Source organism: Prochlorococcus marinus XMU1412 (assembly GCF_017696315.1).
GTDB lineage: Bacteria > Cyanobacteriota > Cyanobacteriia > PCC-6307 > Cyanobiaceae > Prochlorococcus_A > Prochlorococcus_A marinus_AF.
On the sequence record NZ_JAAORJ010000004.1, the window covers coordinates 194,467 to 309,809 of the forward strand.

122 protein-coding genes, 4 tRNA genes and 1 other RNA gene (1 of these 127 running past the window's edge) are annotated in these 115,343 nt (G+C 31.5%); 69 read left to right on the forward strand and 58 right to left on the reverse strand.

All coding sequences use genetic code 11. The features are described 5' to 3' along the window. Window positions 1-136, forward strand: the end of a protein-coding gene (locus tag HA152_RS07490) for an SGNH/GDSL hydrolase family protein (protein ID WP_209135138.1). It extends 995 nt beyond the left edge of the window; only the last 136 of its 1,131 coding nucleotides appear in the window; its start codon lies off the left edge, out of view; the stop codon is at window positions 134-136. A 195-nt stretch (window positions 137-331) separates the two neighbouring features. Continuing rightward, window positions 332-1,468, forward strand: coding sequence for a hypothetical protein (locus HA152_RS07495; protein ID WP_209135140.1), 1,137 nt, complete (start codon window positions 332-334; stop codon window positions 1,466-1,468). On the opposite strand, the gene HA152_RS07500 is transcribed toward HA152_RS07495, so the two are convergent. Then, window positions 1,465-2,355, reverse strand: a complete 891-nt coding sequence (locus HA152_RS07500) for a methionyl-tRNA formyltransferase (protein WP_209135143.1) — start codon at window positions 2,353-2,355, stop codon at window positions 1,465-1,467. The two genes, HA152_RS07495 and HA152_RS07500, sit on opposite strands and share 4 nt — an antisense overlap. Before the next feature lie 158 nt (window positions 2,356-2,513). Between HA152_RS07500 and HA152_RS07505 the strand changes: the two genes are divergently transcribed. From HA152_RS07505 to HA152_RS07515, 3 genes are all read left to right on the forward strand, one after another. After that, window positions 2,514-3,290: a hypothetical protein gene (locus HA152_RS07505; RefSeq protein ID WP_209135145.1), complete on the forward strand. Its 777-nt coding sequence runs from the start codon at window positions 2,514-2,516 to the stop codon at window positions 3,288-3,290. Between the two features lie 83 nt (window positions 3,291-3,373). Continuing rightward, window positions 3,374-4,564 carry a DegT/DnrJ/EryC1/StrS family aminotransferase gene (locus HA152_RS07510; RefSeq protein ID WP_209135147.1) on the forward strand — a complete coding sequence of 397 codons (1,191 nt, stop codon included), beginning with the start codon at window positions 3,374-3,376 and terminating at the stop codon, window positions 4,562-4,564. A gap of 172 nt (window positions 4,565-4,736) precedes the next feature. Next, window positions 4,737-5,672: a GNAT family N-acetyltransferase gene (locus HA152_RS07515; protein WP_209135149.1), complete on the forward strand. Its 936-nt coding sequence runs from the start codon at window positions 4,737-4,739 to the stop codon at window positions 5,670-5,672. Window positions 5,673-5,702: 30 nt separating this feature from the next. Here the strand turns inward: HA152_RS07515 and HA152_RS07520 are convergent, their stop codons facing one another. The 3 genes from HA152_RS07520 to HA152_RS07530 are packed head-to-tail and all read right to left on the reverse strand — an operon-like array spanning window position 5,703 to window position 8,709. Beyond that, window positions 5,703-6,845, reverse strand: coding sequence for a DegT/DnrJ/EryC1/StrS family aminotransferase (locus HA152_RS07520; protein ID WP_209135151.1), 1,143 nt, complete (start codon window positions 6,843-6,845; stop codon window positions 5,703-5,705). Window positions 6,846-6,868: 23 nt separating this feature from the next. Further along, window positions 6,869-7,567 (reverse strand): class I SAM-dependent methyltransferase, encoded by a 699-nt coding sequence (locus HA152_RS07525; protein WP_209135154.1) that lies wholly within the window; start codon window positions 7,565-7,567, stop codon window positions 6,869-6,871. Between the two features lie 2 nt (window positions 7,568-7,569). Then, on the reverse strand, window positions 7,570-8,709 hold the full coding sequence (locus HA152_RS07530; protein WP_209135156.1) for an SLBB domain-containing protein: 1,140 nt from the start codon (window positions 8,707-8,709) through the stop codon (window positions 7,570-7,572). A gap of 101 nt (window positions 8,710-8,810) precedes the next feature. On the opposite strand from HA152_RS07530, the gene HA152_RS07535 reads away from it, so the two are divergent. The 11 genes from HA152_RS07535 (at window position 8,811) to HA152_RS07585 (ending at window position 20,014) form a co-directional block, all read left to right on the forward strand. Further along, window positions 8,811-11,231: a GumC family protein gene (locus HA152_RS07535; protein ID WP_209135158.1), complete on the forward strand. Its 2,421-nt coding sequence runs from the start codon at window positions 8,811-8,813 to the stop codon at window positions 11,229-11,231. Window positions 11,232-11,235: 4 nt separating this feature from the next. Further along, window positions 11,236-11,697: a dual specificity protein phosphatase family protein gene (locus HA152_RS07540; RefSeq protein WP_209135160.1), complete on the forward strand. Its 462-nt coding sequence runs from the start codon at window positions 11,236-11,238 to the stop codon at window positions 11,695-11,697. A 10-nt stretch (window positions 11,698-11,707) separates the two neighbouring features. After that, window positions 11,708-12,628, forward strand: coding sequence for a hypothetical protein (locus HA152_RS07545; protein ID WP_209135162.1), 921 nt, complete (start codon window positions 11,708-11,710; stop codon window positions 12,626-12,628). Window positions 12,629-12,630: 2 nt separating this feature from the next. Continuing rightward, on the forward strand, window positions 12,631-13,527 hold the full coding sequence (locus HA152_RS07550) for a sulfotransferase domain-containing protein (RefSeq protein ID WP_209135164.1): 897 nt from the start codon (window positions 12,631-12,633) through the stop codon (window positions 13,525-13,527). A gap of 65 nt (window positions 13,528-13,592) precedes the next feature. Then, window positions 13,593-13,739: a hypothetical protein gene (locus HA152_RS07555; RefSeq protein WP_209135166.1), complete on the forward strand. Its 147-nt coding sequence runs from the start codon at window positions 13,593-13,595 to the stop codon at window positions 13,737-13,739. A gap of 410 nt (window positions 13,740-14,149) precedes the next feature. Then, entirely contained in the window at window positions 14,150-14,899 is a 750-nt protein-coding gene (locus HA152_RS07560) for a hypothetical protein (RefSeq protein ID WP_209135168.1), read from the forward strand. Between the two features lie 16 nt (window positions 14,900-14,915). Then, window positions 14,916-15,179: a PqqD family protein gene (locus HA152_RS07565; protein ID WP_209135170.1), complete on the forward strand. Its 264-nt coding sequence runs from the start codon at window positions 14,916-14,918 to the stop codon at window positions 15,177-15,179. A gap of 101 nt (window positions 15,180-15,280) precedes the next feature. Further along, complete coding sequence (locus HA152_RS07570) at window positions 15,281-15,592, forward strand: lasso peptide biosynthesis protein (RefSeq protein ID WP_209135172.1); 312 nt, start codon at window positions 15,281-15,283, stop codon at window positions 15,590-15,592. Window positions 15,593-15,606: 14 nt separating this feature from the next. Then, entirely contained in the window at window positions 15,607-17,145 is a 1,539-nt protein-coding gene (locus HA152_RS07575) for an asparagine synthase-related protein (protein ID WP_209135174.1), read from the forward strand. After that, window positions 17,142-18,827 carry an ABC transporter ATP-binding protein gene (locus HA152_RS07580; protein ID WP_209135176.1) on the forward strand — a complete coding sequence of 562 codons (1,686 nt, stop codon included), beginning with the start codon at window positions 17,142-17,144 and terminating at the stop codon, window positions 18,825-18,827. Before HA152_RS07575 ends, HA152_RS07580 begins: the two co-directional genes overlap by 4 nt. 23 nt (window positions 18,828-18,850) lie before the next feature. Then, the gene (locus HA152_RS07585) at window positions 18,851-20,014 is read left to right on the forward strand and encodes a nucleotidyltransferase family protein (protein ID WP_209135179.1); all 1,164 of its coding nucleotides are present in this window, start codon (window positions 18,851-18,853) and stop codon (window positions 20,012-20,014) included. A gap of 37 nt (window positions 20,015-20,051) precedes the next feature. On the opposite strand, the gene lexA is transcribed toward HA152_RS07585, so the two are convergent. The 6 genes from lexA to HA152_RS07615 form a co-directional block, all read right to left on the reverse strand. Continuing rightward, window positions 20,052-20,669, reverse strand: coding sequence for a transcriptional repressor LexA (gene lexA, locus HA152_RS07590; protein WP_209135190.1), 618 nt, complete (start codon window positions 20,667-20,669; stop codon window positions 20,052-20,054). Window positions 20,670-20,725: 56 nt separating this feature from the next. Then, entirely contained in the window at window positions 20,726-21,652 is a 927-nt protein-coding gene (argF, locus tag HA152_RS07595) for an ornithine carbamoyltransferase (RefSeq protein ID WP_209135193.1), read from the reverse strand. 32 nt (window positions 21,653-21,684) lie between these two features. Beyond that, window positions 21,685-23,547, reverse strand: a complete 1,863-nt coding sequence (ftsH, locus tag HA152_RS07600; RefSeq protein ID WP_209135195.1) for an ATP-dependent zinc metalloprotease FtsH — start codon at window positions 23,545-23,547, stop codon at window positions 21,685-21,687. A 99-nt stretch (window positions 23,548-23,646) separates the two neighbouring features. Then, window positions 23,647-24,756: a bifunctional diaminohydroxyphosphoribosylaminopyrimidine deaminase/5-amino-6-(5-phosphoribosylamino)uracil reductase RibD gene (gene ribD / locus HA152_RS07605; protein WP_209135198.1), complete on the reverse strand. Its 1,110-nt coding sequence runs from the start codon at window positions 24,754-24,756 to the stop codon at window positions 23,647-23,649. A 15-nt stretch (window positions 24,757-24,771) separates the two neighbouring features. Beyond that, on the reverse strand, window positions 24,772-25,272 hold the full coding sequence (locus tag HA152_RS07610; RefSeq protein ID WP_209135200.1) for a DUF3122 domain-containing protein: 501 nt from the start codon (window positions 25,270-25,272) through the stop codon (window positions 24,772-24,774). Further along, window positions 25,247-25,498, reverse strand: coding sequence for a hypothetical protein (locus HA152_RS07615; protein ID WP_209135202.1), 252 nt, complete (start codon window positions 25,496-25,498; stop codon window positions 25,247-25,249). The genes HA152_RS07610 and HA152_RS07615 overlap by 26 nt, the downstream gene beginning before the upstream one ends. Before the next feature lie 83 nt (window positions 25,499-25,581). Between HA152_RS07615 and cbiT the strand changes: the two genes are divergently transcribed. Continuing rightward, complete coding sequence (cbiT, locus tag HA152_RS07620; protein ID WP_209135204.1) at window positions 25,582-26,856, forward strand: precorrin-6Y C5,15-methyltransferase (decarboxylating) subunit CbiT; 1,275 nt, start codon at window positions 25,582-25,584, stop codon at window positions 26,854-26,856. Between the two features lie 13 nt (window positions 26,857-26,869). On the opposite strand, the gene HA152_RS07625 is transcribed toward cbiT, so the two are convergent. Further along, window positions 26,870-27,778, reverse strand: a complete 909-nt coding sequence (locus HA152_RS07625; RefSeq protein ID WP_025929458.1) for an NAD(+) kinase — start codon at window positions 27,776-27,778, stop codon at window positions 26,870-26,872. Window positions 27,779-27,847: 69 nt separating this feature from the next. Next, entirely contained in the window at window positions 27,848-28,855 is a 1,008-nt protein-coding gene (gene pheS, locus HA152_RS07630) for a phenylalanine--tRNA ligase subunit alpha (RefSeq protein WP_209135206.1), read from the reverse strand. Between the two features lie 69 nt (window positions 28,856-28,924). Between pheS and surE the strand changes: the two genes are divergently transcribed. Next, entirely contained in the window at window positions 28,925-29,734 is an 810-nt protein-coding gene (surE, locus tag HA152_RS07635) for a 5'/3'-nucleotidase SurE (protein ID WP_209135208.1), read from the forward strand. Here the strand turns inward: surE and HA152_RS07640 are convergent. Beyond that, window positions 29,714-30,247 carry a DUF3611 family protein gene (locus HA152_RS07640; RefSeq protein ID WP_209135210.1) on the reverse strand — a complete coding sequence of 178 codons (534 nt, stop codon included), beginning with the start codon at window positions 30,245-30,247 and terminating at the stop codon, window positions 29,714-29,716. The genes surE and HA152_RS07640 overlap by 21 nt on opposite strands. 68 nt (window positions 30,248-30,315) lie before the next feature. Between HA152_RS07640 and HA152_RS07645 the strand changes: the two genes are divergently transcribed. From HA152_RS07645 to HA152_RS10080, 5 genes are all read left to right on the forward strand, one after another. Then, the gene (locus HA152_RS07645) at window positions 30,316-31,239 is read left to right on the forward strand and encodes a bifunctional riboflavin kinase/FAD synthetase (RefSeq protein ID WP_209135212.1); all 924 of its coding nucleotides are present in this window, start codon (window positions 30,316-30,318) and stop codon (window positions 31,237-31,239) included. Between the two features lie 7 nt (window positions 31,240-31,246). Next, complete coding sequence (locus HA152_RS07650; RefSeq protein ID WP_209135214.1) at window positions 31,247-32,302, forward strand: thiamine phosphate synthase; 1,056 nt, start codon at window positions 31,247-31,249, stop codon at window positions 32,300-32,302. Next, window positions 32,292-32,501 carry a sulfur carrier protein ThiS gene (thiS, locus tag HA152_RS07655; protein ID WP_209135215.1) on the forward strand — a complete coding sequence of 70 codons (210 nt, stop codon included), beginning with the start codon at window positions 32,292-32,294 and terminating at the stop codon, window positions 32,499-32,501. The genes HA152_RS07650 and thiS overlap by 11 nt, the downstream gene beginning before the upstream one ends. A gap of 112 nt (window positions 32,502-32,613) precedes the next feature. Next, window positions 32,614-32,781, forward strand: coding sequence for a hypothetical protein (locus HA152_RS07660; protein ID WP_209135218.1), 168 nt, complete (start codon window positions 32,614-32,616; stop codon window positions 32,779-32,781). A 67-nt stretch (window positions 32,782-32,848) separates the two neighbouring features. Continuing rightward, window positions 32,849-32,980, forward strand: coding sequence for a hypothetical protein (locus HA152_RS10080; protein ID WP_257470870.1), 132 nt, complete (start codon window positions 32,849-32,851; stop codon window positions 32,978-32,980). A gap of 4 nt (window positions 32,981-32,984) precedes the next feature. Here HA152_RS10080 and larB read toward each other — a convergent pair whose 3' ends face one another. Genes larB through ispF form a run of 3 tightly spaced genes read right to left on the reverse strand, consistent with a single transcriptional unit; the run spans window position 32,985 to window position 34,581 of the window. Next, window positions 32,985-33,641, reverse strand: coding sequence for a nickel pincer cofactor biosynthesis protein LarB (larB, locus tag HA152_RS07665; RefSeq protein ID WP_209135220.1), 657 nt, complete (start codon window positions 33,639-33,641; stop codon window positions 32,985-32,987). Next, complete coding sequence (locus HA152_RS07670) at window positions 33,638-34,084, reverse strand: TIGR03792 family protein (RefSeq protein ID WP_209135222.1); 447 nt, start codon at window positions 34,082-34,084, stop codon at window positions 33,638-33,640. The genes larB and HA152_RS07670 overlap by 4 nt, the downstream gene beginning before the upstream one ends. Beyond that, window positions 34,081-34,581, reverse strand: coding sequence for a 2-C-methyl-D-erythritol 2,4-cyclodiphosphate synthase (ispF, locus tag HA152_RS07675; RefSeq protein WP_209135224.1), 501 nt, complete (start codon window positions 34,579-34,581; stop codon window positions 34,081-34,083). Before ispF ends, HA152_RS07670 begins: the two co-directional genes overlap by 4 nt. Before the next feature lie 321 nt (window positions 34,582-34,902). Between ispF and HA152_RS07680 the strand changes: the two genes are divergently transcribed. Beyond that, the gene (locus tag HA152_RS07680; protein WP_209135226.1) at window positions 34,903-36,081 is read left to right on the forward strand and encodes a hypothetical protein; all 1,179 of its coding nucleotides are present in this window, start codon (window positions 34,903-34,905) and stop codon (window positions 36,079-36,081) included. 2 nt (window positions 36,082-36,083) lie between these two features. Here the strand turns inward: HA152_RS07680 and HA152_RS07685 are convergent, their stop codons facing one another. The 3 genes from HA152_RS07685 to era form a co-directional block, all read right to left on the reverse strand. Continuing rightward, window positions 36,084-36,914, reverse strand: coding sequence for an NAD-dependent epimerase/dehydratase family protein (locus HA152_RS07685; RefSeq protein ID WP_209135228.1), 831 nt, complete (start codon window positions 36,912-36,914; stop codon window positions 36,084-36,086). Between the two features lie 140 nt (window positions 36,915-37,054). Next, on the reverse strand, window positions 37,055-37,771 hold the full coding sequence (gene trmD / locus HA152_RS07690) for a tRNA (guanosine(37)-N1)-methyltransferase TrmD (RefSeq protein ID WP_209135230.1): 717 nt from the start codon (window positions 37,769-37,771) through the stop codon (window positions 37,055-37,057). Further along, the gene (gene era / locus HA152_RS07695) at window positions 37,772-38,683 is read right to left on the reverse strand and encodes a GTPase Era (RefSeq protein WP_209135232.1); all 912 of its coding nucleotides are present in this window, start codon (window positions 38,681-38,683) and stop codon (window positions 37,772-37,774) included. Window positions 38,684-38,721: 38 nt separating this feature from the next. Here era and HA152_RS07700 point away from each other — a divergent pair, with 38 nt between their 5' ends. Beyond that, window positions 38,722-39,249, forward strand: coding sequence for a hypothetical protein (locus HA152_RS07700; protein WP_209135235.1), 528 nt, complete (start codon window positions 38,722-38,724; stop codon window positions 39,247-39,249). 51 nt (window positions 39,250-39,300) lie between these two features. On the opposite strand, the gene HA152_RS07705 is transcribed toward HA152_RS07700, so the two are convergent. The 5 genes from HA152_RS07705 to HA152_RS07725 all read right to left on the reverse strand — a co-directional run bounded on the left by HA152_RS07705 (window position 39,301) and on the right by HA152_RS07725 (window position 45,141). After that, on the reverse strand, window positions 39,301-40,038 hold the full coding sequence (locus HA152_RS07705; protein WP_209135237.1) for a Bax inhibitor-1/YccA family protein: 738 nt from the start codon (window positions 40,036-40,038) through the stop codon (window positions 39,301-39,303). A gap of 73 nt (window positions 40,039-40,111) precedes the next feature. Beyond that, entirely contained in the window at window positions 40,112-41,068 is a 957-nt protein-coding gene (locus tag HA152_RS07710; protein WP_209135239.1) for a PhoH family protein, read from the reverse strand. Window positions 41,069-41,098: 30 nt separating this feature from the next. Beyond that, window positions 41,099-41,464 carry a 30S ribosomal protein S16 gene (gene rpsP, locus HA152_RS07715; protein WP_209135241.1) on the reverse strand — a complete coding sequence of 122 codons (366 nt, stop codon included), beginning with the start codon at window positions 41,462-41,464 and terminating at the stop codon, window positions 41,099-41,101. Window positions 41,465-41,518: 54 nt separating this feature from the next. After that, on the reverse strand, window positions 41,519-42,988 hold the full coding sequence (ffh, locus tag HA152_RS07720) for a signal recognition particle protein (RefSeq protein ID WP_209135243.1): 1,470 nt from the start codon (window positions 42,986-42,988) through the stop codon (window positions 41,519-41,521). A 47-nt stretch (window positions 42,989-43,035) separates the two neighbouring features. Further along, window positions 43,036-45,141, reverse strand: a complete 2,106-nt coding sequence (locus tag HA152_RS07725; RefSeq protein ID WP_209135245.1) for an IMS domain-containing protein — start codon at window positions 45,139-45,141, stop codon at window positions 43,036-43,038. A 113-nt stretch (window positions 45,142-45,254) separates the two neighbouring features. Between HA152_RS07725 and pdhA the strand changes: the two genes are divergently transcribed. Then, window positions 45,255-46,328 carry a pyruvate dehydrogenase (acetyl-transferring) E1 component subunit alpha gene (gene pdhA / locus HA152_RS07730; RefSeq protein WP_209135247.1) on the forward strand — a complete coding sequence of 358 codons (1,074 nt, stop codon included), beginning with the start codon at window positions 45,255-45,257 and terminating at the stop codon, window positions 46,326-46,328. A 1-nt stretch (window position 46,329) separates the two neighbouring features. Here pdhA and HA152_RS07735 read toward each other — a convergent pair whose 3' ends face one another. Both HA152_RS07735 and HA152_RS07740 read right to left on the reverse strand, forming a co-directional pair. Then, window positions 46,330-47,271 (reverse strand): RpoD/SigA family RNA polymerase sigma factor, encoded by a 942-nt coding sequence (locus tag HA152_RS07735; RefSeq protein WP_209135249.1) that lies wholly within the window; start codon window positions 47,269-47,271, stop codon window positions 46,330-46,332. 139 nt (window positions 47,272-47,410) lie between these two features. After that, window positions 47,411-48,976, reverse strand: a complete 1,566-nt coding sequence (locus tag HA152_RS07740; RefSeq protein ID WP_209135252.1) for an NAD(P)H-hydrate dehydratase — start codon at window positions 48,974-48,976, stop codon at window positions 47,411-47,413. A 46-nt stretch (window positions 48,977-49,022) separates the two neighbouring features. Between HA152_RS07740 and mnmA the strand changes: the two genes are divergently transcribed. Then, window positions 49,023-50,177 carry a tRNA 2-thiouridine(34) synthase MnmA gene (mnmA, locus tag HA152_RS07745; RefSeq protein WP_209135254.1) on the forward strand — a complete coding sequence of 385 codons (1,155 nt, stop codon included), beginning with the start codon at window positions 49,023-49,025 and terminating at the stop codon, window positions 50,175-50,177. On the opposite strand, the gene HA152_RS07750 is transcribed toward mnmA, so the two are convergent. Then, window positions 50,170-51,657 carry an acyltransferase gene (locus HA152_RS07750; protein WP_209135257.1) on the reverse strand — a complete coding sequence of 496 codons (1,488 nt, stop codon included), beginning with the start codon at window positions 51,655-51,657 and terminating at the stop codon, window positions 50,170-50,172. The genes mnmA and HA152_RS07750 overlap by 8 nt on opposite strands. An 86-nt stretch (window positions 51,658-51,743) precedes the next feature. Here HA152_RS07750 and HA152_RS07755 point away from each other — a divergent pair, with 86 nt between their 5' ends. The 3 genes from HA152_RS07755 (at window position 51,744) to sodX (ending at window position 53,275) form a co-directional block, all read left to right on the forward strand. Beyond that, entirely contained in the window at window positions 51,744-52,316 is a 573-nt protein-coding gene (locus HA152_RS07755) for an FKBP-type peptidyl-prolyl cis-trans isomerase (RefSeq protein WP_209135259.1), read from the forward strand. A gap of 84 nt (window positions 52,317-52,400) precedes the next feature. Then, complete coding sequence (gene sodN / locus HA152_RS07760; protein ID WP_209135261.1) at window positions 52,401-52,874, forward strand: superoxide dismutase, Ni; 474 nt, start codon at window positions 52,401-52,403, stop codon at window positions 52,872-52,874. Between the two features lie 8 nt (window positions 52,875-52,882). Next, window positions 52,883-53,275, forward strand: a complete 393-nt coding sequence (gene sodX / locus HA152_RS07765; RefSeq protein ID WP_209135841.1) for a nickel-type superoxide dismutase maturation protease — start codon at window positions 52,883-52,885, stop codon at window positions 53,273-53,275. Here sodX and HA152_RS07770 read toward each other — a convergent pair. Genes HA152_RS07770 through HA152_RS07785 form a run of 4 tightly spaced genes read right to left on the reverse strand, consistent with a single transcriptional unit; the run spans window position 53,234 to window position 57,186 of the window. Continuing rightward, window positions 53,234-53,905 carry a hydantoin utilization protein A gene (locus HA152_RS07770; RefSeq protein ID WP_209135263.1) on the reverse strand — a complete coding sequence of 224 codons (672 nt, stop codon included), beginning with the start codon at window positions 53,903-53,905 and terminating at the stop codon, window positions 53,234-53,236. The two genes, sodX and HA152_RS07770, sit on opposite strands and share 42 nt — an antisense overlap. Window positions 53,906-53,960: 55 nt before the next feature. Further along, the gene (gene trpC, locus HA152_RS07775; protein WP_209135266.1) at window positions 53,961-54,848 is read right to left on the reverse strand and encodes an indole-3-glycerol phosphate synthase TrpC; all 888 of its coding nucleotides are present in this window, start codon (window positions 54,846-54,848) and stop codon (window positions 53,961-53,963) included. A gap of 15 nt (window positions 54,849-54,863) precedes the next feature. Then, complete coding sequence (gene lpdA, locus HA152_RS07780; RefSeq protein WP_209135268.1) at window positions 54,864-56,303, reverse strand: dihydrolipoyl dehydrogenase; 1,440 nt, start codon at window positions 56,301-56,303, stop codon at window positions 54,864-54,866. A gap of 7 nt (window positions 56,304-56,310) precedes the next feature. Then, window positions 56,311-57,186 carry a TrmH family RNA methyltransferase gene (locus HA152_RS07785; protein ID WP_257470872.1) on the reverse strand — a complete coding sequence of 292 codons (876 nt, stop codon included), beginning with the start codon at window positions 57,184-57,186 and terminating at the stop codon, window positions 56,311-56,313. A gap of 158 nt (window positions 57,187-57,344) precedes the next feature. Between HA152_RS07785 and murA the strand changes: the two genes are divergently transcribed. From murA to HA152_RS07805, 4 genes are all read left to right on the forward strand, one after another. After that, window positions 57,345-58,715, forward strand: coding sequence for a UDP-N-acetylglucosamine 1-carboxyvinyltransferase (murA, locus tag HA152_RS07790; RefSeq protein WP_209135270.1), 1,371 nt, complete (start codon window positions 57,345-57,347; stop codon window positions 58,713-58,715). 532 nt (window positions 58,716-59,247) lie between these two features. Beyond that, window positions 59,248-59,329, forward strand: a tRNA-Leu gene (locus HA152_RS07795). 5 nt (window positions 59,330-59,334) lie between these two features. Beyond that, window positions 59,335-60,510, forward strand: coding sequence for an aspartate aminotransferase family protein (locus HA152_RS07800; protein ID WP_209135271.1), 1,176 nt, complete (start codon window positions 59,335-59,337; stop codon window positions 60,508-60,510). Between the two features lie 11 nt (window positions 60,511-60,521). Next, window positions 60,522-61,754 carry a bifunctional folylpolyglutamate synthase/dihydrofolate synthase gene (locus tag HA152_RS07805; RefSeq protein WP_209135274.1) on the forward strand — a complete coding sequence of 411 codons (1,233 nt, stop codon included), beginning with the start codon at window positions 60,522-60,524 and terminating at the stop codon, window positions 61,752-61,754. Here the strand turns inward: HA152_RS07805 and HA152_RS07810 are convergent. Together HA152_RS07810 and HA152_RS07815 are read right to left on the reverse strand one after the other, a co-directional pair. Further along, window positions 61,751-63,103, reverse strand: a complete 1,353-nt coding sequence (locus HA152_RS07810; protein WP_209135276.1) for an FAD-binding oxidoreductase — start codon at window positions 63,101-63,103, stop codon at window positions 61,751-61,753. The genes HA152_RS07805 and HA152_RS07810 overlap by 4 nt on opposite strands. 38 nt (window positions 63,104-63,141) lie before the next feature. After that, entirely contained in the window at window positions 63,142-64,377 is a 1,236-nt protein-coding gene (locus tag HA152_RS07815) for an amidohydrolase family protein (RefSeq protein ID WP_209135278.1), read from the reverse strand. A 129-nt stretch (window positions 64,378-64,506) separates the two neighbouring features. Between HA152_RS07815 and HA152_RS07820 the strand changes: the two genes are divergently transcribed. The 6 genes from HA152_RS07820 (at window position 64,507) to ftsZ (ending at window position 69,563) form a co-directional block, all read left to right on the forward strand. Continuing rightward, window positions 64,507-64,579: transfer RNA gene (locus tag HA152_RS07820), tRNA-His, on the forward strand. A gap of 72 nt (window positions 64,580-64,651) precedes the next feature. Continuing rightward, entirely contained in the window at window positions 64,652-66,046 is a 1,395-nt protein-coding gene (gene miaB, locus HA152_RS07825; RefSeq protein ID WP_209135280.1) for a tRNA (N6-isopentenyl adenosine(37)-C2)-methylthiotransferase MiaB, read from the forward strand. Window positions 66,047-66,057: 11 nt separating this feature from the next. Continuing rightward, window positions 66,058-67,125, forward strand: a complete 1,068-nt coding sequence (locus HA152_RS07830) for a D-alanine--D-alanine ligase family protein (protein WP_209135281.1) — start codon at window positions 66,058-66,060, stop codon at window positions 67,123-67,125. A 10-nt stretch (window positions 67,126-67,135) separates the two neighbouring features. Continuing rightward, window positions 67,136-67,546 (forward strand): hypothetical protein, encoded by a 411-nt coding sequence (locus HA152_RS07835; RefSeq protein ID WP_209135282.1) that lies wholly within the window; start codon window positions 67,136-67,138, stop codon window positions 67,544-67,546. Then, window positions 67,543-68,268, forward strand: a complete 726-nt coding sequence (locus tag HA152_RS07840; protein WP_209135283.1) for a cell division protein FtsQ/DivIB — start codon at window positions 67,543-67,545, stop codon at window positions 68,266-68,268. Before HA152_RS07835 ends, HA152_RS07840 begins: the two co-directional genes overlap by 4 nt. Before the next feature lie 179 nt (window positions 68,269-68,447). Then, on the forward strand, window positions 68,448-69,563 hold the full coding sequence (gene ftsZ, locus HA152_RS07845) for a cell division protein FtsZ (protein ID WP_209135284.1): 1,116 nt from the start codon (window positions 68,448-68,450) through the stop codon (window positions 69,561-69,563). Between the two features lie 12 nt (window positions 69,564-69,575). On the opposite strand, the gene ffs is transcribed toward ftsZ, so the two are convergent. Then, window positions 69,576-69,672: signal recognition particle sRNA small type (gene ffs / locus HA152_RS07850), an RNA gene on the reverse strand. A gap of 47 nt (window positions 69,673-69,719) precedes the next feature. Between ffs and panB the strand changes: the two genes are divergently transcribed. After that, window positions 69,720-70,493 (forward strand): 3-methyl-2-oxobutanoate hydroxymethyltransferase, encoded by a 774-nt coding sequence (gene panB / locus HA152_RS07855; protein ID WP_209135285.1) that lies wholly within the window; start codon window positions 69,720-69,722, stop codon window positions 70,491-70,493. Window positions 70,494-70,795: 302 nt separating this feature from the next. Then, window positions 70,796-71,008 (forward strand): DUF3721 domain-containing protein, encoded by a 213-nt coding sequence (locus tag HA152_RS10000; protein WP_245211235.1) that lies wholly within the window; start codon window positions 70,796-70,798, stop codon window positions 71,006-71,008. Between the two features lie 172 nt (window positions 71,009-71,180). Here HA152_RS10000 and hemW read toward each other — a convergent pair whose 3' ends face one another. Next, entirely contained in the window at window positions 71,181-72,404 is a 1,224-nt protein-coding gene (gene hemW / locus HA152_RS07865) for a radical SAM family heme chaperone HemW (protein WP_209135286.1), read from the reverse strand. A gap of 96 nt (window positions 72,405-72,500) precedes the next feature. Between hemW and HA152_RS07870 the strand changes: the two genes are divergently transcribed. The 7 genes from HA152_RS07870 to HA152_RS07900 all read left to right on the forward strand — a co-directional run bounded on the left by HA152_RS07870 (window position 72,501) and on the right by HA152_RS07900 (window position 77,565). After that, complete coding sequence (locus HA152_RS07870; RefSeq protein WP_209135288.1) at window positions 72,501-73,610, forward strand: PIN/TRAM domain-containing protein; 1,110 nt, start codon at window positions 72,501-72,503, stop codon at window positions 73,608-73,610. 40 nt (window positions 73,611-73,650) lie between these two features. Then, complete coding sequence (locus HA152_RS07875) at window positions 73,651-74,313, forward strand: ATP-dependent Clp protease proteolytic subunit (protein ID WP_209135290.1); 663 nt, start codon at window positions 73,651-73,653, stop codon at window positions 74,311-74,313. A 24-nt stretch (window positions 74,314-74,337) separates the two neighbouring features. Then, entirely contained in the window at window positions 74,338-74,949 is a 612-nt protein-coding gene (locus tag HA152_RS07880; RefSeq protein WP_209114457.1) for an ATP-dependent Clp protease proteolytic subunit, read from the forward strand. A 110-nt stretch (window positions 74,950-75,059) separates the two neighbouring features. Beyond that, complete coding sequence (gene ilvC / locus HA152_RS07885) at window positions 75,060-76,049, forward strand: ketol-acid reductoisomerase (RefSeq protein ID WP_209135292.1); 990 nt, start codon at window positions 75,060-75,062, stop codon at window positions 76,047-76,049. Then, on the forward strand, window positions 76,037-77,062 hold the full coding sequence (cbiB, locus tag HA152_RS07890; RefSeq protein ID WP_209135295.1) for an adenosylcobinamide-phosphate synthase CbiB: 1,026 nt from the start codon (window positions 76,037-76,039) through the stop codon (window positions 77,060-77,062). The genes ilvC and cbiB overlap by 13 nt, the downstream gene beginning before the upstream one ends. A 42-nt stretch (window positions 77,063-77,104) precedes the next feature. Next, the gene (locus HA152_RS07895; protein WP_209135297.1) at window positions 77,105-77,350 is read left to right on the forward strand and encodes a chlorophyll a/b-binding protein; all 246 of its coding nucleotides are present in this window, start codon (window positions 77,105-77,107) and stop codon (window positions 77,348-77,350) included. A 2-nt stretch (window positions 77,351-77,352) separates the two neighbouring features. Next, window positions 77,353-77,565 carry a hypothetical protein gene (locus tag HA152_RS07900; RefSeq protein ID WP_209135299.1) on the forward strand — a complete coding sequence of 71 codons (213 nt, stop codon included), beginning with the start codon at window positions 77,353-77,355 and terminating at the stop codon, window positions 77,563-77,565. Window positions 77,566-77,873: 308 nt separating this feature from the next. Here the strand turns inward: HA152_RS07900 and HA152_RS07905 are convergent, their stop codons facing one another. From HA152_RS07905 to HA152_RS07915, 3 genes are all read right to left on the reverse strand, one after another. Then, the gene (locus tag HA152_RS07905) at window positions 77,874-78,119 is read right to left on the reverse strand and encodes a hypothetical protein (protein ID WP_209135301.1); all 246 of its coding nucleotides are present in this window, start codon (window positions 78,117-78,119) and stop codon (window positions 77,874-77,876) included. A gap of 54 nt (window positions 78,120-78,173) precedes the next feature. Continuing rightward, on the reverse strand, window positions 78,174-78,485 hold the full coding sequence (locus HA152_RS07910; protein WP_209135303.1) for a hypothetical protein: 312 nt from the start codon (window positions 78,483-78,485) through the stop codon (window positions 78,174-78,176). 136 nt (window positions 78,486-78,621) lie between these two features. After that, entirely contained in the window at window positions 78,622-78,897 is a 276-nt protein-coding gene (locus HA152_RS07915) for an HU family DNA-binding protein (RefSeq protein WP_002806330.1), read from the reverse strand. A 623-nt stretch (window positions 78,898-79,520) separates the two neighbouring features. Here HA152_RS07915 and HA152_RS07920 point away from each other — a divergent pair. Continuing rightward, complete coding sequence (locus HA152_RS07920) at window positions 79,521-81,554, forward strand: glycogen debranching protein (RefSeq protein ID WP_209135305.1); 2,034 nt, start codon at window positions 79,521-79,523, stop codon at window positions 81,552-81,554. Here HA152_RS07920 and HA152_RS07925 read toward each other — a convergent pair. After that, window positions 81,555-81,625, reverse strand: a tRNA-Gly gene (locus tag HA152_RS07925). It lies immediately after the preceding gene. A gap of 112 nt (window positions 81,626-81,737) precedes the next feature. Here HA152_RS07925 and HA152_RS07930 point away from each other — a divergent pair. Genes HA152_RS07930 through plsY form a run of 5 tightly spaced genes read left to right on the forward strand, consistent with a single transcriptional unit; the run spans window position 81,738 to window position 85,903 of the window. Continuing rightward, complete coding sequence (locus tag HA152_RS07930; protein WP_209135844.1) at window positions 81,738-83,084, forward strand: MFS transporter; 1,347 nt, start codon at window positions 81,738-81,740, stop codon at window positions 83,082-83,084. A gap of 9 nt (window positions 83,085-83,093) precedes the next feature. Then, window positions 83,094-83,849 carry an MlaE family ABC transporter permease gene (locus tag HA152_RS07935; protein WP_209135307.1) on the forward strand — a complete coding sequence of 252 codons (756 nt, stop codon included), beginning with the start codon at window positions 83,094-83,096 and terminating at the stop codon, window positions 83,847-83,849. 4 nt (window positions 83,850-83,853) lie between these two features. Continuing rightward, entirely contained in the window at window positions 83,854-84,258 is a 405-nt protein-coding gene (locus tag HA152_RS07940) for a DUF3119 family protein (protein WP_209135309.1), read from the forward strand. 35 nt (window positions 84,259-84,293) lie between these two features. Then, window positions 84,294-85,304, forward strand: a complete 1,011-nt coding sequence (locus HA152_RS07945; RefSeq protein ID WP_209135311.1) for a DUF3086 domain-containing protein — start codon at window positions 84,294-84,296, stop codon at window positions 85,302-85,304. A gap of 5 nt (window positions 85,305-85,309) precedes the next feature. After that, window positions 85,310-85,903, forward strand: a complete 594-nt coding sequence (gene plsY, locus HA152_RS07950) for a glycerol-3-phosphate 1-O-acyltransferase PlsY (protein ID WP_209135313.1) — start codon at window positions 85,310-85,312, stop codon at window positions 85,901-85,903. Here the strand turns inward: plsY and pyrF are convergent. From pyrF to HA152_RS07965, 3 genes are read right to left on the reverse strand one after another with little or no spacing between them, the layout of a single operon-like run. After that, on the reverse strand, window positions 85,887-86,615 hold the full coding sequence (gene pyrF / locus HA152_RS07955) for an orotidine-5'-phosphate decarboxylase (RefSeq protein WP_209135316.1): 729 nt from the start codon (window positions 86,613-86,615) through the stop codon (window positions 85,887-85,889). The two genes, plsY and pyrF, sit on opposite strands and share 17 nt — an antisense overlap. Before the next feature lie 4 nt (window positions 86,616-86,619). Then, window positions 86,620-87,858 carry a tyrosine--tRNA ligase gene (tyrS, locus tag HA152_RS07960; RefSeq protein WP_209135318.1) on the reverse strand — a complete coding sequence of 413 codons (1,239 nt, stop codon included), beginning with the start codon at window positions 87,856-87,858 and terminating at the stop codon, window positions 86,620-86,622. A gap of 19 nt (window positions 87,859-87,877) precedes the next feature. After that, on the reverse strand, window positions 87,878-88,201 hold the full coding sequence (locus HA152_RS07965) for a DUF1825 family protein (RefSeq protein ID WP_002807348.1): 324 nt from the start codon (window positions 88,199-88,201) through the stop codon (window positions 87,878-87,880). Between the two features lie 151 nt (window positions 88,202-88,352). Between HA152_RS07965 and HA152_RS07970 the strand changes: the two genes are divergently transcribed. After that, on the forward strand, window positions 88,353-88,964 hold the full coding sequence (locus tag HA152_RS07970) for a hypothetical protein (protein WP_209135320.1): 612 nt from the start codon (window positions 88,353-88,355) through the stop codon (window positions 88,962-88,964). A 24-nt stretch (window positions 88,965-88,988) separates the two neighbouring features. Next, entirely contained in the window at window positions 88,989-90,461 is a 1,473-nt protein-coding gene (locus tag HA152_RS07975) for a leucyl aminopeptidase (protein ID WP_209135322.1), read from the forward strand. 11 nt (window positions 90,462-90,472) lie between these two features. Here HA152_RS07975 and msrA read toward each other — a convergent pair whose 3' ends face one another. Genes msrA through purC form a run of 7 tightly spaced genes read right to left on the reverse strand, consistent with a single transcriptional unit; the run spans window position 90,473 to window position 97,333 of the window. Next, window positions 90,473-91,075 (reverse strand): peptide-methionine (S)-S-oxide reductase MsrA, encoded by a 603-nt coding sequence (msrA, locus tag HA152_RS07980; protein WP_209135324.1) that lies wholly within the window; start codon window positions 91,073-91,075, stop codon window positions 90,473-90,475. Window positions 91,076-91,091: 16 nt separating this feature from the next. After that, entirely contained in the window at window positions 91,092-92,270 is a 1,179-nt protein-coding gene (lpxB, locus tag HA152_RS07985) for a lipid-A-disaccharide synthase (protein WP_209135326.1), read from the reverse strand. Then, window positions 92,267-93,109 carry an acyl-ACP--UDP-N-acetylglucosamine O-acyltransferase gene (lpxA, locus tag HA152_RS07990; protein ID WP_209135328.1) on the reverse strand — a complete coding sequence of 281 codons (843 nt, stop codon included), beginning with the start codon at window positions 93,107-93,109 and terminating at the stop codon, window positions 92,267-92,269. The genes lpxB and lpxA overlap by 4 nt, the downstream gene beginning before the upstream one ends. Window positions 93,110-93,113: 4 nt before the next feature. Further along, a complete protein-coding gene (gene fabZ / locus HA152_RS07995) occupies window positions 93,114-93,572 on the reverse strand; it encodes a 3-hydroxyacyl-ACP dehydratase FabZ (RefSeq protein WP_209135331.1) in 459 nt (152 codons plus the stop codon). Between the two features lie 17 nt (window positions 93,573-93,589). Further along, on the reverse strand, window positions 93,590-94,426 hold the full coding sequence (gene lpxC / locus HA152_RS08000; protein WP_209135333.1) for a UDP-3-O-acyl-N-acetylglucosamine deacetylase: 837 nt from the start codon (window positions 94,424-94,426) through the stop codon (window positions 93,590-93,592). Beyond that, window positions 94,427-96,559, reverse strand: coding sequence for a BamA/TamA family outer membrane protein (locus tag HA152_RS08005; RefSeq protein WP_209135335.1), 2,133 nt, complete (start codon window positions 96,557-96,559; stop codon window positions 94,427-94,429). Between the two features lie 36 nt (window positions 96,560-96,595). Further along, complete coding sequence (gene purC, locus HA152_RS08010; protein ID WP_209135337.1) at window positions 96,596-97,333, reverse strand: phosphoribosylaminoimidazolesuccinocarboxamide synthase; 738 nt, start codon at window positions 97,331-97,333, stop codon at window positions 96,596-96,598. 133 nt (window positions 97,334-97,466) lie between these two features. Here purC and purD point away from each other — a divergent pair, with 133 nt between their 5' ends. Both purD and HA152_RS08020 read left to right on the forward strand, forming a co-directional pair. Beyond that, window positions 97,467-98,798 (forward strand): phosphoribosylamine--glycine ligase, encoded by a 1,332-nt coding sequence (gene purD / locus HA152_RS08015; protein WP_209135339.1) that lies wholly within the window; start codon window positions 97,467-97,469, stop codon window positions 98,796-98,798. A 4-nt stretch (window positions 98,799-98,802) separates the two neighbouring features. After that, a complete protein-coding gene (locus HA152_RS08020; protein ID WP_209135340.1) occupies window positions 98,803-100,869 on the forward strand; it encodes a HAMP domain-containing sensor histidine kinase in 2,067 nt (688 codons plus the stop codon). On the opposite strand, the gene kaiC is transcribed toward HA152_RS08020, so the two are convergent. Further along, window positions 100,866-102,395, reverse strand: coding sequence for a circadian clock protein KaiC (kaiC, locus tag HA152_RS08025; RefSeq protein WP_025923453.1), 1,530 nt, complete (start codon window positions 102,393-102,395; stop codon window positions 100,866-100,868). The genes HA152_RS08020 and kaiC overlap by 4 nt on opposite strands. Window positions 102,396-102,465: 70 nt before the next feature. After that, window positions 102,466-102,783 carry a circadian clock protein KaiB gene (gene kaiB / locus HA152_RS08030; RefSeq protein WP_025913788.1) on the reverse strand — a complete coding sequence of 106 codons (318 nt, stop codon included), beginning with the start codon at window positions 102,781-102,783 and terminating at the stop codon, window positions 102,466-102,468. 143 nt (window positions 102,784-102,926) lie between these two features. On the opposite strand from kaiB, the gene rplU reads away from it, so the two are divergent. Further along, window positions 102,927-103,367: a 50S ribosomal protein L21 gene (gene rplU / locus HA152_RS08035; RefSeq protein ID WP_209135341.1), complete on the forward strand. Its 441-nt coding sequence runs from the start codon at window positions 102,927-102,929 to the stop codon at window positions 103,365-103,367. A gap of 9 nt (window positions 103,368-103,376) precedes the next feature. Continuing rightward, entirely contained in the window at window positions 103,377-103,637 is a 261-nt protein-coding gene (rpmA, locus tag HA152_RS08040) for a 50S ribosomal protein L27 (RefSeq protein ID WP_011863458.1), read from the forward strand. Here rpmA and HA152_RS08045 read toward each other — a convergent pair. Further along, window positions 103,630-104,304, reverse strand: a complete 675-nt coding sequence (locus HA152_RS08045) for a class I SAM-dependent methyltransferase (protein WP_209135342.1) — start codon at window positions 104,302-104,304, stop codon at window positions 103,630-103,632. The genes rpmA and HA152_RS08045 overlap by 8 nt on opposite strands. Window positions 104,305-104,446: 142 nt before the next feature. Between HA152_RS08045 and truB the strand changes: the two genes are divergently transcribed. Continuing rightward, entirely contained in the window at window positions 104,447-105,364 is a 918-nt protein-coding gene (gene truB, locus HA152_RS08050; protein ID WP_209135343.1) for a tRNA pseudouridine(55) synthase TruB, read from the forward strand. 3 nt (window positions 105,365-105,367) lie between these two features. Here the strand turns inward: truB and HA152_RS08055 are convergent, their stop codons facing one another. After that, the gene (locus HA152_RS08055; RefSeq protein WP_209135344.1) at window positions 105,368-106,543 is read right to left on the reverse strand and encodes a SpoIID/LytB domain-containing protein; all 1,176 of its coding nucleotides are present in this window, start codon (window positions 106,541-106,543) and stop codon (window positions 105,368-105,370) included. 88 nt (window positions 106,544-106,631) lie between these two features. Between HA152_RS08055 and rnz the strand changes: the two genes are divergently transcribed. Together rnz and HA152_RS08065 are read left to right on the forward strand one after the other, a co-directional pair. Then, entirely contained in the window at window positions 106,632-107,570 is a 939-nt protein-coding gene (gene rnz, locus HA152_RS08060) for a ribonuclease Z (protein WP_209135346.1), read from the forward strand. Between the two features lie 86 nt (window positions 107,571-107,656). Further along, window positions 107,657-108,205 carry a pentapeptide repeat-containing protein gene (locus tag HA152_RS08065; RefSeq protein ID WP_209114534.1) on the forward strand — a complete coding sequence of 183 codons (549 nt, stop codon included), beginning with the start codon at window positions 107,657-107,659 and terminating at the stop codon, window positions 108,203-108,205. Window positions 108,206-108,214: 9 nt separating this feature from the next. Here the strand turns inward: HA152_RS08065 and HA152_RS08070 are convergent, their stop codons facing one another. The 4 genes from HA152_RS08070 to serA form a co-directional block, all read right to left on the reverse strand. Beyond that, the gene (locus HA152_RS08070; RefSeq protein ID WP_209114536.1) at window positions 108,215-108,583 is read right to left on the reverse strand and encodes a hypothetical protein; all 369 of its coding nucleotides are present in this window, start codon (window positions 108,581-108,583) and stop codon (window positions 108,215-108,217) included. Window positions 108,584-108,661: 78 nt separating this feature from the next. Beyond that, window positions 108,662-108,961, reverse strand: coding sequence for a ferredoxin (locus HA152_RS08075; protein WP_209135348.1), 300 nt, complete (start codon window positions 108,959-108,961; stop codon window positions 108,662-108,664). 136 nt (window positions 108,962-109,097) lie between these two features. Beyond that, window positions 109,098-110,009, reverse strand: coding sequence for a 50S ribosomal protein L11 methyltransferase (gene prmA / locus HA152_RS08080; protein ID WP_209135350.1), 912 nt, complete (start codon window positions 110,007-110,009; stop codon window positions 109,098-109,100). An 18-nt stretch (window positions 110,010-110,027) separates the two neighbouring features. Further along, window positions 110,028-111,614: a phosphoglycerate dehydrogenase gene (gene serA / locus HA152_RS08085; protein ID WP_209135353.1), complete on the reverse strand. Its 1,587-nt coding sequence runs from the start codon at window positions 111,612-111,614 to the stop codon at window positions 110,028-110,030. Window positions 111,615-111,713: 99 nt separating this feature from the next. Here serA and HA152_RS08090 point away from each other — a divergent pair, with 99 nt between their 5' ends. From HA152_RS08090 to HA152_RS08110, 5 genes are all read left to right on the forward strand, one after another. Next, window positions 111,714-112,280 carry a hypothetical protein gene (locus HA152_RS08090; protein WP_209135355.1) on the forward strand — a complete coding sequence of 189 codons (567 nt, stop codon included), beginning with the start codon at window positions 111,714-111,716 and terminating at the stop codon, window positions 112,278-112,280. After that, entirely contained in the window at window positions 112,281-113,072 is a 792-nt protein-coding gene (locus tag HA152_RS08095) for a photosystem II S4 domain protein (RefSeq protein ID WP_209135357.1), read from the forward strand. It abuts the gene before it with no gap. A gap of 49 nt (window positions 113,073-113,121) precedes the next feature. Then, a tRNA-Val gene (locus HA152_RS08100) sits at window positions 113,122-113,193 on the forward strand. Window positions 113,194-113,261: 68 nt separating this feature from the next. Then, window positions 113,262-113,879, forward strand: coding sequence for a DUF1295 domain-containing protein (locus tag HA152_RS08105; protein WP_209135359.1), 618 nt, complete (start codon window positions 113,262-113,264; stop codon window positions 113,877-113,879). After that, the gene (locus HA152_RS08110; protein ID WP_209135361.1) at window positions 113,872-114,423 is read left to right on the forward strand and encodes a pyridoxamine 5'-phosphate oxidase family protein; all 552 of its coding nucleotides are present in this window, start codon (window positions 113,872-113,874) and stop codon (window positions 114,421-114,423) included. The genes HA152_RS08105 and HA152_RS08110 overlap by 8 nt, the downstream gene beginning before the upstream one ends. Window positions 114,424-114,662: 239 nt before the next feature. Here the strand turns inward: HA152_RS08110 and HA152_RS08115 are convergent, their stop codons facing one another. Continuing rightward, entirely contained in the window at window positions 114,663-115,214 is a 552-nt protein-coding gene (locus HA152_RS08115; RefSeq protein ID WP_209135363.1) for a DoxX family protein, read from the reverse strand. Window positions 115,215-115,343: the final 129 nt, after the last annotated feature.

Here is a 115,343-nt window from a genome sequence, read left to right on the forward strand (position 1 = left end):
AGAATTCTGCAAAAGTATTATAAATGGAGTTGATTGGTTAAAGAATAAGGAAAATGTTTTCATTGATTTTGGACATACTAATGGGGAAGGAAATAAAATAATTTCTGAGAAAATAACGCAGCTCATAAAACTTTAATTTATTTTTTTTATATTTTAAGTTTGCTATTTAGTAAACTTACTAATTATAGAAAAACATAATTTTAAAAATTTCAATAAATATGATTTACGTATTTTGTCCTAAATATCTTATTTAAAAATTTTATTTATAACGTTGCTATTCTCGATGTTATGCTAAAACTTATAAATCTTATAAATCAAATAAATATATTCAATGAAATATGCGCTTGCAAATCCTATAAAAAGAATTAAGAGAGAAATAGTAGCACCACAATTTAAAATTACAAAACAAATTATAGGAAATTTATATTCTTTTAAAAACTTTTTAATTGGAAGGAACCATAAAAAATACAATAAAGGTGTTTTTGTATGGGATGTAAGAAGTAATTCAGTTACTTTTGATTTCGCTTATTACATTCTTCAAATTGTGAATCAATTTAATCAAATAGGTTATAAGAGTTTTGATTTAATTCTTTTTTGCTCTCCGAGATTATTAGCAAAGGGAGCTTCATGTGATTGGAATGAATATAATAAATTTGTTTCAAATGAAGAGATCCTCAGCAAAATTGAAAAAATTATTCTTAAACTAGCTAATTTATTTGAATACATTGACGATATAAAATTAATAAATACAAAACAAGAATTACTAAATTTAACCAAAGACAGTTTTATTCTTCCTAAAAATTATGATCCAACGTTCTTTTATCCTGAAGGTTTAAATTATAAATATTTATTTTCTAAGCTTATGGATGAAGAGGAAATTAAGGTCCCTTTTTTAAAGCTGAATCCAAAATGCTTTAAAAAAGAATACACGGAATTGTACAAATCAAAATACATCACACTTACATTGAGAGATTATGGTTTTGAGCCAATGCGAAATACAAAGCAAACTGATATTGATATCGCATTAAAGCTATCTAAAAGACATTCTGCAGAATTAGTAATAATTCCAGATAATATTGATTTAATAGAACAATATGAGATTCCTGATTCTGTGCAAGTTATTAAATCAGCTAGAGAAGATCTTTTATTAAGAATAGGAATTTACTCGAAAAGCATCGTAAATATATTTACTACTTCTGGGCCGTCTATTTTACCTCTTTTTATAAAAAGATCTAAGATGATTGTTCTCAGAGTCGCATGCGGTTGCGATGGGGATAACGTAAACCTCTACAAAAAAACTTTAGGTATTAGTCCAGGAGATCAGCCTCTTCTTAGACTGGGAGGATACTATTTATGGAATGACTTATTTAATAATATTGACGAAAACACTTTGGACTTTGCTTTCAAAAAGATAAGTGATTACTCACAAGAAAAAAATCTAAAAATTGGAATTAATGAAATAAATTAATTTAATCTTGAACTAACAGATAACTTAATACTTGAAGTCCATTCTGTAATTTTAAGATAACTATCTTTTGTCTTTATAAGAAGGAAATCGGGATTACTTACCAGAACAGCTCCTGGGATACCTTTATATATTGGAGCATTTTCAATAAATTCAGACTTTGTTATCTTAACTATCTTGTCTCCAATAAAAGTTGTTGCCACAGGTCCTGGTGGTGAAATAGATCTAATAAAATTAAAAATATCTCTTGAACTTTGATTCCAATCAATTATTTCGTCGCCATCTTTTCTTGCAGTGCAGTACAAACCATGATTATTTATTAAATTTTGAGGAGATCTAAATGCAATGTCTTTTTGAATTTGTTTTATAGATTTATAAAGAATGCGAGGACATTCTTTATACGATCTCTCTAAAATACTTTTGTAAGTATCAACATCTGTAATGGGGAAAACTTCTTGATTTATCAAATCTCCTGTATCAATGCCATCATCAATATAATGTACTGAAATTCCAAATTCCTTCTCATCATTTATTAACATCCATGAAATACCATGCCTTCCTCTATAAAAGGGTAATTTACCAACATGGCAATTTATTGTCCCTTTATTTGGAATTTCAAAAACTTGCTTCTTAATCATTTGATCAAATGACATCGAAACGAAAAGATCTGTATTAAATTCTTTTAATTTGTTTATAAAAACTGTTTCATTTACATTTTTTGTATTAAGAATTGGGATATTTTTAGATTTAGCCTTTTTTTCCAAAATAAGATCTTTACTTTTAACCCTATTTACTAAAAAGGAAATCTCTATTTCTTTATCAGCTATTAATAAGTCAAATGTATTATGAGCCCAGGTGCCATCAGCAAAATAACCTATTTTAAAAGACATTAAAATCATAAAGAAATAACATCAATATCCTACAACAAAACCAAAAATTGAAATTGTATAAAATATAGTGTTAAGCTTGCAATTATTGGCAGGGGAGAAAAATTTTTCAACCAAAACTTTTTTCAAAAAATTTATCTAAATTAAAGGAATTTACTGAATTGCAAGAATTTGTATTCCAAGCAATTTTTAATTCTTATAATTTAGAATCGATTAAAGAATTAAGTTCCAAGGATTCTGAATGGTTAAAAGACAAAACAGATTTAAGAACCGATTATGATTTAATGGTTAAGATTGAAACTAAACTAGTTTATTTTCTTAATAAATTAAATATATATTCTCCTTTTATACAATTTCCGGTAAATTTAAGAATTTTATTTCCCCAAAAGCCAATTGGGTATGAAAGTAAAGCTTATAATGTTGACGCCATTCACTGTGATCACTGGTCTGGATCGCCTCTTGATAGTACAAATTGCTTTTTATATTTATATGCCGAAAAAAATTCTCCCATACTAAATTTTTACACTTATGAAGAATCAGAATCTAATTTAGTAAAGGATTATAGAGGTAATTATCAAAATGCTCCAGAAATAAATTATTCAATTCGTAAAACATTAATTCCTAAAACAGGTGTAATAAATATTTGGCAATGCACAGTTCCACATAACATTTTTAGAAATAAATCTGGCGTCACGATAAGTATTGATTTTAGAATTAGAAATAATTCAGTTATCTTTAAAAATGACCTTAGAAGAGATATCAATAAATACTGGTTAAATTCAAAAATGGGTTCTTTAGGACTTTACTGGATAAAAAATAAGAAGCCTCCTAAAGATTTCAAAGAAAAAATTTGTTTTGAATTAAATGAAGCAAGTATGAATTATGAAGAAGAGTATTTAGATATAAGAAAAAAATACATTAATAAGTTCTATGGATAAATCTTGAAATAGTAAATTTTTTTTAATGCATTTTAAAAAAATAATTTGATATATTTTAGATAAGTAAAATTGAAGATAGATCAATGAAATTAAACTTTTTAAAAGAAAATCCCATCCTAAATATCTTAGACCTCCCTCCAACTTACGATATAGATAAGTATGGGAGACCTATTGTTAGAATGAGAGACTTATCTGAAAATGATCAATCAATTAGGAACGAATATCATGCAGCATTAGAGGAAGTATTGAATCATGGCATGTTAATAAAAGGTCCTGAGGTTAAAGAAACTGAAAATTTACTAAAAGAACTAACAGGTAAGGAATATAATGTTCTAGTTTCTTGTGCATCTTCAGGATTACTATTATCACTGCAAGCTATTGGAATAGAAGAAGGAGATGAGGTCATAACTACCCCACTATCATGGCTTATGACTTCATCGGTAATAAAACAGTTAGGAGCAAAGCCAGTTTTTGTTGATGTTTGCAGTGATTACAATATCAATATTGATCTCATTGAAGATAATATAACATCAAAAACAAAAGCTATACTGCCCGTTCACTACTATGGGAAAGTTCTAGATTCTCCTCGCATTAAATCAATTTGTGATAAACATAATCTATATCTTATCGAAGATGTTGCACAAGCAGCAGGTGGCAAAATAAATGGATCCATGGCAGGAGAAAAAGCAGACATAAGTGTTTATAGTTTTGGCCCTATGAAAAATCTACATGCTCTTGGAGATCTTGGATGTGTATCGACTGACGAATCAGAAATTGCCAATAACATTAAATACTTATCTGAATGTGGCGTGAAGAACAATGAAATTTGTATACATCCTAATCTGAAACATTATCCAGATGCCATACAAGCCTCCTTTTTAAGGGTCATTTTAAAACGTTGGAATCATCTTATTAATAAAAGAATCAATTTTGCTAATCAATATTCAAAAAATTTATCTAATATACAAGAAATTAAATTACCTACTTATTTAAATCTTGGTTCACACACTTTTTTTGACTATACAATTAATACTCCATCAAAGTCGTTTAGGGATAAGTTAATTCAGTATCTTTTCGAAAATAAAATTGAAGCAAAAGTAAGACATCCACTTTCCATTTGTGAACAACCTTTTATTAATACAGACAAAAATTGTAAATGTACTAAGGCAAGAGAATTAGTTCAAACTTCTTTATGTCTGCCAATGCACTACAATCTCACAAGTCATGATATTATTAAAGTCTCAAATATTATTAAAAAATTTATCGACATATAAAGATTAATTCTTTATAAATAAGTTCTTATATAGTTTAATAATAAATAATATTTTCCAACTGAAATCAATTTAAAAAATAAGATTTCTGAATTAAATGCTATTTTATCTTTTAAGTTGATTTTTCTAAAAATTAGAATTATTGATCGATCAAAAATATTTTTTAATCAAATTTATGCAACTTGATAATATTTACTTTGTTGAAAATCAAAAATTAACTAAATCACAGATAAATAAGTTATGTGAAATTGTCAAAAAAAGCCATAATCAAAATTTTCTCTATCCATCATTTGAGTATATTATTTATTCAAAAACTATAAAATTTTGTTGTGTATTTAATAATAATAAAATCGTAAGCTTTGCAATATACATGTTCCGAAAATGGAAAAAAACAAATTTAACTTTAAAAACATTATCAATAGGATATATAACTACACTCCCTGAATTCAGAGGTAGAGGTTATGCTACTTTTTTATTATCTAATGTCGAAAATTTGGCAAAATCAAAGAAAATAGACTTTATATATTTGCAAGGTATTCAGGATTTTTATGGGAAATATGGATTCAAGGGTTTTGCACCAAAAAGTAAATTTATTTTCTACAAAAAAGATTTTATCTCTCCTGAAGGACAAATCGTAGATTTACAGAATTCAAATAAAAATTTAATTAAGAAATTACACTATAATTTTTTTAGAAATAAAGAAATTTACATAAAAAGAGATAACGAAATATGGGAAGATTTTTTTTCACATTTAAAAAATACATATTTGTTTTATAAACCAAAAATAGTCCTTGATAAAACTTTAAAACCTATTATTTATTTCTGTACTACTCCTAATGAAGAAACTACAATTAGAGAATTTATACCTTGTAATTCTATTAGAAAAGTAGAAAAAGGATTATCTTTAATTTTCAAAGAATTTGGAAAAATAGAAAAAATTGAGATTTTTTCTGATAAAAGTGGAATAATTAATGAATTAGCTCTAACAAAAGGTGCAGATTTTTTTCAATATATAAGGCCAAATGGATCTAATATGATAAAGATAATTAATAAAAATATAAATTTAAAGGACCTTGAATATAGTTTTATTTTTCAAGGAGACAATTCCTGATTTTTAATAACTCATAATATAAAGTTCTATTTAAGATAATTTGGTAACAAAATCATTTAAAAATAATGCTGCTTTAGAAACTTCCTCTTCTTCAATTAGCGGATGACAATCCAACTCAAATATTTTTTCTTTCTGATATTTTTCTGAAATTGGCAACTTCAAATCAGCCGGTTCTATAAAGTCTATGTAATGATTATCCCATGGTGCATAATTATTATTCATATTTTCGCGTTTAAAGTTTGGATGTTGGTGTAAAGGTTGCCATGTACGCTTTAAAGGCAAGTTGATATCGGATGCTGCTTTCAACAATTCTTCTTGTCGTTCATATGATAAGCAAATTTCAATCAAATTTGAATAAAAAACTGCAAATGACCCCTCAGAGGGTTCCAATACCTTAAAGAATTTCTTATCTAGTTTAGAAGCAAGTAATTTATGATTTTCAATTCTCTTTTCATTATCATGATCAAGTAATTCAAGGCCAACTAATCCTAAAGCAGCGGCAAATTCAGTCATCCGATAATTAAAACTTAACTTGTCATGACCAAAAGATCTTAATTTCCAGATATCTTGGTAAATACTGGCATTATTTGTACATATAATCCCCCCATCCCCTACAGGTAATGCTTTCCTTTGATGTAAGCTAAAAATTCCTAAATCTCCAAATGTTCCAATCGACTTTTTGTTAAACTTTGCCCCATGACAATGGCTAGCATCTTCTATTAGATGAATAGAATTATCAGAACAAATATTTAAAATATCTTCTATCTTTGCGGGATATCCAAACATATGAACTAATATAACTGCCTTAGTTCTATTTGTTATAGCCTTTTTAATAGCTTTAGGAGACAAACCAAAACTATCAGATTCAATATCAACAAAGATAGGTACGGCACCTTGCATTAAAACGCAAGTAGCAGAAGAGATCCATGAATATGGAGTGACAATAACTTCATCGCCATATCCTATCCCTAGAGCATGCAGCGATAATTGCAAACCTTGAGTAGCATTGCCCACACCTATTGCATATTTAGAAGATACAAATTTTGAATAAGCTTTTTCAAAATCTTTTACTTTATCTGCAGCAAATAATTGATTTGATTCTATTACTTCTTTAACGGCAAGTTGATGTTTCTCATTAAAAGTTGGCCACGGCTTCCAATTAAAAGTTTCCATATAAATTCAAGAATACATATAATTTACTTTGGACCTGAACATATTGCGAAAAGATATTGGCTCATAGGACTATAGCCAGTATGTAAAACCTCATCATTCATGGAGAACATAAAAACATCTTTGTAAAATCTTTTACAAGTTAATTTAAAATTATCCTTTTTCTTGCAATTTACATGTCCTAATTTTGATCTTTCTGAAGCATAAGTCTGAGATTCTAATGAAGGCATTCCTAAAATAAGTGGTCCTTGTGAATCAACTAAATGTTTTTTTATGTTTATAAAAAAATCATTTTCATCATTTTCAGTTATATGTTCAAGTACATCTAAAGCAAATGCGCAATCGAATTGTTCAGGCTCTTCTGAGTTTAATAAAATGTCCCTATGGTAAAAATTATATTTTGAATCGCTACTTTCTAAATTACTTTTTGCAAAATCAACATGAGGTTTATAAAAATCAAACCCTACATATCTTTTAATTTCTTGACTAACTATTGGAGCTCCAAAACCTTCTTGGCAACCTATTTCTAAAATTGAATCATATCCTGCAAACTGTTTTGCTACAAATTTATATCTAGAGAGAGTAAATAAGAGTAATTTTGGATCTTCATAAAATATTCTAGATGTATTGGGACCAAGAACTTTATTCTCAAATTCTTTAACACCTTCAATACTTCTATGATATATTTTTGTTGATTCGAGATTAGACTTTTCTAAAAAGTCCATATTTAAACATCTCCATTAAGAATTCTAAAAAGACTATATGTAGTTATGATATCTGCAAAAGGTTCAGTAAATGTTCCTATTCCTTGAGTGATTCGATTAATATTATTAGACCTTACATAAATAATATCCTCATTCATTAGTGGAGGATTTAATTCAGAAGAAACATTTTCATCAAGCTTAATTTTAAATTTTCTTCTAGTAGCAGTACCATTATCATTTACTCTAACTAACTCAACTCTCCCAGTATTTGCCTTCCAATCTACAGGCCCCCCAGCCATATAAATAGCTTGAACTAAAGGAGTATTTGCTCTAACTCTAGTTTGACCAGGAACATTTACTTGGCCTACAACATTTACCATAATCATGGGAGATAAATTTGTTTGGGATATTTTTTTTATATCTTTATTTATCTCACTAGCCATATCTACTTTAATAATGTCTCCATCAAATAAAAAAACGTTTTGCTCTTGATCACCTTCGAGAACAATATCTAATAAGTTAATTTCTGCTTTCTTATAACGTTTATCTTCCCCAGGCAATCTTCTGAGTAATGAAACTTTTTTTAGATTCGCTTTAGGAGTTATACCTCCTGCTTTTTGCAGAGCATCAATAATAGTTGGTAAGCCTTCATTAATGTTTCTACTACCTTCAATCAGAGAATTATTTTTAGAACCAATTAAAGAATATACACCTGGTTTAACTATCTCACCAACTACCGATACTCTAATTGGTCTAGCCTTTAAGACGCTTAAATGTAATTCAGGTCTTAGTAGTTCTTCTTTATATTTGTTTTCTACTAATTTTGATGCTTGTTCAATCGTAAGGTTATTTAAATATTGTGAACCTATTAAAGGAAATTGAGCTGATCCATCACTCATTACTTTTAATTCACCAGAAAATTCTTTAGCATCAAATAAGTTTAACTTAAGAGTATCCCCAGGACCAATTAGATAAAAATCTCTCTCGAAATAATCTTCACTAGAGATATCATTATTTAATCCTGAAATAACTTCGGAATTATTATTTCTCAAAAATTTCTCTTCCTCTGATTTAGTTGGCAATTGAAAAATCACAAAAAATTGAAGAATTAGAAGAAATGATGTATAAATATTTAATGAACTTCTACTCCTTTTATTAGCCACTAGATAACAAATTTTATTAAAAAACATAATATCATTTATTGGTTAAATTGTAGTAACTTTGATATAGTAAAAAATCAAATAATTCATTTATTAAAAGTATTTTGGAAAAAGACAACAATAATAATGATATAAAACCTAAACAGCAAATTACTGATTTTTCAAAGTTCGATGCTGATGAAATAAATTATAAAGAGCTTTTCCAAGGTATTGTTAGAAAAAAAAAGTGGGCATTTGCAACAGGAATAATAGTTTTTCTAGGAATTATAGGTTATACAGTCAAAGAAAGAATAACAAATCCATTATATGCAGGGTCATTCAGAATCTTAATCAGTGATCCAATAAATTCTTCAGGGAAGAAAAATAATGATCTAATTTCTACTGAGTCATCAACTTTTTTCCAAGAACTTGCCTCGGGATCAAGAAGATACGATGTTGACACATTGATATTTCTCCTAAAAAGCCCTAAATTTCTAGAACCTTTAGCAAAAGAGTTCAAAATAAGTCCTACTGCTTTATCAAATAGTATTTCAATCTCAGTTCCAATCAATACAAGCAGATTTAGGGCTCCAGCAAGTATCCTTATTGTTAATTTAACTACTAAAAACAAATCTAAAGGAATAAATTTACTTAAAGCACTATCTCAAACATACCTCGAGGAATCCTTGCGTCAAAGACAGCAGAAACTAAATGATGGTCTAGAATTTCTTAATAAGCAAGCTCCGGGAATTAAAGATAAGGAAAATCAATTACAAACTAAATTAGTTGCATTTAGAAATAAGCATAAACTAATAGATCCGATTAGAGAGGGAGAGAGTTTAAAAGCTCAACAGAGAATGATTGAGAAGAACATTATTGACATTAACTCCACAATAAGTCGTTTAAAAGATGTTAGGAAAGAAATCCTGAATGGATCAATCACTGCGACAGGCTTTAGAGAACAAATAGGGACAGGATTATCAATTGCTGATTTCGATCAAAGCCTGCTAGATCAATTAATTGCAGTTGAGAGAGAACTTGCCATAGCAAAAACAAAATTTACTTCAAAATCCTCAATCGTTAAAGGGTTAAAGACTAGGCTAAATCAAATTCAGCCTATAATTCTAAAGAATCAAATAGATGCTGTTGATACTGCAATTAATTTGAACGAAAGTCTTTTAAGAAATACCAAGGAGTCGTTGAAACAACTTGAACTTGAGTTTCTTAAACAACCCGAACTTATTAAGGAATATAAAAGAATTGAAGGAGAGCTACTAATTGCGAGTCAAGATCTTATAAAACTTAATTCTTCTATTAAAAGTTTCGAACTTGAGCTAGCGCAAAGCAATATACCGTGGAGACTTATTTCTTCTCCAAAAATGAGTCCATCTCCCATTAAACCCTCTTTTAGAAGAAATTTACAATTTGGACTTTTAATTTCAATTATTTTTGGTATTTTAGCAGCATTGTTGAGGGATAGAATGGATCATGTATTTCACTCCTCAAAAGAGATTAAGGATAATCTTAATTATCCAATACTAGGAGAAATCCCTTTCATTAAAAGTTTTTCAGAATTAAGAAGCGAAAAATCAGAAATGCTTTCAATTATGGTTGGCGATGGTACACAAAAAGAAAAATTTAATAATAAAAAAGATATTTATCAAAGATTTTTTTACACTGAAGCACTAAGAAATTTATTTACTTCTATTCGTTTTTCAAATACTGATGAATCTATTAAATTATTGACAATAACAAGTTCATTACCTAAAGAAGGCAAATCATTACTTAATGTCTTGCTTGCTAAAACTTTAAATGATATGGGAGAGAAGGTATTGATAATAGATGCTGACATGAGAAGACCCCAGATTCATAGCAGATTAAATCTCGATAATATTTTAGGACTTTCTAATTTGCTTACTGATAATGATATTAACCTCGAAAAAGTTATACAACCTTTGCAGAATTTCAAAAATCTTAGTGTAATGACATCAGGCACAATACCTCCAGATCCAACAAGACTATTAAGTTCAAAACGTTTTAAAGAGATATTATCTGAAATAAAATCTTCAAATAAATATGACATAATTCTATTTGATACTCCTCCAGTATTGGGTTTGGCAGATACAATTCTATTATCTGAAAATTTAGATGGAATAATATTACTTGTGAGTTTAGGATCTGTAGATAGATCTCTCCCAAGAGAATCTTTAATGAGATTACAAACCACAAAAACAAATATTCTTGGAGTAGTTACAAATGCTATTAAAGATGAATATGAATTCGAATATAAAAGATATGGCAAATATTCAAAATATGGTAACTATGGCATTTATAATCAATATAGTTCTTATCAGCCAATTGAAACCTATATCAATTATGGGAAAGATAAGCAGCAGGAGATAGAAAATATATCTAAACAAAAAGGTAGGTCCAAAAAAGATGGGCAATATTCAGTTAAAGAAGATAAAAAAGAGGGAAAAAGTAAACTTATCAAATCATTCAGTAAAAATGTCATAAATAGATTTACTAAATGGCTTGATTCATAACTTTATGCCTAAAAATAAAAATAAGAATTTTTTTATAAATTGGATTTTAAATGATGAAATTGCTATAGGACCCGCTCCTTTAGTCGATGAACATATTTTAATGCTCAAAGAAAAAAATATTCAAGGAATTTTAAGTCTGTGTAGCGTGAAAGAGGCCAATCCTCCAATAAATATCGAAGAATTATTTTTTTGCAAAAGGGTAGTACTTCCTGATCATACATACGATAGAGTAATGAATATTGAAGAACTAAATCTTGCATTATCTATGTTAGAAGATCTTAGAAAGAAAGGTAGTATTTTTGTACACTGTAAAGCAGCAATTGAACGCTCACCACTTGTTTGTATGGCTTGGTTAATAAAAAAGCGTGACTTAACCATTCAACAATCTTTAGATTATTTAATGAGTGTGAATAAAGGCACTTGCCCTCTAAATGATCAATTATCTTTACTCAAGGATTTAAACTAAATAAGTATAAATGTTTTATAGTTCCTTTGGATTAATTTTCAAATCAGAAGATATTACTCTACAAGAACTCGAAGCAATAACTAATAAAAATAATAATTTTGATGTTTTAATAAAGCAAAATAATCATAATGAATGGCCTGTTATAAATTCAAATCAATTTGATACAGAATTTTTACAAATGGAAGAAAATGATTTTAGATTAAAAGTAGATGGAATTGCACATTTCAGAGTTATTGATGGGAATCAAATCTTTTGGGATAAATTAAGTGCAAAGGTTACTGAAAATGATATAAAAGCATTTTTATTTAGTTCAGTTTTTGGCGCTTTATTGATTCAAAGAGGTTTTCTTTTATTACATGGAAATTCTCTTACTAAAAATAAAAAATTAATAATTTGTCTTGGCAAGTCAGGAATTGGCAAAAGTACAATTTCATACATGTTGATGAAAAAAGGTTGGCAATTAATAACAGATGATTTAGTAGCTATTGATAAAAATATGAATGTTTCAATTGGAATTCAAAGAATCAAGCTATGGAAAGATACTTTAAATTATTTAAAAATAGACTACAAAAATTTAAAGAAAGTGAGATCAAATATTCAAAAATTTATCCTTTCAAAAGATGAATTGAATATCTCTAAAAAAAGTTATCCAATAACATCTGTTTTCATTCTTTATTCTGAGACACAACTAGATAAAAAATCTAAAACAACTGATGCTATAAAAGTAAAAAAGGAAAAAACAAAATTTTTTGTTCTAAGAGATAATATTTTTAGACCAAGATTCGTAAAAGGTCTTTGTAAAGAATCAGAATATTTCACAAAATTAAGTAATTTCGCAAAGAAATTACCTGTTTTTTTATTGCCAATACCGAATGATTTAAAAAGAATGGAGAACTTCCTAAAAAATGACTTTGATGATTTCTTTTTTTAAAAGTGAATTTATCAAAAAATAAATATTGGTATTTAGCAAGCTATCCGAAGTCGGGGAACACTTGGTGCAGACTATTTATAAGAGAATTATATAGGTTAACACAAAATCCCAAAAGTAACTTTGAAGATAATACTATTCAAAGTGAGATGGATTTAAGTAAGAATATTTCTACTGGTGCAATAATAAGTGATAGATCTTGGTTTGACGATCAAATTGGAATTGATAGTGAAGAACTTACCAACTTAGAAGTCGAAAAAATAAGAATCAAAGTACATAATCAGCCGTCTCCATATTCGGAGACGCTTAGGTATCACAAAGTTCATGATGCTTTTTTAAAGACAAACGGAAAAAATAAAAGGATTATCTCAACCAAGAATTGCGCAGGAATTGTTTACATTATTAGAAATCCAATTGATATCGTAATTTCAATGGAAAGTTTTTTTGGATGGAGTAAAGGGGAATGTATAAAATTTATTATGAACCCAAACGCATGTTTATCAAATATTACTGATAGAAGTACTTCTCAAATTATTCAATATATTGGGACTTGGGAGCATCATGTTAACTCTTGGACGAATCAAAATGATGTCCCCCTATCAGTTTTCAGATACGAAGATTTTCTACAGAGTCCATTAAAAGAATTCACTAGGTTAAGTAGTTTTCTACAACTTCCAATCAACCCAAAAACTATTGAAGAAGCCGTTGAAAATTGTTCATTTAAAAAACTAAGAGAAAAAGAGAGAAACTCATTATTTATTGAACGATCTAAATCAGGGAATCCATTTTTTCGCTATGGAAAAAAAGATTTGGGTTTAAAAAGATTATCAAAAAATGAACTAGATTTGTTAAAAAATAGATTTAGAAATACATTACATAAGTTTGACTATACTTTTAATTGATCATATTTCATGTTATTGTCTATTTGAATATAATATTTTATAATTACAATAAACATTTTTTAAAAATGAAAGATGAAGGAATAAAAAAATGGGTCACTCCAAAACTTGAAATCTTAAGGCATACGGAAATAATGGGAAAAGAAAGTTTTAACGTTCCTGAGCAAAACAAGACTGGTACAGATACTTCAGCCGTTTCTAACGCCTCTTCTTAATAAGTTTAATAAAAAATAAAATCATACTTAAAAAAATATATTCAGAGATATGCAAGCCACCAAATTTTTTCTGGCTTCAAGATAAAAAAATATTTCAGATATTCAAAATTAGTAATTATAATTACATAATTTTTTTTGAAATCTTTAAACAGTTTTTTTCATGGACTAACAAAATCCTTAACATAAGAAGATTTTTAGCTTTCCAAAAGAAAAATAATATACCTTTAGAGTATTTATTAAAAGCATCTATATTAAATAACTTCACTTTAAATGAAGTAATATTTTGGTATAAAAATAATATAAAAGAATGGAATAAACTTGCTTTAATCAAGCCAGAATGTTTAACAAAATCAATACATTTTCAGAATAGATTACATTGGCCTAATCAATGCAAGGAATCAATCAATATTTTGCAACAAAAATCAAATCTACTACATAGGATTCCTAAAAAATATAGACCTCATTTTGAAACAATTACAGATGAATCATACTCAATAAATCCAAAACTCGAAAAATTCCTATATAAAGATGGCTTAGTTCTAAAGCCAAATATCGGCAGTAGGAGCAGAAATACTTATCATCTTTTTATGAAAAATGAAAAATTAATAGTAAAAGATTTATTTACTTTAAAAATTAACAATAAATCCATGCATAATAATTTATTAGATTTTCTAGGAGATATAAAAACTTTTAAAAAAAGAGAAGGTATTTATTCAAATTTAATTTTAATGCCTTATTTAAAACATTCTAATATTTTGCCAAAAAATGATATATCTATTGTATTTAGAACTATATCGGAATATTCAATGGAGCAAGATCAAATATCTATAAAAGAAGCTTGGATGGAAATATTTGATAAAAATAATAACCTAAACATTATTAATCATGAACAATATTTGTTTAATATTGATAGGCCTCAAATGAGGCTTGAAGAACTAGAGAAAATTTTGAATTTTAAATTTAAAAATGAAGAGCTAAGGAAAATTTATAAACTATTATTTAGTGCATCTAAAGCTGTTCATTCTATATTACCCCCAATTAATGAAGTTGCATGGGATTGGATTAAAACAGACAATAAGTTATATTTACTGGAAGGTAATTCATCTTTTAGCCTCTATCCTATTAAATACTTTAAAATTTTAAAAAATAGGTTACATTAAAATTATTTTAAGCTTAATGAAGTTAAAGAAAAATCCAAAATTAGTATCAGAAGTATTGGATGAGGAGATATGTCTTTTTAATCCCAAAAATGCAAAATATATTAATTTAAATTCAACAGGTTCCATAATATGGGGGCTTTTAGACACTTCAAAAGAAGTTGACGAAATTATTAAAATAATGAAAAAAGGATATAAAGATAAAAACACAAATATAGAAAATGAAATAATGTTATTTATAAATGATGGTATTGCAAATGATATTTTTTATTATGAAAAATAAGAAACTTCTTAAAGGTGCTTAAATTTTTATTTATCTTTATCTTATATTTTTTAGATACTTTAACCTGGATATTAATCAAATTCATATCGGGAGAACTCTTAATGAAATTGCTAAGAAAAAATTGCATAAATAAATTTAGCTTTAGATTAAAAGATAAAAAAATTTTTTTAATCAAGAAAAAAACTAGAGAATTTTGTGAAAAAAAATCTTTTTTTAGCTCATGTTTAAGTAAAGCAATATCTATTAAATTTATTTTTGACATACTTAATATAAATAACAAATTATATTTTGGGATAAGTAAGCATTCTAATGGCAAAAAAGTTGCTCATGCTTGGTTAGTTGATCCAAAAGCAGGAAAATCTATCACTCCTGGATTTTATAAAGATAAAGGACTTACAGTTTATAAATTTTAAGTTATTAATTACTTATGAAATTACCAACAAATGATCCAAAACTTTTAACCGAGGGTTTATATAAAACTGATATTTTTAATTTAAATCCAATGTTTGCAGTTCAATTGCAAAATAAACAACAACTATCATATGTACGTTCTTGGGAAGAAGCATTTGCTATTCATGGTGAAGCTTATATCTCAGATATCAATCCTGCTTATGTTGCCTCTCTAATAACTAATGTACAAACTAACACTTCCTCCCCTTATAAAAGGATTAAAAGACTACCTCGAGCTAACTTTATAAAAATACTAAGAAATGGGGATTTTAAAGCATACCCCTATGAACCTTTCGGAGGGGGGGTTTCTTCTCAAAAGGAGAGAGAACTCCATAACATTATTGATTATATTTTTCAAAATAAATTAAAAAATGCAATCCCCCAAGGCGAAAATAGAATAGGTTGTGAACTAAGTAGTGGGTTAGATTCTAATGCCATAGTTGGCGGGTTAATAAAAGGTTTAGATATTGATCCTAGAAATATTTTCACCTGGAGTCACGATGGTAATGGAGAAGAATCCTACATAAAAGAATTTCAGACTTTCCACAAACTCAATACTGAAAATACTCATATTAATAAAACTGAATACAAAAAAGAAAATTTCCAAGAATCATTAAAAGAAAATTTATTTATTTTTGGTATGCCTCATCAATTGGGAGGGAATACAGAGTGTATAAAATTTTTCAAAAAATGCTCTTGTAAGATATTATTTAGTGGTTTTGGGGGTGATCAAGCTATTAGCCACAATGGACATAACCTAGCAACAGACCTAATAAAAAATTTCGAATTTATTGAGTTCTTTCAGTGGATGGATAATCCTTTAAAGGCTCTAAAAACAATGCTTGGGAGAACATATGGACTAATCAATAACGACTGGCAGGAAAGTAAATTTTCAAAAAAAGTTTCTCATATGAAAAAGAATAATTTACTTATTTCATTGCTGACAGAAAAAGGTAAAGATTGGCTAATTCCGCACTTGTCAAAAGAGTTTATTGCTGAGATTGATACGTATAGTACACTTCATAACTCAATAAGACAAAGATGTATGTCTCAATGGGTCTCTGTAAGACTAGAAGAAGAAGTAAGATTGGCTGCCAAATATGGAATAAGAAAATATTTTCCCTTATTGGATGAAACACTTTTAGGAACTCTTTTAAATCAAGATCCAAAGTATTTCGCAGAAAAATATCTTCAAGGTAGATTAATCCACAGAAAATCTTTTGCAAAATATCTTCCCGAGAAGTTAAGACTAGATCCATCAAAATATAGAGATATAAATAATCAATGGACTGCATTTGAAAGAGAAAAGCAAGCTAAGGTTTTAAATGATCTAATTGAATTTTCTCAACAATGGAATCAACATTTATCTAAATTTTGGCAATTAGATGAGTTAAAGAAATATGCTATTAATACTCAAATAAATATTAAGAAAATTAATATTCATGAGAGTAGCAAGGTTATCAAAGCTATGAGAACCGTTAATAAATTAAGTTGTTGGTTTTCTGAACTAGAATGAAAATTGATATAACCACATCCAAACAGCTAAGACTCCTTTTTTATCTTATTAAAGAAGCTGGATATAAAGAAACATTAAAGTTTGGATTATTGATTATCTATAATTATTTTTTAGAAATAATAAGCTTAAGTATAGGAATAAAGATTCTTTTAAATCAAAATTACAGAATTGATGACCTAAATCAAGAATATGGAATCCCTTTATCTATTACCTTAATAATCATAATTTTATCAATAAGGTCATTTTCAAGAGTTTTTACTATTAACTTACAAGAAAGAATAAAATGTGAGCTTGCTAATAAATTCAAGGAAGAAACGCTTAAAAACATTTTGAAATCAGATTATGAAAATTTAAGAGATATAGGTAGAGGTTCTTTACATAAAATAATTCTTATAAACATTTCAAAATCGATTTCATCAATTGACCAATTTTTAAGGCTTATAAATCAGTTTATATGCTTCTTAGCATACTTATTCGGACTAATATTTTTTAAAACTTATGATGTTAAGCTAATAACAATAGTTTTAATCTCTTCATTTACAACTTTAGTAATTTATAACCCCAATACTTGGAATCTTGGGCAATTAATAAACAAGCATACAGGACAATTAAATAAAATTATTGGAAATGGACTAGTAGGGATCAAAACAATTAAGTCTGCGAATTCCGAAGAATGGCTTCTTAATAAATTCAAACGAAGTAATAAAAACTATAAGAAGTTAATGCTTGAAAACATTTACAGAAATAATTTATTTGTTTGTTTTAAAGATATTGTTGTTCTAATTTCCGTTGGCACTTGGTTAATTTTGATCAGAAATGATTTGGATATATTATCTGCAGGAACAAGTTTATTGTTCTGCTACAAGTTATCTAATGCAGCTACAAATGGAATAAGAAACTGGAGATCTTGTATAAATGGATTACCAGCTTACTTAGAACTTAAAGAGATTACCTCTAAAATAAAAAAGAATAAAATCAAAAATAATTTACCCACTAAAACGAGTAAAATTTTAAATGAATTTATTAGTAATAAAAATCAAATAATCTCAATAAGTTGGGAAAACAAAAAAAATAAAAAAATAAAAATAAATAAATTAAGTCTCAATGTAGGAGAAATTACTGTTATTTCAGGAATTTCAGGAGTAGGCAAAACAAGATTGATTGATACATTCATAGGTCTTAGTGACTTAAAAGGATCATCATGGACAATCAAATTAAAAAATAAAAATTTAAAACTCAATGGATACACTGAATCTGAATTATTAGCAAGAGAACTTATTTCATACTCACCACAAGATGCAATGCTGATAGAAGCATCTTTAAAAGATAATCTATTATTGGGTAATTCATTAAATTACAGAGATAAGGACATTTTAGAATACTTAAGAAAAATGAATCTTCAACATATCAATAATAGGAATTTTGGACTAAATAAAGAAATAGATTTCTCAATCAATCCATATTCAGGCGGAGAGATTCAGAAAATTAATATTTTAAGAAGCTGGTTAAAAGATAATCCAATAGAAATATATGATGAGCCTACAACATTTCAAGATGATAAATCTGTAAAAAATATAATTGAAAAATTAAAAGAAAGGTCTCAAAACAAAATGATATTAATTGTAAGCCACGATTTCAGAATAATCCAGATAGCAAATAAACAGCTCATCCTAAATTCATAGGAAATTAAAACCTAACCTTTGCAATGAAAGAAACAATATTTGATGATAATTGGAAAAAAGAAATTAATAGTCTTATTAAATTATTCAATTTTATTTATATAAATAAAAAATATATTAATAATAAAAATAAAAGAAAGATAAAAATTAAAGTTTATAATCAGAATTTTTTTATAAGAACAGCCATAAGACATAATTTTGTCGTTAATGTTCAAAACTTTATGATTTTAGAAAAAAAATCATTGCAACAAAAAATAAAATATCTGTCTGATTTAGAAGTAAAAAAACTTATGGCTATAACTGGCTACAATTGTCTAATATCAGAGGTTCTACAAGAAAATAAGATTCCTGTAATAATATACAAAGGAATTATATTATCGCTCTTAACTAATAGAAAATTTAAGGACAGACAATGTAATGATATTGACATCCTAGTTAATGAGATAGATGTAAAAAAAACAGTTAAAATTCTTGAAAAAATAGGTTTTACAATAAAATATGGTTTCTTTAAAAATGAATCTAATTCTCTAATAGAAAAGTATTATCTTTTTGGGAATAATGCACTAACGTTAAGTAAAAAAATAAGCAGTTTTGAAATAAATATAGACTTACATTGGAAAATAATAACAACTAGTCCAAATATTATAAGTTTTGAAGAACTTTGGAACTCAAGAAAAATAATTGAACTAAATGGAGTAAAAATAAATACATTAAATTACTATTACACTTACTTAACATGCTGCTATAACTCTTCAAAAAATAAATGGAATAATATAAGTAATCTTTTAGATATTGCTTTGTTGAAAGGAGAGTTAAATAAAGATCAAATAACTTCTCTTGATAGCAATTTGGTTGTTAAAAATACTAATATTGTCGTTGATTCACTTTTAAACGATGAAATATACAAATATCAAAAAGGTTCAAAAAAAGTAGAAGAAATATTGATTTTGTCTAAGAATAGTCAAATAAAACATAGTAAAGGAACAAATAAAAAGAAAAAAACTAGTTTTTGGGAAAAATTTTCTTTAGCGAAACAAAGGATGGGAATGTGTGAAACATACGAAGATAAGTTGAGAGTTCTTGTAACAGTTTTTTTCCCTGTTTCAATTTTTATAAGTAAAAAAAATACTATTATTGCAAATCCTTTATTTATAGTAAAAAATATCTTTGCTAAATTGTTACTTGACTAATAATAAATCATTAAAGAAAAAGAGCTTATTTAAATCATTATATTTTTCTCCAAACAGCTAGTAATTTTCCTTGAAAAATCACTTGGTTAGGATCTATTACGATTGGTTCATATGCTGAATTTGCCGCTTCTAAAAATATCTTATTCCCTTTTTTAAAAAAATATTTTAAGGTAGTTCCTAAACCAGGAACCAAAGCACTTACTATATCTCCATTTCTTAATGCAAATGCATCTTTAATTGGCTCCATTAGCACCATATCGCCATCAGCAATGCAAGCATCAACCATAGAATCTCCATTTACTGTTAATGCGAACACATCTCTCTTTTTGAGGACATCAGAAATATCTAGATTTTCCTGCTGCACATCAGAAAAGGTCTCTATTAACCCTCCAGCTGCAACTGAACCCATGATTGGAACCTTATCGAATTGGTCTGCTATCTGCATTGTTCTTGCTTTTCCTTCCTGCCATGAAATATATCCTTTTTCTTGTAAATGTTTCAAACGACTTTGAATTGGAGCAGGTGATTTTAAATTCATAGCTTGCATCATTTGCCTTATGGAGGGACTATGTTGAAATTCTTTCATATAGTCCTTTATCCATTTGTATAGCTCATGCTGAGGTTCTGTAAGATTATGATCAGAAGAAATGCCCACGGAACAGATGTACTCTAATACATTTGTACCTATTAACTAGATAAATTGCAAGTAATTTAGGACAAAATACAAGATAAAAGGGCTTGTTGAGCATGCATTCTATTTTCTGCTTGATCAAAAATTCTGCTATTTTTACTTTCAAAAATTTCTTCAGTAATCTCTTTTTCTCTATAAGCTGGAAGACAATGTAAAATTATGACATTTTCTTTGGCTTGGTTAACTAAATCTTGATCAAGAGTGAATCCATTAAAATCTTTATCTTTTTCTTCTTTCTGATCTTCTTCACCCATTGAAGACCATACATCTGTATACAAAACATTCGCTCCTAAAACAGCAGAATTAACATCATTTGTTATCTGTAAAAAGTCCTCATTATTATTAATTGCCTTTGCCCTTTGAATAATAGATTTATCAGGTTCATAACCTACAGGACAAGCTATCCTAATCTTTGCCTCTAACAATGCTCCGCATAAAATCAGGGAATTAGATACATTATTACCATCGCCTATAAAAGTCAAAACAATATCTTCAAAAGAGCCAAACTCTTCTTTAATAGTAAGAAAATCAGCCAAAGCTTGACAAGGATGCTCTAGATCAGTAAGCGCATTTATTACAGGCTTTGTAGACCATTTTGCATAATCTTCTATATCTGAATGTTTAAAAGTTCTTATAGCTAAAACATCGCAATACCTGCTAAGAACTCTTGCAGTATCCTTAATAGGCTCTCCTCTTCCAATTTGAGATGTATTTGGGTTTAAGTCAATAGTTGTTCCTCCTAGTCGGGACATGGCAACTTGAAAACTCACTCTCGTACGAGTTGATGATTTATCAAAAACCAAACCAAGAACTTTTTTTTCACAATCTACAGATATTTCTTTTTTCTTAAGTTGTTGTGCTAACTCTAAAATATAAATCAACTCTAGCTTAGTTATGTCTAGACTTGATAAGAAATCTTTACTTGCAAGCTTTTTAGGTTTAAACATTATTAAAAAAACTGAATTTTAAATAAGTTTTTTTATACGGGCAATTTAGTCTCTGAAAGCAAATTTTTAAGATCCTCACCTTCAATTACCTCTTCCTGAAGAATTTTTTGTGATATTGATTCAAGGAGAGGTAAATTATTTCTCAAAATTTTTAAAGCAGTTTCATGTGCATCATCCACTAGCTCTCTTACTTCTTTATCTATGGCTTGGGCTGTCGCATCACTAACTGATCTTCTTGGATTATTACTATTGCCAAGGAATTGACCTCCGCCTTGTTTATCATATGCCAAAGGTCCAAGTATATCACTCATTCCAAAAGTTCCTACCATTTGTTCCGCGATATCAGTTGCTCTTTGCAAGTCATTTGAAGCTCCAGTAGTAATTTTTCCAAAAACGACTTCTTCAGCAGACCTTCCACCAAGTAGGGTAGCAATTTGACCTTTTAATTCTTCTTTGGAATTTAAGAATCTTTCTTCAGTGGGTAATTGAAGGGTGTAACCTAAAGCACTCATACCTCTAGGGACAATGGAAATTTTAGCAACTTTTGAGCCTCCGGGCATAAGATGTCCAACAATTGCATGACCAACTTCGTGGTAAGCAACAACTTTTTTCTCATCATCTTGTAACACTCTACTTTTCTTTTCTAAACCAGCCACTACCCTCTCTATAGCCTCACTTAGATCTTGTTGTTGCACGCTTTTCCTTTTAGCTCTAGCTGCTAGCAAAGCAGCCTCGTTAACCATATTTGCTAGGTCAGCCCCTGCAAATCCACTTGTGGCTTGAGCAATAGAATCTAGATCTATAGAATCAGATAACTTAATCTTTTTAGTATAAATCTCAAGAATAGTTTTTCTACCTGACAGATCAGGTCTATCCACTAAAACTTGTCTATCAAATCTTCCAGGTCTTAACAGTGCTGCATCTAGAACTTCAGGCTGGTTTGTAGCGGCAAGTACTATTACTGGCTTATCAGTGGACGCGAAACCGTCCATTTCTGTGAGGAGTTGGTTTAAAGTTTGTTCTCTTTCATCATTTCCACCCACAACTCCCATTGATCCTGAACGGCTTTTACCAATTGCGTCAAGCTCATCAATAAATATTATGCAAGGTGCTTTTTTCTTGGCTTGCTCGAACAAATCTCTAACTCTGGCAGCACCAGCACCAACAAATAATTCTACAAATTCAGAACCTGAAATAATAAAGAATGGAACTTCAGCTTCTCCAGCAACGGCTTTAGAGAGAAGAGTTTTTCCTGTTCCAGGAGGTCCAACAAGAAGGACACCTTTTGGAATCCTTGCTCCAATATCAGTATATCTTTCAGGTTTTTTTAAAAAATCAACAATTTCTGTAAGCTCATCTTTTGCTTCATCAACCCCTGCAACATCATCAAAAGTAACTTTAGATTCATCATCAGGAACATAAACTTTTGCTTTACTTTTGGTAAAACTTAAGGCTCCCTGCGCTCCCCCTCCTCCCATACTTCTTCTAGCAAAGAATTGTAAAACAAGGATGAAAATTAATGGGGGAACTACCCAGCTCAAGATTGTTGAAAAGAAATTAGGTTTCTTGGGAGGCGCAGCTGCAAATTCTACCCCTTTACTTTCTAGTCTTTGAGGAAGATCCATATCAAAAATTGGTGTTGTCGCTAAAACAGAAGGAGCGCCTTCTTCAGCTCCATTTAGTTCATATCTAATTTGCTCTTGTGTAATGTAAGCTCTCTTAACTTCCCCATCATTCACTTGATCTATAAATAAAGAGTAGGGAACTCTTGGTATTTGCATATTTTGATTAGGGAAAAGGCTACTGAATAGAAGCAACGCTCCAACACCAATTAAAATAATATTTACAATTCCAAATCTTCTATTAGGTTGATTATCGTCTTGTCTTATTGGCATGATTGTATTCCATTTTTATCATTATAAACTAAACGAAGAGTATTCGTATTCGTATGAATTTTATTGGGTAAGAACCGAACGGTACTTAAACCTAATACTTTAGTAGTCATAACAGAAATTTTTCAATGAGCTTTTTACGAAGATATCATTACCTATAAATCTAATTTTTGATCCACTTAATTTAATAGTTTCATTCATTTCTCTAAATTCAAAATCTCCAAAAGGATTCATACTATTTTCTCCTCCTAAAATTTTTGGAGCGATAAAAGATATTATTTCGTTTATGCATCCTGCTTTAACTGCTGAAGTCGCCAATTTTGGGCCGCATTCCCACAAAACTTTATTAAATCCTCTTTTAGCTAGCAATTTTGAAATTAACTCTGGATTATCTGAAGATATCTTCTCAACCTCCACACATTTTGGGATTCTTTTAAGAAAACTTTCATTGGCTGTTCTGGAATCGTAAATAATTAAAGTTTTAGCCTCATTACAATCCCAAAGATTTGATTTTGTTGGTAAATCTAAAGTTTTTGTAAAAACGACTCGCAAAGGTTCTGGAGTTTTCGAACCTCTAGAAGTCAAAAGTGGGTTATCTTTTCTTAAGGTGTTCCCACCAATAATTATTGCGTCAAATTCTGCTCTAAAATTATGAACTAGAGATCTAGAATCTTCATTGGTAATCCATTTACTTTTTCCATTTTTTAGACCTATTCTGCCATCAATACTCATTGCCCATTTAAGAACCCCAAATGCCTTATTTGTTATGTTCCTATAAATAAAAGCCTTATTTAATTCTAGAGATTCTTTTTTACATAATCCTAAATGAACTTTTATACCAGCTTCTTCCAGTAATTTAATACCTTTTCCAGATACTCTTTTATCAGGATCTTTATTTGATATATATATCTTTTTAATACCTGAGGATATTACCTTATCTACACATGGAGGCGTTCTACCTTGATGACAGCAAGGTTCAAGATTTACATACATTGTTCCATCTTTAGCATCCTTTTTTAAATTATTAAAAGCCATTGCCTCTGCATGAGGCATCCCTGCCTTTAAATGAAACCCTTCTGAAATAAGACTTCCATTCTTATCAAGTATCACCGCTCCCACCATAGGATTAGGACTTGTTGTATTTTTGCCTAATGAAGCCAAAAAAATTGCTCTTTTCATCCATTTTGTATGGCTTACATTTTTTTCAGACATCTCCAAAAATCAAATTCAGTTTATTGATCTCCACTCTTTAACAACGAAGGGAGGTACAGGTAACTCAGAAAAAACTCCTGACAATGATAATCTTAATGGTCTATTTTTATCTAAATTTTTAATCAATTCATCAAGATCGAATTCTGCTGCTGCTTGTCTTCCATCATTTGCTAATTCCACATTAAGTAATGTTTTATCATCTAGAAGCCACTGTTTTCTCCCTGATTCAACCCTCAAGTCAGTGGGATGATCAATCCTGAGATTTCCTGGATATCCTATTACTCTCAAGATCAATTTATCTTCAAAAAGAGGGGATTTATAAGCTACTAATTGCCAAGTTTCAAAGTCCAAGTCTCTTAAAAACTCACTGCTAGCATTCATTAATGCACCATTAATTTCAGTTTCTGCAACTTCTGCAGATACTTTTAATGGGTTAAAAATAAAGGATAGTAGTAAAAGTAAAGGTATTATTCCTTTTAAAAAAATATTATTATTTGATTTTGTAATTTTCTTCATTTTCAGAATCCATCAGGGCATCAAGAGTTACAGCTGTTCTAACAATAGCTTGATATCTTTTGATTATTTTACGATTTTTTTCTATAACTCGAGATAAATTCAAAGTGTCTTTTTCAGAATAGCAAGAAGTTAAATCACTAGAATCTTCTTCAATAAACTCAAATTCACTATCTTTATTAATTAGAGTTAACAATAAATCATGTAATCTCTTTCTCCTTTCAGACAATTAATTCACTATGATAACTCGAATAATAATAAGATAATTTAATAAAACATTCAAACAATTTAGTTCTATTTCATTAAAAATTGATGACTGAAATTAATAGAAAAATTCATGTAATTGGAATTAATTCTTTTAAATTTGAGGATCTATCTCTCAAATCACAAAATCTATTTTTAAAAACAACAAATATTGCAGTTCCAAATTCATATTTTGAAGAAATTAAATCATGGAGCGAAAATTGTTTATTAAAAAAGAAATCATTTTTTTCGAGTAAAAGTGATAACGAACTTATTAATTGGCTTAGATCTCAGAAAAATGATGTTATTTTAATTTCTAGAGGAGATCCTCTTTGGTTTGGAATTGGGAGAATATTACTAGAAAATTTTTCAAAAGATGAATTAAATTTCTACCCTTCAAATACTTGCATTCAATTAGCATTTAGTAAGTTAAAGATTCCTTGGCAAGATGCTGTTAATGTAAGTATTCACGGCAGAGATCCTACCAAGTTAGTTGAGGCTCTTAAAGCAAGGCCTTCAAGTTTGGCTATTATTACAGATTCAAATAATAAGAGTTTAGAAATAATCAAAGAAAACTTATCAGAATTAAATCTGATTAACTTCTATGATTTTTGGCTCTGTGAAGAAATAGGCTTCGACAAAGAAAATATAAGAAAATTAAATCTTAAAGAATCATTACCTTCTGATATATCAAGTTTGAACATTGTTGTTCTTACAAAAACAAAGAAAAATTACTCAAATGATAATCTCGCTCTTTTCGGAATCAGTGACCATATTTTTAAGACCTTTGATGATAGACCAAACTTATTAACTAAAAGGGAGGTTCGTGTTCAAATCTTAGCTGATCTAGAACTCCCAAAAAATGGCGTAATATGGGATATAGGTGCGGGTTGTGGGTCAATTGGGTTAGAGGCATTAAAATTAAGGCCTAACTTAGATTTGTTTTGTATCGATAAAAGGTTTGGCTCAAAAGCATTAATACTAGAAAACTCTGAAAGGCTTGGAGTTAAACCAAAATTTATTTGTGAAGAAGACATAAATAATATCTTGAATACAAAAAATTTAAGTCCTTTTGAAAAACCTAATAGATTAGTAATTGGAGGCTGTGATAAAAAGACTAAACTTCATATTATTAATTCCTTAGATCAGTGGATGAGTATTGGAGATATTATCGTTATCCCAATAATTGACTTTCAAACTATTAAAGAATTGAAAGAGGAATTAGAAGATAAAAATTTCAAAACAAATTTAAATTTAATTCAGACCTATAAAAGCTTAAGTATTGCCGAGGGAATGAGATTAGAACCAAATAATCCTGTTTTTTTATTAAAAGGGAAAAAATAAATTCAAATAATTGTTATTTGTTAGGTTTAGCTACATGGGGCAAACCCCAACCTAATTTATTTCTTAAAACTTGGAAAAATTCATGATCTTCAAGTCGAATAAACTTTACTGAATGTTTACTTTTTCTTATTAAAACTCTATCTTCAGGCCAAACATAACAACCAGCATTTCCATCAACAACCATTACCAACCTTTCAGGAGTTGCAGGGAAAACAGTTACTGGTTCTGAATCATTAAAAACTAGCGCCCTTGAGGCCAACGAATGTGGCGCAATTGGAGTTAATTGTACTACTGGACAATCAGGTGTAATAACTGGTCCTCCAGCACTAAGAGAATATGCGGTAGAACCAGTTGGAGTAGATAAAATTACTCCATCAGCTGAAATATCCACAGGTGCATGTCGCCCTATAGAAATCTCAAAGTGACACATACTTGTTAGAGGTTCTCTATGAAGAGCCATCTCATTAAGGCAAAGAGACTCCCATCTCCTCTGATCATTCCTCATTACACTAATAATAAAGCAAGTTCTTTCTTCAATATCCCAATTTCCAGCAATTATTTTATCTATAGCCTCATCTAGGTTAGATAAGTAAGCTTCCGCAAGAAATCCTAAATGACCAGTATTTATTGTAAGAATTGGAATTTTAGCAGGTGCCGTTTGCCTTGCAGCAGAAAGTACAGTCCCATCTCCGCCAAGAACAATTGCAAATTCCATTGATGAATCAAACCCCTCAGGGACACAATTCGTATATCCCAAAGGACGAACATGTTGATCAGGATTTGCGAAACCGACCATCCCTCCAGAGCTACTAACTCTTACAACTTCAAAATTAGATTTTTCCAATTTTTTTTGAACAGAAGTTGCAGTTTGAACAGCTAGTTCCTTTCCATCATTAACGATTAGTCCTGCTTTACGTACCAATCAAAAAATTAAAACTAGGACTATCTTAAACTAATTTGTTGGACAATCCTAATTTAAAATTAAATACTATTAGAACTGTTCTAAGAATCTAATATCATTTGTATAAAATTTTCTGATGTCGTCGATCTGATGTCTCACCATACAAAATCTCTCAACTCCTAATCCTGCTGCAAAACCAGTCCATTTCTCAGAATCCATCCCTAATTTTTCTAACACCTTTGGATCAACCATTCCGCAACCCATTACTTCTAACCATTTACCTTTCCACTGGACGTCTACTTCTGCTGAAGGTTCAGTAAATGGGAAATAACTAGCTCTAAATCTTACAGGAATATCTCCAAAAAAGGCCTTTAAAAATGTAAGAACTGTTCCTCTTAAATGACTAAAATCAATATGTTCATCAATACATAAAACCTCAACCTGATTAAATACAGGGGAATGAGTAGCATCAACAGCATCTCTTCTATAAACTCTTCCGGGGGCAATAATTCTTACTGGAGGAGGGTTTTTCTCTAAGTATCTTATCTGAACAGGGGAAGTATGGGTTCTTAAAAGTCGATTTTCATCCAAGTAGAAAGTATCCTGCATATCTCTTGCAGGATGATTTTTGGGTATGTTGAGAGACTCAAAATTATAAAAATCAGTTTCTATTTCAGGTCCACTTTCAACTGAGTATCCTAAACCACAAAAAATATCTATTATTTCGTCTTGAGTTGAAATCAAGGGATGTTTATTCCCAGGGGGGGTTCCAATTGAAGGGATAGTTACATCAATTTTTTCTTTTTTAATCTTTTTATCTAAGGCTTCGCTGTTTAGTTTATTTTTTCTTTCAGTTATTAGTTCCTGCAAATTTATCTTTATTAAATTTGCCTTCTGGCCAATAATTGGTCTATCAGTAGCAGATAATTGACCCATTGTTTTCAAAATAATTGATAAATCACCTTTTTTTCCTAGCAAAGAAACTCTCAATTGATCCAGTTCTTCATGAGTATTAGAATTATCTATATTATTTTTTGCTGTTAGAGAAAGATTATTTAGTTTTTCCTCAATTTGACTTAATGATTCAATTTGACTCACTGATATAGTAAAAATAAGTATTACTTGTATCTTACTTAAATATCGTCCATAAATAAAATGTCTTGATTAATGAAACCGTTAAATATATTAATTAGCAATGATGATGGTGTTTTCGCAGCGGGGATAAGAGCTTTAGCAAAATCAGCCCAAAAAAGAGGACATAAGGTAAAAGTAGTATGTCCTGACCAAGAAAGATCAGCTACTGGTCATGGTCTTACTTTACAATCCCCATTAAGAGTGGAAAAAGCTGACGAATTATTTGGAGAGGGTATCGAAGCTTGGGGATGTTCCGGCACACCTGCTGATTGTGTCAAATTAGCACTATCTGAACTCTTGGATCATAAACCTGATCTGGTACTATCCGGCATAAATCACGGACCCAATTTAGGGACAGATATTTTTTGTTCGGGCACAGTTGCTGCGGCTATGGAAGGCACTTTAGAAAATGTTCCTTCCATGGCAATAAGTGTTGCTAGTTTTAAATGGAAAAATTTTGAATTTGCTGGAGAAATTGCAATGAATATTGCCGAACAAGCAATTAACGACAGTTGGCCAGCGTCACTTTTATTAAATTTGAACATACCCCCCTGCGAAAAAAACAAGATAAAAGAATTATCCTGGACAAGATTATCGGTAAGAAAATATAAAAATCAATTTTCCAAAAGGGAAGACCCGAGGGGTGATGATTATTATTGGTTAGCAGGTGAAGTCGTTTTAGATCTTAAATCGAAAGGTTACGGTCCTAAGAATTGGCCCAGTGACGTATCTCAAATACAAGAAAATAAAATATCTATCACACCTGTAGAACCAGATTTATTTTGGAGAGGTAATTTAGATGACCTACCTAAAATTAATAATTCATTTGTAAATCCTTCTTAAAAGCCATAAAGAAAAGCAAAGTCCAAAAAAATGGGCAGCGATAACTTGCGTGTTACTGAGAACTGATAATATTTCAAGACCAGTAATTGGGATATCAGATGTCGCTGTTATCAATTGTCCAGTTGTTTGAGAGGATGCTTGTATAAATAAGGCTCCCATAAGAGCTTGATATCCAATTAATCCAAACAAAATTCCAAATAAATCAACAATTAGGCCTCGTTTTATCAATTTACCGGTTTGTCCTCTTGAGGGTCTTGCGTTGCTTGCGATTGCTCTTCCTGTTTTAACTATTAACCAACCTTGCCAAAGACTAAAAAGTAGTAAAATCAAGGATATTGTTGTAAGTGAGAGACCAGGCGCTAAGCCAAGCTGACCTTCGCTGTTATTTACAACATTTGAAAAAAGCAAAACAGCTGCAACAACAACACCTAAAATGGACTGAACCCAAAAGCGTATCCATCCAATGCGCCGCATTCCAAATGAAAGGGACTGAAAATCCATTTTGTCAGACATTCATTTGATTTAATAAACTTTAATCAATCCAAATTTGCCACTAAAATCATAAAATTGCACGTAATCTTTTGATCTCTTTAATATCGCCATCTGAAGTTAAGAGTCCTACCTCAATAGCTATTGGAAGTTTTGATGGCCTTCATGCTGGCCACAGACAATTAATAAAAAGTGTAGTTAAAGAAAATAAATATACCCCAACAATTGCAAGCTTCTGGCCCCATCCCAGAGAAGTTCTTTACAAAGAGGCCCGTCTTAGACTTGATCTCCCTAATGAAAAACTATCTATTCTTGAAGATCTGGGGATTGAACAATTAGTTCTGATTCCTTTTGATATGGAACTATCCAAATTAAGTGCCGAAAGATTCGTAAGAGATATTTTGATAAATCAATTACAAGCAAAAAACATTTCTGTAGGTGCTAATTTTAAATTTGGTTTCAGAAGAAGTGGAGATATAAATACAATAAAAAATATTATTAAGGATACGGATATTAAACTAAAAATTATTCCAATTTTAGAAGACAAGGAAGGTAGAATCAGCAGCAGCAGAATAAGAGATCTATTAGAGAAAAGTGATCTGAAAAATGCTTTCAAAATTCTTAATCGGCCTTATAGTTTTAATGGAAAAGTTGTTAAAGGTAAAGGCATCGGAAAAAGTATAGGATGGCCTACCGCAAATCTTGAAATAGATGGCAGAAAATTTTTACCTGGAGAAGGAGTTTACGCATCTTGGACAACTATAGAAAATTCCAACAAAAAAATTGAATCTGTTATGAATCTTGGCTCTCAACCAACAATAAATCCATTATTGCCTTCTGCAGTTGAAGTCCATTTAATAAATAAAGATATCGATCTATATGGTTTAAATCTATCTGTTGAACCAGTTGAAAAACTTAGATCTCAAATCAAGTTCAAAAATATAGATCAACTTTCTAATCAAATTAAAAAAGATAGAGATAATGCTCTAAAAATTTTTAAAAACTACAAAAAATAAATTACAAATGCTGAATTACAATCCTAAAGACGCTGAAGATTTAAGAATTTATCAAATTATTGACGCTAATTTAGATAGAGCCAGAGAAGGGCTAAGAGTATTAGAGGATTGGGCTAGATTTGGCCTAGGCAAAGAAAAATATGTTGAAAAGATTAAGAACTTTAGGCAAATTTTAGGAAAAAATCATTTAGAAGTTTATAAACAATCTAGAAATCACATTGAGGACAAATGTAAAGGATTGACTCATCAAGAGCAATTTAACAGAAAAACTTCTGAGCAGATTATAAGTTCTAATTCAGCCAGAATTCAAGAAGCATTACGAGTCATAGAAGAATTCTCAAGGCTGCAGAATCATGAGCTTTCAAAAATCGCTTCTGAAATTAGATATGAAATTTATACTATTGAAATTGACTTATTAACTTTTAGCAAGTTTAAGAAGTCGGAGAAAATATTAAAAGAAAATGACTTATATGTAATCACAGATCAAAAAAACAATTTACTAGAAATAATAGAAGAGATTTTAATTGCTGGAGTAAGAATTATTCAACATAGATTTAAAAAGGGAACTGATCAAGATCATCTTAAAGAAGCAATTCAGATTAAAAATCTATGTAAAAGATATAATTCTTTGTTTATCGTTAACGACAGACTTGATATAGCTCTGGCATCTAACGCTGATGGGATTCATCTTGGTCAAGACGATTTAGATTTAAAAACCGCAAGGAAACTATTAGGATATTCAAAAATTATCGGTATAAGTGCAAATAATGCAATTGATATTTCAAATGCTCTTGATGAGGGTTGTGATTACATAGGAATAGGGCCAGTATTTGAAACTACAACAAAAAAGAATAAAATACCTTTAGGTATTGAAAATATCAAAACATTAACAAAGGATATAAATATTCCTTGGTTCGCTATTGGAGGAATCAAGTCAAACAATATTTCAATTTTAAAAAGAAGTGGGTTTAAAAAAGTTGCCTTAGTTTCGGAATTAATGAATTCTGAAGATCCTAAAGAAGACGCTATGATGATTTTAAAAAAGTTGTCTCATGAAAATTAGGGTAAATGGAGAAGAAAAAAAAATAGAACTTGATCAAGAAAATGCTCTACTATCTACAGCTCTTCATCATATGGGATATAAACCAAACACAATTGTAGTGGAGTTAAATAATTTAATTATAAATTCAATGAAATGGGAAACAGTTAAGCTTAAAGATGGCGATAATTTAGAAATTGTTTCAATAGTTGGTGGCGGATAAAAGAAAAATATTTAATGTATTAAAAATCTTCATATTTTTTTAAGTTTAGGCTTGAAACAATTACCAAATTTCTCCTTTTTTCGTTTTATATTTTTAATACTTAAAACTAACAATGAAAGAAAAAATTGATAGCAACTCAAGATCTCTAAAATGGGAGCGAAATGGGGAGTTAGCCCATAAAGATCTCTCCGAGCTGATTGAAAGATTAAAAAATGTAGAAAGTGAACATACCTCATCTGAGCTGTCTAGATTAGGTACAAAATCAAACGTAAAAGATTAAATTTGTTACTTAGATCTTGTTTTTATAAAAATTTGTACCAAATTAAAAATACTGAATATAAAAATAAATGCCGAAAAGATTTCCAGAGTGGGTAAATACAGAAGTCGTTATAAAAGCAATCAAAATGAGAGAAGAAGGAATGCTATCAAAACAACTAAATTTATGGATAGAAAACCTATTAGAAATACAAAAAAAGTGATTGTTTAGGAAATACTTTTAATAATTCTTAGAGCCGCCATTGCTGCTCCATAACCATTATCTATATTCATAACTGCAATACCTGGAGAACAGCTTGACAACATACTATTTAAAGCAGTTTCTCCATCCTTGCTAACGCCGTATCCTACTGAGACAGGTACTGCAATTATCGGTTGTGCCAACAATCCACCTACAACCGTTGCCAAAGCTCCTTCCATTCCAGCACAAACTATTAATACATCATATTTATTAATTTCTTCTAACTGACTCATCAATCGATGAAGTCCCGCTACTCCAACATCTATAAAAGATTTACACTTCACTCCGTAAATTTCAAGTGCTAATTGGGCTTCAAGTGTTACAGCCAAATCGCTTGAGCCGCCTGATATGATGGCAACTTTTTTATTCGTATTTATTTTATTCAGATTTTTCCCAATTGTTAGGCAATTTGCTTCTTGATAGAATCGTGCATCATCATACAAATCTAAAAGATAATTAGCCTTTTCACTATTAATCCTAGTAATGAAAACAACCTCATTTTTACTTAATACATTTTCAGATAATCTCTCTAATTGGTCGATACTCTTATCTTGCCCCCAAATAGCCTCAATGAGTCCAAGCCTATCTCTTCTTTGAAAATCAAACTTGATATCAAAATTCATATTTGCTTATCCAATTCTCCCTCATAAATCAATTCAAAAGGATTTTCACCTACACTTAGAGCAGCTTTAACATTAGCTTCAAATTTTTGTTGAACTACATTTACTTCTGACATTGGTATGTTCTTCCATAATTTCTTACTTTTCCAATTTACCAATATTAAAGCTTCTTCTTTTTCTTTATCCCAAAATAATTGTCTTTCCAAAAACCCATCTTGCGAGGATAACCATGGCTCCCATATTTCTTTTTCAGCATTCAACCATGCTTCTTTTGCATAGGCAGGGACTTTAAGTCTTAATTCCTCTATGACCATATCACCTTGATAATTTTTCATTGTAAGAGCTTTTAGATTTGGAGTATTTGATTGAAAAATTAAAACTATTAGGCAAATAAATACTAGACAAAATCTTTGAATTTTTTTTTTCAAATTTAAATTTAATTTCATTTTTTCTTAAGCAATGCTACAGAATGGCAACTTATACCCTCTTCTCTTCCTTCTGGACCCAATTTTTCATTTGTAGTTGCCTTTATCCCAATTAAATTTTCATCAACACTCAAGATATCTGAAATATTTTTTTTCATTAATTGTATATGAGGCATGATTTTAGGCCTTTCTGCAATAATCACACTATCAATATTATTAACTTCCCACCCTTTACTTCTAATTAAAAATATAACTTGAGATAATAGTATTAAACTATCTGCATTTTTCCACTTTTCATCCGTCGGTGGGAAATATTTGCCAATATCTCCTAGTGATAGGGCGCCTAATAGTGAATCCATAATTGAATGGCTTAAGACATCAGCATCACTGTGTCCATCTAACCCTAAATTATCAGGATGATGTAATTCAACACCTCCAATGATCAAGTTTCTACCTTTTACAAGTCTGTGCATATCATATCCATTGCCAATACGGAAATCAGGAAGAGAATTAGTCATAGCAATGGGTTTGGATTATCTAAAAACAATCTACAAGTAATTTATGATTTTAACCTTATCATAGGTAACTTGTCATTTTTACTAATAATTAAACATATTTTTCTTTCCAAATATGTAATAGTAAATAATAGTAAATGTTCTTTTTTTTAATTCACCAATTCTTCTTTGAGAAAAGATCTTAAAAAAAATGAAATTAATTCCAAAATAGTCTTCCAACTATTAATAATTTCTATTAAATATATTCATGGGCTTAAATTTTAATCAATCAATTCTTTATTATTCAATTAAGGGTAGTTTAAAAAAACTCTTACTTTATTCTTAATGAAATACTGTCTATATATTACTTATGATGGCCTATTAGATCCCTTAGGCCAATCTCAGATTCTTCCTTACTTAAGAAATTTAAATAAAAATGATAATAAATTTATAGTTGTTAGTTATGAAAAAATTGAGAAGAATAAAATTGAAATAAAATCACTAAAGAAAATTTTAGAAAGAGAGGGGTTTGAATGGATAATCCTTCCTTTTAAAAAAGGCAAAATACATTTTTTATTAAGAATAATATTCGGAGTGATTCGTATTAAAACATTACTAATCTTAAGAAAGATTAATTTAGTTCATTTAAGAGGCTGTTTCCCAGGCCTTATTTACATACTTACTTTTTCTTCAACAAATTATTTATATGACCTAAGGGCCTTTTTTGGACAATGGGCTGATGGAGGAATTACAAAGTATAATTCCCTAGCTTATAAATTTTCATTGTTACTTGAAAAAAGAATAATAAATAAAGCAAGTGCGATAGTAGTACTAGATCAATCTGGCAAAGAATACATAGAAAAAAATTATGCCCTCAAGAGTCCCACCTATATAATCTCCACAGCAACAGATTTAAGTAAATATAAATTAAAAAAATTACCTAAATCAAATAAAAATAGATTAATAAAATTAGTTTATCTTGGTGGAGCAAGATTTCCTCCATATAGAATTGTGGATGCAATAATTCTAACCAAGATATTTATTAAAGCTGGAGTAAATTGTAGGTTAGATTTTATTAACAAGAATGACCATAATTTTATTGAAGATACTCTTTATAAATACCAAATTCCAAAAAATTCCTACACCATTAAAAATTTGAATCACGATCAAATTTATACAAAGCTTCCAGAATATGATGTAGGCTTTGTATTTTTAAATAAAGGTAAATGGATAAGAATGAGCTCCCCAACAAAGATAGGGGAATATTTAGCTGCAGGATTAATTGTTATAGGTAATCATGATATTGCTGTGCTTGATAGGCTATCTTTGGAATCAAAAAACATTGAGATCATAAAAGAATGTGGTGAAAAAATTTCTTATGAAAAAGATAAGATTTCTAATCTACTAAAAAAAATTTATAGTAAAAACACAAAACACGAGTCTCAAAAATTGGCAGAAAAATATTATTCATTAGAGAATGCAAACTCAGAGTATCAAAAAATTTACAATTTTTTAAATAAATGAAGTCATAATTCAGGAACATAACTCATAACTTCATTATTTCTATAGGGTATGACACCATTTATTATTCTCCCTTTAGCTCCTAATCTCTCCCATTCACTTTTAGCAAATGAAAGAAGACTCATATTTTGATCTGTACCAATATTTTTAATTATTCCACCATCACTATAGTTATCTAAACTCATAGCAATATCGAGTAATTTTTTAACAGCTTCTTCAACTCTCATAAAGTTCCTTAGTTGATTACCCAAGGTCATTTCAAAATTCTCCCCAGCTTGTGCTGCTCCAACGAGTTTAGGCCAAAACCTCAATTTATGGTCCCCTTTACCATACAAATGAAAAAATCTCGGTACTACAAGCTTTATCCCTTTGTCTTTCGCAAAATTTAGAGCAAACAGGCTGCCTGCTGCTTTTGAAAACCCATAGGCTCCGACGGGTTTTAAAGGAGCTGTTATTGGAATTCGATCAAATTCATCTCCTGAATAACCATATTCAAAACAAGATCCACAGATAATGAACTTAGTTATTCCGCTCTCAAAAGCGTTTTTAATTATTTGACTAGTTTGAATGAAATTTACCTTGGCACATTTCTCCCAATCATTGTGATTATTAACTACACCCTCTGATGCGCAATGTACAAAAATATCACAACCTTCCATATCTTTACTCCAATCGTTAAATAATTCTCCCCTGCAAATTTTTAATTTTCTTATGAATTCAACTCTAGGATTACTATTAGGCCTTAAAAGAGCCGTAACTTTATGCCCATTGAAAAGCAGTTCATTTACAAAATTACTTCCTACAAACCCACTAGCACCAGTAACAAAGAAATGCACTTATGAAATTTTGTCGTTTACATAGACAATTTAAACAAAATTTCTAATAATTACAAACAAATTATTTTTTTACTTTAAAGATTTGAATTTTTAGAGGCTTAGATAAAAATTTTATTTTATTTTTTTAAAAAGTCAATCCGTTATGTTTCCTTTATGTTAGGGAATTCCTGTATTTGATCTTCTTTAACCAAATCCTTACGTCTTTCTAGTGTTCTTATAAACATTTGTTTTTTTCTCCATGCTTTGATTTCATTGTGGTTACCGCTAACAAGGATATCTGGAACTTTCATATCTTTAAAAATCGCAGGTCTAGTATATTGGGGATATTCTAATAGATGATTATTATGGCTCTCATCTTTTAGAGATTCTGAATCTCCTAAAACGCCTGGCAATAACCTGGACAAACCATTAACTATTGACATGGCAGGTATTTCACCACCAGATAAAACATAATCTCCTAAAGATATCTCCTCATCTGCAAGACACCTCACTCTTTCATCAAAGCCTTCATATTGACCACAGATAATTATTAATTGATCAAGATTTGTCCATCTTAATAAATCATTTTGCTTGAGCACTTTCCCCTGGGGAGTCATTAATAGGGTTTTATTATTTGGAAATTTATTAACTGAATCATGGGCTTTATAAATTGGTTCTGGTTTCAATACCATCCCTGCTCCTCCACCATACGGTTTGTCATCTACTTGCCTATATGAACCTTCTCCAAAGTCTCTTAAATCGTGAAGATGCAAATTAATAATATTTTTATCTAAAGCTTTAGTAATAACCCCTAAATTATTTATCGATTCAAAAGCTTTAGGAAATAATGTAATTACATCAAAATTAAAACTAGTCATCTATGAATCTTCCTCGTAACCAAACTCAATTAGCCTTGATTGTTTTTTTCTCCAGTTTGGAACAACTTTCACAAACAACTCTAGATGAATTGGACTATCAATTAATTTAGATATATTTGATCTTGCTGACTGACCAATAACTTTTAACATTGAACCTTTTTTTCCAATTAGGATACCTTTTTGACTAGTTCTTTCAACAATAATAGTAGCCAAAATAGCTGTAAAGCACTTGCCATTTTTTCTTTTCATTTCCTCTATCTTTTCTATCTTTACTGCAACACTATGAGGAATTTCTTCTCTTGTATTTATTAATACTTGCTCTCTTACTAAATCTGACAATAAATTTTCTAATGGTTGGTCACAAATCATATCTTCACTATATAGTTTTGGTCCCTTTGGAAGACAATCAAGTACTATATCGACTAGTTCTGAACATCCTTCACCTTTAGAAGCACTTACAATTTGAAAGTTTCTGTTAATTCCAAAAAATCTTCTATATTGATCTAATCGTAAATTCTTAAATTCTTTATTAACCAAATCCCACTTATTTAATGCAACAATAAAATCAGTTTTATTTGCTATTAGAAAGTTCAAAATATATTCATCACCTCTACCAGGTTCTTCACTTGAATCAATTACAAAAATTACCATATCAACTCCATTAATTGCAGATTTAGCGTTTTTTACTAATATCTCTCCAAGTCGATGATGAGGTTTATGAACGCCTGGGGTATCGACAAAAATTATTTGCCCATCGTCTGTAGTAAGTATTCCTTTTAATTTGTTTCTGGTAGTTTGCGCTATTGGAGAAGTAATTGTTATTTTTTCTCCAATTAATTTATTTATTAAAGTAGATTTACCGACATTTGGCCTCCCTAGTAAAGTTACAAACCCAGATCTATAATTGGTCAAAGACTTTTAATGCATCAATAATAAAATTCTGATCAAAAATGAAAAAAAAAACCATAAGTTTAAAAGAAGCTTCGTTCACGCAAGCAATAAACATATCTGCACAATGGTGCAAAGAGTGGGGTGAAGATTTACTCAGCGAAGAGGTTTTAGCAGATAGAATCGCAGAGCTAACTAAAACAAGAAATGGACTCAGAGGATTTTTTGCATACGCTTTATCAGATAAAGACTGTTTTTTGTTAGATAAACTTCCTTTTTCACTAATTTACAAACTGAACGAAGGTGGTGATGCTGTAACAGAAATAGTAGTAAAAAATTTAATAATGAGTTCCGCTCAAATTATTATTCATCGAAGAAGTAATAATCATGAATATGAAACAGCCTCGGTGAACATTTCAGATAGATGTAAGGCAATTTTGAGACTGCTAGAAACTAGGTCAGTTACAAAGTCTGTTAATCAAGTCCTTAGAGACTTAGATAATATGGGAAACAGTTTTGATAATTCAGTAAAATATGACTCAGAACAAAAGGAATTCATAAAAAAACAAATTCTTGATGTCGCTCAATAAAAAAGCGTAGAAACAATTCTACGCTTAGGGTTAGTTATTTACTCAATGTACTTAGTCTCTTCTTCCACCGCCTTGAAGTGCAATCATTAGCCTCAATATAAAAACAAAAAGATTTATATAAGTTAGATACATACCTAAGGCCCCTGAAAGGTATTGATCATCATTATATCTTCTTGGCATTGTATAGAAATCAACGAAAGACATTGCAACAAACAAGACAGTTCCAAATCCTGCAATTATCAATTCGAGTCCTGAACCTCCAAAAACTCCTGGAGCAAAGAATCCTCCAATTAATTGGACAAACATTGCTATTAGCAGTCCTATCAACCCAAGACCAACTACCCCACTTAGTGCTTGACCAACGCTATCACTCATTCTTTGGCCAGTGTAAGAAGCAATAACGAAAGTTATACCTGTAGCTAAGGCAGCTGTTCCAACCGAACCAATCCCAATTGTTCCTATTGCTAAGGCAACTATTCCACTTAAGGTAAATCCAGTTAACAAGCTAAAGGCTGTGAGTAAAGGTAAAGCTTTTGCATTATTTGCATTATTTGCAGCGCTTGTGGCTATAAAAAACAAAATCAATTCTGCAATTAATGCAACTATTGAGAGAGGCTGGAAAAGCCCAGGATTTGTTGCTATGAGTGAGATACCTGCTAAAACGCCTAAAGAAGTTAAAACCATACCTCCACCGACGTAAGGTAAAGCTTTTTTAACAACGTTAGGTCCAACGATTGAACTAGTTTGTGCTTCACGAATAGCCTGATTGAAATTACTACTTGCTGGCATTTTTTTTATTAAACATAGACTTATTCTACTTGATTTTTGAAATTTCAGAGTACGGATCTCCAGAGTTATAAGTTTATTGATAAGCCTCAATGATTTTCTGAACTAAAGGATGACGAACTACATCTTCAATAGTTAAATAACAAAATTTTATATCTTGAGTTTCAGAGAAAATTCTCGATGCTTCGATGAGGCCGCTTTCCTGATCTTTTTTTAAATCAATTTGTGTAATATCTCCGTTTACAACCATTTTTGATCTCTCTCCTAATCTGGTCAAAAACATTCTCATTTGAGAGCAAGTTGTGTTTTGTGCTTCATCTAGGATAACTATCGCGTTATCTAAGGTTCTACCTCTCATAAATGCTAAAGGAGCAACTTCAATAATTCCTTTATCGATTAACGAATTTGTTCTATCAAAACCAAAAATGCTATGTAAAGAATCAAAAAGGGGTCTTAAATATGGATCTACTTTTTGTTGCAAATCACCAGGTAGAAATCCCAAACTTTCACCAGCTTCTACAGCTGGCCTGGTTAAAATAATTTTATCAATTTTTTTTTCGTTCAATAGTCTGGCCGCGCAAACAGTTGCTAAAAATGTCTTCCCAGTTCCAGCTGGTCCAATTGCGAACGTAAGATCATAATTTTCAATTGATTCAACATATTCTTTTTGCCTTATAGTTCTTGGTCTTAGATATCTTCCTTCTTTGGAACGCGCAAGAACTTTTTTCCCAAGTTCAGCATGTGAAGAAGATTCTCCCATATTTAAAGAACTTAAAGCCGCTTTAAGATCTACCTCTGGGACTTCTAACCCTTGTTCCCAAATTGGTCTTGTTAGTTCGACTAATGCTGAGGCTCTCTCAATCTTCGATATGACACCGTTCATTTCAAGTTGTAAGCCTCTTATGGTTAAAGAAACTCCTGTTAAGGACTCAAACTTTTTTAAGAAAGAATTACCCGGGCCTGATAATGCTGTAGCGGCATCAGAGCTTGGCAAGTCTATTGTGAAGTGACCAGTTTTGGAAACTTCCTTCATCTAGTTATTGAATAAAAATTTGTCAAATCACTAGCTTTCAGCTTCATTACTCTCGCTTTCAGCTTTACTACTATCATTTTCTTCGTCTTTAGTTTTAGCCTTAGCTAATTTTTCCTTCTCTAACTTTGCTTTGCCAATTGCGATAGAGGGCCTTTCTTTTTTTTCTAATAATCCTCCCTTTTCTAATAAAGATCTCACAACATCAGTTGGCTGAGCTCCCTGAGTAAGTCTTGTTCTTAAAGCTTCTGTATCAAGCCTAGTTTCCTTAGTTCTTGGGTTATAAAAACCTAGTTCTTCTAGAGGTCTACCATCTCTTCTGGAAGTACTGTTGGATGCAACGATTCTGAAACTTGCCTCTTTTTTCTTTCCAAAGCGCTTAAGGCGCAGTTTAATCATCTTGAATTAAAGTGTTTTTAATAATAATATCATTGAAAGGTATAAATTTAGAAACTATAAATCAGCAAACCCTTTTTTCTTCTTGTTATTTTTTTGTTTTTTCATCGGTTTATTACCAGTCATTCCTGGCATCCCGCCCATTCCTGGCATCCCGCCCATTCCTGGCATCCCGCCCATTCCTGGCATCCCGCCCATTCCTGGCATCCCGCCCATTCCTGGCATCCCACCGTTCGACATTTGTTTCATAAAGCCTCTCATTCTTTGAAAATCAGCTAATACTTTGTCTACATCTTTTGCTTCATAACCGCTACCTTGAGCGATTCTTTGTCTTCTTGAAGGCTGAGCAGCAAGAACCTCAGGTTTTTGTTTTTCCTCAAGAGTCATTGAAGAGATCATAGATTCTATTTTCTTTAATTGATCTTCTCCATCTTTTATCATCCCATCATCGATTTTGTTCATTCCAGGAATCAATTTAATCAATCCACCAAGTGATCCCATTCTTTTAATTAATCTCATTTGCTTAACAAAATCATTAAAATCAAAAGTCGCTTCTTGAAGTTTCTTTTGCATCGCTTCTGCATCAGCAAGTTCAACTTCTTTTTGGGCTTTTTCAACAAGTGTCAATACATCACCCATGCCTAAAATTCTGCTAGCCATTCTCTCTGGATGAAATGGTTGCAGTGCCTCTATTTTTTCACCGACACCTATAAATTTGATTGGTTTACCACTTATTTTCCTTATTGATAAAGCAGCACCTCCTCTTGAGTCCCCATCCAACTTAGTTAATATCGCCCCTGAAATTCCTACTTTTTCATGAAATGACTTTGTTAAGTCTGCAGCTTCTTGCCCAATCATTGAATCAACAACAAGCAATACTTCATCAGGATTAGAAACTTCTTTTATTCGAACCATTTCACTCATCATGGAATCATCTATTTGCAATCTTCCTGCAGTGTCAATAATTATCGAATTAAAATCATTTTCATTAGCAAAATTCAATGCGTCCTTTGCTATCTCTTCTGGTTTACTATTTTGTTGTTTAGCTGAAAAAACCTCCAAATCATATTGACTTCCCAATGTTTTAAGCTGCTCTACAGCTGCTGGTCGATAAATATCTGCAGCAACTAAAAGAACTTTTTTATCTTTTTCCTTCAAATACAGTCCTAATTTTCCTGTTGCAGTTGTTTTACCCGCTCCCTGAAGTCCAGCCATCAAAATGACTGTAGGACTATTTTCATTTTCGTTTAATGGAGAATTTTCATTCCCCATAATGTTAATCAATTCTTTATTTACAACTTCTATAAATTTTTGACCTGGATTTACACCCCTTACTACTTCTTCTCCAATGGCTTTATCTTTGACATCTGATATAAAATCTTTTACTACAGACAAGCTTACATCTGCATCAAGGAGTGCTCTTTTTACCTCCTTTAAGGCATCGTTAATGTTATTTTCACTAATTTTTGCTTCGCCTCTTAAACCCTTTACTGCGTCTTCAAAGCGTGAAGAGAGTTCATCAAACATTATTAAAAAGTAATTTTAATTATTATAGATGATCTTGAAGTTTGTAATTACAAGCCACTCACGAAATCAACCAATTTCCACGATTTATTTGAAAAACCCAAAATATATTTAACTTTAAGGGGATTCAATGATGTTTCATTAATAAATTCTCCAGAATTCTTTACTATTCTCTCTAGATAATTCAATTCAACTAAAACAACTATCCGAGATGAAGTTTGCGATTCCAAATCAATCTTACGAATTTGGGAATTAATCTCCTTGTAAATTCCCTTCTTGATATCGTTCTGTCTTTCTTCGATTGTTCGATCAATTAGACCTTTACTAACAATCTTAGAAAGATTAATTTCACCCTTTCCACCTAAGTAATTACTTTTATTAAAAAGCCATCCATTAATTAAATTCTTTATATCTTCCAAAGAAGGTGAAGCAGTATTAAGTTCTTTGAATTCATAGGAAATAATTGAAGTAGATTTCTCAGAAATAGAATTCAATTTACTTGAAGGATTTTTTTTTATTTCTTGAATAATATCTATCTCACTAAGCTTTTGATTTTTATCTTTTGCAATTAAAGGTTTTTCAGCAATAGATTCGTCCTGAATTGATTTTTTAAAATTATTTCTTAAAAATCCAATCCCAATACCAAATGCAAATAAGATCAAAAACGCATAGATATAAATTAAATACGGCGACCGATTAATTATCTGTTTATCCTTCAAGAATTCCCCAAAACTAAACTTTAATTCAGCAATTTTTTCAATAAAAAAATTATAAAACTCAATTGGTTTTTTCTTAAAGTATTCCTCATTGAATTCTATTTTTTTGGTCTCAACCTTTTCATAGCCTTGTTTTATGCCACCAGGCCAAGGTAATCTTCTTTCATCAATATTACCCAATATATTATCAAAATCTTCAGTCGTTTTTGTGGAGGTTTCCTTCTCAATTTGTTGGTTTTGAAGATTTGATCTAATTGCAATTTTGTTTGATTTCTTTTCTAATTTTTCAATAAATTCTTGAATTTCCCTATCTTCAAACCAAGAATCTAAATCCACCTCTCTTGAGTCAATGTCTCTATATCCAACTAAAACATCATTCTCTAACCAATTTTTACAGAAAATACATATCGCTTCTAACTTATTTCCAGGATAATTATTAAGCCAATCTCGTAAATTTTCATCAGAACTACTTGAAAACCTTGCAGAGGCTTGGTCAATATCAGCTAACAGCAAATCTAAACAGCCAACTAGAGGCATTGAATCAAGACCTGATAAATTTAGTTTCTTTAAAATTCTCCTGGCTTCAAATAATTTTTCTGGCTTTCTTCTAGAGAAACCAATAGCTGTTAAAGATAGAAACGCTAAAAATCCTGCTTCTAATGATCCTCTTTTTTGTAATTCAAGAAACAAATCAATCTGTTCTTGCACTGTCAAAAATGGCTTAATTTGTTGAAAAAAAACTTCAAACTCTTGCTGATTTAAATAATCTTTATACTCAGATTTATTATTACCCTCCAAACCACCTCTTTTGATTATTAAATTTTCCAACATACTTAAGCCTTTTTTATGAGACTCTTGATCATTTAAATCTCTACTAAGTAGATCTAGGATTCTGTAAGGAAGCAAAGCAACCAAATCTTCTTCAAGTTCTTTTCTAATTTCTCCAAGCTTTCCCATTCTTTGTAGAAGTTGTATACCCTCATGTAAAAAGTCTGCCGCGTTCGAATATGATCTAAGCTGTTGTTCTTGAATTGCAGAATCTCTAGCTGTTAAAGCAGCCAATAATATTAAATCAGCTTCTCTACTACTTCCTAAAGCTGGAGTTTGTGGGGGTTGTAATGCTTTTCTCGTAATTTTAAAAGCTTCTTTTGGTGAACCTGATTCCCAAAGAAGTATTAATCCTGCTACTTCTCTATTTGAGGAAAAATCCAATCCAGAATTGCCATTTAATAACAAATTTTCGTACTCTCTTCTGCTTTCTGGATCTGTAAGTAGATCTGCAGTGAGGCGAAGCAGCTCAGATCTTTGGGTTAAAACTTCATAAGTAAAACCTTCATCAGGTGTTTTATCTAACCGCAATTGAAACGCCCTTAATATTTCCTCAGAAGTTGCGGAGGGGCTTACGCCAATTAAACGAAAATGGTCTAAAGGAAGTTCCAAACAAATATCCTATTGAAAATTCTTAGACAAATTTTATCAAGTTAAAAATTTTTTTCACAAGGTCTTACAGAGTTATTAAAAAAAATCATGAAAATCGCCCATCACGGCTTAGAATGTTAACAAATCAAAACTTCGTTAAGGTATTTTTCTTGGAAACACACGTAGAGAGAATCTCAAATCTTCAAGACATAAAAAAAGCCGAATTAGATCGAGAAACCGGATTATTCCTTTATGAAGACATGACGCTTGGTCGTAGGTTTGAAGATAAGTGTGCAGAAATGTATTACAGGGGAAAAATGTTTGGTTTCGTTCATTTATACAACGGTCAAGAGGCTATAAGCACGGGAGTAATTGGCGCCATGAAAAAGAAACATGATTGGTTTTGTAGTACCTATCGCGATCATGTTCATGCACTAAGTGCGGGTGTTCCCTCATTTGAAGTAATGAGTGAACTTTTTGGTAAATCCACTGGTTGTAGCAAAGGCCGAGGTGGATCCATGCACTTATTTTCAAGAGAGCATCACCTACTAGGAGGATATGCATTTATTGGAGAGGGAATTCCAGTTGCCTTAGGGGCAGCCTTTTCAAGTAAATACAAAAAGGAAGTTGCAGGAAATAGTAATAGTGATGCCGTAACTGCAGCATTTTTTGGGGATGGGACTTGCAATAATGGGCAGTTTTTTGAATGTTTAAATATGGCTCAGTTATGGAAATTACCCATAATTTTTGTTGTTGAGAATAATAAATGGGCTATTGGTATGGCTCATGATAGAGCTACTAGTAATCCTGAAATCTGGAGAAAAGCGTCTGCTTTTGGCATGCACGGCGAGGAAGTTGATGGAATGGATGTATTAGCAGTAAGAGGGGCAGCACAAAGAGCAATTGAGCGAGCTAGGGCAGGAGAAGGGCCAACACTTTTAGAATGTTTAACTTATAGATATAGAGGGCATTCTCTTGCAGATCCAGATGAATTAAGATCTGAAAAAGAGAAGGAGTTTTGGGGGAAAAGAGATCCTATCAAGAAATTAGCTCAAGAAATTATTGATGGTAAATTTGCTACAGAAGAAGAATTAAAAATTATTGAAAAGAAAATTGATGCTGAAATATCGGAGTCAGTTAAAAATGCAATTGAAGCTCCTGAACCTCCTTCAGAAGAATTAACCAAATATATTTGGGCAGAAGATTAGATTAAATACCACTAGGTAATTTTCTGGTTAAATTCCTTAATTTTCTTAGTGCCTTAAGTTCAACTTGTCTTACTCTTTCTCTAGAAACTTCTAATAATCTTCCAATTTCTGCAAGCGTATGTCTCTCATTTGCATCAAGTCCAAACCTTAGTTTGAGAACATGTTGTTCTTGCTCGCTTAAATGACTTAACCACTTACCAAGTTGCTCTTGATGCATTTTCTGTTCAACTTGATCTAAGGGCTCTTCGTTATTACTATCTGCAATTAAATCTCCTAAAAAGCTCCTGCCGTCATCGCCATTTACTGGAGCATCTAAACTACTTGTCGATAAAGCTTGTCTTAAAACAGAATCCAATTCTTCAACATCAATTTCCATTGCCTCTGCAATTTCAATTCTGCTTGGCATAGCACCAAGCTTATGAGCTAAATCTCTACTAACTTTTCTAATAGATGCTAACCTTTCACTTAAATGAACTGGTAAACGAATTGTTCTTGATTGACAGGCAATTGCTCTTGTCATACTCTGCCTAATCCACCAAAAGGCATAAGTAGAAAACTTATATCCTCTTGTCGGATCAAATTTTTCAACAGCCCTCTCTAACCCAAGAGAACCTTCTTGAACTAAATCAAGTAATTCCAATCCTTTACCTTGATATTTTTTTGCCACACTGACAACTAATCTTAAATTAGCTTTCATCATTCTTTCTTTAGCTCTTCGACCAATTTTTATAGTTCTTTTTTGCTGAGTTGTAAAATCATTAATCTTTTCATTTAATTGTCCATCTTCTGTAAGAATCATCATCTTCTGGACTTGATTACCCAATTCAATCTCTTCGGCAGGTGTTAATAAAGGAACTCTTCCAATATTCTGCAAATACCAACTTATTGGATCATTACTCCTCCTTTTTGGTTGTTCTGATTGAACTGGTAATGATGAAACCATTTTTTGACCTATTTAGGTGTATAAACTCTCGTACACTTTTGTAGAAATGGCCAAATATTTAATGCGCGCTTCAGATTTCAAGTAATATTTGTACACTTATGTGTTTAAAACTATAAATAACTCTCTTAAATTGTTTCTTTCAAGATATTTGTCTCGTTTTTATATTTCTCATTAATTTTGTCAGTTCATCACCAATAGCAGAAGCATTTGACCCACTTTTGCACTTTGATGCAGCAAATGAATGCAAAAGTACATATTTAGCAAAAAAATCTGTTGATATATTTCTACACAAGGTTAAATCAATCGCAGAACTACCAGCTACAAAACCAGATAAAAGATCACCCAATCCAGCTCGAGCTGTCTGAGAGTCGGTTCCAAAAAGTTGCCATACTTTTTTATTATCAGCAACTATGCTGTTAGCTCCTTTTAACAAAATACTGATATTGAATTCTTTTGCCGCATCACGAGCGAGCCCAACATTGGTCTTAGATTTTATATTAGGAAATAATCTTCCAAATTCTTTGCTATGTGGTGTAATCCATGTCTGAAACCTTCTCTCTAAAAAGAAATTTGCCCCCAACTTAGATTCCGAAATTCTATTAAGTGCATCTGCATCCAAAATTAATAATCCTTCAAAATCTAATAGAAAATCTTTTGATTTTTGCCAATCATCATTATCAATTCCTATTCCTGGACCGACAGCTAATGAATCAAACGCACTCAAATCAATATTTTTTAATGCACTGAAAAGAGATGAATTACCAGTTTGGTTACAATGCATAGTTTCTTTTAAAACTATTTCTGGGGCAACTTGCCAAATAGATTCAGCAACTATCCTAGGAAGGACGGCAGAGATAAAGCCTGCTCCACTGGATATGGCCCCTTTCAATGCCAAGTATGCAGCACCAGGATATTTTTCACTTCCGGCTATTAGTAATGTTCTGCCTCTTTGATATTTGTTGGAATTTTTTGGTAAAGAAGGTAAATCAATATTTTTTATATCTTTGTAAGTAACCTTAAAAATCTTTTTATCAATTTTGGATAGCTTACTAGTAGGCATCCCAATATCTATATGGTGCAATTCTCCAATAAAAGGTAAAGCAGAATCTTGGGTCAACCCAATCTTATAAAGACCAATGGCCAAGGTATAGTCTGCCTTTACTGCGTCTTCTAAAAAAGGGTCTCCTTTATCAGGACATAATCCTGTTGGGATATCAATACTTATTACCTTTCCAGATTTTTTATGAAATTTTTGATTAAACAGTTTAATTAATTTATCATCAACTTTTCTTGTTTGATTATTACCAAAAACTGCATCAATCCAAAGATCTTTCCCGTTTGCATCAGGAGGCTCTAGTAATTTTGTAACACCAATAGATGTAAGATAATTAAGGTGGTCATTTGTTAGTGTTTTTTTTATCGGGAATGGACACCATACCTGAACATTAAAACCTTTCAAAAAAAGCTCTCTAGCTATTACTGCACCATCCCCGCCATTATGCCCAGGGCCTATAAAAACAGTTATTCCATTCTTGAGAAGAGGTTTCTTTTTTAAGAGCCATCTACTAATTTGGATACCAGCTTTTTCCATCAATGCTTCTTGTGGCATCCCATCAGAAAACATTTCTTTCTCTACTATCAACATTTGCTTTGAATCAACAATTAAATGTTTAGAATCAATTGTTGGCCACACAATTTCGTTCATAATTAGTACAAAGCAATTGAAGAACTGTTCACAAATTTAAACTTCCATGTTAAAGACACAAAAGGATAAAAAATTAGAGAACTTTTTTTCTAATAATAAAACTAAAAAGAAGAAAAATATTATTGTAGGTCTTTCTGGTGGCGTAGATAGTTCCCTTTCAGCTGCTCTTCTTGTAGAAAGGGGCTGGAATGTTGAGGGGCTAACTCTTTGGCTAATGAAAGGACAAGGCTCCTGTTGTTCTGAAGGATTAGTAGATGCTGCTGGCCTTTGTGAAGATTTGGGAATTAATCATAAAATAATAGACTCAAGAGAAATTTTCGAAAGAGAGGTGATTAAAAAAACTACTGAAAGCTATGAGAATGGATTCACTCCACTGCCATGTTCGATGTGCAACAAGAATGTGAAATTTGAAGAGATGCTTAATTACGCAATTAACAAAAAAGACTTTACTCATATTGCGACAGGACATTACGCAAGGATAAAAAAATCATCTTATGCTGAAAAACTTAATTACAAGAGCTTTGTATTTAAGGACTTCCTTCTTCTCAGAGGTGCTGACGAAAAAAAAGACCAAAGTTATTTTCTTTATTCTCTTTCACAAGAAGTACTAAGCAGATTAGAATTTCCTCTTGGTGAAATGAAAAAGGAAGAGACAAGAAAGGAAGCCATGAGATTAGGCCTCAGAACTGCTCAAAAACCAGAAAGTCAAGATTTATGTTTAGTTGAGCATTATGGATCAATGCAGATATTTATCGACAAACACATTGAACCCAAAGAAGGAGAAATTGTTCATGTAAATGGGAAAGTCCTAGGAAAGCACAATGGTATTCAGCACTTTACAGTAGGTCAAAGAAAAGGTTTGGGCATTGCTTGGCCGGAACCATTATATGTAAAAAGTTTAGACAGGGTAAAAAACATAGTTTATGTGGCAGATAAAAGTGATCTATTTAATAGAGAAGCAATAATTAGTAAGGTTAACTGGGTTTCAATCGAAGAACCTAAGCAAGAGATTGAAGTAGAAGCACAAATCAGATATAGAAGTCATCCAGTAAAAGGAACTTTAATCCCTTTGAAAAATAAAGATCATCCTGCTAAAACATTTAAATTAATTTTTGAAGATAGTCAAAGTTCGGTAACGCCCGGACAAGCTGCAGTTTTTTATAAAGGAGAAATTTTATTAGGTGGAGGGTTAATTAATTAATTTTCCAAAAGATATTTAATCCCACAAAAAATATAAACAAAAACAAAATAGGTTTATCACCAAATTTTGTATAGAAAGTCTTTTCGGATGAAAAATTAGGGAACACTATTTCATTTCGCTCAACATCATAATCTAAAAGTTTAATTATTTTTCCATCATCTTGAACTAAGCCAGAAGGGCCTGTATTTGATACTAGTAAATTATTTTTCTTATTTTCAATACTTCTTAATCTAGCCAAAGATAGGAATTGATTATAAAGCTTAGCTGGATATGGATCTAAATTTGCTGCAGTTATTATTAGTTTAGCACCACTATTAATAGCTTTTCTTATTTCTAGTCCATCACTAATTTCGTAACATATAGCTACTGCTAATGGGGGTGTAATTTTAGTATCAAAAAATCTTGAATCAGAGCCTGGTTGAATTCCTCCTACTGCAGATAATCCTCTTGAAAAAATATTTAGAAATCTAGGTATTTTTTCACCTATTGGAACAAGTCTATTTTTATCAATAAATGAGGTAAAAGATTTATCTCCAATTTGAAATCCTAGTAAAGAACTTCTTAACTCATTATTTGAATTTCTGAAACCTCCTGACAAGGTATTAACCTTAATGCCTTTAGAAAAATAAAAATTATTAGATAGAGTTCCTTCAGGAGCAACAAGAAGTTTCGCTTTGTTTGATAAAGCATATTTTTGAGCGATGGATAGCTTTTCTTCAATAAATTCATCATTTATTTTTAATTTTTCTCTTGTTGGTATATTAGTTTGCCAAATAGCTACTGGATATTCATAATTTCTTTTTAATGGATTTGTTAAACCTCCAAATAAATGTAAGAAAATAAAAACCAAAAGTCCTAAAAGAAATATTTTTTTAAAGTGAAGTTTTCTTTCCCATCTACCTTGAATATAAAAAATCCAAAATCCAATCAATATTTGTAATACGCATAAACCACTTGCACCAATCCATCTTGCTAAACCAGCAAGATAAATATCACCTGGGATAAGACTCTCTCCTAAACCTATCCAAAAAAAAGGTGTTTGAGAAAGTATCAGTTCACCAATACCCCAAGTCAAGGATAAAAAAAATACTTTTACTGTTAAAGATAATATTTTCATTTTGAAAACATCCTCTTTCCAGAGAATAATTTCAACTAACAATCCCCATAAATAAACTAATATCCCACCCAGAAAAGCGCAAAATAATAATATTAAAATGGTAATTATTAAACTTGCAAGCCATGAAAACCCAAGCCATGTCAATGGATGAAGATCATAAAGCCAAGAATGACTTATCAAGATAAAGAAAAAACCCCAACAAAAATTTGCTATTCTCCTTTCACTTCCCTTCCATAAAATAAATAAAGATATCGGCATAAAAATCAGCCAAAAATGAGTTGAAACTGAAATTCCTCCTAAAATCCCTCCTAAACAAGGGTAAAAATATTGTCTTAGACTTTTAATTTGGGTTGGGATTAACAATCTAAAATTACGAAATTAAATTTATAATCACCCATTTATTGTACCTTCATTCTGTAAACTAAGGTTTAGTAACTTTCAAAATTTAAGTGAAAGAAGTCTTTATTAGTTTTGCAGTTTTTGTTTTTTGTGTTTCATTAACTCTTTTCAGTCAATTTAATTCACCTCAAGTTGTTAATGCTGCTGAATCAGAATCTCAGTCAGTTCAAAGAACACCTGTTGCAAAATCATCAAATGTCTCAAATAATAATTTATTTGAACTAGACCCATCAGATCCAAATCCTGTACTTTTCGCTATGGCAGAAGAAACACCATCAGATAACAATTCAAGGACTACAGAAAGTGGTCTAATTATTGCAGATATCGTAAACGGGGAAGGAGATGAAGCTAGTGCTGGGCAAACAGTTACTGTAAATTACACAGGAACTCTAGAAGATGGGACACAATTTGATACCAGTATCGGCAGAGCTCCATTCAGCTTTCCCTTGGGTGCTGGACGAGTAATAAAAGGTTGGGACGAAGGTGTAGCAGGCATGAAAGTTGGAGGCAAAAGAAAATTAACAATACCTCCGGAACTTGGATACGGATCAAGAGGAGCTGGAAATGTAATACCTGCTAATGCGACTTTAATATTTGAAGTTGAATTATTAAAAGTCAATTAAATTTAAATTAAGTAAGAAAAATATCTAAGACTTTTCAATTTAGTTAATCTACAAGTAATATATATACAACACAAAATATTTGAAATGTTAAGTAAATTCATCAATTCTTTTCTAGATAAAAACTTCCCAATGACAGTCCATGCTCACTGCGATGGTCCTTGTGGTGTTTACGACCCCGCATCTACGAGAGTTGCAGCTGAAGCAGTTTTATCAATGACAAAAAAACTTATTGCATTAGAGGCTCCTTCTAGCACTGATTCAGCAGAGTGGGCTGCATACAGTAATACATTTTCTAGATATGTTGCAGTTAAAGAAGAGCAAGCAAAAGAAACAAAGAAAGAGATTCTAATTTTGTGGACAGATTACTTTAAACCAGTTCACTTAGAAACATATCCAGACTTACATGAAACCATTTGGAAGGCGGCCAAATTATGCAGTGCATGCAAAGTTAATATTGACTTAGCCCAAGCTGAAGAACTCATGAGTTATGTAGAAAAAATTCATAATATTTTCTGGGCTTCAAAAGGAAGATCAGACGCTTTTGTAAAAGCTAGTTAATCAGAGTTATTTTCAAAAGTTTTTTTGATTTTATTTTATTTTTTTTAGGTTTAAGAAAAACCGCGATTATTAGTGGTGAATCAATGTTTCCTTACCTAAAAGAAGGTGACATTGTATTTTTTAAAAAATATAAAAAGAATAAATCAATACTTAAAAATCGACAAATAGTTATTTTTAATCATCCAATTAAAAATAAAAACCTAATAAAAAGGATAAATTCAGTAAATCAAAATAATGTTGAGGTTATTGGCGACAACATTGAATTTAGTGAAGATAGTAATAAATTTGGATTGATCAATAACGAAAAAATAATTGGGATTGTCACCTCTAAATTAATTATTCCTAAATTAAAAAATTTTTTAATTCAAAAAAACAGAAGCACTTCTTTGAATCCAAAATAATCCCAAAGAAAAGGAAAGCCCTCCTGCTACAGCTATTAATCTTTTGATAAATTTTTGACTTGCTTTAAAGGTAGTAAAAGATATTAAACAAGTAAAAAGATTCATACTTATGAGTGAACCAATCAAATATGAAATCAAATATAAGCAAGCGCTTGTTAAAGGTAGTGCTAAAGCAGGAAGAACTGCAAGAAAATGTGAACCTCCAGCTATACCGTGTAGCAAGCCTAAGCCCGTCAAAGCATGTGAGTGCTTATTATTATTTTTTTGTTCCTTAACATGAAAGTGAAAGTGACGATGGGCAATTCCATTCTCATGCTTATGGGAATGCGAGTGGATACTTAATTGAAAAGAATTTTTCATAGCAAATACTCCAACAATTAGAAGTGAAATTCCAACTAGGAATTCGGCAATACTAGAAAATTTGTTTAATGGCGTAATATCCTTAATAAAAATTGCTAGAAAAGCTAACAAAAGGACTCCTGAAGAATGTCCCAAGCCCCATGAGAAACTATTTTTAAGAGCTTTCTGGGGATTATTAATCGCTGCTGGTGCCATTGCAATTAAATGATCAGCGCCACTAACTACATGCACAAATCCTGCGACTATACCTGTTAAAATTACAGCCTGCATATATATTCAGTACAACTCTGTTTATTCAATTTTATAGCACGATTTGAAGTCAATATTAAATTGAGTTAAATAATTTCTTGAACGATTGTTCAATATCAGTTTCTCTCATAAAAGTTTCACCAATTAATACTCCCATGATTCCAATGGATCTAAGCGATTCTAAATCTTCGGCACAATTAATTCCAGATTCACTTATGGGAATAATATTTTGTTTTAAAAATATATCTGCATATGTATGCATCAATTCTTTTGATGTTTTTAAATCCGTTTTAAAAGTCTTTAAGTCCCTATTATTTATTCCAATCAAATTAAAAGATTTTAACTTTAGAATCCTTTCTAATTCATTAGAGTTATGGACTTCAACAAGAACACTCATCTTTAAATTATCAGCTATTTTCTTTAAATAAATTAAATCATCATCACTTAAAATCGCAGCGATTAATAATATTGCATCAGCACCAGATACCCTTGCTTTATAAATCTGATAAGCAGAAATAATAAAATCTTTGCAGAGTAGAGGGAGATTAGTTGATTTCCTTACAGTTTCTAGTATTTCATAACTACCTTGAAAAAACCTTTTATCAGTAAGTACTGAGATACATGATGCACCTAATCCTTCATAACAAATTGCTATGTTTTCAGGGTTAAAATCTTTTCTAATAACTCCTTTACTCGGACTAGCTTTTTTTATTTCAGCAATAACTCCTGGTTTTATTTTTGACTCCAAGATATTTTTGTAAAAATCTTTGGGAGTAGGAAGTTTTTCAATCTTTTTTATAAGATCTTCTAAAGAGACTATTTTTTTAAAATTCTTAATTTCAATGTCCTTATGCCATACAATTTCTTCCAAAATATTTTTTGCTTGTGCTTCTCTATGAGGTACAGCATATTCTAAATTCTCTACCCTTACTGTTGGATTTGGTGGCCTACGTCTTATCTCCATTAATTTTAGATACTATTATTTTATTTGAGAAGCCGCTTGTTTATATGCAACCTCAACTACTTCACTAAGAGTGGGATGAGTATGAACTTCTTTAGATAATTCAATGACATCTTGGTTCCTTGAAATAGCGTTCGAAATTTCTTGAATTAAATCAGCTGCATGTAACCCAAAAATATGTGCACCTAATACTTTTCCATTATCTTTATTGAAAATCAACTTTAGCAATCCATCACTTTCCAATTCAGCCAATGCTTTTGAATTAGCCTTAAAGAAACTTTTGACAACTCCCAAAGTAAAATTTTCTTTCGCAGATATCTCTTTAGCTTCAGCTTCAGAAAGACCAACTGAACTTATCTCAGGGTGAGTAAAGGTTGCTGCAGGGATACTTTTATAGTTAATTTCGACATTACCACCGCAAATATTATCAACAGCAATGGTACCCTGCGCTGCAGCTGTATGAGCAAGCATTAGTTTGCCTGTTACATCTCCAACCGCCCAAATGTTAGGTATTATTCCATCGCCATTCTTAACTCTCATTTGATCATCTACTGGAATAAACCCTTTTACTGTTTCGATCCCAACAGAATCAAGATTTAAGTTATTGCTATTAGGACTTCTACCAGTTGCAACAAGTACAGCGTCAACTTCTAAAGTTTCTACAACTTCCTTAGATTTTGCATCTGTCAGTTCTATTTTTACAGGACATCCAGGTGTTATTTTTGTCGCAAAGACATTTGATTTTGTGTCTATATCTCTTGCTTGAATAAGATTCTTCTTAGCGATTTTAGTGATGTCTGGGTCAAATGTTGGCATAATATTTTCCAAAGCCTCGATCATGGTAACTTCGCAACCAAGTGCTGTATAAACATCAGCAAATTCTAGTCCTATATATCCGCTTCCAATAATTGCTACCCATCTTGGAAGCCACTCAAGTTTAACTGCATAATCACTAGTAAATACAGTTCTATTATCCAAAGTTATTCCACGGGGCACAAAAGGAGAAGAACCAGTTGCTATAACAATATTCTTACATGTAAAGATTTTATCAATTCCGTTTTTATCTCTTACACCTACTTTTTGATTTCCTTCAATTCGGCCAATGCCCAAAATAATTTCAACTCCACTCCTTTTAAGAGTTTTTGTTAAATTTTCTCTAACATTTAAAACTAAATTATTTGCATGATCTGCAATTTTTGATCTCTCGAACCTTACTGGGGAAGCATGAATACCAAATTTAGCTAAATGTTCATAATCAGCTATTTCTCTAACTTTTCCACTTGCAGCCAAAAGAGCTTTAGAGGGAACACATCCCTTGTTAACACAAGTTCCTCCCATATCCGAAGATTCTACTATTGCAACTTTCAGTCCCTTACCAGCAGCATGTTTAGCGGCATCAAAACCTCCATATCCTGCTCCTATTACGATTAAATCGAAATCAAAACTTGAATCAGTCACTTTTTATTTATTTATTAGAGGTGTATGCGACTCTTTTTCGTTCTAGTAATAATGGAACTGCAACACAAGCCACATTCAATGATTCTACAAGCTCACTATGCGGAATTGTAATTGTTTCATTAAAAGCTTCTTGAATTTTTTTATGAATACCTTGACCTTCATTACCCAAGATTAATGCTGTACGTTTAGACCAATCAACTTCCCAGTAAGGTTTTGAAGGTTTTTTTGAACTTTTAGTATGGCTACTAGTAGAGAAAATCTTAAATCCTACATTTGATAATTCAGATAAAGACTTAAGTAAAGAATTTAATATTTCTTCTTCAGTTCCATCAAATCTTAAATATGGCAGATGAAAAACTGCTCCTGAGGATGCCCTTAATACCTTTTGGCCTAATGGGTGCGCACCTCCAACTAAAAAAACTGTATCAACACCAGCAGCTAAAGCAGTTCTAAAAAGATTACCCATATTCCCAGGATCTTGAATCCTATCGAGTACAAGAACAAAATCATCTTTTCTATTAAATTTATAATTAGGTATTTCTGAAACCTTTACTAAGGCTGCTATCCCATCTGGATTAATTGTTGAAATCGCAGATGCTAAGACTTCCTCTGAAACAATATTTATGAATGACTGATGAAATTTTTTGCTTAGATTTTGATTTTTTATTAGCCATTTTTCGGTAACTAAAATCTTAGAAGGATTTTTCCCAGACTTCAGCAACTCTTCAATGAGATGTGTACCCTCTATGCAAAAAAAGTCTTGATCTTTTGGAGATGATCCTCTTTTAAATGATCTAAATCTTTTAACTAGATTATTGTTTTTACTAGTTATTTTTAAAAAAGTATTTTCTATGAGTAATTTGAAAAATTCGTTTTCAACCATATTGTAATTACATAAAGATTTTGATCAATTATTTATTAAAGTTTTATTTCCCAAAATATCAAAAAAACATTTTCACTTTTAATTAATATTCGTGACGTTACATAGGGTGGACTTAATATTATTAGTTTGTCATGATGAACCTAATAAATTAAGTCTTAATGATTTGCGGAAGCAAAACGAAGTCATATCTTAAATCGCAAAATTTAAAGATTCTTGGCCAAGGCAAGTTAAATGGAATAGTTAAGATAAGTGGTGCGAAAAATTCCGCCTTAGTTTTATTAGCCTCATCATTGCTAACTAATGAAAAAATAATTCTTGAAAATGTACCTTTTCTAACTGATATTGAAAAAATGGGCAATATCCTAAAAAATTTAGGAATGAATTTAGTTCATAAAAACAACAAACTAGAAATAGATCCGACAACTATTTCGATTAAAGAACTTCCATATGAACTTGTTAAAGGATTAAGAGCTAGTTTCTTTTGTATAGGTGCACTATTAACTAAATTTGGAGAAGCTCAAGTGCCCTTACCAGGTGGATGCAATATTGGTTCAAGGCCAATAGACGAGCACATTAATGGACTAATCGCATTAGGAGCAGACATAATTATTGAAGAGGGAATTGTCAAGGCAAAAATAAGGGATAACAAAAATAGACTTTATGGCACTCATATTAAATTAAAGTGTCCAAGTGTAGGTGCGACTGAAACTTTAATAATGGCAGCATCTTTAGCTAAAGGAAGAACTACTATTGAAAATGCTGCTAGAGAACCTGAAGTTCAAGATTTATGCCAAATGCTTAATAAAATGGGGGCAAAAATTTATGACTCCGGTAAAGAAACAATAATTATTGATGGTGTTAATAAGCTAGGCGGTTGTACCCATAGAGTAATTCCAGACCGAATAGAAGCTGGAACTTTTCTAATAGCTGCTGCTGCAACTTCCTCTTCAATAACAATTTCTCCAGTAATCCCTCATCATCTTGAGGCTGTTACTAATAAGCTTCAAGAGAGTGGGAGTAAAATAACAATTAAAGGTAATTCTATTTCTATCAAGAGTAAAGAGATTAAAGGAGTAGATATTGAAACAGCTCCTTTTCCAGGCTTCCCTACTGATTTGCAGGCACCATTTACAGCTCTAATGACAATCGCAAATGGTGAATCAAAGATAACCGAAACAATTTTCGAAAACAGAATGAATCATATTTATTTACTTAATGAAATGGGCGCCCGTATAAAACTAAACAAAAATGTAGCTCACATCAAAGGTGTTAAATCAATTAGTGGGATGAATCTAGTTGGCTCAGATTTAAGGTCATCAGCTGCATTAATAATTGCAGGAATCATCGCAAAAGGTAGTAGCAAGATCTTTGGATTAGAACATCTTGATAGAGGTTATGAGAATTTTGAATTAAAACTAAAAAATCTAGGTATTACAATAATTAGAGAGGCTAATGAAAGCACTTTTGAGGAGAATAGATATAAAATCGAACCTAAATCAAAGAATTTATCAAAACTCGAAGCAGCTTAATATTTTCCAAAAATATTTTTAAAGATTATGAAGGTGATTCAAACGTAAGCGATATTGATTAGTGAAATACAACCCAAAAATAATATGGACAACACTAGAAAGCGATTAGACCAATTTTTATTTAAACCATTAAATTTGAATTCGTTCATGCCCAAGTTCCGCTATTAGATCCGAATGTTGTCAGTATGGTCACTGCAATAAAAAGATAAGGGACAAACTTAAATGATAATTTTTTAGCTTGAGTTTTAGACATTTGTTTTTTTATCAAATATAACACAATATTACTAATCATGAAGCTATCTCCTTTTAAAAAAGACTTTTAAGGGTATTAAATCACAAAAATGTATCATAAATGTTTAAATTTTCTTTTTTTACATTATTTCTTGTCAGCAAATGCAATAAATAATTCTATGTTTCTATCGAAAAGATTAACTATTAACAAACGTTATCTTGATAACTGTTCCTTGGCCAAAACAATAGTCAATAAGTTGATTTTTGTTATAATAAAAAAGTTCATTTTTTCAAAAGCCTTGGGAGCGTGGTGGAATTGGTAGACGCACCGCACTCAAAATGCGGCACCTTCGGGTATGTCGGTTCAAGTCCGACCGCTCCCACTTTGATGAATACCTATAGTCGATTCGATATATCTTTTAAAAAAGGAAAAGGTTGTTGGCTATGGGACAAAACAGGTAAGAGGTATCTAGATGCAGTCGCTGGTATAGCAACTTGTAGTCTTGGACATAGCGACAGAGTTTTAAGAAGAAGGTTATCAACTCAACTAAAAAAGATTCAGCACATTTCTAATCTCTACAACATTGAAGAACAAGAACAATTAAGCAAAACTTTAACGAATATGAGTTGTGCTAAAAGCGTCTTCTTCTGCAATAGTGGTGCTGAAGCAAATGAATCAGCAATTAAATTAATTAAAAAATATGGTAATACAACAAATAAAGGTAAAGAATCAATTATTCTCGCAGCAGAATCCAGCTTTCATGGAAGGACGCTTGCAGCCTTGAGTGCCACTGGACAGCCCAAATATCAAAAAGGTTTCAAACCAATGATTCAAGGGTTCAAATTTTTTAAATTTAATAATTTTGATTCTGTAAAAAAATTATTTGAAGAGTGTGAAAATAATGATCAAAAAATTTCAGGCGTTTTAGTTGAACCAATACAAGGAGAAGGCGGCGTAATTCCTGGAAGTAAAATATTTTTTAAAAGCCTGAGAGAAATATGTGATAAATATAATTCTCTTCTCATTTTAGATGAGGTCCAAAGTGGAGTAGGTCGAACTGGGAAAATGTGGGGTTATGAAAATTTAGGAATTGAACCAGATGGATTCACCCTCGCTAAAGGATTAGGAGGAGGTCATGCAATTGGAGCATTATTGGTAAAAGAAAAAGCCAACATTTTTTCTCCAGGAGATCATGCAAGCACTTTTGGAGGGAACCCATTTGCCTGTAAAGCTGCCCTAACTGTATTAGAAGAAATAAATAGAAGAAATATTATCAATAATGTTTATCTAAGAGGGGAACAATTAAGTGCTGGGTTTGAAGAATTGTCAAAAAAATTTCCGAATATTATTATTGGGAAAAGAGGTTTAGGTTTAATTCAAGGTCTTGTGATCAATGATGATTATGCTGATGCAAAAAAAATTACATTAAAAGCTTTTGATAAAGGATTACTGGTAGTTCCTGCAGGAGGAAATGTTGTAAGGATTGTCCCACCATTAGTTATATCTCGAAGAGAAATTAATATTCTTTTGGATAAGCTAAATTCAATTTTTGAAGAGTTGTAGCAATTTAAATTTTGAAAAATGCAAATTTAAAAATTTTTGAATTATTTTCTCCTAAATATGAAAGGGATAATATCAAGTTAGGTTTATCAAGAATTAAAAAAGTACTTCAAGAACTTGGTAATCCTTGCAAGAATATCCCTGCTATACATATTATTGGAACCAATGGAAAAGGATCAATCGCGGCATATTTAGAAAGTATACTTTTTGAAGCTAAAAAGAATTTCGGTGTGACGACATCTCCTCATCTTTTGGATGTCTGCGAGAGGATTAGAGTTAATAAAAAAAATATTAATAAAACTGATTTTGAAAAAATCTATAGATTAATAGAAAAAAAATTTTTAACATTTGAATTAACTCCTTTTGAAAAAATCATTTGCTGCGCACTAACTTTTTTTGACCATAAAAAAGTTGAATTACTCATTCTTGAAGCAGGCTTAGGGGGAAGATTAGACGCGACAACAGCCCATAAATTTAGACCAATCATTGCTATTGGGAATATTGGCTTAGACCATAAAGAATTTCTTGGAGATACTATTGAAAAAATTGCCGAAGAAAAATTAGCAGTCATTGAAAAAAACTCAATTGTCATCTCATGCAATCAAAATAGTCAAGTTGAAAATTTAATAACCAAAAAAGTTAAAGAGGTAGGAGCAGAAATTATTTGGAAAGATTCAATTTCAAACAGCTATGAGCTTGGATTAAAAGGAATTTTTCAAAAGCAAAATGCTTCGGTAGCTGTTGGAGCAATTGAAGCACTGAATAATTTGGGATTTAATATAAAAGAAAAATACATATCTGAAGGTCTTAAAAAGACAACTTGGAACGGAAGGCTAGAAATAATAAATTATTTCAACAAAGAAATTCTCGTGGATTGTGCGCATAATTATCCTGCTGCAAAAGCACTCTCTAATGAGCGAAGCAATTGGGAGAATGAAGATAAAGGAATTTATTGGATTTTAGGTGTCCAAAGACAAAAAGATATTTACGCAATATTAAAAACACTTCTAAAGAAAAATGATCGCTTATTACTTGTGCCAGTTCCAAACCAACCTAGTTGGCAATTAAATGATCTCTCTCAGATTAAAGAAATTGACTTTCAAAAAACAATTGAATTTAAAACATTTGAACTTGCCATTGAGTATTTATTTTCCCTAGAAAAATGGCCACCTAATCATCCTGTTCTAACAGGTTCTATTTTTTTAGTTGCTGAATTTATTAAATTTGTTAATAAAGAAAAATGTTAAATTTTAAATTGTTCTTTTACTTCCCAACCTTCCAATTTCCCTGGATTTAATAGCCCTTTAGGATCAAATCTTAATTTCGCTTTTACTTGATCTGCATCCACAACTCCGAGACCTCCGCCTTCAACTGTTAAAACATGAGGATTAAAAATAAAAGCACCAAGTTTCTTGCAATCTTCCATTATTTCATTTAATTCTTCTGCCCCATTCCACTTTAATACAGGCAAAGCCGCTAATCGCTGTGATCCTTGTTGAGAAACTGCCTCTAAATGCCAAAGAACTTTTTTACCCCATTTTTTTCTAAAAAAATTAATTAATTCTAGTTCATTATTAAGTGGCAAAAGCATCTGTAAATACGTCCAATTTTTATCTCTAGACCTCATATGAAGAGTTGTATGATTCCATACGACTTCAGAAATTCCATTAGCGAGCTTTTCTTCTTCCCCAAGTAGGGCGGATTCAACTTTAAATTTTTTACAAATTAGCTCGATGGTTTTTATTCCATCAAGCGTAGATTGAATTAATATCTTGTGACTTCTAGATTTACTTTTAAACCATTTTGGCATTTGATCTACAATTTCTTCTTCAAGAATTGCTCCTAATTTCAGATTAATTGCTGCGCTAGTAAGAGTTTTTAATATTTCTATTGTTTTTTCAAATTCAATACAGTCGATAACTAATGAATACCACTTACGTTTGATATCAGTAGCAAGTAATAAAGAAGTAATTATTCCATTAGTCCCATAAGCATGATTTAGAGGTTCGGATTCTTCAGCATCAAATTTTAATAATTCAGGTTTTTCATTCATCGTTACTGCCTCTAGACCTATAAGATTTCCTGGATCTCTTAAAAATCCCCACCTAATGGAACCAATACCTCCAGATCCACCTGCAATAAAACCTCCAATTGTTGCAGTTTTCCAAGTACTAGGAAGTAACCTCAATTCCCTCCCATATTTCTCTAATTGTTTATTCAAATCTCCCATAACACAGCCAGACTGTACTTTTACAAAGCCTGTATCTGGATCAAATTCTTCTAACTTATTAAATTGACTCATCTGCATTACTACTCCTTTAAATAATGGGACAGCTTGTCCATAATTACCTGTACCTGAACCCCTTAAAGTAAGTGGGATAGATAATTCCCAACAAATTTCTGCTACTTCCTTTACCGCTTTGTGATCACTAGGTCTTACCACTAAATCAGCAATACATTCATCTAATTTTTCAGTAAGAATTGGAGAGTAGTTATAAAAATCTTTTGAAAGTCTTTTTACATCTGATTTATTTTCAATGATCTCTAAGTTTTTGACTTCTCTAAATTTGTCTATAAATTTAAGTTTTGATATCATTAATAAAAATTTTTATGCTTTGTATATAAATTAGCCAATTAGCAATATAAATCGCCATTTATAAATACTTTTCTCTTTAAATTGAACGAAAAAACATCTGCCCATCTTTGTGCATCTAAAATCACAAAATCAGCAGGACAACCTTTTTTAATTAAACCATCCCATTTTAAATTTAATAATCTGCTTGGAGCTAAAAAAATAGAAGATAGAGTCATTCTCTCCCAGGGATTTAGCTGAAGCATAGGCATCGAGCAAGACAACGTATAAAAAGGGTCAAAATTACCAAATGGGTACCAAGGGTCTTGAACATTATCACTACCAAGAGATACGTCCACATGTGATTTTTGTAATTGCTTTATTGGCGCAACTGGTCTTTTTAATGAAGTAGTTTTATTACTTCGATTAAGAAGCCAAAAATTTGTTAGGGGTAACGCAATAACCTTAATATTTTTCTCAGCCATTTTTTCCCCTAAATTTAAAATCTCTCTATTACTGAGAGAAATAAGACTACTCAAATGACTACAAGTGATCGGAATACTATTAATATTTAAATTTTCGATTGTTTCTAATAAAACTTTTATTCCAGCTCCAGGTTCAATAATTGATTCATCTATATGCAAATCAATTTCTAATTTATAGTTACTCGCTAGAAGAAGCATCTTTGCTAGAAATTTTCTTGTATCTTTTTTATTGAAAGGGGGTACAATAACACCGCCTAAAATGCCTCCATTAGAAGAAAATATTTTTGCCAAATCTTTTCCATCTGTTGTATCCCAGAATTCCAATGGAGCAAGAGCAACGTATTGTAAAGTCAACTCAGATGAAAATTTTTTTTGTAATTTAAAAAGTTCAATCCAAATATCAATAGATTGACCTTTGTATGTATCAATATGGCTTCTAATTGCTCGGTATCCATTTTGTATGGCAAGTTTTAATGATTTCTCAACTCTTTCAAGAACCTTATCTGTAGTTCTAGTTTTATGTTCTTCAAGATTTACTGATAATGCTCCTCCATAGTTTGATTCCAGATTAGGAAAGTCTGCCCATGTAAAAGATTTATCAAAATGCGAATGCGTTTCAACAAATCTTGGGAATAAAATATTTTTTGGTTTTGTAATTTTATTTTTTAAAGGCTTTAACTCAGAAACAAATCCATCCTCCCAACTGATAGAAACTGAACATAAATCCTCTACATCGATAATGAGGTTATCTAGATCTTCTATTAAGCAAAGGCTTCTAGGAATAAGAACCTCAGCTGTCCTGAAATTACTCAAATTTTTAAATTTTCTTTTATTTTAAATCATAAGAAAACTTTACTGAATTAGAAAATAATTCAAATTTCTCTAAAAGATAAAAATAACTATGAAAAATTACCCTTGAGTTGTTAAATTTATAAATGTGAGGCGGGCGTCGCCAAGTGGTTAAGGCAGCGGCTTGTGGCGCCGCTATTCGGGGGTTCGAATCCCCTCGCTCGCCCTCAAAAATATTGCAGCAAAATTATTTAACTTGTAATTTTGAATTAATGAATCATAAAAAATTCCTAGCAAAGTGCTAACAAAAACAAAATCAGACGAAAAAAAAACTCAAAAGAATTCAACTACCGGCAGTTATTGGATAACCACATTTGGATGCCAAATGAATAAGGCTGATTCTGAGAGAATGGCTGGGACATTAGAGAAAATGGGATACACCAGAGCAGATAATGAATTAAATGCGGATTTGGTCTTGTACAATACATGTACTATTAGAGATAATGCAGAGCAAAAAGTTTATAGCTTTCTAGGAAGACAAGCAAAAAGAAAGCACAAAACACCTAGCTTAAAACTTGTTGTTGCAGGTTGTCTTGCTCAGCAAGAAGGAGAATCCTTACTAAGGAGAGTCCCAGAACTTGACCTAGTAATGGGCCCCCAACATGTAAATAACCTTGAGAATCTTCTGGGGAAAGTTGATTTAGGAAATCAAGTTGCTGCTACAGAAGAAACCTTCATTTCTGAAGACATAACAAGTGCCAGAAGAGAAAGCTCTATTTGTGGCTGGGTTAATATCATCTATGGATGTAATGAAAGATGTTCATATTGTGTAGTACCGTCTGTCAGAGGAAAAGAACAATCAAGATATCCAAATGCGATAAAAAGTGAGATCCAAAAATTAGCTGATGATAATTTTAAAGAAATTACTCTTTTGGGTCAGAACATTGATGCTTATGGTAGAGACCTTCCAGGGACAACAAAAGAGGGGAGAAAAGAGAATACCCTAACTGATCTTTTGTATTATATTCATGATGTTAAAGGAATTCGCAGAATAAGATTTGCTACTAGTCATCCAAGATATTTTTCAAAAAGGTTGATTCAAGCTTGTTATGAACTTGATAAAGTCTGTGAACATTTCCATATCCCCTTCCAAAGTGGAAATGATGAAATTTTGAAGCAAATGTCTAGAGGATATTCAATTAAAAAGTATAAAAATATTATCGAGAACATAAGGTCATTAATGCCAGATGCATCAATCACTGCTGACGCGATAGTTGCTTTTCCAGGAGAAACCGAACAACAATATCAAGATACATTAAAGCTAATATCAGAAATCGGCTTTGATCAGGTGAATACAGCAGCATACTCTCCAAGACCAAATACGCCTGCAGCAGTTTGGACGAATCAACTTTCGGAAGAGGTAAAAAAAGCTAGATTAAAGGAAATTAATGATTTGGTCGAGAAAACTGCTAGGAGTAGAAATCAAAGATATATCAATAATATCGAAAGCATTTTGATTGAGGGTTTAAATCCAAAAAATTCCTCTCAAATCATGGGTAGAACTAGAACAAATAGATTAACTTTCGTAGAGATTCCAAAAAACATTAACTTTAATTTTTCGTTGGGAGATGAGATAAATGTCAAAATAAATGAAGCAAGACCTTTCTCTTTAACAGGAGAACTTTCTTTATAAATTTTTTTTAAATGATCGGGGGACAGAAAAAATGTATTGGGTTAATATTTGGCGGGCATTCCAATGAACATGAAGTATCGATATCCTCTGCAAAAACAGTTTTTCAAGCATTTAATGCAAAAATTAATAAAGAACGCTTTATTGTTAAAACCTTTTACATAAACAAAAATGGAGATTGGCTTGATAGTGAAATTTCAGAAAAAATCCTAATTGGTGAAATTGAAAACTATAAAACAAAAAAACAAGAAATTTTTAATCAAGAAAAAATTAACTTCCTTGACGGAATTGAATTTCAAAATATTGATGTTTGGTTTCCTCTTTTACATGGATTTAATGGTGAAGACGGATCAATTCATGGCTTAATTAGATTTACAAAGAAACCTTTAGTCGGGTGCGGAATTATTGGCTCTGCACTTGGAATGGATAAAATATTGATGAAAACAATTTTCTCAAATCTTAAACTTCCACAAGTTAAATATCTTGTTTTTCAAAATGAAGATCTAAATGATAAGCAAGTAAAAAATAAAATAATTAATGAAATTTTAAAAAAATTAAAATTTCCTGTTTTTGTTAAACCATCGAACTCTGGATCATCTCTTGGCATCTCTAAAGTCAAAAATGAATCGGAAATATTACTAGCATTAGAAAAGGCTCGGGAAATAGATCCAAGAATCTTAATAGAGGAAGGTTTAGAGGTAAGAGAGATTGAATGCGGGATAATTGGGAATTCAAAACTCTTAACCTCTGAGATAGGCGAGGTAAATTACAAAAGTGATTGGTATGATTACGATTCAAAATATAAATCAAAAAATAAAATAATTATCCCAGCCGAAATAGATTCTAAAATCAAAAAAGAAATTAAAGAAATTGCTATTAAAAGTTGTAGAGCACTAAATATTTTCGGTTTTGCAAGAGTAGATTTCTTTTTAGAAAAATCTTCAAATAAAATTTTACTAAATGAAATAAATACAATCCCTGGTTTTACAAAAAACAGTATGTTTCCAATGCTTTGGGAAGCTTCAGGTTTAAAAATTGAACAACTTGTGGCTAAACTAGTAGAAATATCTTTAGATTTGTAATTTAAATCAAATGTTGCATGGACTACTTTGGTTACCATTACTTTTAATCTTCATTTTATTAACTGCACTTGGATGGTTAGAAAGAAGAAGGCAAAATCTTTTTAGAAGTTGGGCTAGTGATTCTGAACTGTGCAAGTTGGATAGCTCATGTGCAGCGTCTTTAAAAAATGGGGAGTTAAAGTGGAGTGCATTTGAAGCCGGTAAATTTGAAGAAAAAGATTGTTTTACGATCAAGAAACTGGAATTAGTTGAATTAATGGCACTAACTTCAGGTGAAGCTCCTCTAACGAGTGAATCTCAAGGTAAGTGTAGGTTGAGATTAGTAGGGGATGGAAAAGAGATGGATGTACCATTTTCAGATGCAGAGCAAGCGAGAGAATGGATGGACCAACTGATGGAAAAAGCTCGATGTGATTTGTGAAAAACAAAAAAGGAATCAAAAATAGAAGCTTTTTTTTTCTAATTTCATTTTTATTTTTAACAAGCTTATTAAGCACAAAAACACTTAAAAAAGTTGATACTCAGGATATTAGGGTTTCTGGTAGTGAATTATTTTCGCAAAATGATGTGATAAAAAATTCATCTTTAAATTTTCCTATCCGATTAATTTTTGTTGAAACTAATTTGCTAGAAAAAGAGTTAAAACAAAATTTATCTCTCAAGAATGTTTCGGTAAGTAGAGAACTATTTCCTTTTGGTTTGAAAGTTCATATTAATTCAAGAACTCCAATAGCTTACGGTGAGAGAATATTAAACGACGAAAAAATTTTAGGCTTCATTGATAAAGATGGAATTTTTATAAAAAAACAAAATGTGGATGAAAAAAATTTGAATAAATTAACCATAAAAGTTTTTGGGTGGAAAGAAAAATTTAAAAAAATATTATCTGAAATTTTTATTGCTATAGATAATTATGAATTAGATATAGTTAACATAACTTTTTCATCCGATGGGTTTCTAACTGTTGAGGAAAAAGATTTAAAAACAATATTCTTAGGATTTAAGCCAAATTTAATCAACAATCAATTTCAAAAAATCAATTATCTTAAAAATGAATTTAAGAAAAATAGCTTTTCCAAAAAAATAGATAATATTGATCTTACTAATCCAGATAAACCAAAAATAAAAGTGTTCAAACCCTAATATTTGAAAAAGGATTTTGAGTAATTTTTTTTAATTATTGTAGTGTTGATATGGGTTTTGCATTCAAAACAAAATATTTAATAAATAAATATTTTTAGGATTTTCCTCAACAAATTCCTACATATGAGCGCAGTAAGTTCATAATGCACCCAATACTAGTAAAAGATTCCTATTAAGAGATGAGCTTCGGTAACAATCCAAACTTTGATCAATCGAGAGAAATCCTTCCAAGCCAAAACGCCAAAATAGAAGTTATTGGTGTAGGTGGTGGTGGCAGTAATGCAGTCAATAGAATGATAAATAGTGATTTAGATGGTGTTTCATTTAGAGTCCTCAATACCGATGCACAAGCTCTACTACAATCTTCTGCAGAAAGTAGAGTTCAACTTGGACAAAACCTCACTAGAGGTTTAGGTGCAGGTGGGAATCCAAGTATTGGACAAAAAGCAGCCGAAGAATCCAAAGAAGAGCTTCAACAAGCTTTAGAGGGATCTGATTTAGTTTTTATAGCCGCTGGAATGGGTGGAGGAACTGGTACTGGTGCTGCTCCCGTTGTTGCAGAAGTAGCCAAACAAAGTGGGGCGCTTACAGTAGGTATAGTAACCAAACCATTTTCTTTTGAAGGGAAAAGAAGAATGCGTCAAGCAGAGGAGGGGATCGCAAGACTAGCTGAAAACGTTGATACTCTTATAGTTATTCCAAATGACCGATTAAAAGACGTTATAGCAGGAGCTCCTCTTCAAGAAGCATTTAGGAATGCTGATGATGTTCTGAGGATGGGAGTCAAAGGTATTAGTGACATAATTACTTGCCCGGGATTAGTTAATGTTGATTTTGCAGACGTTAGATCAGTTATGACTGAGGCTGGCACTGCACTTCTCGGCATAGGTATAGGTTCAGGAAGATCGAGAGCTATAGAGGCAGCACAGGCAGCAATGAATAGTCCTTTATTAGAAGCAGCAAGAATTGACGGAGCTAAAGGCTGCGTTATAAATATTACTGGAGGCAAAGACATGACTTTAGAAGACATGACTTCTGCATCTGAAATTATTTATGATGTTGTTGATCAAGAAGCGAATATTATTGTTGGTGCGGTAGTCGATGAGGCAATGGAAGGGGAGATACAAGTTACTGTAATTGCTACAGGATTTGAAACAACCCAACCATTAAACCAGCAAAGAATAAAAAACAGATTATCTAATCAACCCTTATATAATTATTCCGAAAATAAAGAATCAGGAGCTAGTATTCCTGAATTTTTGAGATTAAGGCAAAATAAAAAAGATATAGGTTAAAAGGTAAAATAGAGTGACTCGGTTATCTCGCCTGCCTCAAGCATCCCTTGTGGCTGCTACCTTCCGGTCCTGACCAGGTTTAGGCGTTAAAACCGCGAAAGGCCGAGTCAAAATAATACTAGCAATTCTTGATTAAAAAAGATACATAAATTTATTATGTTACCTTCAGACCTTGTTAATTATAAAAAAAAATCTCGCAAAATCATTGCACTAACTGCATGGGACTCCATATCAGGCTCTATTGCAGAACAAGCAAATGTTGATCTCGTACTAGTAGGTGACTCATTAGCAATGGTCTGCTTAGGATACAAATCGACATTGCCAATAACTTTAGAAAACATAATTTATCATACTAATGCTGTTTCAAGAGGATTTAAGAAAAAAATTGAGGAACAACCTCTAGTCGTTTCAGATATGCCTTTTCTGACTTACCAATGCGGTGAGGATAGGGCTGTTGAGTATGCAGGGAAAATCATTCAGAGCACTTATGCAAAAGCTGTAAAAGTGGAAGGAGCTGAACCAGAAATACAAAAAGTTATTTCTAGATTAATAAGAATGGGAATCCCTGTTATGGGTCATATAGGTCTTACACCACAAAGCTATCTAAATATTGGATTAAGAAAACAAGGTGAAAGCTTAGCAAGCCAAGAAAAAATTAAGAAAGAGGCTTCAATTCTTGAAGAATTAGGATGTTTTTCAATAGTTCTTGAACATATTCCTGATTTGCTTGCTAAGGAAATACAAAATTCATTAACAATTCCCACAATAGGTATCGGCGCAGGTAATTATTGCGATGGTCAAGTAAGAGTTACTGCAGATTTGTTAGGCCTCAATGATGATCAACCCCCATTTTGCCAACCAATTATCCAAGGAAAGAAATTATTTAAGGATAAATTAAAAGAATGGGTAGACTCTCAAAGACTTAACTAATAAACCCCATTTTTTCATAAAGTCTAATTCCTTAAGAACATAGTAATTCCAAAGGTTTAGTAGAATATATATTATCTTTTAATCATTTCATTTTCTTCTATTTTTGATATTTAAAAATAAGTTTGTATAGTTTGCAATAACTAATAAAAGCAAAAGGAATGTATTAGTAGTCATTTAAAAAGAGAGTCGTTATAACCTTTAATTTAGATCTACTGTCAATCGATGGATTTTTGTTTCAAAATTTATTTTTTACAAATTACAAAAGATATTTAAGACTATATTCCTTTGTTAGTAAATTGATTTTGAAAAACTCTATTTCTCTAATTCCTTTTCTTTCGTTGATAATTATTGCATTGGGATGTACTAATACAACAGAAGAAAATGAAATGAAAATGCCAATGTTATTTGATAACAGAGAACAGGCAGAAAAAGAAGCAAATAAATTTGGTTGCAAAGGAGCTCATCAAATGGGGAATAAATGGATGCCATGTAGTATGCACAAACATAATCATTAAAACGAGTGTTTATTCTCTCCAATTTATATCAACTAAGAATTATTTTTTTTGCCGAGATTTGCTTCTCCTTTTGTTAAAGAAGTTTTTGAGGGAATTTATTTTATTATCTGTAATTCCCATAAAACAAATGATAGAGATAGTTTTATCTATGACAAAATAGGTATGGTTAATCTTAGTTAATCTCATCCCACCACTTAAACATAGAAACAAGAACTTGATTACTAAGTTCCATACCATCAGGCTCACTTAAAAAGAATCTATTCCCCTTTCTTACTAGTAGTCCACTTTCAAGAAATCTTTCCCATTCTTCAACCAATTTACTGAAGTTGCTTTCAAATTTTTTGTTTTCCCAGTTTTGTTCTTTAAATACTTCTTTAATATCTACACCCTCTTTGAGTCTTAATCCCAACATTATTTTCTCATCAAGTTCTTTATAAACAAACTCCTTATTTGTCAGGGATGAATCTAAAATAATTTCGTCTTGTCTAGTTACCCATTCTTTATATTCTTTACTAACTCTTGGTCGAGTAAACTTTTCCCCCCAAGGTGAACTAGTAGAACCTTGACCAAAACTCCACCAGCCTAAACCGCTCCAATAAACTCTATTATGTCTCGATTGATGTCGCGGAAGGCAATAGTTTGATATTTCATATCTTGAATACCCTGAGTTTTTTAAAATTAAATGGGTTGATTCACTATTTCTAAAAGCCTCTTCATCACTTGGGAGTTTTAATTTTCCTAAATTAACTAATTTTTTAAAAACAGTTCCATTTTCAATATTTAAATCGTAAATAGATAGATGCGGTGGTGAAAATGTTAATGCTTTTTTTAAGTCACCTTGCCATTCTTTAAATCCACTAAGTGGCAAGTTTTGAATTAAATCTAAACTCCAGCTTTTTATTAACCCAGAATCATAAACTCTTTTCAACCATAAACAAGATTTTTCTGCATCTTCTTTCAAATGACGCCTTCCCGACTTTTGAAGTATCTGATTATTAAAACTTTGTACTCCGAGACTAAATCTATTTATCCCAGCATTTATGAATCCAAAAAGATCATCTTGAGTAAAACTAGCTGGATCAACCTCCATAGTGATTTCAGCACCATAGTCAATTCCATAATTTTTTTTAAAAAGATCAATTAATTCTTTGATTTGGGTTGGATCTAAAATTGATGGTGTACCACCCCCTACATAAATTGTCGATAAAGGTGATTTATGCTCAATTGACAATATTTCTTTATATAAAAATTGCAAATACTCTTGAACAGTTTTGCTTCCATAACCTTTTAAAGTTTCAACATTGTTTCCTAATGGAATAACTGCAAAATCACAATAAAAACACCTTCTGTGGCAAAAAGGAATGTGCACATAAGCACTTCTTGGAAACTTATTCATAATCTAAATTCATTTTTAAGCTTCAAAAAAGTATTAAGGATCGAAAAAAATAAAGTCCTTATTTACTCAATTAATAAATCCTAGTAGATTATAGATATGACAGATATCTTAGTATTAATTTTATTTGTATTGTCTGGAGCTGCCTCAGGCTGGCTTGGTGTTGATTTATTGCCAGTAGACATTCTCAAACAGATATCTAATGTAGAAGGTTTTAGAATTGTTTTAGCAATAATTGGTTTTTTTGTAGGATTAGCAGCTGGTTTTGTATTTCTTCAACTTAGAAAGACGTTTCTTAATCAAATAAGAACAATGCCTACAGACTTACTAATAAGTAGGTCCGTTGGATTAATTTTAGGATTACTAGTTGCGAATCTCCTACTTGCTCCAATACTATTAATCCCCTTCCCTAGAGAGGTTTTTTTCGCAAAACCTTTAGCAGCCGTATTAAGCAACATTTTCTTTGGTGTGCTTGGTTATAAGTTGGCAGATACCCATGGAAGGACATTATTGAGATTATTCAACCCAAATAATACTGATGCATATCTAGTCAATGAAGGAATCCTCCCTGCCGCAAGTCCAAAAATTCTAGATACTAGCGTAATTATTGATGGAAGAATCAATGGCCTATTAAGTTGCGGCTTACTAGAAGGGCAATTAATTGTTGCTCAAAGTGTAATTGATGAATTACAAACTTTAGCTGACTCAAGCAGTAATGAAAAAAGGTCGAAGGGTAGAAGAGGTCTCAAGTTATTAAAAGAATTAAGAGATTTATATGGGAGAAGACTTGTAATAAACCCAACAAAGTATGAAGGTAATGGGGTAGATGAAAAACTCTTGAAAATTACTGAGGATATGACAGGAACTTTAATTACGGCTGATTATAATCTTTCTCAGATTGCTGAAGTTAAAGAATTAAAAGTTATGAATTTGAGTGATTTGGTTATTGCTTTAAGGCCAGAAGTACAACCAGGAGAATCACTTAATATAAAAATCGTGAGAGAAGGTAAAGAAAAAATGCAAGGTATTGGATATTTAGATGACGGCACAATGGTTGTAATTGATGAGGCAAAGAATTTTGTGGGAAGCAGATTAGACATTGTTATCACAGGAGCATTACAAACTCCCACTGGAAGAATGGTCTTTGGAAAACTAATAAATAATCCTGAGTCAAACAAATCTTTTAAATCACCAGCGACACAGGGCTAAATCTAGCTAGAATCAGTTCAATCTTAATTTTGTGATACAAATGACTGTATCTGCTCCTTATTACGGCGAAAACACCGTTATGAGGACCCCACCACCCGATCTCCCCTCTCTTTTGCTGAAAGAGCGAATTGTTTATCTTGGTTTACCATTATTCTCAGATGATGATGCAAAAAGACAACTAGGGATGGATGTTACTGAGTTAATCATTGCTCAACTTCTTTATCTAGAGTTTGAGGATCAAGAAAAACCAATCTATTTCTATATCAATTCAACTGGGACAAGTTGGTACACCGGTGACGCAGTTGGTTTTGAAACAGAAGCTTTCGCTATCTGCGATACAATAAGCTACATTAAGCCCCCAGTACACACAATATGTATCGGACAAGCAATGGGCACTGCTGCAGTTATTCTCTCGTCTGGCACTAAGGGTCAAAGAGCCGCTCTTCCACATGCTTCCATTGTTTTGCATCAACCTATAAGCGGAGCAAGAGGTCAGGCAACTGATATCCAAATAAGAGCTGAGGAAGTTTTGAAAAACAAAAAATCAATGCTGGAGATTTTATCACGTAATACTGGAAAGACTATTGAAGAACTCTCAAAAGACTCTGACAGGATGAGTTATCTCAACCCCCAAGAAGCACTAGATTATGGAGTTATCGATAGAATACTCACAAGTCAAAAAGATTTACCAAGTAAAATTTAACACTCACAAAACTATTTTAAAATCATGCCAATAGGAACTCCAAGTGTGCCTTACAGACTTCCCGGAAGTCAATACGAAAGATGGGTTGACATATATACAAGACTAGGTGTTGAAAGAATTCTTTTTCTTGGACAAGAAGTGAATGATGGTATTGCTAATAGCCTTGTTGCACAAATGCTTTATTTAGATTCTGATGATAATTCCAAACCTATCTATCTTTATATAAATAGCCCAGGAGGATCAGTAACTGCTGGCTTGGCTATATATGACACTATTAAATACGTAAAAAGTGATGTAGTAACCATCTGCGTAGGCCTCGCAGCCTCCATGGGAGCGTTCCTATTAGCCGCTGGGACAAAAGGCAAAAGAGTTGCTTTGCCTCATAGCAGAATAATGATTCATCAACCCTTGGGAGGGACATCTCAACGTCAAGCAAGTGATATTGAAATAGAAGCTAAGGAAATTTTAAGAATTAAAGATATGTTAAATATGTCTATGGCAGATATGACAGGCCAATCATTTGAGAAAATTGAAAAGGATACTGATAGAGATTATTTTCTAAGTGCGGAAGAAGCAAAAAATTATGGCTTAATCGATAGAGTTATATCACATCCAAGCGAAGCAAATCAGTCTTAAATTTTCTAAATTAATATTTTAATTTTAATTTTTAAATTAATAATTTTTTTGGTTTATTTACACCTTAATGTCTAAAATAATAACTATCTAATGCAAAGAAGCTACAACTAATGACCCAACTCTTTTACGACACCGATGCAGATCTAAGTCTTTTAAATAATAAAACAATAGCGATTATTGGATATGGTTCACAAGGTCATGCACATGCCCTTAACCTTAAAGATAGCGGTATGGATGTAATTGTTGGATTATATAAAGGAAGTAAGTCTGAAAGCAAAGCTATTAGCGATGGTCTACAAGTATTTAGTGTTTCTGAAGCTTGCGAAAAAGCAGACTGGATTATGATTCTCCTCCCAGATGAGTTTCAGAAAGATGTTTACCTTAAAGAAATAGAACCAAACTTAAAAGAAGGAAAGATATTAAGCTTTGCTCATGGCTTCAATATAAGATTCGGACTTATCAAACCTCCTAGTTTTGTGGATGTTGTAATGATTGCTCCAAAAGGACCAGGACACACTGTTCGTTGGGAATATCAGAATGGTCAAGGAGTTCCAGCGTTGTTTGCAGTAGAGCAGGATTCTTCCGGAAGTGCAAGATCATTGGCTATGGCTTACGCTAAAGGGATTGGCGGAACGAGAGCAGGAATTCTTGAAACAAACTTCAAAGAAGAGACAGAAACTGATTTATTTGGCGAACAAGCAGTTTTGTGCGGAGGATTATCAGAACTCGTCAAATCAGGCTTCGAAACTCTTGTAGAGGCAGGATATCAGCCCGAACTTGCTTACTTCGAATGCTTACATGAAGTTAAACTTATTGTTGATTTAATGGTGAAGGGAGGCTTATCTCAAATGAGAGATTCTATTTCAAATACTGCAGAATATGGGGATTATGTAAGTGGTAAAAGACTTATCAATAATGATACAAAGAAAGAAATGCAAAAAATTCTAAAGGATATTCAAGATGGAACTTTCGCTAAGAATTTTGTGGAAGAATGCGATAAAAACAAACCCTTAATGACAAAATTAAGAGAAGAAAACTCAAAACATGAAATTGAGAAAGTGGGTAAAGGTCTGCGCTCGATGTTCAGTTGGCTGAAATAAATTTATTTTTAATATTTCTTGGATCGATTGGTTTTGATTTATTGATCGGCGATCCAAGATTTTTAATCCACCCTGTTCAAGTAATTGGCTTTTACATAAAAAAAATATCTGATTACCTAATAAATAATTTTGGAGAAAATAAAAAAATATTGTTTTGGGGTGGTTTCTTCGTAGCTATATCCACTATTGGAATGAGTTTTGGTTTAGGAAAATTGATAGAACTAAGTTATGTGCAATCAAGAAATCATTTTTTTGTTGGATTGTTAATTTTTTTTGGACTTTCAAGTTGTATTGCGACAAAGGGACTAATTTCAAGTGTAAAAGAGATTGCAGAGCTTATAGAACGCAAGGAAATTAATAATCAAAATAAGAAAATAATCAAAGAGAAGGTACAAAGAATAGTAAGTAGGGATGTAAGGTCATCTTCTCTAAAACATCTCTTGAGATCAAGTACCGAAAGCCTTACCGAAAATTCTGTTGATGGAATATTTGGACCATTATTTTGGATTTTTATTGGAATTATTTTTATGAATTTTTCAATTTTTCTACCAGGACCTTTGTCACTTGGTTTTTCTTATAAAGCCATAAGTACTTTAGATTCAATGATAGGTTACAAATATGATTATTTTAAATATTTGGGTTTTTTCAGTGCAAAAATAGAAGATATTTTTACATTTGTTCCTTCAAGATTAGTTTTAATCACTTTACCTTTAGTTAGCTCCAAAGTTAACGAGTATGTATCAATCATAAAAAAAAGTTATCTTGATGGTAAAAAATATGATTCGCCTAATGCTGGGATTTCAGAAGCTATATATGCCTATATTTCTGGTATTAAATTGGGTGGTAAAAGTAAATATAAAAATGAAATTATTAAAAAGCCCATAATTAATGAGACTGGAGATAATTGCACTGAAGAAAAAATCAAATTAATTTGTAAACTAATTACGAGATTACAATTTTTATGGATAATAATTTTTACCTTAATTTTTTTTATAATATCGAGTTTAATTTAATAATAAATTAGTTTAAAAATTATTAGAATAAATCTAAAATCAATGCAAGAAAACGGCTCTTCAATGGAAAATCAAAATGATGCTATTAGTAATACATCATCAAGTGATAATGAATACTCAAAATGGGTAGACAATCAGGGGGATGAAGTTAAGAATGTTTTTGGATTCAATAGCAGTGCTGAGCTTGTGAATGGTAGAGCAGCTATGATTGGATTCTTAATGCTCATATTAACTGAGTTGGTTTTAAGCGGCAGGCCTGTGACTTCTTCAATTTTTGGTATCAATTAAAAATGGAAGAAAAAAAATCTAATCCAATAAAAGCAATCCTATACATATCTTTATGGGTAATAATTTGGGGAACATTAGGCTCTTTAATTGATTATCCTCTTTATAAAAATAAAATTTACTTAGAAGGAAGCATATATCAGTATCTTACTTTCACAATTACAGCGATAATATCAATAATAAGTGCAAAGTTTTTTTATAAAAAATTTGATTTATAAAAATTTGTACCTAAATTTTTTAATAATTTTAGCTGGTTCTTTTTTGTCATTTGACTCGTAAAGTATCCACTGATGTGTCTCAGTATCATGATCACAACCATAATTTCCAGATATGTTATTGTAATTTGAAAGATATGAATGACAATTTTGGTCAGCCTCAAAAGCAGAGTCATAACTTGTTAGGAAATATATCAAAAACAGAAGGATTACTAACAAAAGAAATGATTGAAAAACTAAATTTACTACCTTCATAAGAATTTCTAAAATTTAAATATATCATTTTAAAAATTTTTTCGATCTAAAAATATTTAACGACCAACATTAAAAACAAAGTCACGGAATTCTTGATTCTTTAAATAAAAGATAACTAGCAATATTAAAATCAAATTTAAACCTAATACTATTGATCCAAAGATATTTATTTGTTTTTTACCTGGCAAAGTGTACGTAAATTTCTTGCCCTTAAGAAAAGCTGCTAAGCCTTTTTTTTCTTTTTTTGATTCCTTTATTACAGCATCATTTTTAACTTCATTATCAGAGAAACCTTTTACCATTAAAACTTAAAATCCAAATTTATAATATTCCAAAAAAATAAAATTTTTTAATAATTAACAATTTTTAATCACATATGGGATCGTAAATGAAATTTTTTCATTTGAGAAATTTTTTAAAAAATAAACTTCAATAATTGCTGACTGCAGCCCCAATAAACTTGATTGACATTTGAACCTATTTTGGTCAAATACAAATAGTTGAAGTTTTTCTATTTCAGAAACCAACTCGTTACAAACTTGGGCTTGAGAATCTTTAGTACAATAGCCTGCTTCTTTTAAAATCTTGGATTTTGTTGGTATTGTTTCTGCTATGGCAAAATTAGATAAAAACAAAAATTTTAGTAAAAAAAAAGTTAAATATTTCATTACTTCTTAAGACTTCAAAATTTGAGATACCTTGTTAATAGATTGGTCATTTAGCTATTTTCATTTTACAGAAATTAAAAAAAAAGATGCTCTAAAAGAGCACCTTGACATTAAAAGAAGAAATAGATTAAAAAGATTACCCTTGAACTCTATCCTTAAAAAGTTTACCTGCAGAAAATGTTGGAACTCTTTTAGCAGGTATTGCTATTTTTTCGCCTGTCTTAGGGTTTAATCCCTGTCTTGCAGAACGATCTCTTGGCTCGAATGAACCAAATCCTAGTAAGGAGACTTTTTTGCCTTCCACTACTGAATCAACAATAGTTTCAATAGCTGCATCAACAACTAAAGAAACATCAGTTTTTGTGAGCTCTGTACGAGCAGCAACAAGGTTTACTAAATCAGCTTTGTTCATTGAATTGTTTATAAAGCAGAGATTTAAAGACAAGTGTTTTAAGCAAGCCTAAAAACCTCGAACTTGCATATCATATGGAGCAAATACAAATACGGCAACCGAAAATGCCGGCGGCGCAAAGCTTTATACAAATATTAGGGACATTTTTAGCTACAGGATTTATTTTTATAACCTCACTTTTTTCGTATATAAAATTATCCTCTTTAAATATAAATCAGCTAAAACCATTGGCAGCACTTGATTTATCCTTGAAGAATCCAACTTTATTTATCAGAAAAGAAATGTCAAAGATAAGTAAATTTAAGAATTTGAGCAATTATATTATATTTTATTAATTTTCAGATATATTTCCTTCTCATCACATGAAAAAAATAATTTGTATTTTGAAATCAAGAAAAATCTGGTTTTCTCACAATTAAGCTTTCTCGCTAAATCTTTTTATGCATTAAGAAGATGGATAGTCAAATTGTAATTAATTTGGAAATTAATAATCTCAAAATCTAATAAAGTTGATTAGTGAAACATTAAATTTTAGTTTTTTTCTTAATTTTGTATCTATTATTCTAATATCAGTAATTTGAATAAATTATCTCAATATTTAATTAATCAATGATAAAGAGAAAGTGAATCATATCAATAAAGGTAACCCATTTCCCTTAGGAAGTTCTTTAACTTCACAAGGGGTTAATTTTTCCCTAGTAGCCACAAATGCAGAATATGTAGAAATCTTGTTGTTTGAGACAGAGGACTCTATTTCCCCAAAAAGTATATTGAAACTAGATCAGAATCATAATACAGGTCCCTACTGGCATGCGGAGGTAAAAAATCTAAAAGAAGGTTGTATTTATGCTTTTAGAGTAAAACAAAAAAATAATTCGATCAACAATAACTATGAAAAAAAAGTACTAATCGATCCATGTTCAAGGGGTATAACTGGGTGGGGAAGTTATAAAAGAGAAAATGCATTAAAAACGCAAGAAAATACTAATTCTTGTCTTAAAAGCGTTGTTTGCGATAGAAAAATATTTAATTTTAAAGACTATCCAAGACCGAAACATTCTTGGGAAGAAACAATTATTTATGAACTCCATATCAAATCCTTCACTGAATCAACTGATAGAACTGAAAGTTGTTTCAAGAAATTTTTAAAAAAAATTCCATATCTCAAAGAACTGGGAATTACCTCAATCGAATTACTTCCAATTTTTTGTTTTGATCCAACTGATGCACCAAATGGTTTAGAGAATTTTTGGGGTTATAGTCCAATTAATTGGTTTACTCCCCATTTTGAATACCTTTCGAATGAATCAGCTGAAAAGAATAGAGAGGAATTTAGAAAATTAGTAGAGGAGTGCCACAAGGCAGACATTGAAGTTATTTTAGATGTCGTATACAATCACACTTCTGAAGGAGATTACAAAGGACCTACGATATGTTGGAAAGGTATAGATGAAAACCTTTATTACTTTATTGGGAAAGATAAAAATTATCAGGACGTATCTGGTTGTGGGAATACTATTGCAGCAAACAGAGGATTAGTTAGAAAACTAATAATTGAATCATTAAAGTGTTGGGCGAGTGAATTTGGAGTAGATGGTTTTAGATTTGATTTAGGTATTGCCTTATCAAGAGGAGAAAATCTCTCGCCACTCGATAATCCTCCAATTTTCGAAGATATAGAATGTGAACCAGAACTTGTTGATATAAAGTTTATAAGCGAACCATGGGATTGTGGTGGTTTATATAAATTAGGGGATTTCCCATCTAAGAATACTTTCACTTGGAATGGTCATTTTAGAGATGATTTGCGAAGATTTTGGAAGGGGGATAAAGATACAGCTTGGAATATGAGCGATAAAATCAAAGGTTCTCCATCGATTTATAAAGAAGATACTATTTTTCCAAAATCAATAAACTTTATTACTTCACATGATGGATTCACTCTAAAAGATTTAGTAACTTTCAATAGAAAACATAATTTTGCCAACAGAGAGCAAAACAGAGATGGTGATAACCACAACAATTCTTGGAATCATGGTATCGAGGGGCCAACTACAAACTTATTAATTAATGATTTAAGAAAAAGACAACAAAAAAATCTTATTCTCAGTTTATTTATCTCTAATGGTGTCCCAATGATACTTATGGGTGATGAGATAGGAAGATCACAAGGCGGGAACAATAATTCTTGGTGCCAAAATAATTTATTGGGCTGGATGAACTGGAAACATGATCAACAAGATTTGGAATTATTAGAATATTTTAAATACGTCATAAAAATCAGAAAAAAACTAATAAACATTTTTAATCCATCATTCTTCCCTAATAATAAAACTAATGAAAATATTCCAAAATATCATTGGCATGGAACAAAGTTAGATAATCCCGATTGGAGTAGTTGGTCTCACACAGTTGCTTTTAGTATTAACAAAGGTATTACTAATCCCCTGGTATGGATAGGTTTAAATGCATATTCAAAAAGTATCGATTTCCCCTTGCCAAAATGTAAATATAATTGGTTAAAAGTTATTGACACTAGCATGTCTGAGATTTTTGAACCCTTAACTATCACTGAAAAATTTGTTTCAATAAAGAGTAGAAGCTCTTTATTAATCATTTCAGAAGAAGTATTTGGGGCAAAAAATAATTTATTCTAAAGCGGGCGGCGGGAATCGAACCCGCATCTTCAGCTTGGAAGGCTGAGGTTTTACCACTAAACCACGCCCGCATTAAGTAATACAATTACCATTGCAATAATACATTATTAAACAATCAACAAAGCAAAAAGATTGGAAAATTCACACTCGAAAAAAAATATTACTAGATCAACAACAAGATTAATGTTCTCTTATGGGCTAGGAGATGCAGGCACAGGTTTAGTCGCGACGCAATTTGGTTTTTTTCTGTTCAAATTCTTTATTTCTGCTGGTTTACCAGTAATAATTGCAGGTTCATTATTAATGTTAATAAAGATATGGGATGCAGTAAATGATCCGTTAATTGGATGGTTGAGTGATCGTACTAAATCAAGATGGGGGCCTAGAATACCTTGGATGGTAGTAGCATCTGTTCCTCTTGGTTTCTCTTTAGCTGCGATATGGTGGACACCCACTGGCTCAGTGCTAACCAAGACTATTTACTATGCCATAATTTCTATAATCGTAATGACTGCTTATACAAGTATTAATCTTCCTTTTGCGGCTCTATCTACTGAAATTTCTGAAAAAACAGCAATAAGAACAAGACTAAACGCATCTAGATTTACTGGCTCAATAATTGCAGGACTAACTGGTTTAATAATTGCTGGAGTTGTATTGGGTTCTGAAGGATCAGCAAATAATGAATATTTTTTAATGGGTAAAATAAGCGGATGTATTGCAGTTGCTGCAACATTAATTTCTTGTTGGGGATTGGCTCCATTCGCCAAAAAAGCAAGAAGGCCTTCAGGAAAAGTTGAACCCATAACACTTCAATTCAAAAGAATCTTCAGAAATAAAAAATTTCTAAAAGTTATCACGCTTTATATTCTTCTATGGTGCGCCTTACAATTGATGCAAACAGTAGCGTTAATTTATGTAGAGGATGTACTGAATGTACCAACATATATCGCGAAGTGGATCCCAATTCCTTTCCAAATAAGTGCTTTAGTGGGTTTACAAATATGGACCAGAGTATCAAATAAATTAAACAGGATTTCAGCTTTAAACTATGGAGGGATTATGTGGATTATTTCATGTACGGCAGCATTATTCTTACCTTCTTTATCAAAAATTTCAGGAGTTGGAGATAGTTTATTCCTAAATGACGGCAACATATTTCTGTTCATTCTTTTAATTTTCATAATCTGTCTTATTGGCATTGGTGCTTCAACCGCTTTTCTTATCCCTTGGTCACTACTTCCTGATGCAATAGACGAAGACCCAGAGAAACCGGCAGGACTATATACTGCTTGGATGGTACTTATTCAGAAGATTGGTATCGCTTTTAGTGTTCAATTATTAGGATTTTTATTGTATTTATCAGGTTATCAATCATGCTTTGTTGATAAAGATGGTCTTAATATTATTGAACAATGTTACTCAGCACAATTAACTATTAGATTATGTATTGGTTTTATACCCTCAATATTGGTAATAATTGGTCTTTTAATCATGAGAGAATGGGATCGAAAATTAATTACAAACTAATATAAAGATATGTACTACCTTAATTTTTTCAAAAGACTTCTAAGCAGCTTAATCATTGGTGGGCAAGCAATTAATTTTATCTTTAAAGGTAAAATTTCCAAAAATGATCTCTTTGACCAACTTATGGAGTCAGGTCCTGGCAGTTTATTGATTGTATTAATTACAGGAATTGCCGCAGGTACAGTTTTTAATATTCAAGTTGCATCACAACTTACAAGCATGGGGGTTTCAAGTGAAATTGGAGGTTTATTAGCAGTAGGCATGGCGAGAGAAATGGCCCCTCTTCTAACTGCTACTTTAATGACTGGAAAGGTTGCAACTGCCTATGCTGCTCAACTGGGCACTATGAAAGTCACAGAACAAATCGAGGCAATAACCATGTTAAGGACCGAACCAGTCCAATATTTGGTAGTCCCAAGGTTACTATCGATGGTAATAATGTCTCCAATACAGTGTCTTTTGTTTTTATCTGTAGCTTTATGGAGTGGCCAAATTTGGAGCACAATTTTTTATAAAGTTCCTCCAATAGTTTTTTGGACATCTGTAAGATCAGGTAATGTGAGTTTAACCAGTACAGACTTAAGTTCAATGTTAATAAAATCTGTAGTATTCGGATTACTTATTTCAGTCATTGCTTGTGGATATGGACTCACAACTAAAGGAGGTCCAAAAGAAGTTGGAACAAGTACAACAGGTGCTGTTGTAATGACTCTCGTTACTGTATCTTTAATGGATGTATTACTAACGCAAATTTTATTTGGATGATACTATGTTTAATACCAAATCAAAAAAAGAGGAACCAGTAATAATATCTCCTTCATTTCAGTTGCCAATCATTCTAATAATTTTAAGCTTTATGCTTTTATTTTTAAATATTGGTTCTTTGCCAACAATAGTTTTTGCTTCTTTTAGCTTTTTTTTATTACTTCAGTCATTCACCTTAAGAATAAAAATAACAAATGATGATTTTATCGTTTTACAATTAGGTAAAGAGATTAGAACTTTTCCATTTAAGAACTGGATATCATGGAAATTCTTTTTCCCTATAATCCCGGGTATTTTTTATTTTAGAGAAAAGTCCAGTCCTCATTTGTTACCAATTTTATTTAATCCAAAGCAATTAAAAGATGAGCTCTTAAAAAAAGTTGATTCCCTGGAAATTAAAAATTCTTAAAATTCAGACTTTGCCTAATCATCAAAATTATTTAAATGACCAATACAGAAATTTCCGACAATAATCCTGAAAAGGAATTAATGCTAGATAAGTCAATTTCAGATGATAAAACCAAACAAATTAGTAAGAAAAATACAACGCAAAATAAAAAAATTACACCGAAAAACGATAAATCAACTAAATCTTTTGATGAAATTTCTAATGAAATTTTAAGAGATCTCGTCTCAAAAAAAGACTCTTTAGTTAAAGAAATAAAAGAGTTAGAAACAAAAAAAAATGAAATAGAAAAAGATATTAATTCAAATTTCAAAGGACAGTCAGATAATATTGCTAAAAGAGTGAAAGGCTTTCAAGAGTACTTAACTGGAGCTTTGCAAAATCTTTCACAAAATGTAGAGAAACTTGAATTAGTTTCGCAACCAATCATCGTAAAGCCTTCTCCCTTGGATGAGAAAAAGCAAAACAATAGCACAAATAATATAGTTAATGTTCCTGCTCTTTCTGAAACATTTAAGCCAGATGAAGAGATTATAAAAAGTTGCTTTGCAAGTTTCAAAGAACAACCTGACTTTTATGCAGAACCTTGGAAATTAAGACGGAGTCTTGATTCATCAGATATAGAAATTATGGATGATTGGTTCTTTAACATGGGCGGAAGAGGTTCTCTTGAAAGTAGAGGATCTAGACAAAAAAATGCCTTGTTATCAGCAGGTTTAATATCTATTCTTGGCGAATTATATGGAGATCAGTTTCAGACTCTTATTTTAGCTTCGCAGCCTGAACGATTAGGTGAATGGAGAAGAATTCTTCAAGATTCACTTGGTCTAACAAGAGATGACTTTGGACCTAATAGTGGGATTGTTCTTTTTGAAAGGCCTGAAGGTGTCATCGAAAGAGCTGATAGATTAGAAGCCAATGAAGAATTGCCATTTATTATCATTGATGCAGCAGAAACCTCTGTTGAAATTCCAATACTACAATTCCCATTATGGGTTGCATTTGCTGGTTCAGATAATGAAATTTACGATGATCTTGAACTAAACTAAGCTTTATGAATATCTTAATAATTTTTACAAGTTATCTTTTAGGATCACTTCCAACAGGTTTTTTAACTGGGAAATATCTCAAAAATATAGATCTAAGAACTATAGGTTCTGGATCTACTGGAGCCACAAATGTCCTAAGAAATGTTGGAAAATGGCCAGCACTTTTTGTTTTTATCATTGACGTTGGGAAAGGCCTTATTGCAGTAAAACTTGCTCAATATTATTCAGATCAAGGATTAATAGAAGTAATCGCAGGGATATCCGCTATCTCAGGACATATTTGGCCAATATGGCTTAAAGGTAAAGGAGGGAAAGCTGTTGCGACTGGATTAGGTATGTTTTTAGCTCTTTCTTGGAAAGTTGGACTCGCATCTCTTGGCATTTTTTTAATAGTGCTAACAAAAACTAAATTTGTCTCTTTATCGAGTATTTCAGCTGCAATCTTACTTCCTATTTTTATGTTTTTTTACCTAGGTAAATTTATGCACTCTTACTTTTTTATAAGTTTAATTGTGTCATTATTAGTAATCTGGAAACATAGAACAAACATAACAAGATTACTTAAGGGAGAAGAATCCAAAATCAATCAGAATCAATAGATTTAAATATTTCTATTAGAGCTTTATTAGGATCTATAGCTTTTGATATTGATCTACCAATAACTAACTTTGAAGCGCCATTATCTATAGCTTCATGGGGAGTCATAATTCTATTTTGATCATCTTTATTATCAATATTTAATCTGATACCTGGTGTAATAAGTTCAAAATTATTACTATAAATAGATCTCAACATTTTTACCTCCAAAGGGGAACAAACACATCCATCTAATCCGGCATCAAAAGACAACTTTGCAAGTCTCAATACATTTTCTTCAATTGAATTATTTCTATCAAGATCAGTTTGAAAATCTTTAAGAGAAAAGCTTGTTAAAACAGTTATTCCTACAACTAGAGGAGGCTTTAAACTGACTGAGGTGGCTCCTTCTAAAGATGCTTTTTTCGAATCCTTAAGAGCTTTTAGACCTGCTGAAGCATGAATAGAAATTATATCCACCCCTAATTTTGAAACTTGGTAGCATGCTGCACGCATGGTATTTGGAATATCATGAAATTTTAAGTCTAAAAAAATTTTTTTATTTAAACCTTTTAATATTTCGATAACTCTTGGACCTTCCCTCACAAAAAGCTCTAAACCAACTTTCACCCACTTAATATTAGGACATTTATCCAAAAGTAATTTTGCTTGCCTTACATCTAATCCATCCATTGCCAATATTATTTTATCTTCTGAATTAAATCTGTTATTCATTAATTTAGTTTTCAAACCTCTTAATTATTTTTTTCCCAATTTGCAAAATTTTTCCTTCCAAATCATTTTTTGAATTAAAAACTAAATCAGGATTTATTACTTTCTGACTTTCAATTTTTACACCCCCACCTTTAATAGATCTTTTGGATTCGCTGCTAGATTTGAAAAGTTTTAGAGCACTTAACAAGTAAAAAAACTTTACTGGAAAAACTACTTCTTTTAAAGAAATCTCTGGAATTTCTCCAACTTTTTCTTTTTGTCCAAGGAATAATTTTTCGCAGTTTGATTGCGCGTTTAATGCTTCTTCAGCCCCATGGAATAAAGTAGTAACTTCTAGAGCCATTCTTCTCTGTAATTCACGAGGATTTGAGTTTTCAAGAAAACTTAAATTTAATTCAGTAAGTAATTCAAAATAAGAAGGTATTATATTATCTGGGACTTTTTCTAATTTTGAATACATTGAAAGAGGATCTTCATTCAAACCGACGGTGTTAAATTCAGATTTACTCATCTTCTTAATCCCATCTAAACCTGTCAAAATTGGCAGCAGAACACCAAATTGAGGGTCTTGTTTAAAATGCCTTTGAAGATCTCTTCCTATTGCAATATTAAATTTCTGATCTGTACCTCCAAGCTCAATATCTGATTGAACAACTACCGAATCGTAACCTTGTAAAAGTGGATATAAGAATTCATGCAAAGCAATTGGGACTTGCGAAGTGTACCTTTTATTAAATTCCTCCTTAGCTAGCATTTGACTAACTGTTGTACTACCCATTAATTCAATTATCGAATTAAGATTTAATCCTTTTAACCATTCACTGTTATATCTAATTTCTATTCTATCTTTTGAATCAAAATCTAAAATAGATTCATTAGCTGGCTTTCCCATCCCTAGTTGGGTTAAGTATGTTTTTGCATTATCCTTAACTTCTTTTTCCGATAACTGGACCCTTGTTTTGTTTTTTCCCGTTGGGTCTCCAATTTGAGCAGTAAAATCTCCAATAATTAGAACTGCAACATGTCCATTATCTTGGAATGCCCTAAGTTTTTTAAACAATATGCTGTGCCCAAGATGAATATCTGTTCCAGTTGGATCGATCCCTAGTTTAACCCTTAATTTTTTATTATTTTTTTTCGCATGATCAATTATCTCCGAAAAGGTTTGATCCGTTCCCTTAATTGGAAAATATTCTTCTATTCCTCTTGACAGCCATGATGGCAATATTAAATTATCTGACATGAAGCTTTAAAAGTTTAATTTAAGAAGTTTTATCAAGTTCATCCTTCATTCTTATTAAGGTTTTATTCATTTGATCGAACATTTGATCAGGAGTAATCCCAAATTGACTTAACTGTGTCTTTAATTGTTCTACGGTCATTTTTGCTTGAAAATCTTCAGATAATTCAAACCTCTTCATAAAAACCTTATAACGATCCATAAGAGATTCCATTTTTTTTATAAACATTTTTTTCCCTTCTCTGTCAAATTTTCCATAATCAGAACCAAGTTTCATAAGTTCTTGGTAGTCTGTAAAAAGCTTTTTAGCTTCTTCTTGAACGATGTCTGACTCAAAGAATCCCATTTCTATTTTTTTTCTTCGCAAGATTAAGGCTCAATTACAAGATAACAAGAATCTTTTAAATTGATTAGAACATTAATAAATTTTAGTTTATAAATAATTCTTTGATTTATATTTTTTCAGAATTAAATTTAGTAGACATGCTTCATAAATATTGGAAAAATTTAACGTAAATAATATTTCAAACCAAAATAGGCAATTTGAATTATTTGGTTCAAATGTAAATACATCAATTAATTTTCAACACTCAAATAATCTAAAAATCAAAGGCGAAAACCTTACTGAATGGAGAAATAGAATACATAATCACCAATTCAAAATTTCAAAAGATACTCACAATAAAACTTTGAATCAAACAAGTCTTCCTTTAAATACAATTGCCAATGAAAGAAAAATTGATCCTTTTTCGCTGCAGCCATTATCATTGAACTTTTGGAGAACCAATCAATATATACACAATGGGCCAGCAATGTATTTTGTAATTGACTCGATGGAGTGTTCGAAAATAATCCTATATATAGGAGAAACAAATTCAGCAAATAAGAGATGGAAGGGAGAACATGACTGTAAAAATTACCTCATGAACTATAAAGAAGCCCTTGCTCATAACAAAATCTCAAGTCACCAAGATATTCGTTTCTTCTTAGATGTACCTAAAGAAGTAAAATTAAGACGTAAATTAGAACAGCAACTGATATATTTATGGTTACCACCTTTTAATAAAGAAACTCGAGATAGGTGGTCAACTACTTTCACAAACAACTAAAAGCTAATTAAATCCATTTTACAAATGCAATTTTCCACATTCCAAGAAAATCTAGATAACTGGCAAGGTGCTTCATTAATTTTTGGAGTTTTAGAGGAAGAAATTGCGAGCCAACTTGAAAACTTAAAATTTGTTATTGACCCAAAATTACTACTTAAAAAAATTACTCAAAAAAAATTCAAAGGAGAAAAAGGGCAAACTTTAAGCTTTGAATTTTTAGATCAAAAATTAGAAACTTTAATCATAGTTGGTCTTGGCAAATCAAAAGACCTAAATAAAAGTGATATAGAAAACTCTATAGGAAATCTACTTAGGAAAACTGTTGATAAAAATGAAAAAATCAGCATAATGCTACCTTGGGAATTAATAAATTTACAACTAGCAATAAATCAATTAGCAGAGTCAGCCAGATTATCTACCTATAAGGACAATAGATTCAATAAGAAAAAAGATGAAAAGAAAGTTCTTAAAGAAATAGAGTTTTTGAATTTAAAAAAATCTGAGAATATTAGCTTTGCAGAGACAGCACAAATATGTGAAGGTGTAGAACTAGCTAGAAGACTTGTAGCTGCCCCTCCCAATAGTCTTACACCTCTGGAAATGTCTATACAAGCTTTTCAAATTGCTAAAGATCATGATTTGGAAATAAAAATTTTAGAGGCAAAAGATTGTGAAGATTTAGGAATGGGTGCATATTTAGCTGTAGCAAAAGGTTCTGATCTAGATCCTAAATTTATACATCTTACTTTAAAGTCAGAGGGTCCTATAAAAGAAAAGATTGCTCTTGTTGGGAAAGGTTTAACCTTTGACTCTGGAGGATACAACCTTAAAGTAGGAGCATCTCAAATTGAAATGATGAAATATGATATGGGCGGAAGCGCTGCAGTTTTAGGAGCAGCAAAAGCACTTGGAGCAATAAAACCAAAGGGATTAGAAATTCATTTTATTGTGGCATCTTGCGAAAACATGATAAATGGATCTGCAGTACATCCTGGAGATGTAGTTAAAGCTTCTAATGGTAAGACAATTGAAATAAATAACACTGATGCAGAGGGTAGACTCACATTGGCTGATGCTTTAACTTACGCATCAAATTTAAAACCGGATTCAATAATAGATCTCGCAACTTTAACAGGAGCTATTGTTGTTGCATTAGGGAATGATGTTGCTGGATTCTGGAGCAATAATGATGATCTAGCAAATGATCTAAAAGCTGCATCAGCCCAGAGTGGCGAAGAATTATGGCAAATGCCTTTACAAAAATCTTATAAAGAAGGTTTAAAGTCTCATATAGCTGACATGAAAAATACAGGCCCTAGAGCAGGTGGGTCAATAACTGCTGCTTTGTTTTTAGAAGAATTCTTTGATAAAGAGATTAAATGGGCGCATATTGATATTGCTGGGACTTGTTGGACTGATAAGAATAAGGGAATTCACCCATCCGGTGCAACCGGTTTTGGAGTTAAAACTCTTGTTCAATGGATTAAAAATAAATAACTATATTTAAATCATTCATCCCAAAGATTTGTTGATCTAGCGTTATCGCCCCATAATTTATCCAACCTCTGATCTCTCCCACATGAGAATCTATAGAACTTATATTTTAATTCATTTCTCTCAGCAAAATCCTGATGATATTCTTCAGCCAACCAAAATTGACCTTTTGACTTTAGTTCTACAGATATTTTTTCTAATGGCACACGCAATTCATTAGAGGCCGAAACAATTCCATTTATTGCATCATTTTCCTCAGTTGCATCTTTGAAAAAAATTACTGGCCTATAAGAATCTCCACGATCACAAAATTGACCACCGCCATCCAGAGGATCAATATTTCTAAAATAGAGCCTAAGTATCTCGGGTAAAGTTACCAATTTGGAATCATAGTCCACCAAAACCACTTCCTGATGTCCTTCATGATTTTCGTATGTAGGATTTTGAATATCTCCACCTGAATAACCACTTTGTACAAAATTTATCCCCTTTAATGACTCTAAATCATGTTCTAAACACCAAAAACAACCTCCTGCAAGAATCAATTCCTCTGCAAAAGCGTTTACAGGATTAATAAATATTGAAAGCGCAATTATTAGAGGTAAGAAATATTTCATTTTTTTATTATAAAGTTCAAATAATGGAATTAATAATCTCTTTAGCAGCCCTCTGGACTACGCCCTCTTCTCCTAATTCTTTTTTTAAAAAAGCATAACCTTTTTTAATTTTTAATTTTTCTGACTTCCCATCAAGAATCCTACAAGATTTGTAAAAAATTTTCTTTTCGTCAAACTCTCTCTGCACAAACTCAGGGATTATTAATTTATTAACTAACAAATTTACAGGAGAAATAAACTTTACTTTAAAATTGAGAATTTTTTTAGCAATAAAAGCAGTTACCCTACTTACTCTATAACCAACAATCTGTGGGATTCCATATAAAGCTAATTCCATATTAACTGTACCAGATTTACAAAGAGCAATTTTAGTGAGGGAATAAATATAAGGCTTTAATTTTGCACTATCTTTTTGAGAAATAACAAGTCCTTTAACTTGATATTTTCTCAATGCTTTTTTGAATATTTCATCAAAAGCCTTTCGACAGGAGGGGATATAGACAACCAAACTTGGATATTTTTGTTGTAATTTTCTAGCCGCCAGCATAAAAGTAGGTAATATATATCTCAATTCTTGAGGTCTTGATGCGGGCATTAAAAGTAGAATATTTTGATTTGGGCGCAGGCTTAGAATAGTTCGAGCATCTTTCTTTAGCGGAAGTTTTTTTGTTAAATCAATCATTGGATGTCCAACCCACAAAACATTTCCACCTCTCTTTTTATAAAATGCTGCTTCTTTCTTAAAAATCGCAAATATTTTATCAGAAAAATTTATTAAATTTGTCGTGCTATTATTACCAACCCTCCAAGCCCATTCTTGAGGTGCAATATAGTAAAAAATTGGAATTTTAGTCTTCGATTTTTTTAATTTTGTTCCAATTTTTATATTTGGACCCATATAGTCAATCAAAATTAAGCAATCCGGAGGATATTTTTTTAATAATTTATAAAATCTTCTTTGAATTATTATTGTTGGAATAATAAGAGGTAAAGCCTCCCAAATTCCTATTGCACTAATTGATGTAGTATCTTGAAGAATTTTTACGCCTTCTTTCCTCATCCTTTCCCCGCCTAATCCGCAAATTTCTAAATCTATAGATTTTTTTTTTGCTTCATCTAATAATGCTTTTGATAACAAACTTCCGTGCAAATCTCCAGAGACTTCTCCAGTACTTATAAAGATCTTTTTATTCATACATTCACTACAGGCATTGGTCCTCTTCTTTCTTTAGATATTGATTCTTTTAAAAAACTACATAATCTTGTAGATGAAAGATCTAATTCTCCTTTCATTACTTTTTCTAAAGAATTTGAAATCGCATTATTAGATTTAAAAAGTATATTCCAAGTACTTTGAAGTAATTTTAAGTCAAAATCTTTATTTTCCATTAAACCACTTCTCTTTATTCCAATCCGATTTAAACCTCTTAATCTTCCTGGATGCCCTTCGGCCAAGCAAAAAGGAGGTACATCTCTATCTACTCTAGTCATCCCTCCAATCATTGCTAAATATCCAATATGTACAAACTGATGAATACCTAAACAACCGCCAATAATAGCTTTATCTTCAATCTTTACATGGCCTGCGACGTGAACACTATTTGATAAAACTATCCTATTACCAAGTTCACAATTATGGCCGATATGAGTGTAAGCCATCAACAAATTATTATTTCCAATAATTGTTTTTTCTCCTTCATCAGTTGCCTTATTAATAGTTACACATTCTCTGAAAGTATTATTATCTCCAATAATTACTTCAGTATGGGCCCCTTTATATTTAAGATCCTGGGGATCGAGACCTATAAAAACATTTGGGAAAACTTTATTATTAGTACCAATTTGAGTTCTTCCTGAAATAACAGCATTCGGTCCTATTTCGGTTCCTTTCCCGATAGTCACATCAGGACCGATAATAGCTCCTTGAGAGACAATAACCCCATCATGTAATTCGGCACTAGGATCAACAAAAGCATTTGGGTGCACTTTTACGCCACTAAAGCTTGAGTTCAATTCATTATTTTTATGATCCATATCCCTAATCAACTAATGAAAACATTAATTCTCCAGCACAAACCAACTTCCCATCAACGTGCGCCTCACCTTTAACCTTCCCAAATCTTTGTCTTTTAATAGACAATAACTCACAAGAAATTATCAATTGATCTCCTGGCACAACTGGTTTTCTGAATTTAACATTATTAATTCCAGCAAAGACAAAAAGTCCTTTAGGGAAGTCAGGCATTTGCGTTACAATTATTCCACCAACTTGAGCCATTGATTCAACAATAAGAACCCCAGGCATCAAGGGTCTCTCAGGAAAATGTCCCTGAAATTGAGGCTCATTTATAGTTACATTTTTTACTGCAACCGCTTTCTCCCCAGGAATATGCTCTATAACTTTGTCCACAAGTGCGAAAGGATATCTGTGAGGTAATAAACCTAGTATGTGCTCAGCAGAAAGTTGATTATTTTCACTGGATAATTTCTTTTCCAAAACAATTAGAGATAAAGTTAATTTTTTAGCGATGAGGCCAATAAAGCATTTAAAGAATGTGATCCTTTATAAACTAAAATTTGAGCCTTAGGTAACCCTACCAAAGCCAAGTCCCCAATTAGGTCTAAAATTTTATGTCTTATTGGTTCATTATCAAATCTTAATGGCGGATTAACCCATTTATCACCGTCACAAACAAGGGCATTTTCCAAACTTCCACCTTTTATTAATCCAAGTTCACTTAACTCTTGAAATTGATCCTTAAAACCAAAAGTCCTTGCTGGAGCAATCATTTCAACGAAATTTTTTGGATTTAAATCAATCACAAAAGTTTGATTTCCAATAGCTTTATAGGAAAAACTTATAGTGGATATAATTGTAGTTTTTTCAGATGGCGTGGCTGCTATTACTGAGCCTTCTTTATTTAAAATTATAGATTTATTAATCTCTTGAAAAAAATTATCCGGTTTAGGTGCTTTTTTTATCCCAACTTCTTCGAAATCTTTAACCCACTGAATTGCTGATCCATCTAAAAGTGGAATCTCTTTACCATCAACCTCAATATGAATATAACTTAACCCGCACCCAGCCATTGATGATAATAGATGCTCAATAGTATATAAATTTCGTCCTCCCAATTTAACTGCTGTACAAAGCATGGTACTACCAATTAAATCTTGAGTAAGCTTAAAAATCTCGCCAGGTTTATCCCTGAAAGAAACATAATATCCTTCTTTTTCATAAGGAGAAATTGTAACTCTTGTTTTTTCTCCACTATGAAGGCCTATACCTTCTCTGGAGATAACACCAGCCAAGGTATAGCAAAAATCATAATTAGCAGGCCAAGAAAACACTTAAAACTTCCATCCAACTCCAAGTGTATATCTCCAATCTCCACTTAGGTCCTTACTAGCAACATCTAATCTTAATGGCCCTATTGGTGTTTTAACCCCAACCCCTCCTCCAAGCGAATAACCAGAACCTGATTTCTGTAATAATTTACCAGGTTTTCCTGGGACATCATTTTGAGATCCTAAATCACTTCCTGCATCAACAAATAAAGCTCCTGATATCATTCTCCAAATAGGGAATCTATATTCTGCAGTTCCTTCTACAAAACTTTTACTTACAGCTAAATCACAAGATCCCCACCCTCTAACTGATGATGTTCCTCCCATACAAAATGCTTCATAAGGAGGCAATTCGCCAAGAATAGTTCCCACCTTAAATTGAAAACCAATAGCTTGAGGACAATCTTCACTAGTAGCTTTGGTAGATCTACATGCCTTGGTTAAATTGATCAGTTTTGTAGGTATAAAATAAGAATATGAAGCTCTCATTCTATTAAAAGTTGGAGAATTTTTTCCCATTGAAACAAACTGTTCTGTACCAAAGGTAAATTTATTCCCCGCAGTTGGGTTAATGGAACTGTTCAAATTATTTCTAGAAGCGCTCGCGATTACACTCACTAATGTATTCTCTGCAGGGCATGAACCATCATTAGGAGTAAATCCAATACAGATAATATCATTTATATTTCCAGTTGTTGGAGTTCTATCACCATAAGGTTTTTTATTGCCATCACCATCAATCATCTTAACTTTCTTAAAATTCATTCCTGCAAGAACTCTCCATTTAGCTACCTTAAATGGATCTCCACCATTTAATGGCCTTGAGAAAGAAAATCCACCTCCTGTTTTTTCTAAAACTATTGAAGAAAAAGTATCAGAGGTTGAAGTACTAGTATCATCTACAGCGTATATGCGCCCATTATTTTCACTTTTAAATTCTTGTGGATAATCTCTGCTTAAAAAAAGATTTGTCCTAAAAGATGTTTTATGTTTATCTCCTTTAATCCATGGATCAGATAATGAAAAATTATAGGTGGTTGAATATTCTCCGAAATTTAGATTCAAATTTGTAGACCATGCTCTTCCTAAAGTATTTGTTTCCTGCAAACCAATTGAGGCGAAGATCCCTGAACCATTGCTATAACCAAGTCCACCTGTTAACGATCCTGTTCTTTGTTCGCTCAAGTCTAAAAAAATTATGACTTGACCAGGATTTAAATTATCAGGGCCAAGAGAAACCTTTACATCATCAAATAATGATGTGGCATAGAGTCTACCGATATCAGCTTCTAAAATTTTTCTATTAAAGATGGTGCCAGGTTGTGTTTTTAACTCTCTCTTTATAACCCAGTCTTTAGTTTTCCCTTTTCTAGGTTTTCCATCAATAATAAATTCACCATCAGAATTTGGGAATCTTATTTTTACATCAGATATGATACCATCTGAGACTTTTAATATTACTACACCGTTCTCAGAGATTCTATCTGGGCCACTAATTCTAGCTAAAGAATAACCCGCTTTTTCATAACGTTCTTTTATTATTTCTATCTTGTTTTGTAATTCATTTAAGTTAAGAGTTGTCCCATAATAATTTTTAAAAATATCGTCTACGTATTCATGAGAAATTACAGAGTTTTTTGGTTTAAGTTCAACTTTTTTCAAAATTGGATTAGGCACTACATTTACTATTAGTCTCACGCCTAGTGGGCCATCTTGAGACTTTATTTTTACTCCTGAGAACCAACCACTAGCATAAATTGAATTAAGATCTTTATTTAAAATTAGATTATCAACAATACTTCCAGGTTTTATGCTCATGGAATCATATGCAGCCAATTCAAGTTTTCTACCCTCAGGATGATTTTCCCAACCTTCGATAATTATTTCTGAGATAAGAACACTTTCTTGACTAATATCATTATTATTTTCTGCAAGAAGAATTTTTTTCTCTTTTTTAATATCAATCCCATGAAATAAAACATCATTAATATTTGGCATTTCTAAGGTTTTTATTGATTGATCAACGTCATTTGGCAAATACTTAGCAGCCAGTTCAGAATTATTTGATATCAATATCAATGGAGAGCAGGCAACATTTATGAAAACCTTTCCAAATTTTAAAAAATGTTTTTGCATAGTACTTGTGATTAAGATAAATAACTCAATATTTAATCAATTAGGTTTTAGAAAATCGTTAATTCTTCGGTGGATTTCACTATAAGCTTCAATTAAACCACCTAAATCATTTCTAAATCTATCTTTATCAAGACTTACAATCATATCATTTTTTTGATTTAGATCCCACAATCTGCAATTATCAGGACTTATTTCATCCCCTAGAATGATATTATTTCTAAAATCAAAACCAAATTCCAATTTAAAATCTACAAGTTGAAGTTGAATATTTTTAAAAAAACTTTTCAAGATTAAATTAATTTTTAAGGTTAAATTTATTATTAACTCTAAATCATGAGAGCTTAATATATTCATTAATTCAATTCTATCTTTAGTAATAAGGGGATCATTAAGTTCATCATTTTTAAGATAGATATCAATTAATGGTTGAGATAACAAAGTTCCAGGTTTAATAGTGGTTTGTTTGCATAAAGAACCATAAGCAGTATTTCTTAGAACAATTTCTAATGGAATTACTTTTATTTTTTTTGCAATCATTGTATTTTCATTTTCAAGTTCAATAAAATGAGTTGGAATATTTTTCTTAATGAGAATCTCAAAAATTCTTGCACTTATTAAGCAATTAAGTTTGCCTTTACCTTCAAATCTTTCTTTTTTCAACGCATTAAACGCTGTAGCTTCATCTTTAAATTCAATTTTTACTTTATTTGCATCATCATGAGTAAAAACTTTTTTTGCTTTGCCTTCATAAATCAACTCATATTTTTTATTCATTAACTTAATACCTCATAATTATTAATAAACTGCTTTTTATACTTATCATAATTATTAGAGATCAACTTCAAATGATTTATTTCATTTTAACTGATTATTGATCGAAACCTCATAACCTTAAAAAAACAAATATATGGGTATTCAATCACGTAGTTCAAAGAACTTTAACAGATTGGAAAATATTCTAATAATTGGCAATGGCGGGAGAGAAAACTCTTTAGCTTGGGCTATTCAAAAAAATGAATTAGTTAAAAAAGTTTATTTAATACCTGGTAACGCTGGTTCAGAAAGAATAAATAAATGTGAAAGAATAAAAATTGATATAAATAATAAAAATGAACTAGTCGAAAATCTTGATTTTTTTAAGATAGATTTAGTCGTTATTGGACCAGAAATACCTCTGGCAAATGGATTAGCTGATTTTCTTCGAAACTTAAATTTTAAAGTGTTTGGCCCTAATCAAGATGGAGCAAAATTAGAATTTAGCAAATCTTGGGCGAAGAAATTTATGCAAGACGCAAATATTCCAACTGCAAACTTTTGGAAAGTCAATTCTTTAGAAGATGCCAAAAAAATTATTAATTCATCATCAATTCCACTTGTAGTAAAAGCTGATGGTCTAGCTTCTGGTAAAGGTGTTTTTATTCCTAATTCAAAAGATGAATGCTTTAAAGCAGCAGAGACAATTTTTAATGGGAGATTTGGCAACTCTGGGAATGTAGTTGTTCTAGAAGAAAAAATTCAAGGGCCAGAAGTTTCAGTTTTTGCATTATGCGATGGAAAGAATTATACCTTACTTCCAACGGCCCAAGATCATAAACGTCTTAATGAGAAAGATAAAGGGCCAAATACAGGAGGTATGGGGGCTTATTCTCCTGCCCCATTATTAACAGAAGATTACCTTAATAGAATTATCAAAGAGATAATTGAACCTACAATAAATGAATTAAATACAAGAAATATTGACTATAGAGGCGTAATTTACTTTGGATTAATGATCACAGAATCTGGGCCCAAAGTTATAGAATATAACTGCAGGTTTGGTGATCCAGAATGCCAAACAATAATGCCCTTGATGGATCAAAATTTTGTATTTCTTTTAGAAAAATGCTCAATGGGAAACTTAAATGGTGATGAAATAATTAATACTTCTGATAAAGTTAGCGGTTGCGTAATAGCTACCTCCAAAGGTTATCCTCACGAATATAAAACTGGCTTTAAAATAGATATGGATAAGATTGACACAAATGATTGTCAAATCTTCGACTCAGGTACTTCATTAAGTGAAGATGGGAAATTATTAACTAATGGAGGAAGAGTGTTAAGTATTGTCTGCCAAGGTAAAGACTTCGATAGGGTTTTTGAAAAAGCATATAAGAATTTAAAAAAAATTCATTTTGAGGGTATTTACTTTAGAAATGACATAGGCCATCAAGTCAGAAAAAACTTTTCTAAGGAGAATTAAGCTTATGGTAGATACCAATAATCGAGAAAATAGAAAATATAACATCAGTGAAAATGAAGATATGAATAGTAACTATTGGATTAATGGACTCATCGCTTGGTGGAGTGGATTCAGTTTAAGAACAAAGCTGTTAGCTATAGCGACTCTTGTCGTAAGCCTCTTAATGACAGGAATAACTTTTTTTGCATTAAATAGTATCCAAAGAGATGCAGGAATGAATGATACTAGATATGCTCGAGATCTTGGCTTATTGTTATCTGGGAATGTTACAGAATTAGTCGCTAATAACCAAAAAAAAGAAATTTCAAATGTAGCTGAAAAGTTTTGGAGATCAAGTCGAAACCTTCGTTATATATTCTTTACTGATGCTGAAGATATTGTTCAACTTGGGATACCTATCAGTGCAACACCAACAAGCTCAGACAGTCAGTTTCAGCTCACTCGAAAACTAAAACTACCTTCAGAATTGAAAAAGAGACCACAATTCCCATTGGTTAGGCAGCATGCGACACCTCAAGGTCAAGTAACAGATGTATTTGTCCCAATGTTGTGGAAAGGCAAATATCTTGGAACTCTAGCTTTGGGAGTCACTCCTAATAAAAAAGCATTAGCCAGTGCTGCCTTAACTAGAGAAGTAACCATTGCAGTTTTTATCTCTATTTGGGTTTTAGTAATACTTGGAGCTGTATTTAATGCACTGACAATTACAAGACCAGTCAGAGAATTAGTAAGAGGTGTTAGAGAAATTTCAAGAGGAAATTTTAAATCCAGAATTTCTTTACCCATGACAGGTGATCTAGGAGAACTCTTAAATGGATTTAACCGAATGGCAACACAGTTAGAAAATTATGACGAAGCTAATATAGAAGAACTTAAGGCGGAACAAATCAAGCAGCAATCATTAATAGCTACTATGGCTGATGGTGCAATATTATTGGACTCACAAGGCAAGATTGTACTTACTAATCCAACAGCAAAGAGATTATTTCGTTGGGAAGGAAGATTTCTAGAAGGAAAATATTTTTTAAATGAAATCCCCGAAATCTTATCCAACGACTTACATACAAATATAGAGTCTATTTTAAACAGAGAAAAGGAGAAGGACGATTTAAGATTCAGTTTAGGAGAACCAGCAAGAACCTTAAGAATTGTCTTGCAATCAGTCTTAGATACAAACAAAGTTGAATTAAAAGGAATTGCTGTGACAATTCAAGATTTAACTAGAGAAGTTGAACTTAACGCGGCACAAAATAGATTCATAAGCAATGTATCGCATGAATTAAGGACTCCACTTTTTAATATCAAAAGTTATGTAGAGACCTTACATGATTTAAAAGATCAGCTTTCCGATGAAGAACAAATAGAATTTTTGGGAATTGCAAATTCAGAGACTGATAGGTTAACAAGACTTGTAAATGATGTATTAGATTTATCTAGATTGGAGTCTGGGAAAATTGTTCAGCTAGAGCAAATGGACATAAAACCAGCAATAGAACAGACTCTTAGAAATTATAGACTTAATGCTTCAGAAAAAAATGTTTCACTAGCACATGAAATAGAAGAAACTATTCCTCCAATTCTTGGAAATTTCGATCTGCTTTTGCAGGTTTTTGATAATTTACTAGGAAATGGATTGAAATTTAGTCCAAAAAACAGTTCCCTAATTATAAGAGCTTATACTTGGCCAGATTCCTGTCCTGCTTTCCCTCCAAGTATTAAAAATGATGCAGCCCCTCAATGTGAATTAGTTTCACCACTCCCAAAAGTAAGAATTGAGATTGCTGATACTGGCTCAGGAATATCTCAGGCTGATCAAGAAAAGATATTTGATCGTTTTTATAGAGTAGAGAATTCTGTTCATACTGAGCAAGGAACCGGTTTAGGTTTATCAATAGTGCGCGGAATAATTGAAAAACACGGTGGGGAGATTCGTATGGCTAGTGAATTAGGAGTAGGAACAACGTTTTGGTTTGATTTGGCCTTAGCACAATCTGATAAAGATGAATTATTGACAAAAGCTATTAATAATTCAGATTCTTTTCCAGGTTCTGAAATTAAAGAATTTATCTAATTATTATCTATTCCTTTAAAAACATTTTGAACATTTTGATCAGGTACAACTCTGTGAGGGGCACCACTAAATATTTGCTCAAAATTAGAAAAAGAATCCCTTATTTCTGGGCCACTATTTGTGATGATAAATTCTCTTATTCGTTTATCATGCCATGATCCCCGCATTTTAAAAACATTTAAAGCTCTTGCCATCTCCCCTTTTATTTCTACATATTGAAGCAATAATATAGTGTCTGTAATTGTTGAAATATGAGAATCAGTTATAGAATGACTTCCCATAAATTCTTCTGCAGTATTAGTAAAAAAGCCTGCTATTTCCTCTTGTTTTGTATAACCGGTAACAGCAATTACAAACTGTCTAAATGCATTCAAACTTACACCTCTGGCTAATGCAGAGAGAGAATCAATTGCCATTCTTTTTGGTTTGAATTGATTGATTTGCGTTTTTATAATTTGTAAGTGATCCTCTAAACCAGTTGATTCAGGATATGCACAAATAATTTTTAATAATCCATCACTTTCCATTTTTTCAAAATCTATGCCCCAGCTAGTAGCATTCCTAAGCAATTGAGCCCTCGATTCTTCATATGCAAAAAGTATTGCTCTTTCATTATTGTTATAAGCATCTTCAACAAATTTTGATACAAGCATTGTTTTGCCAGTGCCAGTCGCTCCAGTGGCGAGAATAATGGAATCTTGAAAATATCCACCACCACACATATCATCAAGATCTTTAACTCCAGAGCTAATCCTGATATTTGAGGATCTCTGCGTTAATCTCATTGCTCCTAGAGCAAACACACTTATCCCATCCATTCCCATAGTGAATGGATATTCACCTTTCATATGTACAGTACCTCTTAACTTCAGAACTTCTAGAGTTCTTCTTCTCTTCTCTGACTCAAGAACATTTCTTAATAAGACAACATTATCAGATACAAATTCTTCTACACCATATCTGGCAATTGGTCCGTAATCATCCACTCTTTCAGTAGTCATAACTGTTGTCACACCTATTTCTTTTAATCTTGCTATCAATCTAAATATTTCCCTTCTGACAACATAAATTGCATCATACTGTTGAAAGACAGCAGTTATTGAATCTATTGCAACTCTTTTCGCTTTATATTTTCTAATTGCATAACTAATTCTCTCAATAAGACCAGACAAGTCAAAGTTACCAGCAACATCCTGACCATCAGGATCAGGAGATGCGTCCAAAATAAAAAGTTTATTTTGATCAATTAATTCTTGTAAATCCCACCCAAAACTTGCGGCATTTCTAATAATATCTAATGGTGATTCCTCAAATGTTACAAAGATTCCAGGCTCATCAAAATTGCAAATTCCATGGTGTAAATATTGCAGCGAAAAAACAGTTTTACCAGTTCCTGAAGTGCCACTAACGAGTGTACTACGAGAAACAGGCAACCCACCCCTACAAACATCATCAAAACCTTCTATTCCAGTTGGTAGTTTTTGTACTTGCATTTTATTTGATTTGCCAAATTTCTTATCATTCATAGTTTTATGCTAATTAAACTAAATAAAATATATTTTGAATTTATTGCTAATTTTAAAAGTTTCATATATTTTACTTATCTCCACTATATTCAGTTTCAGTTAATTCATCAAAAAGTAGATCTAAACCAATTAAAACTTTCTCTCTATCTGAAAGATCTCCTATTATTTTTCTAACTGGTGGCGGTAAAATTTTAGCTAACGTCGGAGTGGCTAAAATTTTATCTTCTTCTGCAAGTTGCGGTTGCTTAAGTACATCGATAACCTTCAAAGCATAAACTCCTTTGAATTCATTATCTAAAATTTCTCTTAAGGTATTTAAAGCTCTCATCGAATTAGGAGTATTTCCAGCAACATAGAGTTTTAAAATATATGTTTTCCTTGCTGCCATCGTTATAGTTCCTGAATTGATATAAAAGATTTAAAACAACCCTTGACTTATTACACTACAAAATAAGAAAATAAACAAATTACTATGATTGCTTATTGGGCTTAATCAAATTATTAATTTGAGCCTAGTAGCGTCTTTAAGATATGACAAATTCTAAAAACTCCTCAAACAATTCTTCTGAAAGTAATGAATTGTATGCAATAGCAGAAACTTCAGGTCAACAATTTTGGTTCGAAGTCAACAGATACTATGACATTGACAGGTTAAATGCAAAAGAGAAAGATAAGATAACGCTTGAAAAAGTTTTAATTTTGAAGGATAAAGACTCAATAAGTGTTGGTAAACCTTACGTTAAAGACGCAAAAATTGAATTAGAAGTGGTCTCTCATAAAAGAGATAAGAAGATTCTTGTTTACAAGATGCGTCCCAAAAAAAAGACAAGAAGGAAGATGGGACACAGACAAGAACTTACAAGAGTTATGGTAAAATCTATTACAATAGGTAAGAGTGCTCCTAAGTCTTCTTCTAAAAAGGAAACTGTCAAAAAGGAAACTAAACCAAAATCCGAAAAATCTACAAATTAAACAATTCTAATGGCACATAAAAAAGGAACAGGTTCTACTAGAAACGGAAGAGATTCAAATTCCAAAAGATTAGGTGTGAAAGCTTATGGCGGAGAAAAAGTAACTGCTGGATCAATTTTAATTCGCCAAAGAGGTACATCCTTTTTGCCTGGTATCAATGTCGGAAAAGGTAAAGATGACACCCTTTTTGCACTCAAAGAAGGAACCGTAAGTTTCGAAAGCATTAAAAGAAATTTAAGAAATAGAAAAAGAGTTAATATAGTTATCTAATTTTCTTATAAGCTCTTGTAGTTATAAGAATAGGATGAAATACTTCTAAAAAATTTGATTGAAGAGTCTCAAAAAATTTTTCAACAATTTGAATGTCGTCGATATGAAACGGATATTCATTTTTTTCTCCTTTGAAAAAATACCAATTAAATAAAGCAATAGAATTAGAATCCATAAACTCATTGAAAAGCTCAAGTTGTGAAGCTGGATCAGCAAGATGTTCCAAAACATCAAGGCAAACTATCGTATCAAATTTAGATATTTGTGTATCTTGAATTGTCTTGCAAAAAGTAAGTTTTTTTTCCACTCCTAATTTCTTTGCCCTGTATTCAACAAAGTTTCTATTTGTCTCATTAATATCTACAAAAAAAACATGCTCAACTTTTGAAGACATAGCGTTAGCCAAGGCATGCGTTCCAATACCTCCTCCAAAATCTAAAACCAAATCTCTAGAAAATCTCTGCTGAAGTTTTAAAGTATCAGCGATATATTCCCTACTCGTGAGATGCCAAGCAGCTAAATCAGCTACATGTCGATCTCCAACTATTTCAGTATAAAAATCCGAAACATCATTCAAAGCATCTCCAGGATGTGAATTTGCCAAATTCATCTTTGCATTTGCAAGGAATCCATCTAAATCACATTCTCTAATAGATAAGTATTCCATTAAATGTGATTTCAAATTAAAAGCATTGTCTAAAAACTCTTTTAAAATAAAATTATTGTTTTTCAATTTCTTTCTCTAAATTTCCAATATCAAAATCATAGGATGGTTATAAATCTTTCTCAAAGTATTCTTAATATTAAAAATGGAAACTAAAGATGGATTCTTAGTAATTAATAAAGATAAAGGATGTACTTCACATGATTGTGTTAAACAAATAAGGAAATTACTAAATACAAAAAAGGTAGGTCACACAGGAACTCTTGACCCAGAAGTTACAGGAATATTACCAATCGCGATAGGCAGTGCAACAAGATTTATTCAATATCTACCTCAGGGTAAAACTTACATAGGACAAATTAAATTAGGGATAAGAACTAATACTGATGATATTCACGGAGAAATAATTAATCAAAAAAGTTGGCCTAAAATCAGTGATGAAAAATTAGATCAATACTTAAATAGATTTAGAGGAATTATTAAACAAATTCCGCCGAAAGTATCTAGTGTGCACATCAATGGTGAGAGGGCTTATAAAAAATCTTTCAGGAATGAAGTTTTTGAATTAGCACCAAGAGAAGTAAAAATAGACGAACTTACTTTAATGAAATGGGACCAAATAAACGGAATAATAGAAATAAAAATTAAATGTTCAGCTGGCACATACATAAGAGCAATTGCGAGAGATTTAGGAGAAATTCTTAATTCCGAGGGTTGCCTTCTACAGCTAAAAAGAATTTCAGCTTGTGGCTTTGATGAACAAAACTCGATAAAAATATCTGATATCGAAAAAGATAAAAAAAACTCGAGAAATTTCATTATTCCAACAATTTCTGCTCTTAATCACATTTCATCTTTTGTCTTAATTACCGAAGAACAAATTAATTTTTGGCAAACAGGAAGAGCAATTAGAGTTGATATTAAATACTTCCAGGAAAACAAATCTTTTGACTACAAAAAACCCATAAAAGTAATAGATAAAAAACAAATACTACTTGGGATAGGTTTCTTAAATGAAGAGCAATCTAATATAAATCCAAAATTAGTCCTCAATGCTAAATAACTTCTATAGGTAATCTTTTCTAAAAGGTTTAACCTGCACACCCTTATAAAAATGCTTTAATATCCTTTCAGCTTTTTGACCTCTAGACGCCAGATATTTAGCTCCCCACTGACTCATTCCGACTCCATGACCTGATCCTTGTCCAAAAACTATCAACCCTTTCTTTTGAGGAGCATTGTTGTTTAATTCTTCCTCAAAAAATTTAAATCTGATAAAATTACTGTTCAGGCCTAATCTTTTTCTAAAATCTACCCCAGACATTTGATCAGAACCATAAGCCCCAATAAGTTTTAAATTTTTTACCCTCCCTGTACTAGTAATATCTAGAATCTCTATATTTTTTAAACCTCCAATCTTTGGAAATAAATTTATTAATTCATTACTCGAAATTTTTTTTTGCCATCTAAATTTTGGATTATTTTTATCAAAATCTTTCACACTTGATAAATATGGATATTTATTTTTCCATACATCTTGACTATTTTCTGTCATTCCACCTGAGCTGCTATGAAACAAAGCATTAATTAATTTATTTTTATAAGTTAAAACCAAAGATCTTGTACTTTTAACGGCTCTGATAGTTTTATAAGTTCTTGATTCCAAGCCATTATAGACTTGATTTTTTTGGGTTGAATCTATATCAAATAAATTATTTCCCTTTTGCTTTAAAGCATAAGTTCTTGAGGCAATTGCTTGTGCCTTTAATGCTTCAATAGGCCATTTTGTTGGCATTTCTGAACCCACTACGCTATTAAGGTATTTTTCTATTCCTAAAACATTTACTACCAATATTTCAGAATCAGCTACAAAGAGATTAAGCTTACCGGCAAATCTCTTCTGACCTACCCAAATACCTCTTCCATCGGAAGAACTCACTTGAAATTTTTGATTACTTTTTAAGTCATATTTTTTTTGTTTATTCTTATCAAAATATAAAATTTTTCTATTTTTCTCATTTTTCAAAGTTAGACCTTTTATTCTTTTGCGTGAAAAAAATTTACCCTCTATTGTTAAAGGAATTGATCTATCTGATCTGATCCTTAAATTGTTATTTTTTGATATCAAAACTCTAATTATTGGTTCTCTCGATGCAAAAACACTTTCACTCTGAAAAATACAAATAAATAAAATACTTATCAGACAACATTTTCTATAGTTATTTTTAAATTTAAGTATCACTTTGTTTAAAAACAAATGCTTAATTTGCCTAAGTTTGACTAAAAGTCTAAATTTAATCCAGATATAACAATAAAAATATCATAAATAAGTGAATATCACCTTCTTAGGAACAAGCTCAGGTGTCCCATCCTTAACGAGAAATGTTTCTTCCCTAGCACTTAAATTATCACAGTCATCAGAAGTTTGGCTTTTTGATTGCGGAGAAGGAACGCAACATCAAATAATGAAAAGCAATATTAAATCTTCACAAATCAAGAAAATATTTATTACTCATATGCATGGTGATCATATTTATGGTTTGCCTGGACTTTTAGCCACCTTAGGTTTATCAGGTAATAGTAAGGGAATTGAAATTTACGGTCCTTCAGGGTTGCGAAGTTTTATAAATTCATCACTTAAAAGTAGTTTTTGCAAATTGTCTTTCCCGTTGCATTTTGTGGAAGTTGAAGATTTTGCATCAGAAAATAAAATCCTATTTGAAAATAACAAAATAAAAGTAAATTGCGCCTGCCTTAAACATAAAATACCTGCTTATGGTTATCGAGTAAGTGAAAAAGATAAGCCAGGCATATTTGATATCAAAAAAGCAGAGTCTCTAAAAATAGCCCCTGGACCAATTTATTCAGAACTGCAACAAGGTAAAAAAGTCGTACTAGAGGATGGTAGGGCATTTGATGGGAAAGATTTCTGTGGACCACCTAGAGAGGGTGAAAGTTTTGTTTATTGCACAGATACAGTCTTTAGCGAATCGGCTGTTTCACTATCAAAAAATGCCGATTTACTCGTACATGAATCGACTTTTTCAGAGAAGGATGAAAGTATGGCCTACGAAAAATTACATTCCACAACAATCATGGCTGCCAAAACAGCATTATTATCTAACACAAAAAAATTAATTATTACTCATTTAAGTCCAAGATACACTAATAAAAATTCAATCACACCAAGCGATTTGCTTAAAGAGGCGCAAAAAGTTTTTCCAAATACTCACCTCGCCAAAGATTTTCTAACTGCAGAAATTAAATAAACTGCAACAGTTCGTTAGCAGGAGCGTTGTAAATGACCAACCCATGAAATAATAGTCTTAGGTTTTTCTATTTGACGTCGATCGAAATGGTCTCTATTTTTTCATCACTACATAAGTCTTTCAAAAGACTATTTATTTTTCTTCCTTTAATTGTTGGTTTACTTATTAATCCAATTTCTGCTAATGCACTTTATCCTAGTGATCCTTCATCAGTAGATGGATTGAAAGAAGATCTTCATGGAGCAGATCTTCAAAATAATGAATTTGTAAAATATGATTTATCTTATCAAGATTTAGGAGAGGCTAATCTTCAAGGCGCCTATATGAGCGTGACAACTGCAAAGAATTCTAGTTTCAAAAGCGCCAATATGAAAGATCTTATTGCATATGCTGTACGTTTTGATAATGCTGATTTATCTGATGCGAATCTTACAAATGGTGAGCTAATGAAAAGTGTTTTTGATGGAGCAATTATAGATGGTGCAGACTTTACAGATGCAAATCTTGATCTTTCTCAGAGAAAATCATTATGTGAAAGAGCTAGTGGAACTAACCCACAAACTGGAGTTAATACAATTGATAGTCTTGAATGCACTGGCTTAAAAGGTTACATGCCACCAAAGCCAAAAGCATAAGATTTAAAGCTAACTAACTTCAGATGGGAAGATATTACCAGGCTCTTTTGAGTCTGGTTTTTTGCTATACCACCATTCTTGTATATCAGAAGAAAATTTCTTCGAAAAAAAAGTAATAACTGTTTCAACAGGTTTTGATCCAGGCTCCAAAATCTGAACTGAGTAAGATGGGCATTTTCGTGAAGCCATATCAGCAACGAACCTAGAGCCTATTCTTCTCCAACTAGGCTCCTTACTTCTCCAAGCAAGTCTTGAACAGGGCCAGGGTAACTCTTCCCTATCATATAGTCTGCAACATGGTCCAATTACCCTATAACTGTACTGACCTCCATAACTTGATTGAACACTACCAGTCTTGAAAAATTCAAATTTATTCATCCATAAAAAAAAGCCACCTTTATAGAGGGTGGCAGAGAAATAATGAATAATCAACTTAGAAAAGTTAATTTTTTATAATTAATACAATTCTTCCTCAGAATGAGTTGTAATTGTTACGTCAGATGTTGGATAAGCAACACATGTAAGTACAAAACCAGCTTCTAGTTGGTCATCATCCAAGAAACTTTGATCTGATTGATCAACACTACCTGAAGTAACTTTTCCAGCGCATGTTGAACATGCTCCAGCTCTGCAGGAATAAGGAAGGTCTATACCTTGTTCTTCAGCAGCATCAAGGATGTACTGGTCATCAGGTACTTCGATAGTTGAATTAAGACCTTCACCTTCGTTGATGAGTGTAACTTTGTAAGAAGCCATTTAAAAAAAAAAAATTGTTGGTAGTTAATACCTATCAACTACATTTTTAACATCGATTGGGTCGATATGTGAGATTTTGAAGTAAAAAATGACACAATAAAATGTATGAAAGAGTATCTATAAGAAAAACTTATACTTAGGCTGGATCGCTAGTTTTTTGCGCAGAAATGCATGCCCAATCTTTTCTAGTTGATACATCCAATAATTTCAAGTCATTCTGAATTAATATTTTTATAATTTCATCCTTTTGTGAATTCAAGATTCCACTAAAAATTACTTCTCCATTGTTTTTCAAACACTTATAAATATTTGGAATCATTTCTTTTATTACTTCAGCAAGAATATTGCATAAAACAAAATCAAATTGTTTAAGTTGATTTTTTAAAATTACTTCATTAAAAGGTCCCAAATATGTATTTAAGTTTTTTAAATTACCGAAATTTAGTTGAAAATTAGAGTTAGTTGAATTTATAGCTAAATAATCATTATCCACTGCACAAACCTCCTCTGCGCCAAGTAATTTTGCGGCGACACTCAAAATCCCGCTACCACTCCCAATATCCAATACCTTTTTATCAGAAAATAAAATATTCTCCATTTTTTCCAAGCAAAGATAAGTCGAAGGATGACTTCCTGTACCAAAGGCTGCTCCAGGATCAATTTTTATAATTTGTTTATCTTTAAATTTTTCATTTGGATTTATCCAACAAGGCAATATTAAAAAATGATTTCCTACTAATTCAGGAGCCCAATATTTCTTCCAGCTTGTTAACCAATCCTCCTCTTTAATAATACTCCAATCAAAAACTTGATTCTTAGTGGGATTAATGTTTAGAAGTTTGCTAATTATTTTTTCAAAACCACTTCTAGAACTCTCGCCCCAATCATCAATTGGAAGCCATATATTCACTTCTTTTTTATTTTCATTTTTAATTAAATATTCAAATGAAAAACTTAATATTCCCAGATCATTTAATTTCCAAATAATAATTTCTTCAGAATCACTTTCTATTAGAAAAGTTAGTTTATACCAATCTTTAGTTTCCATTAATTAGGACAAGCCTCTTCATAAAGTAACTGGATTAGCGTTGGTAATCCCATCTACTTCAATAATGGTGTCAAGCAACTTATTAGGTATTGGATCATCAATACTTAGAACCATAACAGCTTCTCCTCTAACAATTTTGCGCCCAACTTGCATTGAGGCAATATTTACATTGTTGCTACCTAATAAAGACCCCAGCTTGCCAATAATGCCTGGCATATCTCTATGCCTAGTAACCAACATATATCTGCTTGGCGATACATTAACTGGGTATTGATCAATACTAATAATTCTTAATTCCCCATCAGCAAAAATGCTTCCTGCTACGCTATGGTCGCCATTATCTCCATAAGTGGTTAACTGAAGCGACCCACTAGCAAATTCAGGTCTCGCCTCATCTTTATTCTCGACTACCGAAATACCTCTTGAATCTGCTTCTAGCGAAGCATTCACATAATTAATCCTATCCCCTAAAGCTTTACTTAAAAGGCCTTTTAGACTAGCTATTATTAATGGCTGAGAAGGATGTTGAACAAATTCACCTTGTAGCTTTACTTCTAGTTTCTGTATCTGCCCACCTGAAAGCTGACTTATAAGCAGACCCATTGTTTCAGCCAACTGCAAATGAGGTTTTAGACTATCCATAATATCAGGGCTTAAACCTGGAATATTAACTGCAGTTCTAGCAGATAAACCAAGCAAGACATCTCTGATTTGTTCTGCAACATCAACAGCTACATTTTCTTGTGCTTCCCGAGTAGATGCTCCTAAGTGTGGGGTAAGAATAAGATTCTTTTCAACCTTCAAAAGTGGTGAATTAGATTCCAAAGGTTCTTTAGAAAAGACATCTATTGCAGCACCTGCAATCAATGATTTATTTAAAGCTTCTGCTAATGCCTCTTCATCAATCAAGCCTCCTCGAGCACAATTAATTAATTTTGCGCTACTTTTCATAGTTTTAAGGACGTCTATATTTACTAAATTCTCTGTCTCTGGTGTGCGAGGCAAATGCAAAGTTACATAATCAGATTGTTTGAATAAATCCTCTAGTTCAGATAGTTTAACTTGTATTTGTTGAGCTCTTTCCGTTGAAACAAAGGGATCATATCCGTAAACTTCCATTCCTAATGCATTAGCAACTTTCGCTACATGAGCACCAATTTTCCCTAAACCTACTACACCTAATTTTTTCTTATAAAGCTCATTACCAACAAATTTCTTTCTTTCCCATTTACCTGACAAAGTACTACTATTAGCAATTGGAATATGTCTAGATAAAGCCAACATCATAGCTATAGTATGTTCAGCAGCAGCTATTGTGTTACCCCCGGGAGAATTAACAACAAGCACTCCTTTTTGCGTAGCAGCCTTAACATTTACATTATCAACTCCAACTCCTGCTCTTCCAATAATTCTCAGTTTACTTGAAGAGTTAATAATTTCTTCAGTCACTTGAGTGCCAGAGCGAATCATTAAAGCATCATAATCTTTAATAATGGAAGCTAGCTCAGAGTCTGAGATTCCTATCTTCTGATCAACCTGAGCAACTTGTGAAAGAATATCAATTCCTGTTTGATCAATTGGATCTGTAATGAGAACTTTTGTCATTTAAGATTGGTTCTTTAATCTTTTACTTTAACTTAATCTATAGTGTATGTATCTTATTTTATTAATTTGAATAACACACAAACATTTGAGGATTGAAATTTGACTAAAAGTATTGTGATATTTGAAGACATTGATAAATGTATCAAACTATTTGAAGTTTTCAAGGAAAAATCAGTAATGCTCTCTGAAGCTATTTTGATCCCACCAATAAGTGAGAAAATATCATCGGATGAAACAGAATTGCTAAGTGCGAAAGCAAATATCTTATTCAAATCTCAAAATTTTGAAGATATAAGAATTTTAAATCCGAAACTTGATAGAAAGATTAGACAAAAAGCAATGAGTAGATGGCTAATGCCATTTGGTTTTATAGCTGGAATAGCTTTTTCTAATATGACAAATTTATCTACTTTCGGTTTTCTTGGTTTGAATAACATCGGTGAATCCTTAATTGGAGGTCTTTTAGGAATGGGCTCAGGATATTTAGGTAGTGCCGTTTCTTCTGCAAGTATCAACATCAATAGGAATAAAGAGTTGAGATCAATTATTAATTTAAATAAAGAGGGTAGATGGCTTGTTCTGCTTGAAAATCAAATTGGAGCTGAATTACCATGGGCTTTGATTAAACAATCAGAAGCAAAAGATATAATTTTTTTAGAAGGCTAAATGATTGACCTAAAAGAAATCTTAATAAATTCAAACTACAAAAAAGAAACTGAGGAATTAATAAATATTGCTCACTTAGCTTACAAACACTGGGAAACTTATTGGACTGGTTTTAATTCAACTTATGTTTGCGAAGAGATTTTAAAAGATTTTGAAAATTTAAATGATTTCAAATTTTTTATTTATGGAGGATTCTCCTCTTCTCAAAGATCTAGGATAGCTTGCTTTAGAGGAGATAATATTCTTGAAGAGGATGCGCTAAAAAGTAATTTTCCAGCTCAAGGAATAAAAATTAATGGAAATTTTTTATTTGATAATGCTACACAAGATGATTTTAGATCCCTCTTGATTGAAAATGGGGTAAATCAAATAAAAGTTGGAGATATATGGACTATTGGTGATAGAGGAGCACAAGGGATAATTGATAATTTAGATATTAAGCATCTAGATGAAAAGATTTTTTATTTGAGAGACGTAAAAGTAAAAGTTAATGTAGTAGGTATAGATGAATTACAAATACCTTCTGGAAGATCAAAAAAACTCGTCAATACAGTAGAAGCTTCAACAAGATTAGATGCTATAGCTTCAGCTGGCTTTAGGGTATCACGAACCAAAATCATTGAAAGGATAGAAAATGGAATGCTCAGATTAAATGGAAGCAAAGTTAATAAGCCAACTATTAATCTAAAAATTGGCGACAAACTAGAACTTGAAAATAAAGGATTTATCGAAATTCTAAATTTAGAAATAACCAAAAGAGAACGATGGAAAGTTAAATTACTTAGAAAATGAAACGCAACCTGCTATTTTTTTATAAGGGGGATTAAAAATTCTTCAGTTTGGGCGATTAGCTCAGTGGTAGAGCACTACCTCGACACGGTAGTGGCCACTGGTTCGAATCCAGTATCGCCCATTAAAACTTTTGACAACCAAGGTTATATCCACAGAAAATAATTCTATTTTTTAGATTATTAAAAAAAAATGAAACTTAATCAAATAATTAATCTACATAAGGGGCTTACTGCATTTGTAGTTATAGGTCTTATGATTTTTTTTGATAATTTTACGATCGCTCCCTACGTTTATTTAGCTCTGCATGGTACTTATGGATTACTTTGGCTTTTAAAAGAAAAGATATTCCCAGATCCTTATTTTAAAGAAAAAATCAATTTTTTAACTTCAGTTACTGGTTTTATTTTCCTAGGAAGTTACTGGGTGGCTCCATACATTCTTATCTCATCTCAGAAATCTGTTCCAAATTTCGTAATAGCTGCTTCTGTATCTATAAATATAATTGGTGTATTTCTACACTTTGCTAGTGATGCCCAAAAATATTTTTCTCTTAAATTAAAAAAAGATCTAATTAAAGAGGGATTTTTCAAAAATATAAGGAATACTAATTATCTAGGAGAAATACTAATTTATCTATCATTCGCCATACTTTCAATGAGTTTCATTCCATTAGTAATTCTTGCAATATTTTTCTCTGTAGTTTTTCTGCCAAGAATGATGAAAAAAGATAAATCGCTCAAAAAATATGATTCATTCGAAGAATATAAAAAGAAAAGCGGTCTTATATTTCCTAAATTAAATGCCTGATAACAACTTACCCAGTTGGAGGCAAGATTTAAAATCTTCTAGAAAAAAAGAGGGCAAATCACCCTCTAATAGATGGATACAGCTTGCAACAGTAAGCCAAGAAAATGAGCCAAGATTAAGAACAGTTGTTTTCAGAGGGTGGAATAAAGATAGTTCAATGATTATTTTTACAGATAAAAGAAGTGAAAAAATTGGGCATTTAAAATCTAACCCTAATGCAGAAATATTATGGTTCTTTATGAAAACCAAATCACAATTTAGATTTAAAGGGAAAATAAGTGAGTTAAATGATAACAAAAACTATTGGGATTTATTATCAGAGAAATCAAAAACTTCTTGGTTTTGGGGATCTCCTGGAGAGAAAATAAACCCAAAAGTCCAATCTACCCAAGAAACATTATCCAATCTACCCAAGTCAGAAAATTTTGTTGTTCTAAATTTTGAAATCGATTCAGTAGATCTTCTTAAATTACAACAGCCTGTTCATAAACGATATCTTTGGGAAAAGATTAAGAAATGGGAAAAAGTTGAAATTAATCCTTAAATATTTCTATATTGTATATTTAGGTTGAAAAACATATAGTGATCAGTCAGTTTTAAAAAAGAAGTATTATTTATATGAATTTCTCAGAAATTCCAGAAAACCCTTTTATTTTTTTATCTTGGGTGACTGCTATAGGGCTGTTTATAAGTCTTTCTGAAGCAACAATTAAGATAAAACTTGAGAAGAGAAACAGTTATCGAAAAAGGTTAGAGCTAATCAATAACCTTTATCCTAAAAAATTAGCTTGAAGTATCTGAGAGTATGTTAGCTTGCAAAAATTGAAATAAACCACCTTTGCTTGTTTCTTCTTTAACTTCAACTTGCTTGGAAGGTTTTGCTTTTGTTGAAGATATAATTTCCTCCTCATCTTCTGATTTCAAAATTCTGATAATGACTTCATCTAAGGAGAAATTACCAGGCCCTGTTAATGCAATTGAAGTTGCTGAAGCGAAATACAAAAGTAAAAGCTCTAGTAAGAAAATATTAAAACCTGAAGTAACAAGTGCGTGGTATATAGCGACAGAAATTGTTCCAACAATTGCCAAAGCTCCGAATCTTGTGGCTAAACCTATAATTAGCAACCAACTACCACCTATTTCTGAGAATGCCGCTATGTATGATAAAAATATTGGGAATGGGAGATGTAATGGTCTTACAAAAGCATCAGCGAAATTTTCTATATTTGCTAATTTCTCATAACCGTGGTGAATAAGAACAGTTCCAGTTATAACTCTAAGAATTAATAAAGCAGTATCTTTGCTAAACGACTTGGTAAGAATTGTTGAAAGCACTATAAAAAAATTATCCTTAAGTAAAAATAACTAGTCACAGTATCCATCGTGGATTAAAGAGCAAAAGTCGTACCTAAATAAGTATTTATACTTACTTATCAACAGTGTTTTTTCTGATTAGGAATTCAA

What these genes read in the sequence shown, in the direction of transcription:
- HA152_RS07835 (WP_209135282.1), top strand. Translation starts at nt 67,136, where the DNA reads ATGTTGCATGGACTACTTTGGTTACCATTACTTTTAATCTTCATTTTA.
- HA152_RS07870 (WP_209135288.1), top strand. Translation starts at nt 72,501, where the DNA reads ATGACAGATATCTTAGTATTAATTTTATTTGTATTGTCTGGAGCTGCC.
- HA152_RS07935 (WP_209135307.1), top strand. Translation starts at nt 83,094, where the DNA reads ATGTACTACCTTAATTTTTTCAAAAGACTTCTAAGCAGCTTAATCATT.
- HA152_RS07710 (WP_209135239.1), bottom strand. Translation starts at nt 41,068, where the DNA reads ATGAAGGAAGTTTCCAAAACTGGTCACTTCACAATAGACTTGCCAAGC.
- HA152_RS07910 (WP_209135303.1), bottom strand. Translation starts at nt 78,485, where the DNA reads ATGAAATATTTAACTTTTTTTTTACTAAAATTTTTGTTTTTATCTAAT.
- HA152_RS08005 (WP_209135335.1), bottom strand. Translation starts at nt 96,559, where the DNA reads ATGCAAAAACATTTTTTAAAATTTGGAAAGGTTTTCATAAATGTTGCC.
- HA152_RS07610 (WP_209135200.1), bottom strand. Translation starts at nt 25,272, where the DNA reads ATGAAGAAAATTACAAAATCAAATAATAATATTTTTTTAAAAGGAATA.
- kaiC (WP_025923453.1), bottom strand. Translation starts at nt 102,395, where the DNA reads ATGAATGATAAGAAATTTGGCAAATCAAATAAAATGCAAGTACAAAAA.
- HA152_RS07575 (WP_209135174.1), top strand. Translation starts at nt 15,607, where the DNA reads ATGAAATTACCAACAAATGATCCAAAACTTTTAACCGAGGGTTTATAT.
- HA152_RS07680 (WP_209135226.1), top strand. Translation starts at nt 34,903, where the DNA reads ATGAAATACTGTCTATATATTACTTATGATGGCCTATTAGATCCCTTA.
- HA152_RS07705 (WP_209135237.1), bottom strand. Translation starts at nt 40,038, where the DNA reads ATGCCAGCAAGTAGTAATTTCAATCAGGCTATTCGTGAAGCACAAACT.
- lpxA (WP_209135328.1), bottom strand. Translation starts at nt 93,109, where the DNA reads ATGGATCATAAAAATAATGAATTGAACTCAAGCTTTAGTGGCGTAAAA.
- HA152_RS07515 (WP_209135149.1), top strand. Translation starts at nt 4,737, where the DNA reads ATGCAACTTGATAATATTTACTTTGTTGAAAATCAAAAATTAACTAAA.
- HA152_RS07770 (WP_209135263.1), bottom strand. Translation starts at nt 53,905, where the DNA reads ATGCAGGCTGTAATTTTAACAGGTATAGTCGCAGGATTTGTGCATGTA.
- pyrF (WP_209135316.1), bottom strand. Translation starts at nt 86,615, where the DNA reads ATGAATAACAGATTTAATTCAGAAGATAAAATAATATTGGCAATGGAT.
- HA152_RS07740 (WP_209135252.1), bottom strand. Translation starts at nt 48,976, where the DNA reads ATGAACGAAATTGTGTGGCCAACAATTGATTCTAAACATTTAATTGTT.
- HA152_RS07520 (WP_209135151.1), bottom strand. Translation starts at nt 6,845, where the DNA reads ATGGAAACTTTTAATTGGAAGCCGTGGCCAACTTTTAATGAGAAACAT.
- HA152_RS07915 (WP_002806330.1), bottom strand. Translation starts at nt 78,897, where the DNA reads ATGAACAAAGCTGATTTAGTAAACCTTGTTGCTGCTCGTACAGAGCTC.
- HA152_RS07640 (WP_209135210.1), bottom strand. Translation starts at nt 30,247, where the DNA reads ATGTCTGACAAAATGGATTTTCAGTCCCTTTCATTTGGAATGCGGCGC.
- HA152_RS07965 (WP_002807348.1), bottom strand. Translation starts at nt 88,201, where the DNA reads ATGGGATTCTTTGAGTCAGACATCGTTCAAGAAGAAGCTAAAAAGCTT.
- truB (WP_209135343.1), top strand. Translation starts at nt 104,447, where the DNA reads ATGGAAACTAAAGATGGATTCTTAGTAATTAATAAAGATAAAGGATGT.
- HA152_RS07650 (WP_209135214.1), top strand. Translation starts at nt 31,247, where the DNA reads ATGCTGAATTACAATCCTAAAGACGCTGAAGATTTAAGAATTTATCAA.
- prmA (WP_209135350.1), bottom strand. Translation starts at nt 110,009, where the DNA reads ATGGAAACTAAAGATTGGTATAAACTAACTTTTCTAATAGAAAGTGAT.
- HA152_RS08065 (WP_209114534.1), top strand. Translation starts at nt 107,657, where the DNA reads ATGGTCTCTATTTTTTCATCACTACATAAGTCTTTCAAAAGACTATTT.
- ffh (WP_209135243.1), bottom strand. Translation starts at nt 42,988, where the DNA reads ATGTTTGATGAACTCTCTTCACGCTTTGAAGACGCAGTAAAGGGTTTA.
- HA152_RS08045 (WP_209135342.1), bottom strand. Translation starts at nt 104,304, where the DNA reads ATGGAATACTTATCTATTAGAGAATGTGATTTAGATGGATTCCTTGCA.
- trmD (WP_209135230.1), bottom strand. Translation starts at nt 37,771, where the DNA reads ATGACTAGTTTTAATTTTGATGTAATTACATTATTTCCTAAAGCTTTT.
- HA152_RS08095 (WP_209135357.1), top strand. Translation starts at nt 112,281, where the DNA reads ATGATTGACCTAAAAGAAATCTTAATAAATTCAAACTACAAAAAAGAA.
- HA152_RS07735 (WP_209135249.1), bottom strand. Translation starts at nt 47,271, where the DNA reads ATGGTTTCATCATTACCAGTTCAATCAGAACAACCAAAAAGGAGGAGT.
- HA152_RS07900 (WP_209135299.1), top strand. Translation starts at nt 77,353, where the DNA reads ATGGAAGAAAAAAAATCTAATCCAATAAAAGCAATCCTATACATATCT.
- HA152_RS07810 (WP_209135276.1), bottom strand. Translation starts at nt 63,103, where the DNA reads ATGATATCAAAACTTAAATTTATAGACAAATTTAGAGAAGTCAAAAAC.
- HA152_RS07580 (WP_209135176.1), top strand. Translation starts at nt 17,142, where the DNA reads ATGAAAATTGATATAACCACATCCAAACAGCTAAGACTCCTTTTTTAT.
- rpmA (WP_011863458.1), top strand. Translation starts at nt 103,377, where the DNA reads ATGGCACATAAAAAAGGAACAGGTTCTACTAGAAACGGAAGAGATTCA.
- serA (WP_209135353.1), bottom strand. Translation starts at nt 111,614, where the DNA reads ATGACAAAAGTTCTCATTACAGATCCAATTGATCAAACAGGAATTGAT.
- HA152_RS07510 (WP_209135147.1), top strand. Translation starts at nt 3,374, where the DNA reads ATGAAATTAAACTTTTTAAAAGAAAATCCCATCCTAAATATCTTAGAC.
- HA152_RS07555 (WP_209135166.1), top strand. Translation starts at nt 13,593, where the DNA reads ATGAAAGATGAAGGAATAAAAAAATGGGTCACTCCAAAACTTGAAATC.
- msrA (WP_209135324.1), bottom strand. Translation starts at nt 91,075, where the DNA reads ATGAAATATTTCTTACCTCTAATAATTGCGCTTTCAATATTTATTAAT.
- sodN (WP_209135261.1), top strand. Translation starts at nt 52,401, where the DNA reads ATGTTAAGTAAATTCATCAATTCTTTTCTAGATAAAAACTTCCCAATG.
- HA152_RS07940 (WP_209135309.1), top strand. Translation starts at nt 83,854, where the DNA reads ATGTTTAATACCAAATCAAAAAAAGAGGAACCAGTAATAATATCTCCT.
- HA152_RS07975 (WP_209135322.1), top strand. Translation starts at nt 88,989, where the DNA reads ATGCAATTTTCCACATTCCAAGAAAATCTAGATAACTGGCAAGGTGCT.
- cbiT (WP_209135204.1), top strand. Translation starts at nt 25,582, where the DNA reads ATGACTGAAATTAATAGAAAAATTCATGTAATTGGAATTAATTCTTTT.
- HA152_RS07545 (WP_209135162.1), top strand. Translation starts at nt 11,708, where the DNA reads ATGTTTTATAGTTCCTTTGGATTAATTTTCAAATCAGAAGATATTACT.
- ispF (WP_209135224.1), bottom strand. Translation starts at nt 34,581, where the DNA reads ATGACTAATTCTCTTCCTGATTTCCGTATTGGCAATGGATATGATATG.
- hemW (WP_209135286.1), bottom strand. Translation starts at nt 72,404, where the DNA reads ATGAATAAGTTTCCAAGAAGTGCTTATGTGCACATTCCTTTTTGCCAC.
- pdhA (WP_209135247.1), top strand. Translation starts at nt 45,255, where the DNA reads ATGTTAACAAATCAAAACTTCGTTAAGGTATTTTTCTTGGAAACACAC.
- HA152_RS07540 (WP_209135160.1), top strand. Translation starts at nt 11,236, where the DNA reads ATGCCTAAAAATAAAAATAAGAATTTTTTTATAAATTGGATTTTAAAT.
- HA152_RS07660 (WP_209135218.1), top strand. Translation starts at nt 32,614, where the DNA reads ATGAAAGAAAAAATTGATAGCAACTCAAGATCTCTAAAATGGGAGCGA.
- HA152_RS07500 (WP_209135143.1), bottom strand. Translation starts at nt 2,355, where the DNA reads ATGTCTTTTAAAATAGGTTATTTTGCTGATGGCACCTGGGCTCATAAT.
- lpxB (WP_209135326.1), bottom strand. Translation starts at nt 92,270, where the DNA reads ATGAATAAAAAGATCTTTATAAGTACTGGAGAAGTCTCTGGAGATTTG.
- thiS (WP_209135215.1), top strand. Translation starts at nt 32,292, where the DNA reads ATGAAAATTAGGGTAAATGGAGAAGAAAAAAAAATAGAACTTGATCAA.
- ftsZ (WP_209135284.1), top strand. Translation starts at nt 68,448, where the DNA reads ATGAGCTTCGGTAACAATCCAAACTTTGATCAATCGAGAGAAATCCTT.
- HA152_RS07525 (WP_209135154.1), bottom strand. Translation starts at nt 7,567, where the DNA reads ATGGACTTTTTAGAAAAGTCTAATCTCGAATCAACAAAAATATATCAT.
- HA152_RS07875 (WP_209135290.1), top strand. Translation starts at nt 73,651, where the DNA reads ATGACTGTATCTGCTCCTTATTACGGCGAAAACACCGTTATGAGGACC.
- kaiB (WP_025913788.1), bottom strand. Translation starts at nt 102,783, where the DNA reads ATGGCAGCAAGGAAAACATATATTTTAAAACTCTATGTTGCTGGAAAT.
- argF (WP_209135193.1), bottom strand. Translation starts at nt 21,652, where the DNA reads ATGTTTAAACCTAAAAAGCTTGCAAGTAAAGATTTCTTATCAAGTCTA.
- tyrS (WP_209135318.1), bottom strand. Translation starts at nt 87,858, where the DNA reads ATGTCAGATAATTTAATATTGCCATCATGGCTGTCAAGAGGAATAGAA.
- HA152_RS07830 (WP_209135281.1), top strand. Translation starts at nt 66,058, where the DNA reads ATGATCGGGGGACAGAAAAAATGTATTGGGTTAATATTTGGCGGGCAT.
- HA152_RS08110 (WP_209135361.1), top strand. Translation starts at nt 113,872, where the DNA reads ATGCCTGATAACAACTTACCCAGTTGGAGGCAAGATTTAAAATCTTCT.
- HA152_RS07570 (WP_209135172.1), top strand. Translation starts at nt 15,281, where the DNA reads ATGAAATTGCTAAGAAAAAATTGCATAAATAAATTTAGCTTTAGATTA.
- ftsH (WP_209135195.1), bottom strand. Translation starts at nt 23,547, where the DNA reads ATGCCAATAAGACAAGACGATAATCAACCTAATAGAAGATTTGGAATT.
- HA152_RS08020 (WP_209135340.1), top strand. Translation starts at nt 98,803, where the DNA reads ATGGTAGATACCAATAATCGAGAAAATAGAAAATATAACATCAGTGAA.
- ribD (WP_209135198.1), bottom strand. Translation starts at nt 24,756, where the DNA reads ATGTCTGAAAAAAATGTAAGCCATACAAAATGGATGAAAAGAGCAATT.
- HA152_RS07800 (WP_209135271.1), top strand. Translation starts at nt 59,335, where the DNA reads ATGAATACCTATAGTCGATTCGATATATCTTTTAAAAAAGGAAAAGGT.
- larB (WP_209135220.1), bottom strand. Translation starts at nt 33,641, where the DNA reads ATGAATTTTGATATCAAGTTTGATTTTCAAAGAAGAGATAGGCTTGGA.
- surE (WP_209135208.1), top strand. Translation starts at nt 28,925, where the DNA reads ATGAAACCGTTAAATATATTAATTAGCAATGATGATGGTGTTTTCGCA.
- purD (WP_209135339.1), top strand. Translation starts at nt 97,467, where the DNA reads ATGGGTATTCAATCACGTAGTTCAAAGAACTTTAACAGATTGGAAAAT.
- rplU (WP_209135341.1), top strand. Translation starts at nt 102,927, where the DNA reads ATGACAAATTCTAAAAACTCCTCAAACAATTCTTCTGAAAGTAATGAA.
- trpC (WP_209135266.1), bottom strand. Translation starts at nt 54,848, where the DNA reads ATGGAGATAAGACGTAGGCCACCAAATCCAACAGTAAGGGTAGAGAAT.
- HA152_RS07905 (WP_209135301.1), bottom strand. Translation starts at nt 78,119, where the DNA reads ATGGTAAAAGGTTTCTCTGATAATGAAGTTAAAAATGATGCTGTAATA.
- HA152_RS07585 (WP_209135179.1), top strand. Translation starts at nt 18,851, where the DNA reads ATGAAAGAAACAATATTTGATGATAATTGGAAAAAAGAAATTAATAGT.
- HA152_RS07670 (WP_209135222.1), bottom strand. Translation starts at nt 34,084, where the DNA reads ATGAAATTAAATTTAAATTTGAAAAAAAAAATTCAAAGATTTTGTCTA.
- HA152_RS08070 (WP_209114536.1), bottom strand. Translation starts at nt 108,583, where the DNA reads ATGAATAAATTTGAATTTTTCAAGACTGGTAGTGTTCAATCAAGTTAT.
- murA (WP_209135270.1), top strand. Translation starts at nt 57,345, where the DNA reads ATGATTTGCGGAAGCAAAACGAAGTCATATCTTAAATCGCAAAATTTA.
- HA152_RS10080 (WP_257470870.1), top strand. Translation starts at nt 32,849, where the DNA reads ATGCCGAAAAGATTTCCAGAGTGGGTAAATACAGAAGTCGTTATAAAA.
- HA152_RS07880 (WP_209114457.1), top strand. Translation starts at nt 74,338, where the DNA reads ATGCCAATAGGAACTCCAAGTGTGCCTTACAGACTTCCCGGAAGTCAA.
- HA152_RS07495 (WP_209135140.1), top strand. Translation starts at nt 332, where the DNA reads ATGAAATATGCGCTTGCAAATCCTATAAAAAGAATTAAGAGAGAAATA.
- HA152_RS07945 (WP_209135311.1), top strand. Translation starts at nt 84,294, where the DNA reads ATGACCAATACAGAAATTTCCGACAATAATCCTGAAAAGGAATTAATG.
- HA152_RS08075 (WP_209135348.1), bottom strand. Translation starts at nt 108,961, where the DNA reads ATGGCTTCTTACAAAGTTACACTCATCAACGAAGGTGAAGGTCTTAAT.
- panB (WP_209135285.1), top strand. Translation starts at nt 69,720, where the DNA reads ATGTTACCTTCAGACCTTGTTAATTATAAAAAAAAATCTCGCAAAATC.
- HA152_RS07895 (WP_209135297.1), top strand. Translation starts at nt 77,105, where the DNA reads ATGCAAGAAAACGGCTCTTCAATGGAAAATCAAAATGATGCTATTAGT.
- HA152_RS08105 (WP_209135359.1), top strand. Translation starts at nt 113,262, where the DNA reads ATGAAACTTAATCAAATAATTAATCTACATAAGGGGCTTACTGCATTT.
- HA152_RS07700 (WP_209135235.1), top strand. Translation starts at nt 38,722, where the DNA reads ATGAAAAAAAAAACCATAAGTTTAAAAGAAGCTTCGTTCACGCAAGCA.
- ilvC (WP_209135292.1), top strand. Translation starts at nt 75,060, where the DNA reads ATGACCCAACTCTTTTACGACACCGATGCAGATCTAAGTCTTTTAAAT.
- rpsP (WP_209135241.1), bottom strand. Translation starts at nt 41,464, where the DNA reads ATGATTAAACTGCGCCTTAAGCGCTTTGGAAAGAAAAAAGAGGCAAGT.
- HA152_RS07565 (WP_209135170.1), top strand. Translation starts at nt 14,916, where the DNA reads ATGAAGTTAAAGAAAAATCCAAAATTAGTATCAGAAGTATTGGATGAG.
- mnmA (WP_209135254.1), top strand. Translation starts at nt 49,023, where the DNA reads ATGTTAAAGACACAAAAGGATAAAAAATTAGAGAACTTTTTTTCTAAT.
- HA152_RS07785 (WP_257470872.1), bottom strand. Translation starts at nt 57,186, where the DNA reads ATGGTTGAAAACGAATTTTTCAAATTACTCATAGAAAATACTTTTTTA.
- plsY (WP_209135313.1), top strand. Translation starts at nt 85,310, where the DNA reads ATGAATATCTTAATAATTTTTACAAGTTATCTTTTAGGATCACTTCCA.
- purC (WP_209135337.1), bottom strand. Translation starts at nt 97,333, where the DNA reads ATGAATAAAAAATATGAGTTGATTTATGAAGGCAAAGCAAAAAAAGTT.
- HA152_RS07930 (WP_209135844.1), top strand. Translation starts at nt 81,738, where the DNA reads ATGTTCTCTTATGGGCTAGGAGATGCAGGCACAGGTTTAGTCGCGACG.